Source organism: Shinella curvata (assembly GCF_022899935.1).
GTDB classification, from domain to species: domain Bacteria; phylum Pseudomonadota; class Alphaproteobacteria; order Rhizobiales; family Rhizobiaceae; genus Shinella; species Shinella curvata.
On the sequence record NZ_JALJCJ010000001.1, the window covers coordinates 1,069,110 to 1,182,124 of the forward strand.

109 protein-coding genes (2 of these 109 cut by a window edge) are annotated in these 113,015 nt (G+C 63.4%); 50 read left to right on the forward strand and 59 right to left on the reverse strand.

Annotation, left to right across the window (positions count from 1 at the left end):
• The 4 genes from MUU55_RS05060 to MUU55_RS05075 all read right to left on the reverse strand — a co-directional run.
• Positions 1-18 carry the beginning of a hemolysin family protein gene (locus tag MUU55_RS05060; RefSeq protein ID WP_244759652.1) on the reverse strand. It extends 1,266 nt beyond the left edge of the window, so the window shows 18 of its 1,284 coding nt (coding positions 1-18); the start codon lies at positions 16-18; the stop codon falls past the left edge of the window.
• Positions 19-119: 101 nt separating this feature from the next.
• Positions 120-353, reverse strand: a complete 234-nt coding sequence (locus MUU55_RS05065; RefSeq protein ID WP_244759653.1) for a helix-turn-helix domain-containing protein — start codon at positions 351-353, stop codon at positions 120-122.
• 109 nt (positions 354-462) lie between these two features.
• Positions 463-1,638, reverse strand: a complete 1,176-nt coding sequence (locus MUU55_RS05070) for an MFS transporter (protein WP_244759654.1) — start codon at positions 1,636-1,638, stop codon at positions 463-465.
• A gap of 67 nt (positions 1,639-1,705) precedes the next feature.
• Entirely contained in the window at positions 1,706-1,963 is a 258-nt protein-coding gene (locus tag MUU55_RS05075; RefSeq protein WP_244759655.1) for a hypothetical protein, read from the reverse strand.
• A 183-nt stretch (positions 1,964-2,146) separates the two neighbouring features.
• Here MUU55_RS05075 and hemF point away from each other — a divergent pair, with 183 nt between their 5' ends.
• The 3 genes from hemF to MUU55_RS05090 all read left to right on the forward strand — a co-directional run bounded on the left by hemF (position 2,147) and on the right by MUU55_RS05090 (position 3,676).
• The gene (hemF, locus tag MUU55_RS05080) at positions 2,147-3,058 is read left to right on the forward strand and encodes an oxygen-dependent coproporphyrinogen oxidase (RefSeq protein WP_244759656.1); all 912 of its coding nucleotides are present in this window, start codon (positions 2,147-2,149) and stop codon (positions 3,056-3,058) included.
• Between the two features lie 68 nt (positions 3,059-3,126).
• Positions 3,127-3,324 carry a hypothetical protein gene (locus MUU55_RS05085; RefSeq protein WP_244759657.1) on the forward strand — a complete coding sequence of 66 codons (198 nt, stop codon included), beginning with the start codon at positions 3,127-3,129 and terminating at the stop codon, positions 3,322-3,324.
• A gap of 160 nt (positions 3,325-3,484) precedes the next feature.
• Positions 3,485-3,676, forward strand: a complete 192-nt coding sequence (locus MUU55_RS05090) for a DUF1059 domain-containing protein (protein WP_244759658.1) — start codon at positions 3,485-3,487, stop codon at positions 3,674-3,676.
• Positions 3,677-3,682: 6 nt separating this feature from the next.
• On the opposite strand, the gene MUU55_RS05095 is transcribed toward MUU55_RS05090, so the two are convergent.
• From MUU55_RS05095 to MUU55_RS05105, 3 genes are read right to left on the reverse strand one after another with little or no spacing between them, the layout of a single operon-like run.
• Positions 3,683-4,942 carry a CCA tRNA nucleotidyltransferase gene (locus MUU55_RS05095; RefSeq protein ID WP_244759659.1) on the reverse strand — a complete coding sequence of 420 codons (1,260 nt, stop codon included), beginning with the start codon at positions 4,940-4,942 and terminating at the stop codon, positions 3,683-3,685.
• Positions 4,939-5,571, reverse strand: coding sequence for a CoA pyrophosphatase (locus MUU55_RS05100; protein ID WP_244759660.1), 633 nt, complete (start codon positions 5,569-5,571; stop codon positions 4,939-4,941). Before MUU55_RS05100 ends, MUU55_RS05095 begins: the two co-directional genes overlap by 4 nt.
• Positions 5,568-6,185 carry a DUF1285 domain-containing protein gene (locus MUU55_RS05105; RefSeq protein WP_244759661.1) on the reverse strand — a complete coding sequence of 206 codons (618 nt, stop codon included), beginning with the start codon at positions 6,183-6,185 and terminating at the stop codon, positions 5,568-5,570. Before MUU55_RS05105 ends, MUU55_RS05100 begins: the two co-directional genes overlap by 4 nt.
• A gap of 181 nt (positions 6,186-6,366) precedes the next feature.
• Here MUU55_RS05105 and MUU55_RS05110 point away from each other — a divergent pair, with 181 nt between their 5' ends.
• The 5 genes from MUU55_RS05110 to MUU55_RS05130 all read left to right on the forward strand — a co-directional run bounded on the left by MUU55_RS05110 (position 6,367) and on the right by MUU55_RS05130 (position 20,156).
• Positions 6,367-7,380 carry an AAA family ATPase gene (locus MUU55_RS05110; protein ID WP_244759662.1) on the forward strand — a complete coding sequence of 338 codons (1,014 nt, stop codon included), beginning with the start codon at positions 6,367-6,369 and terminating at the stop codon, positions 7,378-7,380.
• 13 nt (positions 7,381-7,393) lie between these two features.
• The gene (locus MUU55_RS05115; protein ID WP_244759663.1) at positions 7,394-8,314 is read left to right on the forward strand and encodes a DUF58 domain-containing protein; all 921 of its coding nucleotides are present in this window, start codon (positions 7,394-7,396) and stop codon (positions 8,312-8,314) included.
• Entirely contained in the window at positions 8,311-11,118 is a 2,808-nt protein-coding gene (locus MUU55_RS05120; RefSeq protein ID WP_244759664.1) for a DUF4159 domain-containing protein, read from the forward strand. Before MUU55_RS05115 ends, MUU55_RS05120 begins: the two co-directional genes overlap by 4 nt.
• 1 nt (position 11,119) lies before the next feature.
• The gene (locus MUU55_RS05125; RefSeq protein ID WP_244759665.1) at positions 11,120-13,192 is read left to right on the forward strand and encodes a hypothetical protein; all 2,073 of its coding nucleotides are present in this window, start codon (positions 11,120-11,122) and stop codon (positions 13,190-13,192) included.
• Positions 13,193-13,391: 199 nt separating this feature from the next.
• Positions 13,392-20,156 carry a beta strand repeat-containing protein gene (locus MUU55_RS05130; protein WP_244759666.1) on the forward strand — a complete coding sequence of 2,255 codons (6,765 nt, stop codon included), beginning with the start codon at positions 13,392-13,394 and terminating at the stop codon, positions 20,154-20,156.
• Positions 20,157-20,237: 81 nt separating this feature from the next.
• Here MUU55_RS05130 and MUU55_RS05135 read toward each other — a convergent pair whose 3' ends face one another.
• Positions 20,238-20,495 (reverse strand): hypothetical protein, encoded by a 258-nt coding sequence (locus tag MUU55_RS05135; RefSeq protein ID WP_244759667.1) that lies wholly within the window; start codon positions 20,493-20,495, stop codon positions 20,238-20,240.
• A 245-nt stretch (positions 20,496-20,740) separates the two neighbouring features.
• On the opposite strand from MUU55_RS05135, the gene MUU55_RS05140 reads away from it, so the two are divergent.
• The gene (locus MUU55_RS05140; RefSeq protein WP_244759668.1) at positions 20,741-21,277 is read left to right on the forward strand and encodes a glyoxalase superfamily protein; all 537 of its coding nucleotides are present in this window, start codon (positions 20,741-20,743) and stop codon (positions 21,275-21,277) included.
• A gap of 30 nt (positions 21,278-21,307) precedes the next feature.
• Here MUU55_RS05140 and MUU55_RS05145 read toward each other — a convergent pair whose 3' ends face one another.
• Complete coding sequence (locus tag MUU55_RS05145; protein WP_244759669.1) at positions 21,308-21,817, reverse strand: GNAT family N-acetyltransferase; 510 nt, start codon at positions 21,815-21,817, stop codon at positions 21,308-21,310.
• A gap of 283 nt (positions 21,818-22,100) precedes the next feature.
• On the opposite strand from MUU55_RS05145, the gene MUU55_RS05150 reads away from it, so the two are divergent.
• Complete coding sequence (locus MUU55_RS05150) at positions 22,101-23,087, forward strand: glutathione S-transferase family protein (protein WP_244759670.1); 987 nt, start codon at positions 22,101-22,103, stop codon at positions 23,085-23,087.
• Between the two features lie 3 nt (positions 23,088-23,090).
• Here the strand turns inward: MUU55_RS05150 and MUU55_RS05155 are convergent, their stop codons facing one another.
• Positions 23,091-23,594 carry an NUDIX domain-containing protein gene (locus MUU55_RS05155; protein ID WP_244759671.1) on the reverse strand — a complete coding sequence of 168 codons (504 nt, stop codon included), beginning with the start codon at positions 23,592-23,594 and terminating at the stop codon, positions 23,091-23,093.
• A gap of 111 nt (positions 23,595-23,705) precedes the next feature.
• On the opposite strand from MUU55_RS05155, the gene MUU55_RS05160 reads away from it, so the two are divergent.
• The 5 genes from MUU55_RS05160 to MUU55_RS05180 all read left to right on the forward strand — a co-directional run bounded on the left by MUU55_RS05160 (position 23,706) and on the right by MUU55_RS05180 (position 27,659).
• A complete protein-coding gene (locus MUU55_RS05160; protein ID WP_244759672.1) occupies positions 23,706-24,608 on the forward strand; it encodes a metallophosphoesterase family protein in 903 nt (300 codons plus the stop codon).
• Positions 24,609-24,724: 116 nt separating this feature from the next.
• Positions 24,725-25,360 (forward strand): hypothetical protein, encoded by a 636-nt coding sequence (locus MUU55_RS05165; protein WP_425314132.1) that lies wholly within the window; start codon positions 24,725-24,727, stop codon positions 25,358-25,360.
• Between the two features lie 193 nt (positions 25,361-25,553).
• Positions 25,554-26,072, forward strand: coding sequence for an RNA polymerase sigma factor (locus MUU55_RS05170; protein WP_244759673.1), 519 nt, complete (start codon positions 25,554-25,556; stop codon positions 26,070-26,072).
• 2 nt (positions 26,073-26,074) lie between these two features.
• Positions 26,075-26,923, forward strand: a complete 849-nt coding sequence (locus MUU55_RS05175) for an anti-sigma factor family protein (protein WP_244759674.1) — start codon at positions 26,075-26,077, stop codon at positions 26,921-26,923.
• 169 nt (positions 26,924-27,092) lie between these two features.
• Positions 27,093-27,659: a hypothetical protein gene (locus MUU55_RS05180; protein ID WP_244759675.1), complete on the forward strand. Its 567-nt coding sequence runs from the start codon at positions 27,093-27,095 to the stop codon at positions 27,657-27,659.
• Positions 27,660-27,730: 71 nt separating this feature from the next.
• Here the strand turns inward: MUU55_RS05180 and leuA are convergent, their stop codons facing one another.
• Together leuA and MUU55_RS29065 are read right to left on the reverse strand one after the other, a co-directional pair.
• The gene (leuA, locus tag MUU55_RS05185; RefSeq protein ID WP_244759676.1) at positions 27,731-29,440 is read right to left on the reverse strand and encodes a 2-isopropylmalate synthase; all 1,710 of its coding nucleotides are present in this window, start codon (positions 29,438-29,440) and stop codon (positions 27,731-27,733) included.
• A 136-nt stretch (positions 29,441-29,576) separates the two neighbouring features.
• The gene (locus tag MUU55_RS29065) at positions 29,577-29,702 is read right to left on the reverse strand and encodes a hypothetical protein (RefSeq protein ID WP_280518846.1); all 126 of its coding nucleotides are present in this window, start codon (positions 29,700-29,702) and stop codon (positions 29,577-29,579) included.
• A gap of 129 nt (positions 29,703-29,831) precedes the next feature.
• On the opposite strand from MUU55_RS29065, the gene MUU55_RS05190 reads away from it, so the two are divergent.
• A complete protein-coding gene (locus tag MUU55_RS05190) occupies positions 29,832-30,026 on the forward strand; it encodes a hypothetical protein (RefSeq protein WP_244759677.1) in 195 nt (64 codons plus the stop codon).
• A 52-nt stretch (positions 30,027-30,078) separates the two neighbouring features.
• On the opposite strand, the gene MUU55_RS05195 is transcribed toward MUU55_RS05190, so the two are convergent.
• On the reverse strand, positions 30,079-30,657 hold the full coding sequence (locus MUU55_RS05195) for an ATP-dependent Clp protease proteolytic subunit (RefSeq protein WP_117366840.1): 579 nt from the start codon (positions 30,655-30,657) through the stop codon (positions 30,079-30,081).
• 252 nt (positions 30,658-30,909) lie between these two features.
• On the opposite strand from MUU55_RS05195, the gene MUU55_RS05200 reads away from it, so the two are divergent.
• Positions 30,910-31,488, forward strand: coding sequence for a HupE/UreJ family protein (locus tag MUU55_RS05200; RefSeq protein WP_244759678.1), 579 nt, complete (start codon positions 30,910-30,912; stop codon positions 31,486-31,488).
• Between the two features lie 66 nt (positions 31,489-31,554).
• Here the strand turns inward: MUU55_RS05200 and MUU55_RS05205 are convergent, their stop codons facing one another.
• Both MUU55_RS05205 and MUU55_RS05210 read right to left on the reverse strand, forming a co-directional pair.
• Complete coding sequence (locus MUU55_RS05205) at positions 31,555-32,472, reverse strand: cation diffusion facilitator family transporter (protein ID WP_244759679.1); 918 nt, start codon at positions 32,470-32,472, stop codon at positions 31,555-31,557.
• A 131-nt stretch (positions 32,473-32,603) separates the two neighbouring features.
• Positions 32,604-34,793, reverse strand: coding sequence for an anthranilate synthase (locus MUU55_RS05210; RefSeq protein ID WP_244759680.1), 2,190 nt, complete (start codon positions 34,791-34,793; stop codon positions 32,604-32,606).
• 391 nt (positions 34,794-35,184) lie between these two features.
• On the opposite strand from MUU55_RS05210, the gene MUU55_RS05215 reads away from it, so the two are divergent.
• The 3 genes from MUU55_RS05215 (at position 35,185) to MUU55_RS05225 (ending at position 36,949) form a co-directional block, all read left to right on the forward strand.
• Entirely contained in the window at positions 35,185-35,493 is a 309-nt protein-coding gene (locus MUU55_RS05215) for a hypothetical protein (RefSeq protein WP_244759681.1), read from the forward strand.
• Between the two features lie 156 nt (positions 35,494-35,649).
• Positions 35,650-36,378 carry an extensin-like domain-containing protein gene (locus MUU55_RS05220; RefSeq protein WP_244759682.1) on the forward strand — a complete coding sequence of 243 codons (729 nt, stop codon included), beginning with the start codon at positions 35,650-35,652 and terminating at the stop codon, positions 36,376-36,378.
• A 64-nt stretch (positions 36,379-36,442) separates the two neighbouring features.
• Positions 36,443-36,949, forward strand: a complete 507-nt coding sequence (locus MUU55_RS05225; RefSeq protein ID WP_244759683.1) for a DUF1993 domain-containing protein — start codon at positions 36,443-36,445, stop codon at positions 36,947-36,949.
• Between the two features lie 249 nt (positions 36,950-37,198).
• Here the strand turns inward: MUU55_RS05225 and MUU55_RS05230 are convergent, their stop codons facing one another.
• From MUU55_RS05230 to MUU55_RS05275, 10 genes are all read right to left on the reverse strand, one after another.
• A complete protein-coding gene (locus MUU55_RS05230) occupies positions 37,199-38,878 on the reverse strand; it encodes a formate--tetrahydrofolate ligase (protein ID WP_244759684.1) in 1,680 nt (559 codons plus the stop codon).
• A 223-nt stretch (positions 38,879-39,101) separates the two neighbouring features.
• On the reverse strand, positions 39,102-40,253 hold the full coding sequence (locus MUU55_RS05235) for a DUF2333 family protein (RefSeq protein ID WP_244759685.1): 1,152 nt from the start codon (positions 40,251-40,253) through the stop codon (positions 39,102-39,104).
• Positions 40,246-41,547 carry a DUF6638 family protein gene (locus MUU55_RS05240; protein ID WP_244759686.1) on the reverse strand — a complete coding sequence of 434 codons (1,302 nt, stop codon included), beginning with the start codon at positions 41,545-41,547 and terminating at the stop codon, positions 40,246-40,248. Before MUU55_RS05240 ends, MUU55_RS05235 begins: the two co-directional genes overlap by 8 nt.
• Before the next feature lie 18 nt (positions 41,548-41,565).
• Positions 41,566-41,835, reverse strand: coding sequence for a type II toxin-antitoxin system RelE family toxin (locus tag MUU55_RS05245; RefSeq protein WP_244759687.1), 270 nt, complete (start codon positions 41,833-41,835; stop codon positions 41,566-41,568).
• Entirely contained in the window at positions 41,819-42,052 is a 234-nt protein-coding gene (relB, locus tag MUU55_RS05250; RefSeq protein WP_244759688.1) for a type II toxin-antitoxin system RelB family antitoxin, read from the reverse strand. The genes MUU55_RS05245 and relB overlap by 17 nt, the downstream gene beginning before the upstream one ends.
• 70 nt (positions 42,053-42,122) lie before the next feature.
• Complete coding sequence (locus MUU55_RS05255; RefSeq protein WP_244759689.1) at positions 42,123-44,033, reverse strand: AAA family ATPase; 1,911 nt, start codon at positions 44,031-44,033, stop codon at positions 42,123-42,125.
• 1 nt (position 44,034) lies between these two features.
• On the reverse strand, positions 44,035-45,183 hold the full coding sequence (locus MUU55_RS05260) for a hypothetical protein (RefSeq protein WP_244759690.1): 1,149 nt from the start codon (positions 45,181-45,183) through the stop codon (positions 44,035-44,037).
• A gap of 52 nt (positions 45,184-45,235) precedes the next feature.
• Positions 45,236-46,324 carry a hypothetical protein gene (locus MUU55_RS05265; protein WP_244759691.1) on the reverse strand — a complete coding sequence of 363 codons (1,089 nt, stop codon included), beginning with the start codon at positions 46,322-46,324 and terminating at the stop codon, positions 45,236-45,238.
• Between the two features lie 163 nt (positions 46,325-46,487).
• Positions 46,488-46,862, reverse strand: a complete 375-nt coding sequence (locus MUU55_RS05270; RefSeq protein WP_244759692.1) for a c-type cytochrome — start codon at positions 46,860-46,862, stop codon at positions 46,488-46,490.
• Positions 46,863-46,887: 25 nt separating this feature from the next.
• Positions 46,888-47,475, reverse strand: coding sequence for a thymidine kinase (locus tag MUU55_RS05275; protein WP_244759693.1), 588 nt, complete (start codon positions 47,473-47,475; stop codon positions 46,888-46,890).
• 229 nt (positions 47,476-47,704) lie between these two features.
• Between MUU55_RS05275 and MUU55_RS05280 the strand changes: the two genes are divergently transcribed.
• From MUU55_RS05280 to aptA, 7 genes are all read left to right on the forward strand, one after another.
• On the forward strand, positions 47,705-48,664 hold the full coding sequence (locus MUU55_RS05280; RefSeq protein ID WP_244759694.1) for a choline ABC transporter substrate-binding protein: 960 nt from the start codon (positions 47,705-47,707) through the stop codon (positions 48,662-48,664).
• A gap of 149 nt (positions 48,665-48,813) precedes the next feature.
• Positions 48,814-49,683, forward strand: coding sequence for a choline ABC transporter permease subunit (choW, locus tag MUU55_RS05285; RefSeq protein WP_244759695.1), 870 nt, complete (start codon positions 48,814-48,816; stop codon positions 49,681-49,683).
• Positions 49,683-50,723, forward strand: a complete 1,041-nt coding sequence (choV, locus tag MUU55_RS05290) for a choline ABC transporter ATP-binding protein (protein ID WP_244759696.1) — start codon at positions 49,683-49,685, stop codon at positions 50,721-50,723. Before choW ends, choV begins: the two co-directional genes overlap by 1 nt.
• Before the next feature lie 82 nt (positions 50,724-50,805).
• Entirely contained in the window at positions 50,806-51,570 is a 765-nt protein-coding gene (locus tag MUU55_RS05295; protein ID WP_244759697.1) for a HugZ family pyridoxamine 5'-phosphate oxidase, read from the forward strand.
• Positions 51,571-51,753: 183 nt separating this feature from the next.
• Positions 51,754-52,092, forward strand: coding sequence for an ArsR/SmtB family transcription factor (locus tag MUU55_RS05300; protein WP_244759698.1), 339 nt, complete (start codon positions 51,754-51,756; stop codon positions 52,090-52,092).
• A 77-nt stretch (positions 52,093-52,169) separates the two neighbouring features.
• Positions 52,170-52,388, forward strand: coding sequence for a hypothetical protein (locus MUU55_RS05305; protein ID WP_244759699.1), 219 nt, complete (start codon positions 52,170-52,172; stop codon positions 52,386-52,388).
• 120 nt (positions 52,389-52,508) lie between these two features.
• Positions 52,509-53,834: an omega-aminotransferase AptA gene (gene aptA / locus MUU55_RS05310; RefSeq protein WP_244759700.1), complete on the forward strand. Its 1,326-nt coding sequence runs from the start codon at positions 52,509-52,511 to the stop codon at positions 53,832-53,834.
• 56 nt (positions 53,835-53,890) lie between these two features.
• On the opposite strand, the gene MUU55_RS05315 is transcribed toward aptA, so the two are convergent.
• Genes MUU55_RS05315 through MUU55_RS05325 form a run of 3 tightly spaced genes read right to left on the reverse strand, consistent with a single transcriptional unit; the run spans position 53,891 to position 55,919 of the window.
• Positions 53,891-54,409: a DUF4166 domain-containing protein gene (locus tag MUU55_RS05315; RefSeq protein ID WP_244759701.1), complete on the reverse strand. Its 519-nt coding sequence runs from the start codon at positions 54,407-54,409 to the stop codon at positions 53,891-53,893.
• On the reverse strand, positions 54,388-55,512 hold the full coding sequence (locus tag MUU55_RS05320; protein WP_244759702.1) for a saccharopine dehydrogenase family protein: 1,125 nt from the start codon (positions 55,510-55,512) through the stop codon (positions 54,388-54,390). The genes MUU55_RS05315 and MUU55_RS05320 overlap by 22 nt, the downstream gene beginning before the upstream one ends.
• Entirely contained in the window at positions 55,509-55,919 is a 411-nt protein-coding gene (locus MUU55_RS05325; RefSeq protein ID WP_244759703.1) for a thiol-disulfide oxidoreductase DCC family protein, read from the reverse strand. The genes MUU55_RS05320 and MUU55_RS05325 overlap by 4 nt, the downstream gene beginning before the upstream one ends.
• Before the next feature lie 113 nt (positions 55,920-56,032).
• Between MUU55_RS05325 and MUU55_RS05330 the strand changes: the two genes are divergently transcribed.
• On the forward strand, positions 56,033-56,902 hold the full coding sequence (locus tag MUU55_RS05330) for an aldose 1-epimerase family protein (protein ID WP_244759704.1): 870 nt from the start codon (positions 56,033-56,035) through the stop codon (positions 56,900-56,902).
• Between the two features lie 62 nt (positions 56,903-56,964).
• Positions 56,965-58,659, forward strand: coding sequence for an adenine deaminase (gene ade, locus MUU55_RS05335; protein ID WP_244759705.1), 1,695 nt, complete (start codon positions 56,965-56,967; stop codon positions 58,657-58,659).
• Positions 58,660-58,661: 2 nt separating this feature from the next.
• Here ade and MUU55_RS05340 read toward each other — a convergent pair whose 3' ends face one another.
• The 3 genes from MUU55_RS05340 to bglA are packed head-to-tail and all read right to left on the reverse strand — an operon-like array spanning position 58,662 to position 60,917.
• Positions 58,662-58,976: a type II toxin-antitoxin system RelE/ParE family toxin gene (locus MUU55_RS05340; protein ID WP_342346045.1), complete on the reverse strand. Its 315-nt coding sequence runs from the start codon at positions 58,974-58,976 to the stop codon at positions 58,662-58,664.
• Positions 58,954-59,217: a type II toxin-antitoxin system ParD family antitoxin gene (locus MUU55_RS05345; protein WP_244759707.1), complete on the reverse strand. Its 264-nt coding sequence runs from the start codon at positions 59,215-59,217 to the stop codon at positions 58,954-58,956. The genes MUU55_RS05340 and MUU55_RS05345 overlap by 23 nt, the downstream gene beginning before the upstream one ends.
• 56 nt (positions 59,218-59,273) lie before the next feature.
• Positions 59,274-60,917 (reverse strand): beta-galactosidase BglA, encoded by a 1,644-nt coding sequence (gene bglA, locus MUU55_RS05350; protein WP_244759708.1) that lies wholly within the window; start codon positions 60,915-60,917, stop codon positions 59,274-59,276.
• 150 nt (positions 60,918-61,067) lie between these two features.
• Here bglA and MUU55_RS05355 point away from each other — a divergent pair, with 150 nt between their 5' ends.
• The 4 genes from MUU55_RS05355 to MUU55_RS05370 all read left to right on the forward strand — a co-directional run bounded on the left by MUU55_RS05355 (position 61,068) and on the right by MUU55_RS05370 (position 64,578).
• The gene (locus tag MUU55_RS05355) at positions 61,068-62,072 is read left to right on the forward strand and encodes an Ldh family oxidoreductase (RefSeq protein WP_244759709.1); all 1,005 of its coding nucleotides are present in this window, start codon (positions 61,068-61,070) and stop codon (positions 62,070-62,072) included.
• Between the two features lie 16 nt (positions 62,073-62,088).
• Positions 62,089-63,003, forward strand: a complete 915-nt coding sequence (locus MUU55_RS05360) for a sugar kinase (protein ID WP_244759710.1) — start codon at positions 62,089-62,091, stop codon at positions 63,001-63,003.
• Between the two features lie 97 nt (positions 63,004-63,100).
• Positions 63,101-63,652 carry a YbhB/YbcL family Raf kinase inhibitor-like protein gene (locus tag MUU55_RS05365; protein WP_244759711.1) on the forward strand — a complete coding sequence of 184 codons (552 nt, stop codon included), beginning with the start codon at positions 63,101-63,103 and terminating at the stop codon, positions 63,650-63,652.
• 68 nt (positions 63,653-63,720) lie between these two features.
• Positions 63,721-64,578 (forward strand): helix-turn-helix transcriptional regulator, encoded by an 858-nt coding sequence (locus MUU55_RS05370; protein ID WP_244759712.1) that lies wholly within the window; start codon positions 63,721-63,723, stop codon positions 64,576-64,578.
• On the opposite strand, the gene der is transcribed toward MUU55_RS05370, so the two are convergent.
• From der to MUU55_RS05385, 3 genes are all read right to left on the reverse strand, one after another.
• Positions 64,529-65,959, reverse strand: a complete 1,431-nt coding sequence (gene der, locus MUU55_RS05375) for a ribosome biogenesis GTPase Der (protein WP_244759713.1) — start codon at positions 65,957-65,959, stop codon at positions 64,529-64,531. The two genes, MUU55_RS05370 and der, sit on opposite strands and share 50 nt — an antisense overlap.
• A 37-nt stretch (positions 65,960-65,996) precedes the next feature.
• Complete coding sequence (locus MUU55_RS05380; RefSeq protein WP_244759714.1) at positions 65,997-66,668, reverse strand: tetratricopeptide repeat protein; 672 nt, start codon at positions 66,666-66,668, stop codon at positions 65,997-65,999.
• 91 nt (positions 66,669-66,759) lie between these two features.
• The gene (locus MUU55_RS05385; RefSeq protein WP_244759715.1) at positions 66,760-67,344 is read right to left on the reverse strand and encodes an NnrU family protein; all 585 of its coding nucleotides are present in this window, start codon (positions 67,342-67,344) and stop codon (positions 66,760-66,762) included.
• 140 nt (positions 67,345-67,484) lie between these two features.
• Here MUU55_RS05385 and MUU55_RS05390 point away from each other — a divergent pair, with 140 nt between their 5' ends.
• Complete coding sequence (locus MUU55_RS05390; protein WP_244759716.1) at positions 67,485-68,486, forward strand: polysaccharide deacetylase family protein; 1,002 nt, start codon at positions 67,485-67,487, stop codon at positions 68,484-68,486.
• Positions 68,487-68,495: 9 nt separating this feature from the next.
• Here the strand turns inward: MUU55_RS05390 and sbmA are convergent, their stop codons facing one another.
• From sbmA to glpK, 9 genes are all read right to left on the reverse strand, one after another.
• Complete coding sequence (sbmA, locus tag MUU55_RS05395) at positions 68,496-69,761, reverse strand: peptide antibiotic transporter SbmA (RefSeq protein WP_244759717.1); 1,266 nt, start codon at positions 69,759-69,761, stop codon at positions 68,496-68,498.
• Positions 69,762-69,856: 95 nt separating this feature from the next.
• Positions 69,857-71,047: a YbfB/YjiJ family MFS transporter gene (locus MUU55_RS05400; RefSeq protein WP_244759718.1), complete on the reverse strand. Its 1,191-nt coding sequence runs from the start codon at positions 71,045-71,047 to the stop codon at positions 69,857-69,859.
• Positions 71,048-71,136: 89 nt separating this feature from the next.
• Entirely contained in the window at positions 71,137-71,889 is a 753-nt protein-coding gene (map, locus tag MUU55_RS05405; protein WP_244759719.1) for a type I methionyl aminopeptidase, read from the reverse strand.
• Positions 71,890-71,934: 45 nt separating this feature from the next.
• A complete protein-coding gene (locus MUU55_RS05410) occupies positions 71,935-72,996 on the reverse strand; it encodes an LLM class flavin-dependent oxidoreductase (protein WP_244759720.1) in 1,062 nt (353 codons plus the stop codon).
• Between the two features lie 137 nt (positions 72,997-73,133).
• Positions 73,134-73,619 carry an SRPBCC family protein gene (locus tag MUU55_RS05415; RefSeq protein WP_244759721.1) on the reverse strand — a complete coding sequence of 162 codons (486 nt, stop codon included), beginning with the start codon at positions 73,617-73,619 and terminating at the stop codon, positions 73,134-73,136.
• Positions 73,620-73,699: 80 nt separating this feature from the next.
• Entirely contained in the window at positions 73,700-74,956 is a 1,257-nt protein-coding gene (locus MUU55_RS05420) for an RNA polymerase sigma factor (RefSeq protein WP_244759722.1), read from the reverse strand.
• Complete coding sequence (locus MUU55_RS05425; protein ID WP_244759723.1) at positions 74,953-75,327, reverse strand: YciI family protein; 375 nt, start codon at positions 75,325-75,327, stop codon at positions 74,953-74,955. The genes MUU55_RS05420 and MUU55_RS05425 overlap by 4 nt, the downstream gene beginning before the upstream one ends.
• A gap of 572 nt (positions 75,328-75,899) precedes the next feature.
• Positions 75,900-76,304, reverse strand: a complete 405-nt coding sequence (locus tag MUU55_RS05430) for a YkgJ family cysteine cluster protein (protein ID WP_244759724.1) — start codon at positions 76,302-76,304, stop codon at positions 75,900-75,902.
• Between the two features lie 49 nt (positions 76,305-76,353).
• Entirely contained in the window at positions 76,354-77,847 is a 1,494-nt protein-coding gene (gene glpK / locus MUU55_RS05435; RefSeq protein ID WP_244759725.1) for a glycerol kinase GlpK, read from the reverse strand.
• Between the two features lie 196 nt (positions 77,848-78,043).
• On the opposite strand from glpK, the gene MUU55_RS05440 reads away from it, so the two are divergent.
• From MUU55_RS05440 to xdhC, 4 genes are read left to right on the forward strand one after another with little or no spacing between them, the layout of a single operon-like run.
• Entirely contained in the window at positions 78,044-78,817 is a 774-nt protein-coding gene (locus MUU55_RS05440; protein ID WP_244759726.1) for a 3-hydroxybutyrate dehydrogenase, read from the forward strand.
• A gap of 10 nt (positions 78,818-78,827) precedes the next feature.
• Positions 78,828-80,303, forward strand: coding sequence for a xanthine dehydrogenase small subunit (xdhA, locus tag MUU55_RS05445; protein WP_244759727.1), 1,476 nt, complete (start codon positions 78,828-78,830; stop codon positions 80,301-80,303).
• Positions 80,304-80,322: 19 nt separating this feature from the next.
• Positions 80,323-82,668, forward strand: coding sequence for a xanthine dehydrogenase molybdopterin binding subunit (gene xdhB / locus MUU55_RS05450; RefSeq protein ID WP_244759728.1), 2,346 nt, complete (start codon positions 80,323-80,325; stop codon positions 82,666-82,668).
• Between the two features lies 1 nt (position 82,669).
• Positions 82,670-83,488: a xanthine dehydrogenase accessory protein XdhC gene (gene xdhC / locus MUU55_RS05455; protein WP_244759729.1), complete on the forward strand. Its 819-nt coding sequence runs from the start codon at positions 82,670-82,672 to the stop codon at positions 83,486-83,488.
• On the opposite strand, the gene MUU55_RS05460 is transcribed toward xdhC, so the two are convergent.
• On the reverse strand, positions 83,485-83,781 hold the full coding sequence (locus MUU55_RS05460; RefSeq protein ID WP_244759730.1) for a hypothetical protein: 297 nt from the start codon (positions 83,779-83,781) through the stop codon (positions 83,485-83,487). The genes xdhC and MUU55_RS05460 overlap by 4 nt on opposite strands.
• On the opposite strand from MUU55_RS05460, the gene MUU55_RS05465 reads away from it, so the two are divergent.
• Entirely contained in the window at positions 83,765-84,658 is an 894-nt protein-coding gene (locus MUU55_RS05465) for a LysR substrate-binding domain-containing protein (protein WP_244759731.1), read from the forward strand. The two genes, MUU55_RS05460 and MUU55_RS05465, sit on opposite strands and share 17 nt — an antisense overlap.
• 30 nt (positions 84,659-84,688) lie before the next feature.
• Positions 84,689-85,171, forward strand: a complete 483-nt coding sequence (gene greA, locus MUU55_RS05470; RefSeq protein ID WP_244759732.1) for a transcription elongation factor GreA — start codon at positions 84,689-84,691, stop codon at positions 85,169-85,171.
• A gap of 19 nt (positions 85,172-85,190) precedes the next feature.
• Here the strand turns inward: greA and MUU55_RS05475 are convergent, their stop codons facing one another.
• Entirely contained in the window at positions 85,191-85,904 is a 714-nt protein-coding gene (locus MUU55_RS05475) for a glutathione S-transferase (RefSeq protein ID WP_244759733.1), read from the reverse strand.
• A gap of 126 nt (positions 85,905-86,030) precedes the next feature.
• Here MUU55_RS05475 and MUU55_RS05480 point away from each other — a divergent pair, with 126 nt between their 5' ends.
• Positions 86,031-87,263, forward strand: coding sequence for a urate hydroxylase PuuD (locus MUU55_RS05480; RefSeq protein ID WP_244759734.1), 1,233 nt, complete (start codon positions 86,031-86,033; stop codon positions 87,261-87,263).
• A gap of 5 nt (positions 87,264-87,268) precedes the next feature.
• The gene (gene guaD, locus MUU55_RS05485; protein ID WP_244759735.1) at positions 87,269-88,576 is read left to right on the forward strand and encodes a guanine deaminase; all 1,308 of its coding nucleotides are present in this window, start codon (positions 87,269-87,271) and stop codon (positions 88,574-88,576) included.
• On the opposite strand, the gene uraH is transcribed toward guaD, so the two are convergent.
• The 4 genes from uraH to puuE are packed head-to-tail and all read right to left on the reverse strand — an operon-like array spanning position 88,573 to position 90,916.
• The gene (uraH, locus tag MUU55_RS05490) at positions 88,573-88,935 is read right to left on the reverse strand and encodes a hydroxyisourate hydrolase (RefSeq protein ID WP_244759736.1); all 363 of its coding nucleotides are present in this window, start codon (positions 88,933-88,935) and stop codon (positions 88,573-88,575) included. The genes guaD and uraH overlap by 4 nt on opposite strands.
• 8 nt (positions 88,936-88,943) lie before the next feature.
• On the reverse strand, positions 88,944-89,438 hold the full coding sequence (locus MUU55_RS05495) for an ureidoglycolate lyase (RefSeq protein ID WP_244759737.1): 495 nt from the start codon (positions 89,436-89,438) through the stop codon (positions 88,944-88,946).
• A 51-nt stretch (positions 89,439-89,489) separates the two neighbouring features.
• Positions 89,490-89,987, reverse strand: a complete 498-nt coding sequence (uraD, locus tag MUU55_RS05500) for a 2-oxo-4-hydroxy-4-carboxy-5-ureidoimidazoline decarboxylase (protein WP_244759738.1) — start codon at positions 89,985-89,987, stop codon at positions 89,490-89,492.
• A complete protein-coding gene (gene puuE, locus MUU55_RS05505; RefSeq protein ID WP_244759739.1) occupies positions 89,984-90,916 on the reverse strand; it encodes an allantoinase PuuE in 933 nt (310 codons plus the stop codon). Before puuE ends, uraD begins: the two co-directional genes overlap by 4 nt.
• Before the next feature lie 97 nt (positions 90,917-91,013).
• Here puuE and MUU55_RS05510 point away from each other — a divergent pair, with 97 nt between their 5' ends.
• Positions 91,014-91,406, forward strand: coding sequence for a PRC-barrel domain-containing protein (locus tag MUU55_RS05510; RefSeq protein ID WP_425314133.1), 393 nt, complete (start codon positions 91,014-91,016; stop codon positions 91,404-91,406).
• Between the two features lie 7 nt (positions 91,407-91,413).
• Here MUU55_RS05510 and MUU55_RS05515 read toward each other — a convergent pair whose 3' ends face one another.
• Entirely contained in the window at positions 91,414-92,589 is a 1,176-nt protein-coding gene (locus tag MUU55_RS05515; protein ID WP_244759741.1) for an NAD(P)/FAD-dependent oxidoreductase, read from the reverse strand.
• On the opposite strand from MUU55_RS05515, the gene mnmC2 reads away from it, so the two are divergent.
• Entirely contained in the window at positions 92,588-93,310 is a 723-nt protein-coding gene (mnmC2, locus tag MUU55_RS05520) for a tRNA (5-methylaminomethyl-2-thiouridine)(34)-methyltransferase MnmC2 (protein WP_244759742.1), read from the forward strand. The two genes, MUU55_RS05515 and mnmC2, sit on opposite strands and share 2 nt — an antisense overlap.
• 2 nt (positions 93,311-93,312) lie before the next feature.
• Here mnmC2 and MUU55_RS05525 read toward each other — a convergent pair whose 3' ends face one another.
• Positions 93,313-96,966: a response regulator gene (locus MUU55_RS05525; protein WP_244759743.1), complete on the reverse strand. Its 3,654-nt coding sequence runs from the start codon at positions 96,964-96,966 to the stop codon at positions 93,313-93,315.
• A 200-nt stretch (positions 96,967-97,166) separates the two neighbouring features.
• Between MUU55_RS05525 and MUU55_RS05530 the strand changes: the two genes are divergently transcribed.
• On the forward strand, positions 97,167-98,759 hold the full coding sequence (locus tag MUU55_RS05530; protein WP_244759744.1) for a trimethylamine methyltransferase family protein: 1,593 nt from the start codon (positions 97,167-97,169) through the stop codon (positions 98,757-98,759).
• Between the two features lie 7 nt (positions 98,760-98,766).
• On the opposite strand, the gene MUU55_RS05535 is transcribed toward MUU55_RS05530, so the two are convergent.
• Entirely contained in the window at positions 98,767-99,219 is a 453-nt protein-coding gene (locus MUU55_RS05535; RefSeq protein WP_244759745.1) for a host attachment protein, read from the reverse strand.
• A 199-nt stretch (positions 99,220-99,418) separates the two neighbouring features.
• On the opposite strand from MUU55_RS05535, the gene MUU55_RS05540 reads away from it, so the two are divergent.
• Together MUU55_RS05540 and MUU55_RS05545 are read left to right on the forward strand one after the other, a co-directional pair.
• Positions 99,419-100,519, forward strand: coding sequence for a DNA alkylation repair protein (locus tag MUU55_RS05540; RefSeq protein WP_244759746.1), 1,101 nt, complete (start codon positions 99,419-99,421; stop codon positions 100,517-100,519).
• 298 nt (positions 100,520-100,817) lie between these two features.
• Positions 100,818-102,242, forward strand: a complete 1,425-nt coding sequence (locus tag MUU55_RS05545) for a DEAD/DEAH box helicase (RefSeq protein WP_244759747.1) — start codon at positions 100,818-100,820, stop codon at positions 102,240-102,242.
• 116 nt (positions 102,243-102,358) lie between these two features.
• On the opposite strand, the gene MUU55_RS05550 is transcribed toward MUU55_RS05545, so the two are convergent.
• Positions 102,359-103,243, reverse strand: a complete 885-nt coding sequence (locus tag MUU55_RS05550; protein ID WP_244759748.1) for a DMT family transporter — start codon at positions 103,241-103,243, stop codon at positions 102,359-102,361.
• A gap of 306 nt (positions 103,244-103,549) precedes the next feature.
• On the opposite strand from MUU55_RS05550, the gene MUU55_RS05555 reads away from it, so the two are divergent.
• Genes MUU55_RS05555 through MUU55_RS05565 form a run of 3 tightly spaced genes read left to right on the forward strand, consistent with a single transcriptional unit; the run spans position 103,550 to position 106,743 of the window.
• Complete coding sequence (locus MUU55_RS05555) at positions 103,550-104,959, forward strand: circularly permuted type 2 ATP-grasp protein (protein WP_244759749.1); 1,410 nt, start codon at positions 103,550-103,552, stop codon at positions 104,957-104,959.
• A 5-nt stretch (positions 104,960-104,964) separates the two neighbouring features.
• Positions 104,965-105,906, forward strand: a complete 942-nt coding sequence (locus MUU55_RS05560) for an alpha-E domain-containing protein (protein ID WP_244759875.1) — start codon at positions 104,965-104,967, stop codon at positions 105,904-105,906.
• Between the two features lie 15 nt (positions 105,907-105,921).
• Positions 105,922-106,743, forward strand: coding sequence for a transglutaminase family protein (locus tag MUU55_RS05565; RefSeq protein ID WP_244759750.1), 822 nt, complete (start codon positions 105,922-105,924; stop codon positions 106,741-106,743).
• Between the two features lie 34 nt (positions 106,744-106,777).
• On the opposite strand, the gene MUU55_RS05570 is transcribed toward MUU55_RS05565, so the two are convergent.
• The 6 genes from MUU55_RS05570 to mmsB all read right to left on the reverse strand — a co-directional run.
• Positions 106,778-107,713, reverse strand: coding sequence for a hypothetical protein (locus tag MUU55_RS05570; protein WP_244759751.1), 936 nt, complete (start codon positions 107,711-107,713; stop codon positions 106,778-106,780).
• A gap of 13 nt (positions 107,714-107,726) precedes the next feature.
• Entirely contained in the window at positions 107,727-107,999 is a 273-nt protein-coding gene (locus tag MUU55_RS05575) for a hypothetical protein (RefSeq protein WP_244759752.1), read from the reverse strand.
• A gap of 18 nt (positions 108,000-108,017) precedes the next feature.
• A complete protein-coding gene (gene araD / locus MUU55_RS05580) occupies positions 108,018-109,757 on the reverse strand; it encodes an L-arabinonate dehydratase (RefSeq protein WP_244759753.1) in 1,740 nt (579 codons plus the stop codon).
• A 46-nt stretch (positions 109,758-109,803) separates the two neighbouring features.
• A complete protein-coding gene (locus MUU55_RS05585; protein WP_244759754.1) occupies positions 109,804-111,237 on the reverse strand; it encodes an aldehyde dehydrogenase family protein in 1,434 nt (477 codons plus the stop codon).
• Between the two features lie 23 nt (positions 111,238-111,260).
• Entirely contained in the window at positions 111,261-112,256 is a 996-nt protein-coding gene (araD1, locus tag MUU55_RS05590; protein ID WP_244759755.1) for an AraD1 family protein, read from the reverse strand.
• A gap of 127 nt (positions 112,257-112,383) precedes the next feature.
• Positions 112,384-113,015 carry the 3' portion of a multiple monosaccharide ABC transporter permease gene (gene mmsB / locus MUU55_RS05595; protein WP_244759756.1) on the reverse strand. The gene runs 577 nt beyond the window's last position, so 632 of the gene's 1,209 nt are visible here — the last part of the coding sequence; the start codon falls outside the window, past its right edge — the gene reads right to left on this strand; the stop codon is at positions 112,384-112,386.

A 113,015-nucleotide genomic window follows, 5' to 3' on the forward strand; every position in this document is an offset into this window, starting at 1 on the left:
AATCGCGAGTTCGAACAAGGACTGTGAGCCGTGCTTCAGAACCGCAACGGCGCCTTTCTATTGATGACGATGGCCGCAAGATAAGGGCGCAACAGCCCGCCGTCAATCGAACTTGCAGATCACACGCACGTCAGGCGGGCATGATGAGCAATTCCGTGTGCCGTGACGTGCCAGTATCCTTCGACGATCGGCACTTCAGGATCACGCCAGAAATTGCGCCGCAGTTCACGGCAGATCGTCGATCGGTCACGGCGAAGGGCACGTGCGATCTCGGCCTGGTTGATCTTCTTCTCTCGCACCCGAGCAATGATGCGGCGTTCACCCAAACTCAACTGCACAAAAGAGCGGGCCATTCCATCTTCCTGAAACCATGGCCTTCATTGTCTTCGTTGCATTTGAAAATGGAATCTGCCCGGACACACGCAGGAAAACCGGCGGATCGCCGCTGCGGCGCAGACCCGTTCAACCGGCGCGTGAAGGATCGCGAAAGCGCGCCAAGAGGACAAGGCTTGTCAGCGTGCCGAGCGAGCACGCCACGGCCAGCCCCAGAGCGCTCGCATTGCCGTAGTCGCTGAGGACACGGCTGAAGACGGGCGGGGCGGCGGCAAAGGCGAGGTTGAGCGGAAGACCGAGACGGGAAAGAACGCTGGCATAGACCTGCCGCTCGAAAAACACCAGCGGAAGGGTGGCGCGCGCCACCGACATCGCCCCGCTCGACAGCCCGTAAAAAAGGATGAAAGCGACAATGCTCCATTCGGCGCCATGTCCGACGCCGAGCGCAAGCAGGGCGACCGGCATCAAGATGCCGGCGGCTAGGCTCGTGACGAAACCGTCCCATCGGTTGCCCCCGATGAAATCTATGAGCCGCGCCGACATCTGGACGACACCGATCGCCGCGGCCATGCCGATCGCAATCCCGTCCGCAACGGCGTAGCTGCGCATGATATCGATGACGACAAGCTGGAAGCCCCAGGTCACGAAGCCGTTCAGGGCAATGGCAAGCGTCATCAGCACAATGATCGTGCGGGTCCGGCCGTCGCCACGCGATCCGCTCAGGCGCGCCTTGCTGGCAGGCGTGGCGGGCGCGGTATCCGGTTCCAGCGCAAAGCGCAGCAACGGCAGCACGACCACGAGCATGACGAGGGCGAAGACGAGATAGGTGTGCCGCCAGCCGAGCCAGCCGGACAGGAGCGAGGTCGCCGGCCAGGCGATGGTCGGTGCCAGCGCCATGGCCAGCATCTGCGCACCGATGGCCTGCCTGGCCCGCACGCCCGCCTTGGCGGCGAGGTAGATATGGGCGGAGTTCGTCAGCACCCCAGCTCCGGCCATGCCGAGGATCGTCCAGCCGGTATAGTAACCGAGAGGACCATCACACCATGCAAGCACGAGAAAACCGGGCACGGTCGCGATCGTTCCGGCGGACATCACGAAACGCGCGCCACGCGATCGATAAAGCGGCGCCATCAGGGGCGACATCACAGCCATCGCCACCAGCATGACGGAGGGGCCGAGATAGACGAGCGCCGGCGTCAGGCCCAGCGTTTGGCCAAGCGGACCGCCCAGCACGGAAATTGCCATGAACATCGTGCCCCAGCCAATGATCTGGGTCAGGGAAAGGATGACGATATCGGCAAACATGCAAACCCGGCAGGATCGAAAACGATGCCGCTGTCCTATCGCCCTCGGCGTGTGGGGGGAAGAGCTGTCAGTCGGCGCTCGGCAGACGGCGCATGGTAAACTCGATGCGGTCGCCGTCGAGCATCCGCCAGCTTTCCACTTCGGTCCAGTAGGCGGCCTTCGGCCAATGGTCGAACCATTCGCGCGCCTTGTCGCGCGCCGCCTGCCGCTCCATGCAGAAGGTCTCGCGCACGAAATGACTTTCCCGCGCCGGCTTCTCGCGCCGATGGCGCTCGATCTGGCGGCGGAGCCCGTCGAGGGGCGGCGGTCCGGGAACACGCGCCATATCGTTTCTCCTGGCAGCACATTCAACAGGGCAAACATAGGCCGCCGCCGCGCATTTTGCGAGTCCGGCCATCCCCAGCGAAAAATCCGTTTTTGTTGCCAAATGGCCCAAAGTTAACGAGTGTGACCGAAATGCGATTCGGCGACCTTGCCGCCGGCGGGAAACACCCCAGCGAGACATATCATGGAACGACCAGACCTGCCGAAAGGCCTTCCCGACGACATCGAGGAAAAGAAGGACGCCGCCCGCGCATGGTTCGAGCACCTGCGCGATGCGATCTGCTCCAGCTTCGAGGCGCTCGAGGACGAGCTGGCCGGCCCGCTCTCCGATCTGCCCGCCGGCCGTTTCGTCGCCAAAGACTGGCAGCGCGACGGTGGTGAGGGCGGCGGCGGCCGCATGTCGATGATGGAAGGCCGCGTCTTCGAGAAGGTCGGGGTGCACACCTCCACCGTCCATGGCGAGTTCTCGCCGGAATTCCGCGGCCAGATTCCCGGTGCCAGCGAAGACCCGCGCTTCTGGGCCTCAGGCATCTCGCTGATCGCCCATCTGGTGAACCCCAATGTGCCGGCCGTGCATATGAACACCCGCATGGTCGTCACCACCAGCCGCTGGTTCGGCGGCGGTGCGGACCTGACGCCGGTGCTCGACCGCCGCCGCACGATGGACGATCCCGATACGCAGCTCTTCCACAAGGCGATGGAAATCACCTGCAATCGCCATCCGGTCGCCGATCACCAGAAATTCAAGGCGTGGTGCGACGACTACTTCTTCCTGAAGCACCGCAACGAAGCGCGCGGCACCGGCGGCATCTTCTATGACTGGCTGCATTCCTCGGAAGAGCTAGGCGGATGGGAGGCGGATTTCGCCTTCACGCAGGATGTCGGCCGCGCCTTCGCCATGGTCTATCCGCGCATCGTGCGCAACAACTTCAACAATGGTTGGACGGAAGAGGACCGCGACGAGCAGCTCGTGCGCCGTGGCCGCTATGTCGAATTCAACCTGCTCTACGACCGCGGCACGATCTTCGGCCTGAAGACGGGCGGCAATGTCGATTCCATCCTCTCGTCGCTGCCGCCGGTGGTGCGCTGGCCGTAGCAGATATTCAACATGGCACAGACGGTCACTGCAAACATGACCGGCTGTCGGCAAGGAAAGGTTGAGCGATGGGCCATGTGATCGTTGTTCTCATTCCGATCTTGCTGCTCGCGCCCGGCACCGCTCTCATGATTTACACATTCCTGTCCCAAAACCTGAGCTTCGGCTGGCGGGTGCTCGCCTTTGTTCTCGCATCGGCCATGCTCATTCCCGGGCTGTGGGTCCTCTGGTTCTATGCGTCTCTTTCAGGTGGCCGTATGGGGTGACGTCTGGACGGGCGCGACGGCATACCGTCAGCTTGTCTCTGGAACTTCCAGTGCTCTGCCCCGTTTCCAAGGACGGTTTGCGAACCGCGGGTTCATCCAGTTTGGCCACACTGGCCGCATCTGCTACACTGGTTCCCGTTGAAACGACAGGAGATAGGTCATGAGACTTTTTGAATGCGGTTCACTCGTCCCCGGATGCGAATGGCATACGCGGGCCAGCGACGATGCCGAAGTCGTGCGCCGCGCCGTCGAGCACATGCGCTCGGCTCACGGCGAGACCATGATCCGTGAAAGCATGGTCGATCACATCAAGGAACGCATCGTCGACGAGAAGGCGGCCGACGCCGCCTGACGCCAGTCAGCCCTCTTTTGCGAGAGCTTCCAGCCGGGCAAGCAGCTTTGCCCGGCCGTCATGAAAATTGCCCGCCACCCATTCATCCTCGATGACGCCCAGAAGCGAACCGACTTTCGGCCCCGCCGGAATGCCGGACGCCAGCACATCCGCGCCATTGAGCGGGAAGGACGGCTTTTGCCATTTCTGCGCCCGCGCGAGCAACCGCTGGCAAAGGCCGGCGAAGGCAAGCGCCTCGGGATCGCCGAGCCCCCGCGCCCGTGCGGAAGCCAGCGCCAGCTTCACCCGCATGGTGAGACCCTGCTGGCCATGGCGATAAAGCAGCCGATCGAACGCCGTTTCGGCAAGTTTGGGTGCGATTTCGGGGGCGGACGCGCAATAGTCCATCGTCGCGGCCTCGGCCTTTGACAGCCGCAGGCGCTCGGCCATGGCCTTCAGCCGCTCCCGGTCCGCCGGCACCATGGCGGCAAGCCGCAGCAGCGCATCGGGCGTCCAGCCGAAAGCCTTTTCTGCCTCGATCAGGCCGGGAATGGCATCGATGCCCCACTTTTCCGTCTCGGGCAGGATTTCCGTGAGCACGCCGGCCTGGCGCATCCAGAGCAGCGCGCGCCCCGGATCGGGCGCGGCGAGCAGCTTCTTCGTTTCCGACCAGACCCGCTCGGCCGAGAGCTTGCCGAGGCTGCCCTTGGCCCGCGCGCAGGCCCGCAATCCATCGGCATCCGGCCGGCCGCTGCCATAGAGCGCGAAGAAACGGAAGAAGCGCAGGATGCGCAAGTGATCTTCCGCAATGCGCGTCGCCGCATCGCCGATAAAGCGCACCGTGCGGCTTTCGATATCCGGCAGGCCATTCACGAGGTCGATGACCGTGCCGTCGGCAGTCGCATAGAGCGCGTTGATGGTGAGATCGCGCCGCTCGGCATCCGTCTGCCAGTCCGTGCCGAAGGCGACGTCCGCATGGCGGCCGTCGGTCGAAACGTCGCGGCGCAGGGTCGTCACCTCGAAGGGCTTTCCGTCGATGACCAACGTCACCGTGCCGTGCTCGATGCCGGTCGGCACCGCCTTGATGCCGGCCGCCTTCGCGCGCTCGACCACCACGTCGGGCCTCAGCGTCGTGGCAATATCCACATCGGCGACCGGCAGGCCCATCAGGCTGTTGCGCACGGCACCGCCCGCAACACGCCCCTCGCCGCCGTCGCTGTTGAGCAGCGCCAGCACAGAACGGAGCGCCGGATCGGCAAACCACGCCTCACCCGAAACAGACGTCATGCATAAAGCCTTTCATAGATCACCCGCACGATGCCGGCGGTGATGCCCCAGATGTTATGCCCCTCATAGGGCATGCGATAATAGTGCCGCTCGGACCCGAGCCAGACGCCGCTGCCCCGTTCGTGATTGCGCGGATCCATCAGGAAGGAGAGCGGCACGTCGAAGACCGTCTCGACCTCCGCCGGGTTCGGGATGAGCTCGAAACCGGGCTGCACCACGGCGAGAACCGGCGTGATCGAAAACCCCGAGAGCGCCTTGTAGTGCGGCAACCGTCCGACCGGCTCGACGAAGCGACGGTCGAGGCTGATCTCCTCCTCCGCCTCGCGCATCGCCGCCGTCTCGACATCCGCGTCCTCCTCGTCCACGCCACCGCCCGGAAAGGCGATCTGGCCGGAATGTTTCCTCAGCGTCGCCGTCCGCTGGGTGAAGATGACGCGCGCATCATCGCCGTCGTCCACAACCGGAATCAACACCGCCGCATCGCGCAGCTTCATGCCCTCGATATGTTCGATGACGCCGGGATTGAGCAGGCTGTCGCCATGGTCGCGCCAGCTCTCGTCGCCGAGCGTCAGCGTCTGCTTCTCCGCGCGACGGCGGAATTCTGCGGCACTATAGGGGGCAAAGCTCATCGCGACAGTGCATCCAGTTCGGCCGCCGGCATGACCGGAAAGACCACGCCGCCGGAGCGCACCGCAAACATCTCCACACCATCGATTTCAAGGACTTCGCCCAGTTCGACGAGATCATACATGACCGCGCGCGAAACCAGCGCTTCCAGCCGGCCCCGCACGAGAAGATAGGGCTTCAACTCGTTGTTTTCGCCCGAGATCACAAAGCGCAGCGGATGCTCCGCCCCGGCCTCGACGACATCGCCGACATTCGTGCGGAAGGTGAGCTTGCGATCCGCCCCCTCTCCGCTGACATTCATCTCGACGGCCAGGAACGGCGCGTCGACGATGCGGATACCGACCTTCTCGACCGGCGTCACCAGATAGGTCTTGCCGTCCTCGTCCTTGCGCAGCACCGTGGAAAAAAGCCGCACCAGCGGCGCGCGGCCGATCGGCGTGCCCAGATAGAACCAAGTGCCGTCGGCGCGGATTTCCATGTCGATATCGCCGCAGAACGGCGGGTTCCAGCGCTCGACCGGCGGCAGACCGCGCCCGCCGGTTTCCGCGGATGCCCGCGATATCAGCGCGGCCAGTCCCGCCGCGTCGCTGCTGCCTTGAATTTCGCCCGTTGCCATTGTTCCGTCCCGGTTCAACCCTATCTCCGCGAGAGGAAAAGGTGGATACATCCTTTTTCACGAGATAGTCATTTCGTGGCCGCTTGTCAGCCACGGGTGAGCTAATAAGCTTTCTATGTAGGACGCGAACGCGGCAAGGCCACGATTCGCCGTGCGTTTGGAACCGGTACTGGAGATAAAGATGGGCGTTCAGAATTCCTCCGAGTCCGGCCTGGACGAAAAAGCCGTCATCGCCGCGGCCGAACGAGCGCTCTCCGATATCGCCCTCATCCGCAAGGAGGTCGCCAAGGTCATCTTCGGCCAGGAAAGCGTGGTCGAGCAGACCATGCTCGCCGTGCTCTCGGGCGGCCATGCGCTGCTCGTCGGCGTGCCGGGCCTTGCCAAGACCAAGCTCGTCGCCACGCTCGGCACCGTGCTCGGCCTCGCTTCCAGCCGCATCCAGTTCACGCCGGACCTGATGCCGTCGGATATCCTCGGCTCGGAAGTGATGGACCAGGATGACAACGGCAAGCGCTCCTTCCGCTTCGTGCCCGGCCCGATCTTCACGCAGCTCCTGATGGCGGACGAAATCAACCGCGCCTCGCCGCGCACCCAGTCCGCCCTGCTCCAGGCCATGCAAGAGTATCACGTTACCGTCGCCGGCCGGCCGAACGATCTTCCCAAACCCTTCCATGTGCTCGCGACGCAGAACCCGCTGGAGCAGGAAGGCACCTATCCGCTGCCCGAGGCCCAGCTCGACCGCTTCCTGCTGCAGGTCGACGTGCACTATCCGGAACTCGCCGCCGAACGGCAGATCCTGCTCGAAACCACCGGCGTGCACGAAGCCCATGCAGAGGCAGCCATCACCGCGGCCCGCCTCATCGAGATCCAGACCCTCATCCGCCAGATGCCGGTCAGCGAAAAGGTGCTCGACGCGATCCTGTCGCTGGTACGCTCGGCGCGTCCCGGCAATGGTGTGGCCTCCACCGACAAGCACGTCGCCTGGGGTCCCGGCCCGCGCGCCGGCCAGGCCATGATGCTCTGCGCCCGCGCCCGCGCGCTCTACGAGGGCCGCCTCGCGCCCTCCGTCGACGACGTGCTGGCGCTTGCCGAGCCGATCCTCCAGCATCGCATGGCGCTGACCTTCGGTGCCCGCGCCGAAGGCATGTCGGTGCGCGATGTCATTGCAGGCCTCGTCCGGCAGGCGGGCGGCTGATTAAGGAAAGCGCATGGCATCCGTCGGCCAGATCGTCGCGCCAACCCCGACCCGCGAGGTGCTTTCGCGGGCGCAGGCGCGTGCGGCCCTCATTCCCGATTGCATGGTCGAAGCCCAGCGCCTCGCCAACACCGTGATTGCCGGTTGGCACGGCCGCCGCAAGCGCGGCATCGGCGAGAATTTCTGGCAGTTCCGCCCCTATGTCGACGGCGAAAGCCTGTCGCGCATCGACTGGCGCCGTTCGGCGCGCGACGACCATACCTATGTCCGCGACCGCGAATGGGAAGCCGCCCACACCGTCTGGATCTGGGCCGATCTCTCGCCGTCGATGATGTACAAATCCACGCTCGGCAGCGTCTCGAAGGAAAGCCGCGCGCTGGTGCTAATGCTGGCGCTTGCCGAAATCCTCGCCCGCTCGGGCGAGCGCATCGGCTGCCCCGGCATCATGGAGCCGATCGCCGCGCGCAACGCCGCCGAGCGGCTCGCCACCGCGCTGATGCACAACGGCACGACCGGCGGCCTGCCGGAGACCGGCATGATCCGCGGCAACAGCGATATCGTGCTGATCGGCGATTTCCTCGATCCCGTCGAGGACGTCATGAACCGTCTCGGTCCGCTTGCCCGCCGCGGCCTGCGCGGCCATGTCGTGGAGATCGCAGATCCGGCAGAGGAAACCTTCCCCTATGCCGGCCGCACCGAATTCACCGATCCCGAAAGCGGCCGGAAGCTGACCGCCGGCCGCGCCGAGACGCTGAAGGACGACTATGCCCGCGCCTATACAGCGCGCCGCGAAACGCTCGCGGATAACCTTCGCCATCTCGGCTGGAGCTTCGTGCCGCATCGCACCGATCGGCTTGCCTCCGAGGCGCTGGTCGCCGTGCACATGTATCTCTCCGGCATGCCGGCGATGAAAACGGAGGGCCGCGGCCGATGAGCGCCTTTGCCTTCGCCTTCCCCGCAGTGCTGACGACGCTGGTGCTTCTGCCCGTCATCTGGTGGCTGCTGCGCCTCACGCCGCCGAAGCCGCTCGTCGAAGTCTTCCCGCCCTTCGCCATCCTTGCCTCCATCCTGAAGCGCGAGGAGACGCCGGCGCAAAGCCCCTGGTGGCTGACGCTGCTGCGCATGCTGATGGCCGCCGCCGTCATCTTCGCCATCGCCGATCCGGTCTTCAACCCGCGCACCAACACGCTGGCCTCCAGCGGCCCGCTCGTCCTCGTCGTCGACAACACCTGGGCATCGGCCACCGACTGGCCGCGCCGCGTCGAGACCGCCACCGCACTGATCGACGACGCCGAAAGCCGCGATGTGCCGATTGCGCTGGTCCTCACCGCCGATCGCCAGCATGACGCCGTGCCCGTCGACGCCATCACCGCCCGCAACCGCCTCGCCGCCGCCGAACCGCGCCCGCTGCCGGCAGACCGCAACGCGGCCGTCGCGTCGCTGCGCACCGCACTCGACGGCACCGCGCCCGGCACGATCGCCTTCATCAGCGACGGCATGGCGAACGGCGGAACGGACGAGACGGTTACGGCTCTCAAGGCGTTGTCTCCCGCCGAATTCCGCCTGATCGAGAACGACGGCGCATCTGCCGTTGCGATCACCGCCGCCAATAACGGCGCCGATGCCCTCTCCGTCACCCTCACCCGCCTCGATGGCCGCGCGCCGCGCAGCCTGTCGTTGACCGCGCATGATTCGCGCGGCCGGCCGATCGCGACCGGCGCCGCCGAATTCGCCGCCGGTGCGACCACCACAACCGGCACGATCACCGCACCCTTCGAGCTGCGCAACGATTTCGCGCGCCTCACCATCGACAGCCTCGCCAATGCCGGCGGCACCTATCTGCTCGACGATGGCTTCCGCCGCCGCCGAGTCGCCTTCCTGTCGGGCGAGGTGGTGGATGCCAGCCAGCCGCTGCTCTCGCCGCTGCACTATATCAATCGGGCGCTTGCCCCCTATGCCGACCTGCTCGAACCGAGTGTTGCCGATCTCTCGGTGGCGGTGCCCGAGCTCATCGAACAGAACCCCTCCGTGCTGATCATGGCCGATATCGGCCGCCTGCCGGAGGATGTGCAGGCCGAGGTGAAGCGCTGGGTGGAAGCCGGCGGCATGCTGATCCGCTTTGCCGGTCCGCGCCTCGCCGCCGCCCCCGCCGACGATCCGCTGGTGCCGGTGCTGCTGCGCAAGGGTGAGCGCGCGCTTGGCGGTGCACTCTCCTGGTCCGAGCCGCAGCCGCTGTCGGCCTATCCGGCAAACAGCCCGTTCTTCGGCATGCGCGCGCCCGACAATATCCTGATCAAGCGCCAGGTTCTGGCCGAACCGACGCCGGATCTCGCCGAGCGCACCTGGGCGAGCCTTGCCGACGGCACGCCGCTGGTGACGACAGGTCCGCTCGGTTCCGGCCGCATCGTGCTCTTCCATATCAGCGCGGAAACCGGCTGGTCGAACCTGCCGCTGTCGGGCGATTTCGTCGAAATGCTTCGCCGCACCGTGCAGCTATCGCGCGGCGGCGGCGTGTCATCGAAGGGTGGCGAGGCGCAGCGCCTGCCGCCCTATCGCCTGATGACCGCCAACGGCACGCTGGCCGCCGCCACCGGCGAGGCCAAGCCGCTGGCCGCCAGCGATGGCGCCAAGGCGATCGCCACCTTCGACAACCCGCCCGGCCTCTACGGCACCGAGGACGGCTATGTCGCGCACAACCTCTTCCCAGCCGGCCATGAAATCCGCCCGCTCGCCGTCGCCGAAGGTGCCGGCGTGTTGCGCGAGCCGCTCGCCGGCAAGGAGACCTGGTCGCTGAAACCGCATCTCTTCACGCTGGCCGCCCTGCTGCTGCTCGCCGACTGCGCCATCGTGCTCTTCATGGGCGGCGCCTTTGCTGCGGCCGCCCGCCGCGTTCCGAGCCGCGGTGCAGCTGCCGCCGTGCTGCTGGCGCTGATGGCGGGTTCATTGATCACTCTGCCCGGCGAAAGCCGCGCGGACGATGCCAAGCCCGGCGACGACACGATCCTCTCGCGGCTCGACACGACGCATATCGCCTATGTTGTGACCGGCGAAGGCGAGGTTGACCGCATCTCCGAGCGCGGCCTTGCCGGCCTCACCGAATTTCTCACCTACCGCACCACGCTGGAGCCGGGCGAACCCGTCGGTGTCGACATTTCCAAGGACGAGCTGTCGCTCTACCCGATCATCTATTGGCCGGTGAGTGCCTCGGCGGAAATGCCCTCCAGCGCCGCGATCAGCCGCATCGATGCCTATATGCGCAATGGCGGCACCGTGCTGTTCGACACGCGCGACCAGTTCGTCTCGCTCGACGGCAACTCGACGAGCCCCAACACCGAGCGCCTGCAGGCGATCCTCGCCAATCTCGACATTCCGCCGCTGGAACCCGTCCCGGCCGATCACGTCCTGACCAAGGCCTTCTATCTGCTCGCCAATTTCCCCGGCCGCTATGCCGGAAGCCCGCTCTGGGTGGAGGCCGAACTCGACCGCAAAGAAGACCCGTCGCGCCCGGCCCGTGCGGGCGACGGCGTGTCGCCGATCATGATCACCGGCAACGACTTCGCCGGCGCCTGGGCGGTCGATGCCAATGGCATGGCGCTCCTGCCGACCGTGCCGCCGGACGAGGTGCAGCGCGAGCACGCCTTCCGCTCCGGCGTCAACATCATGATGTACATGCTCACCGGCAACTACAAGGCGGACCAGGTCCACGTGCCCGCCCTCCTCGAGCGGCTGGGGCAGTGACATGACCATACAGTTCTCCCCCTTCCTGCCCTGGATTGCCATCGCCCTCATCGGCCTCTTCGGCCTCGTGCTGGCCGCTCTCGGTCTCTGGCGCGGCCTGCGCGGCGCGCTGGTGCGCGCCTTCGCCCTTGCCCTGCTCGTGCTGGCGCTCGCCAATCCCGTGCTGATGCAGGAGGATCGCGAGGCGTTGTCGACCGTCGTGCCGGTCATCGTCGACCGCAGCCAAAGCCAGGACAGCGCCGAGCGCACAGCCGAGACGGATGCAGCGCTTGCCGGTCTCAAGGAGCGCTTCTCCCGTTACCCGCGCATCGAGCCGCGCATCGTCGAGGCGGGCGACGACGGCACGTCGGACACGCCCTCAACCCGCCTTTTTGACGCCCTTAACTCGGCGATTGCCGACGTGCCGCGCTCGCGCGTCGGCGGCGCGATCTTCATCACCGACGGCCAGGTGCACGACATTCCCGAGGTCGGCGCTTTCTCCGGCTTCGACGCGCCCATCCATGCCCTCGTCACAGGGCGGCCGGATGAATTCGACCGCCGCATCGAGGTGGTCAGCGCCCCGCGCTTCGGCATCGTCGGCGAGGCGCAGGAGCTGAAATTCCGCGTGGTGGACGACGGCGCCGGCCCAGGCGGCACGGCGCGTGTGACCGTGCGCCTCAACGGCAACGAGATCGCCTCCGAGATCACCGAGCCCGGCACCGAACAACCGCTCGGCTTCACCGTCCCGCGCGGCGGCAACAATATCCTCGAATTCGAGGTGGAGCCCGTTCAGGGCGAGATCACGACGGCGAACAACCGCGCCGTCCATGTCATCGAAGGCATCCGCGAGAACCTGCGCGTGCTGCTCGTCTCCGGCGAGCCGCATGCCGGCGAGCGCGCCTGGCGCAATCTCCTGAAGTCGGACACCGCCATCGACCTCGTGCATTTCACCATTCTGCGCCCGCCGGAAAAGCAGGACGGCACGCCGATCAACGAACTCTCGCTGATCGCGTTTCCGACGCGCGAACTCTTCGTCGACAAGATCAACGAATTCGATCTGATCATCTTCGACCGCTATCAGCACCGCGGCGTGCTGCCGATCCTCTACTACGACAACATCGCGCAATATGTCGAAAACGGCGGCGCGCTGCTGATCGCGGCGGGACCGGAACATGCGGGCAACGATTCGATTGCCGGCACGCCGCTCTCCGTCGTGCTGCCCGCGAACCCGACCGGCGAGATGAATGTCGCGCCCTTCTATCCGCGGCTGTCCGACCAGGGCAAGAAGCATCCGGTCACACGCGGCCTCGAAGGCGCCGATTCGGAGCCGCCGCATTGGGGCCGCTGGTTCCGCACGGTCGACGTGCAGCGCCCGCAGGGCAATGTCGTGATGGAGGCCAATGACGGCAAGCCGCTCCTGGTACTGAATCGCGCCGGCAAGGGCCGCGTCGCCATGCTGCTCTCCGACCAGGGCTGGCTCTGGGCGCGCGGTTTCGAAGGCGGCGGGCCGCATGTCTCGCTTTACCGGCGCACGGCGCATTGGCTGATGCAGGAACCGGCGCTGGAGGAAGAGGCCCTGACGGCCCGTACCTTCGGACGCACCCTGCAGATCAACCGCCAGACGATCGGTGACGCGCCGGGCGAGGCCACCCTGAAGCTGCCTTCCGGCAAGACGGAGCAAGTGAAGCTCACGGAAGCCGAACCCGGCCTCTACCGCGCGGAAATCCCGACGACAGAGACCGGCCTCTACGAAATCACCAACGACAATCTCAGTGCGCTGGTGCATGTCGGGGCCGTCGATGCGCCGGAATTCAAGGCGACGATCTCGACGACGGAGACCCTGAAGCCGCTCGCCGGCGCCACCCGTGGCACGGTGCGCCGGCTGGTCGACGAGAGCGGAAATGCCGTCTCGCTGCCGCCACTTCTGCCGGTTTCCGGCCAGGTCCGCACGGTGGACGAGAACAGGCTGTCGCTGCGCATGACGGATGAGACCGTGCTCAAGGGCATCAATTCGCTGCCGCTCTTCGCCGGCTTCGCCGGTGTCGGTCTGCTGCTCCTCGCCTTCTCCGCCACCTGGTATCGCGAAGGCCGATAGGCGGTCGGGAAGGCAATTTGGCCTTCCCTTTTCACCCTCGGAAAACCCCGCTGAATCCCTTGGAAATCCGGCCGCTTCCCGCGTGCCGGACGACAGCGCCTGTAACTACAGGCTCAGGCAAGCTCACCCCTGTAACGCATAGACTGACCGATAGTGGATTTCGTCTGTTCTTTCGTCTCATTTTCTCAGGATTTTGCCTATGACGTCGATCGTTTCCTCCTTGAGCATCAGCCAGATCAAGGCGCTTTCGACAGCAGCCATCCAGAGCTGGTCGACCGAGGACGTCGCCTCGCTGACGACCTCGCAGCTCAATGCATTCTCCTCCAAACAGATCGCGGCGCTCGAAGCGGAAGACATTGAAGTTCTCGGCTCGCGCCAGCTGAGTGCCATCTCGCGGACCGCCATCATCGGCCTGACGCTGGAGCAGCTCGGCGCGCTGGACCGGGCGATCAGCAGCCTCACGCCCACCCAAATCGCGGCCCTCAGCACTACTCAGGTGAAGGCGCTGACGGAGGATCAGTCCGAGGCGTTGACCTCGGCGCAGGTTCGCGTCCTGAGCGCCGCTCAGCTTGCCGTCTTCGAGCCTGAAGAGATTGCCACCTTCTCCACCGAGGACATGGCGGCCATCAGCTACAAGGCGGTCCAGGGCCTCAGCACGGCGGCCATCGCGCTGCTTTCGGACGAGCAGATCGGCGCACTGAACAAGCAGGCGCTCGCCGGCTTCTCCAATGCGCAGATGAACGCGCTCACGCCCGAGCAGATCGCCGCCCTCTCCACTGAACAGGTCGCCCAGCTGAAGCCGGCGCAGATCGCCGCGCTTTCGACCGCCGCCGTAGCCGCTTTCACCGAGACCCAGATCCCCGCTCTCAGCGCAAGCGCCATTACAGGTTTCAGCGCGCTGCAGATCCGTGCGCTCGGCAACGACCAGATCGAGGCACTGACGCCGGCCCAGACAAAAATGCTGACGGCCGCGCAGCTGAGCGCCATGGGTTCGGACGGCGTGCTCACCTTTTCCTCGGCCGATATCGCAGCCATTTCCGCCGGCGCGCTTTCCGGCATCAGCACCGATGCGATCGCCGCCCTGTCCGACGAACAGGTCGCCGGTCTCACCGCAAAGACCATCGCGGGACTGACCGCCACGCAAATCGGCGCCCTGACCTCCGACCAGATCGGCAGCCTGACGTCCACGCAGGTCCGCGCCCTCAGCTCCACCCAGCTCGCAGCGCTGTCCTCCGAAGACGTTGCAGCCCTTTCCAGCGAGAACATTGGCGCGATCGCTGGCAAGGCATTGAAGGGTTTCGGCACCGCTGCCATCGCAGCCCTGTCCGACGATCAGATCGCGGCGCTGACGACCGCACAGATCAACGCACTCGAGGCCTGGCAGATCGCAGCTCTCGGGACGGATGGCATTTCGGATCTCGGCACAGCCCAGATCGCCGCCATCAGCCCGAGCGCGATCGCCGGCCTCACCTCCGCGCAGATCGCCGTCCTCGACATGGACCAGCTGGAAGCCTTCACGCCGATCCAGGCGAAGGCGTTCAATTCCAGGCAGCTCTCCGTGCTCGACGCCGACACGATCGAAGCCTTCTCGACGATGGACATCGCCGCCTTCTCCGCGACGGCCATCGCCGGCCTCAATACGGCAGCGATATCGGGCCTGTCCTCCGACCAGGTCGCCGCACTGAACGCCAAGACCATATCGAGCCTGACGACAGCCCAGATCAGCACGCTGTCAGCCGAACAGGCCGAAGCCCTCACCGTCGTGCAGATTCGCGCCCTGACCGCCGCCCAGGTCGGCGCGATCGACCCATACACGTTCGAGGCCTTTACCAGCACGAAGATCGCGGCCCTCCAGCCGGCAGCGCTCTCCGGCCTTGGGACGGATGCGCTTGCCGCGCTCACCACCGCACAGATCGCAGCGCTGGCACCGAGCCAGATCGCATCCTTCAAGCCTTGGCAGCTCGGTGCGCTCGATGCCGATCAGGCCGAAGCGCTGACGCCGGCACAGCTTCGCCTGCTGAGCGCCACACAGCTGGCGGGTTTCGGCGCGGAAGCGCTTGAAACCTTCTCCACTGCCGATATCGCAGCGCTCGCCAACAAGTCCGTGGCCGGCCTCACAACGGATGCCGTCGCAGCCCTGTCGACTGCCCAGATCGCCGCACTCGGCGCCGCCGCCTTCTCCAGCCTGACGGGCGCACAGGTCGGCGCCCTCAGCACCGAGCAAATCGGCGCGCTTTCGACGCTGCAGGTCGCCGCACTCGGCGCCACGCAGCTGCGCGCACTGGATCCGGAAGGTTTCGAGTCCCTCACGTCGGCCCACATCGCCGCCATCAACAGCAAGGCAATGTCGGCGCTTGGCACCGATGCGATCGCCAATCTGTCCACCGACCAGATCGCGGCCCTCAGCACCGGCACCATTGCAAGTCTCACCGCCAAGCAGCTCGGCGTGATGACCACGGCCCAGGCCGAAGCCCTGACCTCGGCGCAGGTGCGCGCCCTGACCTCGAGCCAGCTTTACGCGCTTGGCGACGACAATATCGCGACCTTCTCTATCGAAGACCTTGCCGCGATCCACAGCAGGGCCGTCTCCGGTCTTCCAACCGGCGCGCTGGCCGCCCTTTCGAGCAGCCAGATTGCAGTCCTGACAACCGCCCAGATCGTCGGCCTCACCACCGCGCAGCTGGCGGCCATGAATCCGGAATTTGTGGGATCGTTGACCACCGCCCAGATCGCGGCGCTCAGCACCAGCGTCATCGCCAGCCTCTCCACGGCGCAGATCGCCGAACTCGATGCCGCGCAGGCCGAGGCGCTCACCTCCGCACAGGTGCGCGTCCTCACTTCGGATCAGCTTGCCGAATTCACGTCGCAGGAGATCGCGACGTTCTCCACGGCCGATATCGCGGCTATCACGAAAGCCATCCTCGGCCTCAGCGACGACGCGATCACAGGTCTTTCCACCGCCCAGGCGGCAGCGCTCAGCCGCAATGCGCTGGCCAGTATGACGGCGGCGCAGATCGAGGCACTGACGACCGCCCAGATCGCGGCCTTCACGACGGCGCAGATCGGTGCCCTCACCTCCATCCAGGTCGCAGCGCTCGAACCGGAGGACGTCCAGGCTCTCTCCACGACCCAGATCGCGGCACTTGCAAACCGTGCCCTTTCGGGCTTCACGCCGGGCACCATTGCCGGCCTCAGTTCCGACCAGATCGCGGCCATCAGCACCATCGCCATTTCCGGCCTCACCACCGATCAGATCGACGCCCTGAATTCCACCCAGGTCAGCAGGCTTTCCAACGGACAGATCAAGGCACTGACCGCAACCCAGGTCGCAGCGCTCGGCGAAGACCTTGCGGTGCTCTCCAGCGCGCAGATCGCAAGCCTCAACACGACAGCCATTCCCGGCATGACCACCGGCCAGATCGATGCGCTCACCGCCGAGCAGATCGCCGCGCTTTCCACCGCGCAGGTCGGCATGCTGACCGCCCAGCAGATCGGCGCCTTCAGCACGGCCGAAATCGCAGCCTTCACAACGGCTCAGATCGCGGCGCTGGGCGTCACGGGCATTCCGGGTCTCACCGGCGACCAGATCGAAGTCCTCAGCACCGGTCAGGTCGCGGCGCTTTCCAGCCGCCAGATGGGGGCTCTCACCTCCGCGCAGCTCGGCGCTATGGGCACGGAGAACCTGGCGGCTCTCACCACCGGCCAGATCGCAGGGCTCAATGCGGCAAGCATTCCCGGCCTCACATCCCAACAGCTCGCCGTGCTCAGCACCAGCCAGGTCGAAGCGCTGCACGAAGCGCAGGTCGGCGTTCTCACCTCCGAGCAGATCAGCGAACTCGGCACTGAAGACATCGCCACCTTCTCCACAAAGGACATCGCCGCCATCACCGCCAGTGCCATTGCCGGCCTGTCCGCGGCCAAGATCGCCTCGCTCTCCACCGCCCAGATCGCAGCGCTCAGCACGGCGGCAATCGCCGCGATGACGACAACCCAGATCGCAGCGCTTTCCACCGGCCAGGCGGAAGCGCTCACGAGCAACCAGGTCGCGGCGCTCGGCTCCACGCAGCTTGCGGCGCTCGGCGCGGACGATATCGCCACTTTCTCTTCCAGGGACCTGGCGGCCATCCGCTCGGATGCGATCGGCGGCCTCTCGACCTCGACGCTTGCCGCCCTTTCGACCGCCCAGATCGCAGCCTTCGGGTCGGCCGGCATCAGCGGGCTGACTGCCCGCCAGCTCGCTGCACTTGGCACGGCGCAGGCCGAGGCGCTGACCAGCACCCAGATCGCCGCCCTGTCCTCCACCCAGCTTGCCGCCCTCTCCTCCGATGCGATCGCCACCTTCTCGACGCGGGAAATGTCGGTCATCGGCTCCGATGCGGTGGCAGGTCTTTCGACCGCCTCGATTGCCGCCCTCTCCACCGGACAGGTCGCGGCGCTTAGCTCCCTGGCCATCGGCAGCCTGCTGCCGCGTCAGATCGCGGCGCTCAGTAGCGACCAGCTCGATGCCATGACGCCAGCGCAGATGCGCGCACTCGGCGCACGCCAGATCGCCTCGCTCGGCACTGAATATATCGCGGCGCTTTCGACGGCGCAGATCGCCGCCCTTTCGACGGCCGCGATTTCAGGCCTTTCCGCGGAGCAAGTCGCCGCCATGACCACGGCGCAGGCCGAAGCGCTCACAAGCACGCAGGTCGGCGCCCTGACCTCGCGCCAGATCGCCGCTCTCGGCATGGACGACCTCGACACGTTCTCGGTCGCCGACATGGCCGCGATCAGCTCCAGCGCCATGTCCGGCCTGTCGACCGGCATGCTCGCCTCGCTGACGACGAGCCAGATCGCCGCGCTCGGCCCGGCCGGCCTTTCCGGCATGACGAGCGAGCAGATCGGCGCGCTCAGCAGCACCCAGGTCGCAGCCCTTACCACGGCGCAGATCGCCGGCCTTGGTTCCCGACAGGTGGCCGGCCTCGCGATGGAAGACATTGCAGCACTTTCCCCCGCGCAGATCGCCGCGCTCGGTACCGGCGGCATTGCCGGCCTGACGACCGCGCAGATCGCTACGCTTTCGACCGCGCAGGCGGAAGCACTGACCAGCACGCAGATCGCCGCGTTCAAATCGACGCAGATCGGCGCCTTCCACACCGAGGCGATCGAGACCTTTTCCGCGCATGAGATGAGCATGATCAGCTCCAGCGCGGTCGCCGGCCTCTCGACGGCGATGATCACGATACTGACCACGGCCCAGATCGCCGCCCTCGACGGCGCGGGCCTGACCAGCGCACAGGTCAATGCGCTGAGCTCCAACCAGCTGGAAGCGCTGACCACCGCCCAGCTCGCCGCTTTCGGCTCCATCCAGGTCGGCGCGCTCGGCACCGATGACATCGCGCTGCTTTCGGCCACACAGATCGCCGCCATCGGCACGGCCGGCGTCGCCGCGCTCTCGGCAAACCAGATCGTGGCGCTGACGCCGGATCAGGCCGAGGCACTGACCAGCACGCAGGTCGCAGCGCTCAGTTCCACGCAGATCGGTGCACTGAGCACGGACGACCTCGCCCTGTTCTCGACCGCCGACATGGCCGCGATCAGCTCGCGCGCCGTTTCCGGCCTTTCGACATCGGCGCTCCATGCCCTGACCGAGAGCCAAATTGCGGCGATGAGCCCGGCAGGCATTTCCGGCCTTGTCAGCGACCAGATCGCCGCACTCAGCATCGATCAGGTCGAGGCGCTGACCAGCGCGCAGGTGGGCGCGCTCACCGCACGCCAGCTTTCCGCCTTCACCGCCGATCAGTTGAGCACCTTCTCGACCGCCGACATGGGCGCGATCAGCTCGATCGCCATGTCGGGCCTGCCGGCTTCGATCCTGTCAGGCTTCACTGCCGAGCAGATCGCGGCACTCAGCCCGGCCGGTTTCTCCGGTCTTTCGACCAGCCAGATCGGCGCCCTGAGCACGAGCCAGATCGCCAGCCTTTCCACGGCACAGATCGCAGCTCTCGGCTCGCGCCAGATCGGGGCGCTCGGCGTCGATGACATTACGGCCCTGACCGCGGCACAGATCGCCGCCTTCAGTGCAAGCGGCATTGCCGGCCTCACCGGCGCACAGGCGGCTGCGCTCACCGTGGAACAGGCCGAAGCGCTTTCCTCGACGCAGGTCGCCTCGCTCGGCTCCACCGCGCTGGCCGGCCTCTCGACGCAAGCGCTCGACACGTTCTCGCTGGACAAGCTGTCGGCCATCGGCTCCTCCGCCATCCGCGGTCTGCCGGCCAACTATCTCGCGACGCTGTCAGACGCGGAAATTGCAGCCCTTGGCACGGCGGCAATCTCCGGGCTCACCAGCACCCAGATCGGCGCGCTCAGCGTCGAGCAGCTGGAAGCCTTCTCGGTCGCGCAGATCGGCGCTCTCAGCATCTCCGGCCTCGCGGGCCTGACGACCGCGCAGATGCAGACCATCTCCGCCGAAGAACTGGCCGCCATCACTCCGGCGGCCATCAAGGGCCTCTCCTCCGCCGCGATGGGTTCGCTGTCGACGGAGAGCGTTGCCACCCTGAGCAAGACCCAGCTTGCCGCGCTGAGCTACAGCCAGATGGCCGCGCTGAGCGCCACCCAGATCGGCGCGCTCTCGGCCGATCAGGTCGGCGCCCTGACGGCGACGCAGGCGGCCGCGCTGGGTGCCGACGATTTCGGCAGCTTCTCGGTCGACCATATCCTGGCGCTCAGCTCGAACGCCATTTCCGGCCTCAGCACGGCAACGCTGGCCGGCCTGACCTCCGAGCAGGCCAATGCCTTCACGCCCGGCCAGCTCGCCGCGATGACATCATCGCAGATCAGCGCCCTGTCGCAGGCGGGTTCCGGCGGGGCTTCGGTCCAGAGCTTCTCGTTCTCCGATACATCTGGCGCATCGGCGGGCACGGAGAGCGGTTCGGGCGATGACGAGATCGCGTCGATCATCTCGTCCTACCTCGCGATCTGACGCCTTCTGACTGATTGAAAACCGGAAAAGGCCGCCCTCGGTGTTCGAGGGCGGCCTTTTCGTTTGATGTAAGCCTTCCGATCAGGACGGATCGTAGGTCGGGAAGCCACTGCATTTGCCGGCGACGGCCGACCGGCAATCCCGCGGGCGATAGAGCCGCTTGTAACCACCTTGTTCGGCGCGCAGCCGCTGCTTGCGCTGATGGGCGCGCAATTGCGCTTCAGAGCTGGAAGAGTGGACACCGGTCTCCCGTGGCGGGGCCGTCGTGCAGCCGGCCAGGACGAAAGCCCCAGCCATCACCATCACGACACCGGTGAGAAAAGCTCTATTCCTGCGCATCCGATCCCTCCGTGCGAAGGTCTTGCATAGCACACGCGCCGCTTTCGATGAATGACAGAAGCGACTTTTCAAAGCGCCTTTCCCTGCGCTATAGTTTCAGTACGGCCGGAGGCGGCCGGCAGACCCGCGCCTTTCGAAGGCATGGCGAACGCCTCCCAGAAAACCTTTCTCCACCGTTCATCGTGGGCGAAGGCGTCGGCAATGCGGGCACTGACGAAGACTTCGCCGTAACGAAAGGAACGGACATGCGCGATTATCGCGATGCCAAAGCCATGGCAAAAGCCCTGCGCGAATCTCTTGCAGCCCGCAACACCGAGATCAGTCACAGCGAAGCGCTGGAAATCGTCGCCCGCCAGTTCGGCGCCGATACCTGGAACATCCTGTCGGCAAAGATCGAGGCGAAACCCGAACCGGCCGGTGTGGTCTTCGAGCTTGCCGTGCCGATCATGCGCATTTTCGACGTCGCGAAGGCGCACGAATTCTATCTCGGCTTCCTGGGCTTCTCGGTCGACTGGGAGCATCGCTATGGCGACAATTTCCCGCTCTATACGCAGGTCTCCCGCGCCGGGCTGCGCCTGCATCTTTCCGAACATGCGGGTGATGCGACACCCGGCAGCACCGTGGTCGTCTACATGAAAGGCATCCGCGCCTTCCAGAAGGAACTGATCGGCAAGGACTACCGCTATATGAAGCCCGGCCTCGAAGACGAGGGCTCGCGGCTGGAAGTGACGGTCATAGACCCTTTCCAGAACCGCATCCGCTTCATGGAACTGAAGGACTGAAGTCCTCTCCGACGAGGGGCTTGCCCCTCGTCACTCCGCCCGCCAGGCGATGACGCCCTTCAGCCGCTCGTGCGTGTCTTCCGCGAAAGGCATGACGAGCACGCGGGCGGGATCGACCGGGCCGGGGAAGGCCAGCGCATTCCAAGCAACCTTTTCGAAGCCGAGCGGGCCGTAGTACGGCGGATCGCCGACGAGCACGACGGCTTCAGAGCCCTTCCGCTTGGCGGCGGCGCAGGCGATGGCGAGCAATTCACGGCCGATGCCGCGGTTCTTGTGCGAAGGCCGGACCGCGAGCGGACCGAGCAGATGCGCCTTCACCCCGCCGGCCAGAACCGGCGTCATCCGCACCGAGGCGATCGTCTCGCCGTCATCCGTGCAGACGAAGGAGAGCGACAGGTCGTGCGGCCCCTGCTCACGAATGCGGGCTGCGGCACGCACATGCCGACCGGGACCGAAGGCTTCTTCGTTGATGTGTTCGATGGCCGCGTCGTGGGAGGCATCTTCCGTCAGGTAGACGATGTCGTGCTTGAGCATGTTCATGGAGATCAGGAAACCGGATACGAAGCTAGGGATGCGGGTTATCGCGCCGCCGCCGAAAGGGGCGCAGCAGGAGCATCAGCGTCGTCGTGGGTTTCCGATATAGAACATGCGGTCGTCTTCCTCGCCGGCTTGAGCGCCGGTGCTGATCTGCGCGGATAGCAGAAATTTTCGTTCTGTCAAAGAGCAAAACGCACCGTTCACTAAAAAGCGCCTATCCAGCCAATGCCCATGCGCTATCTATGAACCCAGGTTCAGGCCGCGACCGGCCACAAAGGAGATCATCATGGGCATGCTCGTTGACGGCGTCTGGCATGACGTCTGGTACGATACCAAGGCGACGAAGGGTCATTTCAAACGGTCCGTCTCGCAGTTCCGCAACTGGATCACGCCGGATGGCGAACCGGGCCCGACCGGTGAAGGCGGCTTTGCGGCCGAGGCCGGCCGCTATCACCTCTATGTGTCGCTCGCCTGTCCCTGGGCGCACCGCACGCTGATCTTCCGTAAACTGAAAAAGCTGGAAGATCTGATCACCGTCTCGGTCGTCGATCCCCTGATGCTGGCGAAGGGCTGGGAATTCAAGGGCGAAAACGGCGGCACACTCGATCCGCTGTTCAACGCCTCGGCCCTCTATGAGGTCTATCTCAAGGCCGATCCACACTATTCCGGCCGCGTGACGGTGCCCGTGCTGTGGGACAAAAAACAGAACCGCATGGTCTCCAACGAATCGGCCGAGATCATCCGCATGTTCAACTCGGCCTTCGACGGCCTCACCGGCTCGCGCGACGACTACTACCCGGAGATCCTGCGCGCCGAGATTGATGCGCTGAACGACAGGATCTACGACACCGTCAACAACGGCGTCTACAAGGCCGGCTTTGCAACGACGCAGGAGGCCTATGAGGACAGCATCACCAAACTCTTCGAGATGCTGGACAGCCTGGAAGAGCGGCTTGCGACGAAGCGCTACCTTACCGGCGACCGGATCACCGAGGCCGACTGGCGGCTCTTCACCACGCTGGTGCGCTTCGATCCCGTCTATGTCGGCCACTTCAAGTGCAACATCCGCCGCATCGCCGACTATCCGAACCTCTATGGCTATCTGCGCGAACTCTACCAAGTGCCGGGCGTCGGCGGGACGGTCAACATGCGCCATATCAAGGAGCACTATTACCGCAGCCACACGATGATCAATCCGACCGGCATCGTGCCCGTTGGCCCTGATATCCACCTGGCAACGCCGCATGGCCGCGACAGGTTGAAAGCGGCCTGACCTCTACCAGAAATCCGCGAAGGTGGCCCGCCCGGCGATTTCCTCCAGCCGCCGGCGGGTCGCCGCGGTGGTGGCCGCCGGCAAGGCATCGAGCGTGAAAAAGCCGGCCTCGACGATTTCGCGATCCTTCAGACGCGGCGCGGTCTGCGTGACGCCATCGCAGCGATAGAGCAGGACGTGATCGCGCCTGCTCGTCTGCTTGTTGAAATAGACATGCAGAAGCCGCGGTGGCGCACCGAGCGCCAGATTGCCTTCCTCGCGGATTTCCTTGGCGACGGCCTCCAGTGCCGTTTCGCCCCGCTCGATGCCGCCGCCCGGCAGATGCCAGCCCGGCACGTAGCTGTGGCGGACGAGGAAAACCCGTCCGGCGTCGTCGAAACAGGCCGCACGCACGCCCATCGTCATGCCGCGAGACAGCGCAAAATACTGATGCACGAGACCCGTCAGCAGGCGCGCCAAAACGCTGCGGGTCGGCGGGGAAGCGGGCTGTGGCCTATCCTGTTCCATTCCGGCACTTCGCCGGAACCTTTCGGGCAAATCAAGCCTTGCAGGTCGAAGCATCGGGAATATCCACGCGCTTCACGTTTCCCTGCACGGCCTTATGCTCTAAGGAGGGGTATGTTCAGACTTGCCCACATATCGGACGTTCATCTCGGTCCGTTGCCAGCCCTCACCTTTCTCGAGCTTTTTTCCAAGCGGATCACCGGTTTCGTCAATTGGCACCGCAACCGTCGGCGCCATCTCTTTGCCAATACGCTGGACATCGTGCTCGACGATATCGAGCGGCGCGATCCCGATCATCTGGCGATCACCGGCGACCTCGTGAACCTCGCCTCGTCCCTGGAAATCTCGGCGGTCAAGAAATGGCTGCCGGAAGCCGGCACGCCGGAACACGTCTCGGTCGTGCCGGGCAATCATGACGCCTATGTGCGCGGCGCCTATGAGAAGACGACGCGGGCCTGGTATCCCTATATGCGCGGCGATGCAGCACCGGCCGAATGGGAAGAAGACAGGCATGTCTTCCCCTATATGCGCATCCGCGGGCAGGTCGCGATCATCGGTTGCTCGACGGCCGTCGCCACGCCGCCCTTTTCCGCATCGGGCTATTTTGGCAGCCGGCAGGCGCGTGAGACGGTCAACCTGCTGCGGGCGGCCGGCGAGGCCGGGCTCTTCCGCGTCGTGATGATCCACCACCCGCCGATCCGCGGCGCGACCTCCTTCCACAAACGCATGATCGGCATCCGCCGCTTCGCCGCAACGATTTCCACTGGCGGCGCCGAACTCGTGCTGCACGGCCATACCCACCTCAACACCGTGCACTGGCTGCCGGGCCAGACGAAGCAGGTGCCGGTGGTCGGTATCGCCTCGGCCTCCCAGGGACCGGGCGGTCACAAACCGCCGGCGGGCTACAATCTCTTCACAATTGCGGGCACGCCCGGAAACTGGAACCTCATGCGCGAGCGCTACGCGCTGACGCCGGACGGCCTTGCGCTGACGCTTGCGGAAACCACGCGTTTCTGACGCTTTTCAGCGAATAAACCCCCTCGCCCATCCGTACTTCCCTCTCAGAGTGGCCTGCCGAAAGCAGGCCGTTCAAGACGGCCCGCGTCCGGCAGATTCCGATCGAGAGGGAACCCATGACCATGCTCCGCCACACCATGCTGCTTTCATTCTGCGCCGCCGTCTCTTTCACGGCGCTTTCGGCTGCACGCGCCGCCGATTCCGACACCACCACGCCGCCGGTCGCCACGGAAACGACGACGACCTGCACGGACGGCAAGATCTGGAACGAGGAAAAGAAGGAATGCGTCGCGCCCGAGGACATGAAACCCGCCGAAACCACGCCCGCCGAGGGCACAACGCCGGCAGACGACAAGGCCAAGACGGAAGAACAGAAGAAGACGGAGCGCGAGATCGACGACAAGCTCTACACAGCGGCGCGTGAATTCGCCTATGCCGGCCAGCATGAGAATGCGCTGCGGGCGCTGCGCGCCGCCTACAATCAGGAAGACCCGCGCATCCTCAACTATATGGGCTACAACACCCGCAAGCTCGGCAACATCAAGCTCGGAATGACCTACTACAAGCGCGCGCTGCAGAAGGACGAGAACTATATCCTCGCCCGCTCCTATATGGGCCAGGCCCTGATCGACCAGGGCGACATCGAGGGTGCCCGCGTCCAGCTCGTCGAAATCCGCGACCGCGGCGGTGAGAACACCTGGGCCTACCGCGCGCTTCTCCAGTCGCTCGGCGGCGAGCGGACCACCTATTAACAGGCCATCAGGCGCCGTCCGAGAATGGGACGGCGCCGGCCATATCAAGATCAATCGTTGAGGAACGCGGGAAACTGCGCTCCGGGATGCCGTTCATGCTTGCAGACCCTAGGAAGAATGTTTCATATCAAGCGGTCGCATCCGCTCAGGAAGCGAATAGAGTTTTGATCCCGAACGTTTCCTTGGAAAAGCAATGCGTCCGACGGCAGAATCGAATGAGTTCCGGCGAGAATTGGTCAATTTGCTGCCGAAGTTGCGCCGTTTTGCCATGACGCTGACGCGCAACAGCAGCGATGCAGACGATCTCGTGCAGGAGGCTTGCGAACGCGCCATCACGCGGAGTCATCTCTGGAACGGGGAAGGCCGGCTGGAAAGCTGGATTTATGCCATGACGCGCAATCTGTGGGTGGACGAAATCCGCAAGCGAAAGGTCCGCACAGGGTCAGGCACGGTAGATGTCGCCGAGCAGGATACTCTTCACATCGAGGCGTCGGCCGACAAGGCCGTCTATGCCAAGCAGTTGCACAAGTTGATCATGACCATGCCCGAGGGCCTTTCCAGCGTCTTCCTTCTGGTGAATGTGGAAGGCCACAGCTATCGCGAAGCCGCCGACATTCTCGGCATTCCCATCGGCACGGTGATGAGCCGGCTTTCGGCGGCCCGTATCCGGCTCGCGGCCATGATCTCGGAACAGACGGAAAGGAGGGCCTGACAGTGGAAAGCACACAGGGTCTCCCCATCGAAGTGCGGCTGTCCGCCTATCTCGACGGCCAGCTGCCGCGCTCGGAAATGAACGAAATCGACGAGATTCTCGCGCAGGACGACGATGCGCGTGAGGTGTTCGAGAAATTGAAGCTCGGCAGCGAATTCGGCGCCCGCGCCTTCGAGAGGATGCTGCAGGAGCCGATTCCGCTCGATCTCGTGCGCAATATCAAGGAAGCCCGTGCCAGCGAGGACGACGCGCCGAAACTCGGCATTGCCGGTGTTCCCGTCGCCGCAGCGCCCGCAGCGCGGCGCAGCACGTTCTGGCCTCAGGCGCTTGCCGCGTCGCTGGCGATTTTCATGGCAGGCGGCGTCGCCGGGTATCTCATCTCGGAACAGCAGGACACCGACGCACCACTTCAGATCGCTGCCGCACCCCGCACCTGGCTGGACGACATCGCGGACTATCATCGCATCTATGCGCGCCAGACGCGCCATCTCGTGGAAGTGCCGGCGAGCGACAAGGAGCACATCGTGGAGTGGCTGTCGGCCAGCACCGGTGTTGCCTTCACCCTGCCCGATCTTACCGCACAGAACCTCACCTTCGAGGGCGCGCGCCTGCTGGTCGCCGGCGGCAAGCCGACGGCACAGCTGCTCTACCGCGATGCCGAAAACGAGATCTTCGCCATCTGTTTCCTCCAGAGCGAACCGGTCGAGGGCAAGACGACGCTTGCCGAGAGCATGCGCAACGACATCGGCCTCGTTTCCTGGCAGCGGGGCAACGCCTCCTTCGTCGTGGTAGGCCCGTCGGCAGACCCGAACCTGGAACGCATCGCCGAAGTGGTCTCCACGACCATTTAGCCCTTCACAAGCTACGCAGACCGGCCGCGGCGACGCCACGGCCATGTCCTTCCTTCGCTCCCTCGTTCCCAACATTGGCCAGCCATGAAGGCACATGCGGGCTTCACCGCCTCTTGTGGGTCCCGCGTCGAATCGGCGAAGAGGGACTCGCACATTTCGGGAGAGTTCGATGAGCGACGCGTTCGGCTTCATGTTCGCCTTTTACGGGCTGCTGCTCGGCCTCGCCGTCGTCGAAGTCGTCTCCGGTTTCTCGCGCGCCTATGACGAACGGCAGCAGCGTCGGATCGGCATCGTCGCCCCCCTCTTCGGCCTTATGCTTCTGGTGGATCTCGTCACGTTCTGGATGAACGCCTGGGCCTATCGCGAGATGGCCGACATCAACCACATGATCGCCTATGCCGTGGCGGTGGTCGCCCTGCTCTATTATTTCGCCGCCACCCAGGTTTTCCCGAAGGCGACGGAAAAGGATACGCTCGACAACCACATCATGGAGCACCGGCGCGTGGTGGTGTATTGCGTGCTCGGCAGCAACCTCATGACCCAGATCCCGCCGGCGATCTCCGCTTTCACCACGCCGTGGCCCCTGCAGGATTTTACGCTCTGGATCACCCTCAACCTGATCTACTACGCGCTGCTGCTCACCGCCGCCTTCGCGAAAAGCAAAACCGTCGTGATCGCGGCCGTCGCCACGGCCGTCATCTACGTTCTCGGGGCAACGGCCATCTTCGCCGGGTAAGGCACGCCACGCGCCAAAAGAAAAAGCCCGGCAAGATGCTGCCGGGCCTCTCCTGCGGATCTGCAGACCGATCAGCCGCGCGTTGCGAGCACGCGGTTGGCCGCCGAGACGATGGCCTCGAGTGAGGCCGTCACGATGTTGGTGTTGATGCCGACGCCGAACAGCTTGCCGCCGGGATGCACCACCTCGACATAGGCGATGGCCGCCGCGTTCGAGCCCTGCTGGAGCGAATGCTCGGAATAGTCGGCGACCGACATCGGGATGCCGAGATAGATCGACAGCGCGTTGATGAAGCCGTCGATCGGGCCGGTGCCCTTGCCTTCGATGCGCTTCGTCTCGCCGCCATCGGTCACCTCGGCGGCGACGATGCGCGAGCCCTTCTGGCCGCTTTCGTCCGGATAGGTATGGTGATCGACGAAGCGGATGCGCGTGCCGGGCTGGGTGACGTACCGCTCCATGAAGCTCTCATGAATGCGCTTGGTCGGCAGCTCGACACCCTCTTCGTCCGTGATGCGCTGGATCTCGTCGCGGAACTCGACTTGCAGGTTGCGCGGCAGGTTGATGCCGTAGTCTTCCTGCAGAATGTAAGCGATGCCGCCTTTGCCGGATTGCGAGTTGATGCGGATGATCGCCTCGTAGGAACGGCCGACGTCCTGCGGGTCGATCGGCAGATAGGGCACTTCCCAGAGCGGCTTGTTGGCCTTCTTGATGGCCTTCATGCCCTTGTTGATGGCGTCCTGGTGCGAGCCCGAGAAGGCCGTGTAGACCAGCTCGCCGACATAGGGATGACGTTCCGGAATGGCCATCTCGTTGGAATATTCATAGACCGACTTGATGCGCTCGATATCCGAGCAGTCGAGCTTGGGATCGACGCCCTGCGTGTACATGTTGAGCGCAAGCGTGACGACATCGACATTGCCGGTGCGCTCGCCATTGCCGAACAGCGTGCCTTCGACGCGGTCGGCACCGGCCATCAGGCCGAGTTCCGTCGCAGCGATACCCGTACCGCGGTCGTTGTGCGGGTGCAGCGAGATGATGACGTTCTCACGGTTGTCGATGTTGCGGCACATCCATTCGATCTGGTCGGCATAGATGTTCGGCGTCGCCATCTCGACGGTGGAGGGCAGGTTCAGTATCAGCTTGTTGTCGGCCGTCGGCTTCACGATCTCGACGACCGCGTTGCAGATCTCCAGCGCCACTTCCAGCTCGGTGCCGGTAAAGCTCTCCGGCGAATATTCGAAGCGATAGCCACCGCCGGCCTTGGCGGCCATGTCGGTGATCAACTTGGCGGCGTCGGTAGCGATCTGCTTGATGCCATGGACATCCTTGGCGAACACCACGCGGCGCTGCAATTCGCTGGTCGAATTGTAGAAATGGATGATCGGGTTATGCGCGCCTTCCAGCGCCTCGAAGGTGCGGGTGATCAGTTCGGGGCGGCATTGCACCAGAACCTGCAAGGACACGTCCTCGGGCACATTGCCCTCTTCGACGCACCAGCGGGCGAAGTCGAAATCGGTCTGCGAGGCGGAAGGGAAACCGATCTCGATTTCCTTGAAGCCCATGTCGAGCAACAGCTGGAACATGCGGGCCTTGCGGTCGTGGCCCATCGGGTTGATCAGCGACTGGTTGCCGTCGCGCAGGTCAACCGAACACCAGATCGGCGCCTTGTCGATGACCTTGCCCGGCCATGTGCGGTCGGGAATGTTGATGGTCGGATAGGCCTGATACTTGGCGGCGGCCTCGGGCATGCCCTGCTTGGGAGAATGGGTCTTCAAAATCATTGCTTCGTCTCTTCGTCATCCCGGCATTCGCGAAAGCGTCATAGCGCCTAACGAGCACGAATGCATCGGAATTCATACACTGGGGGTGAAACGAGGAGCTATTGCCGGGCGGGCTTTGTCGGCCGCCGGGCGCTCCTCAGCGAACCCGGCAACCGCGCGTAAGGCCGAGAAGAAGAAGCGAGGAGAAGCCGCGCGAACGCTCGACGACGGCAGTGCTGCCGCGCGAAACGCGTTCGATGATCTGTGCGCTGGTCTTCAACATAGGCCGTCTATACCGGCGGGCTGGCCAAAGCGCAAGCACCCGCCACCTGAAACTTTGATACCGGCCGCACCGTTCATCAAAAGACACAATTGACGCGGACACTCGAAGCATAGAGCTTAGGCGACAATCATGAAGTATCTTTCCCTCATCCCCCTCGCGCTCCTTGCCGGATGCATGACGCCGCCCTCGCCCCAGACGATCGAGGACAATGCCTATTGCACCCGCCTCTACGGCGCCATCAGCGACTACAAGATCCAGTGCCTTTACGAGCGCTCGATCGGCAACAACGATCCGCGCGATCCGTTCTCGCGCCGCAAGCGATAAAAAACCCTCCGCCGATGGCGGAGGGTTCTCAATTCAGCGAAAGCGCGTCCGCTCAGATATCGGCCTGCGAAGTCACGATGCGCGAAACGAGGCCGTAGCCCTTTGCTTCCTCGGCGGAGAGCCAGTAGTCGCGGTCCGTGTCCTTGGCGATCTTCTCGATCGGCTGGCCGGTGGCGTCGGCGAAGATCTTATTTAGGCGCTCGTTCATCTTGATGATTTCACGGGCCTGGATCTCGATGTCCGATGCCATGCCCCGGGTGCCGCCCGACGGTTGATGCAGCAGGAAGCGGGTGTTGGGCAGGCAAAGGCGCTGCTCCTTCGGTGCCGCGACGTAGATCAGCGCACCGGCGGAGGCGACCCAGCCCGTACCGATCATCCAGACCTTCGGCTTGATGAACTTGATCATGTCATGGATCGAATCGCCCGATTCGACATGGCCGCCCGGCGAATTGACGTAGATGCGGATGTCTTCGTCGCTGGCGGCGGCAAGCGCCACGAGCTGCGAGCAGACCTTCTGCGCCAGTTCCTGGTTGATCGGCCCGTAGATGAAGATCGAACGCGACTTGAAAAGGTTCGCCTCCGTTTCCTTGCCCAGGGGCAGTTCCGTCTTCTTGTCGTCCTCGTCGCTCATCCAAAGTCTCCGGATTTATCGTCAGAATAGTCTTGGTCGCTGTCAGATAATGCGACTCACTGGCCAAGACAATGCAACAAAACCGATAGAGGGCGATAGAGCCCCGCCCGTGCCTCCGGAAAACACGGTAAATGCGCCTCTCACACAACGCCTGCGCGAATTGCGTATGGACTCGCCGCCATCATCGTTCCTAGTATGCAGTTTTCCACAAAACGCCGTACCCTGCTTGCAGGCGGCGAACAGGAGGGTGCCATGATCAGACGCTTCATGCTGGTAATTGCCGCACTGGCCACCACGACCGCTCCGGCTTTTGCCCATCTCAATCCCGAAGAACACGGCTCCTTCATGGCCGGTTTTTCGCATCCGCTGTTCGGGCTCGATCATATCCTCGTTATGGTCGCCGTCGGCCTCTGGGCCGCACAAATCGGCGGCAGGGCGCTCTGGGTGGTGCCAAGCGCCTTCGTCGGCACGATGGCGCTCGGCTTCGGACTTGCCCTCGCCGGCATCGGCCTGCCCTTCGTGGAACCGGCGATCCTTGCTTCTGTCGTTGCTCTCGGCCTGCTGGTCGCGATGGCCGTAAAGCTCGACACCGTGGCCTCCGCCGCCATCGTCGCCGTCTTCGCTCTCTTCCATGGCCATGCCCATGGCGGCGAGCTCGGCTCGGCCGGCGCCTTCCAGTTTGGCGTCGGTTTCGTCATCGCGACGGCTCTGCTGCATGTCGCGGGCATCGCGCTCGGTCTTGGTATCGCCCGCGCATCAGGCGGCGCGGTGGTTTCGCGCATCATCGGCGGCCTGACTGCGGCCGCCGGCCTGCTCCTCGCCTTCGGCTGATCCCCTCGGGCTGGCGGGGCTTCTCGACCCGCCAGCTTTTCGCGACGGCGCGCCGTTCCATCCTGCCTATCGGGGGATCCTTTCGATCCTGACCTTGATGCCGTGCGCCTTTTCGGTTTCCGGCTCGACATGGATGGCGATCTGCGCGCCGGGCTGCACCGCGACGATCGCCTCCTCCAGCCGGTCGCAGATTTCGTGCGCCTTGCCGACCGGCATCGCCGCCGGCACGACGAGGTGGAAATCGACGAACGTGGCCGAGCCGGCGCGTCGTGTCTTCAAGTCGTGTACGCCAAGCGACCCCGTGCCGTTGGCGGCGATGGCGGCCTGAATCGCCTCCGCCTCGCTCGGCTCGACCGCATGATCCATCAGGCCGTCGACAGAATGGGCGATGACCTTCCAGCCCTGGTAGAGGATGTTGAGCGCGACGAGCACGGCCAGCAAGGGATCGAGCACCGCATAGCCTGTCACAATCGCCAGGACGAGACCGACGAGCACGCCGGCCGAGGTGACAACGTCGGAGAGGATGTGCTGCCCATCCGCGGACAGGGCCGGCGAACGGTAGCGCCGGCCGGCGCGGATCAGTACATAGGCCCAGAGCGCATTGATCGCGCCAGCCAGGAAGTTGATCGCAAGGCCGAGCACCGGCGCTTCCATCGCCGTCGGCGCAAAGACGGCCGGCAGGGCCTCCTTCACGATGAGCAGCGCCGCCACGACGATCAGCACGCCCTCCAGAACCGCCGAAAGATATTCTGCCTTGTGATGGCCGAATGGATGGGTCGTATCGGCGGGCTTCGCCGCATAGCTGATCGCCGCGAAGGCAACGATGGCCGCGACAACGTTGACGCTCGATTCCATGCCGTCGGACAGAAGCGCGACCGAGCCGGTCACCCACCAGGCCACAAGCTTCAGCCCCATCACACCCAGCGACAAGGGGATGCTCCAAAGCGCCAGCCGCTTGACCGTACCGCTATGTGAATTTTCCATAAAGCTCTCCATGCGCATGCAAACGAGTTGCAAAAAGCCTGGCCCATCAACGCAAAACCGCGCGCACGGGGACGTGCACGCGGTTTTCTCTTGAGGTCCCTATCGGCCAGTTCGGCCGTTTTGTCAAAGCCTCAGGCGGCTTTTACCTTGGCTTTTTTGGAGAGGTGCGCCACCACGTTCTCGATCATGCGCATGCCGGCGTCCTGACCGAGCGTCATGATGGATTCGGGATGGAACTGCACAGCGGCCACGGGCTCGCTTGAATGTTCGATGCCCATGATCGTGCCGTCCTCGCTCTCCGCCGTGATGATGAAATCACGCGGCAATGTCGCGGGATCGGCGAAGATCGAATGGTAGCGGCCGACCGTCACTTCCTTGCCGAGACCAGAGAAGACGATACCGGGCTCCAACACGCGGATGCGCGACGGCTTGCCATGCATGGGGATGGCAAGCTGGCGCAGATCGCCGCCATAGGCTTCCGCCAGTGCTTGCAGGCCGAGGCAGACGCCGAAGATCGGCAGGCTGCGGGCGCGCGCCTTCTTGATCGTCGCCTTGCAGTCGAAATCCTTCGGGCTGCCGGGGCCAGGCGAAAGCACGACGAGATCAGGCTTGATCCGGTCGAAAATCTCCTCCGGCACGGGTGTGCGCACCGTCGTCACGTCTGCGCCGGTCTGGCGGAAATAGTTGGCGAGCGTGTGGACGAAGCTGTCTTCGTGATCGACCAGCAGGATCTTGACGCCCGCACCGACCGACGCGACGTCGCGCTGGACCTTGGAGGAGTTGCCGGACTTGGCGTCGCGGATGGCTGCGATCATGGCGGAGGCCTTCAGTTCGGTTTCGGCTTCTTCTTCTTCCGGGTTGGAATCGTAAAGCAGGGTCGCGCCGGCGCGCACCTCGGCAATGCCGTCCTTGATGCGGATGGTGCGCAGCGTAAGCCCTGTGTTCATGTCACCATTGAAGCCGACCATGCCGATCGCCCCACCATACCATGCGCGCGGGCTCTTCTCATGCGCCTCAATGAAGCGCATCGCCCAGAGCTTCGGCGCGCCGGTGACGGTGACGGCCCAGGCATGCGACAGGAAGCCGTCGAAGGCATCCATGTCGTCACGAAGACGGCCTTCGATATGATCGACCGTGTGGATGAGGCGTGAATACATCTCGATCTGCCGGCGACCGATGACCTTGACCGAACCGGGCTCGCAGACGCGGCTCTTGTCGTTGCGGTCGACGTCCGAGCACATGGTCAGCTCGGATTCGTCCTTCTTGGAGTTCAGAAGCTTCAGGATCTGCTCGCTGTCGGCGATCGGGTCGTCACCGCGCTTGATCGTACCGGAGATCGGGCAGGTTTCGATGCGGCGGCCTGACACGCGCACAAACATTTCCGGCGAGGCGCCGACGAGATATTCCTGGTTGCCGAGATTGATGAAGAACGAATAGGGCGACGGGTTGATCGCCTTGAGACGGCGCGAGATTTCCGACGGCTTGCTTTCGCAGCGCTCGAAGAATTTCTGGCCGGGCACGACTTCGAAGAGGTCGCCACGGCGGAAACTTTCCTTGGCCTTGACGACCAGCTCGGCATATTCGCCGGGACGGTGATCGCCATGCGGCGGAATGACGTCGACGGTCTGGAACGGCTCGGAACCGATGGTCTCGCCCTTGCCTTCCGTCGAAAGCCCGTCCTTTGCAAAGTCGTAGCGGTCGATCCACGCTTTGGCGGCATAGTGGTCGACGACGAGGATTTCATCCGGCAGGAAGAGCACCATGTCACGCTGGTCGTCCGGCCGCTTCAGCTTGAGTTCGATGGCATCGAACTGGAAGGCGAGATCGTAGCCGAAGGCGCCGTAGAGGCCGAGGCTGGCATCCTGATCGGAATGGAACAGGTCCGTCACGGCGCGCAGCACGGTGAAGACCGTCGGCATCTTGGAGCGTTCTTCCTCGGTAAAGACCCGGTCGGGCAGCTTCACGTCGAGATCGAGACGCGTGGAGGTGTGCGCACCGAGCTGCAGTTCCGGCACGGACGCGAGACGCTCCACAATGAACTCCAGCAGCACCTCGCCGCGGCCATTGTACGCTTCGATCCAGACGGAGCGGCCGAAGGAGGAGATGGCGAGCGGCGGATCGACGACGGCGGTATCCCAGCGCGTGTAGCGGCCCGGATATTCGTAGTTCGAGGAGAAGACGGCACCGCGTCGCTCGTCGAGTTTGTCGACATAGGCGGAAATCGCGTTTGTATAATCCGCCGCGCGGCGGCGGCGGGTGACGGTCACGCCGCCCTTGGTTTCATAGGCTTCGCCGCTGTCTTCCAGTATTCTCGTCGCCATTCCCCAACTCCGTTTCAGGCCCGGTCTTCGGAAGGCGGCCAAAAACAAAAAAGCCGCCTCGAAGGTTCCGGGCGGCTTGTCGTCTCAATCACGCATGACTGGTCAAGGCCGCCTCAGCGAACCCACCACCAACCAGCGATGTTGATCATCTTTTCCATGGGCGGAAGTGTTAGCGTGAAGTGCGCCGCCGCGCAAGGGCGATTGCGGGAATGGGCTCACTTGCGGAAAATTGCGGCCGAAGCGCTTTGAAGTTTGCCAATCCTGCGTGCTTCGAGATCAACAAGCAACAATTTGTCAAGTTCGCGAAATTCGCCATATCCGGGGATTTGCCCATTCTATGAGCATGTGCTAACTCCCCCGGCTTGGAACATTAGAATCAAGGCAAATACCCATGGTCGCCATCATGGTCGAAGAATTCCGCGAAATGCAGCGCCAGCTCGCGGGCACATTGGAAGACTACGAAACCCCCGAGTTCAAGCGGCTCGACGGTCAGATCGCGCATGTCTTCGATGCGATCTACCAGCACGAACCACAGACGGCAGAGGAAGCCCGCACCATGGCCGGCTTCTTCCTCGACCTCATCGGCGACAACGATGCGGGGGATAATATTCACCTGATCGAGAAGGTGCGCACCATCGTCGAAGACTGTTCGGCGCGCAGCGATCTGCCGATGGAAATCGTGCACGGCGCCGGCATCTAGCAGGCCAGCGGCAACCAATTTCGTCGAACGGCGTTTCCCCGCTGACCTTGTCAGCCGGGAGACCGACCCATCGCACACCGCCGCGCCCTCCTCCTCATCCTCGCCATTCCGCTTCTCGCCGGGGCTGCCGACCTGCCGAAGGACGGCCCCCTGCCCGTGTCCCGGCCCGAGCAGAAGGCTGAGGACAAAGCGAACAAGGATGCCGAAACAGCGCCGGATGCCTCGGTGAAAGAGGATGCCGGGCGCCAGGCACAGGAAGACGCCAAGGCGGAAGCAGACAAGAAGGCCAAGGCGGAGGCTGAGAAGGCGGCGCAGCGCCCGCACGAGGACGCGAAGGCGGAAGCGGCCTGCCGGACGGAATTGAAAACCCTCGGCGTGACCTTCGAGGAGGCACCGGTCGTCAATGACGGCGCGGCCTGCGGCATCGACAAACCCGTTTTGCTCAAGGGGCTTCCCGGCGGCGTGAAGGTCGAGCCGGAAGCGACGGTGCGCTGCGAGGCGGCCTTGCAGGTCACGCGCTGGCTGGATGCATCGGTCAAACCCTCGCTGGAAGCCGCGATGCCCGGCGAAACGATCACAGTGCTCTCGCAGGCTTCGGCCTATGTCTGCAAGAACCGCAACGGTGCCGAAGAAGGCAAGATTTCCGAACACGCTTTCGGCAATGCGCTCGATATTGCCGGCTTCACGCTGAAGAGCGGCAAGACGATCACCATCCGCCCCGCGGATAAGGAGCCCACGCTGGAGGGCGCCTTCCAGCGCGCCATCACCGAGGCCGCGTGCCTCTATTTCACGACGGTGCTCGACCCCGGCAGCGACGCCGCCCACCAGAACCATCTGCATCTCGACGTGAAAGAACGGCGCGGCGGCTATCGCTACTGCTGGTAAGCCGCCACGTCGCTTCCTATCTGTAGCGCGGCATTCGCCGCGTCATCCTCCAAAGGACCCTTCCATGTCGATTTCCGCCTACGAACTCACCATCCCCACCCTCCAGCGCGGTTTTGCCGTGCTCACCAAGCTGCTCGACAAGGCCGAGGCTTTTGCCGAGGAGAAGAAGATCAAGCCGGAAATCCTCGTCAATGCACGCCTCGCGCCCGACATGCTCTCGCTTGCCGGCCAGATCCAGCGCCTCAGCGACACCGCCAAGGCCGCAGCAGGCCGCCTCACCGGCACGGAAGCGCCGAGCTTCGCCGATGAGGAGGTGACGCTCGCCGACCTGCGCGCCCGCATCCAGAAGACGACGGACTACCTCGCCGCCGTGCAGGAGCCCGCCTTCGAGGGCGCGGCAGAGCGCATCGTGACGGTGAAGACGCGTGGCGGCGAACTCAGCTCCTCCGGCAAGGAATACATCCTCACCTTCGTCCTGCCGAATTTCTACTTCCACCTGAGCCTGGCCTACGCGATCCTGCGCCACAACGGCGTCGCTGTCGGCAAGCTGGACTTTTTGGGCCGGGCGTAAGCGCGGCTATGCCAATCTTGGAGGTGGCGACCATCGATCAAAAAGCCCTCCTCCCCACTGACGTCATCCTCGGGCTTGACCCGAGGATCCACCGCCGCACTCGGAGCGTGGATGGTCGGGTCAAGCCCGACCATTACGGAGGAGAGGGAGTAGACGAACTCAGCGGGCACAGGAACAGGCACTCAAGGCAGCGCCTCACCAGCACCAGACAGCAGTTACGGGCCGACCAGGCTCCGCGCTACGCTAACCTCAGAACAGCCCCTCAATGTACCCCTGCTCGTTGAGAAAAATCTTCTCCGACGACGGCACCTTCGGCAGGCCGGGCATGGTCATGATTTCCCCGGTGATGACGACGACGAAGCCGGCGCCGGCCGATAGCCGGACTTCGCGTACCGGCACCGTGTGGCCTGAGGGCGCGCCGCGCAGGTTTGGATCGGTTGAGAACGAATATTGGGTCTTGGCCATACAGACCGGCAGGTTGCCATAGCCCTGATCCTCCCAGACGCGCAGCTGGTCGCGCACCGCCTTGTCGGCGATGACTTCGCCGGCATGGTAGATATCCTTGGCGATCGTCTCGATCTTCTGGAACAGGGGCATCGCATCCGGATAGAGCGGCGAAAACTGCGAGAGGCCGGATTCGGCAAGCTCGACGATTTTGTGCGCGAGATCCTCGATGCCGGCGGAGCCCTGCGCCCAGTGCCTGCAGAGAATAGCCTCCGCGCCGAGCGTCGCGACATAGTCCTTCACCGCCTGGATCTCGGCATCCGTATCGGAAATGAAGTGATTGATCGCGACGACGACGGGCACGCCGAATTTCTTGACGTTCTGCACATGGCGGCCGAGATTCGCGCATCCCTTCTTCACCGCATCGACATTCTCCTTGCCGAGCTCGTCCTTCTTGATGCCGCCATTCATTTTCATGGCGCGTACCGTTGCGACGATGACGGCCGCGTCCGGCTTCAGTCCAGCCTTGCGGCACTTGATATCGAAGAATTTTTCAGCCCCGAGATCCGCGCCGAAACCAGCCTCCGTCACCACATAGTCGGCCAGCTTCAGGGCCGTCGTGGTGGCGATGACGGAATTGCAGCCGTGGGCGATGTTGGCGAAGGGACCGCCATGCACGAAGGCCGGATTGTTTTCCAGCGTCTGCACGAGGTTCGGCTGCATGGCGTCTTTCAGAAGCACCGTCATCGCGCCGTCGGCCTTGATGTCGCGGGCAAAAACCGGCGACTTGTCGCGACGATAGCCGATGATGATATTTCCGAGGCGCTTTTCGAGATCTTTCAAATCCGTCGATAGACAGAGGATCGCCATCACCTCGGAGGCGACCGTGATATCGAAACCGGTCTCGCGCGGATAGCCATTGGCAACGCCGCCTAGGGAGGCCACGATGTGGCGCAGCGCCCGGTCGTTCATGTCCATCACGCGCCGCCAGGCAATGCGCCGGATATCGATATTCTGCTCGTTGCCCCAGTAGATGTGGTTGTCGATCAGCGCCGACAGCAGATTATGCGCCGAGGTGATGGCGTGGAAGTCGCCGGTGAAATGGAGGTTCATGTCCTCCATCGGCACGACCTGCGCATAACCGCCGCCGGCTGCTCCGCCTTTCACCCCGAAGCAGGGGCCGAGCGAAGCTTCGCGAATGCAGGTGATCGCCTTCTTACCGATCCGGTTGAGGCCGTCGCCGAGGCCGACCGTCGTCGTCGTCTTTCCCTCGCCGGCCGGTGTCGGGTTGATCGCGGTGACGAGGATCAGCTTGCCGTTCTTCCTGTCCTTCTGCGCCGCGATGAATTCGGCGCCGATCTTCGCCTTGTCATGGCCGTAGGGCAGCAGATGTTCGGCGGGAATGCCGAGTTTTGCACCGATCTCAAGGATCGGTTTCTTCTTGGCGGCGCGGGCAATTTCGATATCGGACTTCACGTCGGCCATGCGGTGTCGCTCCCTCTTTAGCGCGTTTCTACCGCAATCGGGCTCCTCTCCCGAAGGCGGCGCTTTCTTGTCTTACAACGCCATTTCAGCGTGAAGCGGCCCGCAACGCCACGTCGTAATTTGCCGCCCGATACGCCAGACGCGACATTTGCCGATTAATTTGCGCCCGAAGCGAAAACGGCGCGCATCCGAAGATACGCACCGACTCAAAATTGCTGCGGGATCAGCGTGCCAGGACGTCGCGCATCTCCACGAGGTTGGAGCGCACGCGCAGGATATAGAAGCCCATCGTGGCAAGGTGCGTCGGCATGATCCAGCCATCCTCGCGGCCGTTCGAGATGATCGCCGGCTGGATTTTCAGTGCCGAACGAAGCTGCTTCATGGTTTCGATCCATAGCGGCTCGATACCGCGCGCCTTGATGACCGCGTCGAAATCCGCTCCGGCTGCCGAGAGGATGCCGTAATAACCATAGAGCTGGCCAAAGGCGAACCAGAAGCGATCATCGGCCCGCGTATCGAACCAGCCGCCATTGTGGAACTCCGAACGCTCGCGGATGATCGCGGAGGTGGAACCGATGTCATTGGCGATGCGGTCGAGGAACTCGATCAGGTTGTCCGAACGACCGTCGAAGATCGCATCGCAGGCTTCCAGCGAAGCGTTGAACTTGCGCAGGTCCGCCATGGCCGTGCGGTAATAGTTCGGCGTCGGCGTCTTCGGCAGCAGTGAATCCGAGCCGAAATACCAGGTTTCCTCATCGAACTGCATGTTGCCACGGGCGCGCTGCAGGTCGGCGTTGATGCCGGAGGTGCCGCGCACGCGACCGAGCGCGTCGACCAACTCCACCGCCGTGCGGCGGATCGTCTGGTTCACGCCGCGCTGGAAGGCCGCCTTGTTGTCCATCCAGGGCGTCTTGTCCCATTCAACTCCGAAAAGGCCGACCTTGTAGAGCAGCATGGAGGAAATCCACGCATTCTGGTTGACGTTGAAATCGATCAGGTCCGCGGTTACGTCGACGATGGCCGAACGCACACAGGTCTTCGGTTCCGGTTCGGCGGCATCGCCGGCAGCCGATGTCGTCGCCGCGCCACCCGAAGTGGCGCCACCCGCATCCTGCTTGCGCTGGGCGAGATTGTAGCTGTTGACGTAATCCGGGTTGAAGCCGCTCCAGACCTGCGTTTGCCAGATGAAATAGGCGTAGAAGCCGACGAGCAGGAGAAGGCCGATGCCGATCGGCCCCTTGATGATCCAGCTGCGGGCCTTGTACCAGTTCGTGGCCGTGATGAACGGCCAGAGGATCCAAGCGATCACGAGGCCGATGCCCCGGCCGATGGCCGCGAAGATGCGTTGGAAAAACGCGACGATCGGGTCAAGCATTGGCGTCGTCCTCTCTGATACCGAACAGTTTCCTGCGGAAAGCAGCCTTGTCTTGCAGATAGGTCCGCGTCAACGTCGCAACAACATAGGCGCGGAACTTTTCGCTATATTGCTCGTAAGCGGCGTAGAAACCCTGCTTGTCGAAAACGAAGCGCGACACGAAATCGTAGGGAACCATCTGTGAAATCAGGCGGTTGACCAACCACTGATCGGGGTGGTCCGGGGCGGCGCGCACCAGCAGGAAGCGCTTGTCGGCCGGGACCTCGTTGATCTTGATCTCGCCGGTCGCAGCCACCGTGCGGATCGCCTCCTGCAGGAAGGGATAGGTGCCGTCGCGGGCGACGAGATCCGCGTTGCGGTGCATCCAGGTCTGCAGCCAGATGCGGTCCGCCTTTTCGATATCCGTGGTCGGGTCGCCCTGGTTGACGAGATTGACCACCGTCATATCCGCGCGATGCTGGAAGAGGCCGGACTGTTCCACCCAAGAGGCGCGCGGCAGTTCCAGCCGCTTGGTCGAGACGAGAAACTCAAAGATGCGCTTGGGATCGTCGAGCGCGATGTAGCTCACCTGCCAGGGCCGCGAACGTCGGAAACCCGGCACGGTCGGATCGCAGATGACGGTTGTCGTCTTGTCGTCGAGAAAGACATAGACCCCGCCGAAATGGTTCGCCCAATAGGCCTCGTGCCGGAAGACCAGCTGGTCCGGAACCAACGCGTTCTGTCGGATATCGCCGGTCTGCTTGGCGAGATCCACCATGCGGTTCAGCATGGCGTCGTCCGCCCAGGCATTCGGCACCGTCTTCAGCCGATCGACGAGCGTGCGCAGTTCACCCGCCTTGCCGAGCATATTCTCGGCCGACAGCACCTTGAAGCGCACCTCGTTGATCGAGAGCAGGTCGTCGATATCGTTGACGACGGAAACGGAATCCTCGATCTCGCCATAGAGCGCATCGCGGATGGTGATCGCGTTGATGGCGCGGGCGTTCGCCGAGAAGAACTCGTGCATCAACGCGGCCGTGTTGGAAAAACTCGTGTGCACGACCGGCAGGTTCACCTGCTCCGGCGTCATGATGACGAAGCGGCGGTTGACGCGGTTCGGATCGAGATAGTCCCGGTCGCCAAGTTCGTCGGCGATCTCGGGCGAGAAGCCGGTCATGTCGATGCGAAAGCTGGTGAGTGCCGTACGCTTGATACCAAAACCGTCGAGCGCCTTGTTGTAGCGCTCGACCAGGTGCGGCTCGTCCACCGGCAAAAGCCGGCCATAGATCAGTTCGGCTTCGAGGAGGCGTTTCATACCGAGACACCGGAGACTTCAGGAATATATTTCACGCCGATGTCCTACACGAACGACGACCACGACAAGCCTGTTGTCCTGGATGTCACAAATAATCCGGTAGTCGCCGATGCGGTACCGCCAATAGCTTCCCAACCGCGCCCCTTGCAAAGCGCTTCCCAGCAGACGAGGATTTTCCGACGGAGCAAGCTTCGAAACTAGAAAATTGCGAATGCGCTTTGCTTCTACATGGCCGAGTTTATCGAGTTCTTTCTTAGCCCCTTCAGTGATCTCAATCTCCCAGGCCAAGCTCGTCCTCAACCTCCTTCAGCGAATAGACGCGGCTTTCGCCACGCCGCACACGCTCGAGTTCCTGCTCCGCAAGGTAGATATCCTCGAGATCTTCGATATGCTGCTCGATGGCCTCCCGGATATAATAGGTTGCCGTCCGCCCTGTCCGCGCAGCCAACGTCTGAAGGCGCTCATAGGTCTCGTCGGGAAGTCGGATTGCCGTCTGTCTCGCCATGCCAGCCCTCCTTGGGGTACGCGTATCCCAACCATATAACATCTGAGCCAAGCGATTTCCAGCAAGGCCGCTACCAGCGCCCCTCGGCCTTCATCGTCTCCATCTCGCGGATCGCCTTCTCGCGCTGGCGTTCGCGGCGGATGATATCGGAGACGGCGGCATCGTCGGATTTGTCGGTATAGCGGAATTCCGAGTCGGCATAGCGGTTGATCTCCTGCAACACCATCTCCATCGAGATCGGACCGCGCAGCTCCTCGATCATCGCCTTCTTCTCATCGTAGCCCTTGTGCATGAAGGCGCCGGCATTGGCGAACCAGTCGTCCGGCAACTCCACATCCATGGCGCGCATCTTGATGGCATCGGTGATGTTCTTGATGGCGCGGCCGGTGAAGCGCGGCTCGGCGAGCTTGATGCGGTGCAGGTAAGCGCCGACATCGGCGATCGACTGGATTGCGCCGTGCTCCTTTTCCTGGCGCTCCCAGACGGCGAGCAGGCCATCCTCCTGCGGCTTGGCGTGCTGCTCGTAAGACGTCGAGACGGCACGCTTGATCTCCTGGCCCGCAAACAGCTTGTGATCGCCGAGCGGGATCGCATGGTTCTTGCCGACCAGCATGGCGAAGATGTCAATGTAATCGTCCTCGGTCTGCGGTCCGTCCACCAGCCAGCGAGCGCCGGCACGCTGGCGCAGCGCATCGTCGACATTCTCCGGATAATTGGAGAACATGCCGAAGGTGCAGTTGCCGCGGATGACCGTAGAGGCACCAGCGAAACTCTCCATCAGCACCGCCGTCACCTCGTGCTGGCCGGCAGATGCCCGGTCGTCGGAGCGTTTTGCGGCGACCTGATCGACATCATCGATCGTGCCGAAGCCGATCGCCTTGGGATTGATGACGTTGTTTACGAATTCCTTGCAGTTCTGGCCCGATTTGCCCTGATAGGAGGAAATCTGGTCGACGCCGAAATTCTCGTAGTGGAAGGCGTAGCCGGCGATCTGGCAGTAATCGTTGACGAGGCCCGCAAGCATCTGGATGAGGATCGTCTTGCCGGTACCCGGCATGCCGTCGCCGATGAAGGTAAAGAGGAAGCCGCCGAGTTCGACGAAGGGGTTGAGCTGCCGCTCGAAATCATAGGCGACCAGCATCTTGGCAAGCTTCATCGCCTGGTATTTGGCGATGTGGTTGCCGATGATCTCTTCCGGCTTCTTGAAGGTCATGACCAGCGGTTTGCGCTTCTGGCCCGGCGCGACGTCGAAGCCCGAAAGCGTGAAATCATCCTGCTCGATGCGGATATGCGCATTCTCGAAGCCGGCAAGGCCCGTGAAACGGGCACGGCGCGAAACAAGCCCCTCGATGGCGACACGCGAGAAGGCACGCGCCCGGCTGATCAGAGCGGCATCGTCAGGCGCACCGGCCAAGGTGCGGTCGAGGCCCGAGACCATGCTTTTGAGCGCATCCTGCGGCGTATCGAAAAGATAATCCGGCTCCCCGCCATCCTCCACCGGCTCACCCTCGCCCGGCAGCGTCGCCCCGAGATAGGCGGCGAAAGTGAAGGCAGCAATGTAGGCCGAAGCCGCCAAGAGCGCCTTGAACTGGTTGGCCTCGTCACCGGCGAGCGGCGACGCGAGATTGCGCGCCTGAAGACCTTCCAGATTGGTCTGCCGTGAAAATACGCCCGAGACCGCCGATGCCACCTGCAGTCCTCGGCGCGAGCGAAACAGCACCGCATGCTGCTGCGGCGACAGCATCGGATCGGCCGCATGCACGGACTGGATGGTCTTGGCCAGTTCAACCTCGCGCGTGCGTCGCGCGCCGGCAGTCGAGACCGTCGAGACGAACCGCCTGTTGGTGCCGGCCAGCGCCGTGCCGCTCCTGTTGTCATCGCTTTCGAGGATGACAAGTTTGGTGACGAGGGTCTGCGCCATCGCCTGATGCTTGGCGATGTCGTCCTCGTGGATCGTCGTCAGTCCGGCATTGAGGCTCATGTCACCCCTCGCTGATTACCTGGTTTCCTGAGATAACGTGCACCTTGTAGGCGCCGAAAATGCCCTGCGTCTCACCGGCGGCGTAGAGTGCCTGATAGGCATCATGCGGCACGAGCGCATGTTTTTCGTAGGCGCTGACGCCCATGCGGGCAGCTTCGAGGTCGTCTGTCTCGATGTGGAACTCTTCCTGGGCAGGGGTGGAACTCCAAAAACCCTTCTGCGCCGGACGCTCGGCCTTGGAGAAGACCTCCTGCACCGTCCAGGTGAGCAGCCAGGCATTCTCCGGCTTGCGCACCTTGGACAGGATGTCGTTGACCCGCTCGTTGTTTTCCGTGATGCCGGCCGAATAGAACGGGCCGAGCACGATGCGCCGCAGCTGCTTGGGATGCAGTGTGGGAAAATCCTTGTCGAGATTGGTGGCGATCGTCACCGGTGTCAGCGAATAGGCGCTGTTCTTCAACGTGAAATCGTCGAAGCGGCTGGCAAGTTCCGGATTGAGCAGGCCGCCCACGGGCAACGGAATGTCCACGTCCGGATTGAGCTTGCCGTCCGGCCCGACCAGCATCTTCAGGATGTTGTCGCTCGAATCCTCGATCGTCGCCATGTAGATCATCGGCAGCGTCGCGGTGCCGTCGAAGGCTCCCCAGCAGACGATATAGTAAGGCCGCATGGTTTTGGGATTGACCGCCACGCGGATCGTCTCCGGCAGCACGAAGGGCGAGAAAATGTCGCCCTTGCCGATCTGCTCCAGATAGAGCCGCTCGGCCATGCGGGTCTGGAGATCCGTAGGGAAGGCCTTCTGGCGGAGAATGAAGTCCGCCATTTCCCCGCGCAGCTGGTCGGCATTCGGGATGGCCGCCAGGCGCTTTTCAGCGCTTTGCCGATCGTTCTCCAGCTCCAGCACGTTCTGGAAGACCGGAAAACCGCTTTCCGCGCGCGAGACGCGGAACTGCTGAACGAAGCCGATGCGGTTCTCCCAGCAGGCAAAAGAGGCCTTCAACCGGGCGAGATAGGGCATGACGACCTCGCCTACCACGGAATTGCGGTAGAGCGGGGAATTGCGGTCGCCCAGAAAGATTTCGAGACCACCCAGCGCAGCGCGGATGGTCGAGAAATATTGCGCAACGGCGCTGTCTGCCGGTGCGTTCATGGGCATCGCGCCCGTTGAGAAACGGCAAGCGCACGATGGGGCATGCGGACCATCACTGCTTCACATAGTTCGCGGTGTTGTGCTTTTCCATCACGGCCTGGAAGCGGCGGGCGAAGGCATCGTCGGCGAGCTTCTTGCGGCGCTGGATGTCCTGCGTCGACAGCATGTTCTTCTCGTGCATTTCCAGGAGGTCGCCGATATGGCGCTGCGCGGCCGAGCCGATACCGGCCATGGTCTCCTCCGCAGCCGTATCGACCTGAGAGCCGAGCGTGTTGATCTTGTGCGCCACGTCCTGCTGGGCCGCCGTCTTCAACGAATCCTCCAGCGCCTTGTAGAGCACGATGCGCTGCTCGGTATCGATGGTCAGCTTGTTGATCAGCGTGTTCTGCGCGGCAATCTGGTTGTTGAGCGAATCCACGAAGGTCTGGAACATAGACGTGTAGCGCTCGAGCGTCTGGCTTTCTGCCAGAAGCTCCTGCTCCTTCGCCTGCATCATGTTATATTCGGTCGCCAGCGCCGAGCGCTCGCCTTCAAGCTCCGTGCGGCTCTTTTGGTCCGTCGAGGCGGCGATGCGGTTTTCGAGGTCCATGAGAAGCGGGTTCAGCTCCTCGATGCGCTTCTGGGTCGCTTCCAGATTGGTCATCGTGCCCTTGCGGCGCTCGATCACCTGCACGAGGCTGGCCTCGGAGGTCTTGTAGCGCTGGTCGAGGATCGACTTCTGCTCCTTCAGGATGCCGACGATGGTGTCGGATTTGGAGAGCAGTTCCTGAAGATTGCCGGCCAGCGACATGTTGCGCACGCGATCGGTGCGCATGCGTTGCATCTTCTGCTTGGAGAAGATGCCAATGAACTTTTCGTAGCCCGTATAGCTCTTCATGCTCTCGAATTCGGTGCCGAAGATGTTCGTCGCATCTTCCAGGCCGATGATGAGATCGGCGATATTGCCTTCCATCACCTTCTGCTGGTTGATGACGTCGGAGATCCGGGCGTTCTCGATATCGAAATTGACGTCGCCGAGCTTGGTGTCCGCCTTGGCGAACTGGTCGAGCACGGTGCTCGACTGCTCCATCTTGCTGCGCATCTGGTTGACGACACTGCGGGTCTTTTCGATTTCCGCGTCGAAGTTCTGAAGTGTGGCCATGCCTTGTCCCCTTACGTTCTCCACGGCAGACGTCTTCGTCGCCCGATTTATTCCATCGCGGCAACACTATACGAATTCAGACAGATAGGAACCTGCCCCGCGAGAACATGTGGGACACGGCGGGCGCACCGCAAGATGGCGGCGGCAAATTTTCTGCCGATCGTCAGTAGCCGGCCGGCGCCTTCAGATAGGCGATGAGATTGGCGATGTCCTCGATCTTCTTCAGGCCGGCAAAGGTCATGCGCGTGCCAGGCACCATGGCCTTGGGCGACATCAGATATTCGGCGATCTGCGCCTCGCTCCACACCTTGCCATCCTCCCCGAAGGCCCGCATGGCCGGAGAATAGCCGTAGTCCTCGATCGCCGCGACCGGCCGCCCGATAATGCCCGACAGCGTCGGCCCAACGCGATTAACCTGCTCCACGGAATGGCATGGCGCACATTTCTTGAAGACGGTTTTTCCCGCGACCGCATCGCCCTCCGCAAAAGCGGGGGCGGCAAGACAGAGGAAAATGGCAAATGTCGAAAGCGGTTTCATCCTTCGTCCCCTTCGCCGTCTCGCCTCACTCAGCATTCATGATGTCGTCCCAATGGCGGCGGCAGTAGGAAACGTACTTGTCATTGCCGCCGATTTCCACCTGCGCGCCCGACTTCGCCACCTTGCCGTCGGCGCCGAGGCGCACGACCATAGTCGCCTTGCGGCCGCAATGGCAGATGGTGCGCACCTCGCGCATTTCATCGGCGATGGCGAGCAGCGCCTTCGAGCCGGGAAACAGCTTGCCCTGGAAATCCGTGCGCAGGCCATAGGCCATGACGGGAATGGAGAGCCGGTCGGCGACCCGGGCGAGCTGCCAGACCTGCTCTTCGGAGAGGAACTGCGCCTCGTCGACGAAGACGCAGGCAATCGCGCCACTGCCGTCGCCGTTCAAGTCCTCGATATGGCGGTAGAGGTCGTCGGTGTGGTCGAAGGCGATGGCATCGGAGGAGAGCCCGATGCGTGAGGAGATGCGGCCGGCGCCAGCGCGGTCGTCGAAGGAGGCGATGAAGATCGCCGTGCGCATGCCGCGTTCCTGATAGTTGTAGGACGCCTGCAAAAGCAGCGTCGACTTGCCCGCGTTCATCGTCGCGTAACTGAAATAGAGCTTGGCCATGATTTTCTCCGTTCCCGCGTCATGGCTCGGCAAGGCGCGATTTTCCAGCCGAAAAGGGTCGAAAACCACAGAAATCAGCGCGGCCCGTCCTTTGCGACATCCATGTGCGAAATTGCGAACCGGTGCGAAATTAATTGGACGATTCAGGGTGTTCCGGTTACGCCAAGGTGCTTGAAAGCATATCGTTTTGATGATTGGCTAAACTACCAGTTATAAGGGGAGCAAAAATATGAAGACTGCATCACCATTGAAGACCCTGCTTGCCGCCGCCGTATCCGTTATCGCGCTCGGCGTGGCCGGTGCCTCGGCCGCGGAAGCCGAAAGCTGTGGCAAGGTTCGGTTCTCGGATGTCGGCTGGACGGACGTGACCTCCACGACCGCAACCGCAAGTGTCATCCTGAAGGGCCTCGGCTACGAGACGGAAGTTACCGTTCTCTCGGTTCCGGTCACCTACACCTCGCTCAGCAACAAGGACATCGATGTCTTCCTCGGCAACTGGATGCCGACCCAGGAAGCCGACATCAAGCCGTTCCGTGAAGACGGCTCGGTCGAGACCGTGCGCGAAAACCTCGAGGGCGCGAAGTACACGCTCGCGACCAATGCCAAGGGCGCCGAGCTCGGCATCAAGGATTTCGCCGACATCGCCAAGCAGAAGGACGCGCTCGGCTCCAAGATCTACGGCATCGAGCCCGGCAATGACGGCAACCGCCTGATCATCGACATGGTCTCGGGCAACAAGTTCGACCTGACCGGCTTCGAGGTCGTCGAATCCTCCGAACAGGGCATGCTGGCCGAAGTCGCGCGTGCTGAAGGCGACGGTTCGCCGATCGTCTTCCTCGGCTGGGAACCCCACCCGATGAACGCCAACTTCAAGCTGACCTATCTGACCGGCGGCGACGACATCTTCGGACCCAACTTCGGCGGCGCGACGGTCTACACCAACGTGCGCAAGGGCTACGTCACCGAGTGCCCGAATGTCGGAAAATTCCTGCAGAACCTCAAGTTCTCGCTGGAAATGGAAAACCAGATCATGGGCAAGATCCTGAACGACGGTCAGGACCCGGAAGCCGCAGCGACCGACTGGATCAAGGCGAACCCGGCCGCCATCGAGCCATGGCTCGCAGGCGTGACCACCAAGGACGGCAGCGGCGAAGCCCTGCCGGCGGTCAAAACCGCGCTTGGTCTCTAACAGGCAAGAATAGGGCGGGAAGGAAACTTTCCCGCCCTTCTTCTCTCCGGATAGTGCACCTCCCGCAAAATTGCCGGGCGGCTTGATGTCCGGAATTGCGAAACGCTTGTTGCATATCGTCGTCAACCTCCAGACTGGGGCTCGCTGCCGTGGATTGGCTCACCGTCTCTAAAATTCCGATCGGTCCGATCGCCAAGGAAGCCGTCAGCTGGCTGACGACGAATGGCAAGGGCCTGTTCGATTTCCTGAAGGTCTTCCTGCAGGCCGGCATCGATGCCGTGCTCTTTCTGCTTCAAGGCCCCTTCTCGTCGGCCGGCGGCAAGTTCGGTTACGCCATCGCTCTCATCCTGCTCGTCACGGGCGCCAGCTGGTATTTCCGCCGCTCGCTCGGTGTGGCCATCTTCACCTTTCTCGGCCTGCTGCTCATCGTGAACCAGGGGTACTGGAAGGAAACGACGGAAACGCTGGCCCTCGTGCTCGCGGCTACCGGCGTCAGCATGGTCGTCGGCATCCCGCTCGGCATCGCCGCCGCCCGCCGCCCGTGGTTCTACTCGATCCTGCGCCCCGCGCTCGACCTGATGCAGACGATCCCAACCTTCGTGTATCTCATTCCGGCGCTCATCCTCTTCGGCCTCGGCATGGTGCCGGGCCTGATCGCGACCGTGATCTTCGCCATCCCCGCGCCGATCCGCCTCACCCGCCTCGGCATCATCTCGACGCCACCCTCGCTGGTCGAAGCCGCCCAGGCTTTTGGTGCGACGCCGAGCCAGGTGCTGCGCAAGGTCGAGCTGCCCTTCGCCACACCGCAGATCATGGCCGGCCTCACTCAGACCATCATGCTCTCGCTGTCGATGGTGGTCATCGCCGCCCTCGTCGGCGCCAAGGGCCTTGGCGTTCCCGTGGTTCGCGCGCTCAACACCGTGAACATCTCCATGGGCTTCGAGGCCGGCCTCTGTATCGTCATTCTGGCGATCATCCTCGACCGCCTCTTCCGCTCTTCCGATGATGGAGACGCATGATGACCGAATCCGTCGTCTTCAAGAACGTCTCCATCATCTTCGGCGACAATCCGCAGCGGGCGCTTGCACTGGCCGATGCCGGCAAGTCGCGTGACGAGATCGGTGCGGAAACCGGCCTCGTGCTCGGCGTGGCGGATGCCACGCTGTCGATCACCGAGGGCGAGATCCTCGTGCTGATGGGCCTTTCCGGCTCCGGCAAATCGACGCTGCTGCGCGCCGTCAACGGGCTTGCGCCCGTGGTGCGCGGCGATGTGCAGGTGAAGGCCGGCGGCGGCAGCGTGAACCCGTACACGGCCACGCCCAAGGCGCTGCGCGACTTCCGCATGCACACCGTCTCCATGGTGTTCCAGCAATTCGCGCTCCTGCCCTGGCGCACCGTCGCCGACAATGTCGGCTTCGGCCTCGAGCTCGCCAATGTGCCGGAAGCCGAGCGCAAGGCGCGCGTCGCCGAACAGCTCGAACTCGTTAACCTCACCAAGTGGGCTGAGCGCAAGGTGAACGAACTCTCGGGCGGCATGCAGCAACGCGTCGGCCTCGCCCGCGCCTTTGCGACCGGCGCGCCGATCCTGCTCATGGACGAGCCGTTCTCGGCGCTCGACCCGCTGATCCGCACACGCCTGCAGGACGAGCTTCTCGAGTTCCAGCGCCGGCTGAAGAAGACGATCCTTTTCGTCAGCCACGATCTCGACGAGGCCTTCCGCATCGGCAACCGCATTGCCATCATGGAAGGCGGGCGCATCATCCAGTGCGGCACGCCGCAGGAGATCGTGAAGAACCCGGCCAACCAGTATGTCGCGGATTTCGTGCAGAACATGAACCCGATCAACATGCTGACCGCCGGCGACGTCATGCAGCACGGCGCGTCCAGCAGCGGTGGCGTGACCGCGACGGCGACCGTCCAGACCCCGCTCGTCGACATTCTCGACGCCATGTCGCGCACGCCTGGCAATGTTGGCATCGTCGACAACGGCACGGTCATCGGCACGATCAACGCACAGGATATCGTGAACGGATTGACGCGGCACCGGCGCCGCGGCTGACAGCCGGCTTTGTTCGGATTAGATAGGGCAGCGCTCCAAAACGGGCGCTGCCTTTTTCATTGGGAATGACCGGGAGAACGAGATGACCGAGAAGGACAAGCCGAGCGTGCTACGCGAAACGGACGACGAGGCCCGCCGCCTCGCCCGCACCCTGCTGCGCTCCGCCCGCAGTTGCGCGCTCGCGGTGCTCGAACCGGAAACCGGCACCCCCTTCGCCAGCCGCACACTCACCGGCACCGATACGGACGGCACCCCCGTCATCCTTGTCTCGGCGCTGTCCGTGCACACCCAGGCGCTGCGCGCCGACCCGCGCGCCTCGCTACTCGCCGGCGAACCCGGCAAGGGCGATCCGCTTGCCCATCCGCGCCTCACGGTGATCTGCGAAGCCAAGGAGGTTGCCCGTGACAGCGATGCCCATGCGGCGCTGCGCGAACGCTTCGTGCGCCGCCATCCCAAGGCAAAGCTCTATGTCGATTTCCCCGACTTCGCCTTCTTCCGCCTCGTGCTGATGCGCGCCCATCTCAACGGCGGCTTCGGCAAGGCCTTCGTTCTGACGGCCGACGATCTGTTGATTCGCTCCGCTGCCCGGGGCGCGCTCGCCGAGATGGAAAGCGGCGCCGTCGAGCATATGAACAGCGACCATGCGGAAGCCGCCGGCATCTACGCCCGCCACTATTGCGGTGCCAGGGACGGCGACTGGATCATCGTCGGCCTCGACGCGGCCGGCATCGACCTTGCGAGCGGCGACAAACTGAAGCGGCTGGAGTTTTCACGCGAACTTGATCAGGCCTCGGAACTACGCGGAGAGCTTGCGCGTTTGCTTCGCGAAGCAAGGGCGATGGGCTGAATATCAGGCATTTCCCGATCCGTCCGCCTGGACGCTTTCCGCGATGACAAGAGGTCTTCTATCGCCATGCGTGCACATACCCCCATTTCTTGCAATTGATGAGAGGTATTTTGCTTATATGCTAACAAGCGGATTCACATAAAATCACATGTTTTGAAGCGGAAACGCCCAAAGGAGTTTCAGATGAACAAGATTTCAGACGCAGAACACGCGCAGGCCGAAGTCGCATCCGACTTTCTTTCCGCCATGGCGAATCCAAAACGCCTGCTGATTCTCAAGGTTCTGGTCGAAGGCGAGATCGCCGTTGGCGCGCTTGCGACGCATGTCGGCCTCAGCCAGTCAGCGCTGTCGCAGCACCTGTCGAAATTGCGCGCGCAGAACCTCGTGACCACCCGCCGCGACGCCCAGACCATCTATTATTCCAGCAAGTCGGACGCCGTCCTGACCGTGCTCGATGCGCTTGAACGCATTTACAAGACCCCCGGCAACGGCGCTTCGGAAAAGAAATTGCGCATCGCCTGAATTGCCATACTCTGTTGCTTCTCAGCGCCCCGGACGATTATCCGGGGCGTTTCGTTTTGGTGCGCGGGAGCAGGGCTTTGAACAAATCCCACAACGAGATGGACGAAATCATCCGGCAGATCGCCGATGAACCGAAGCGCGACAACCGCTGGTATCTGACGGCCGTTGCCAAGGCTCGGGATGCCGTCGCCCAGGCAGAGGCGCATTTCGGCGCGCCCGTAAAAGTCACGGCGAAAACCAAAACGAAGGCCAACGGGAAATTCGTGGTGAAACTGACGTTCGAGAAAGCCGATTGAGCGGCCCCGGACGGTTGCATGAACGGCGCTTGACGCCCTTCGGCGTGTTGATAATTTGACCAGCGGGTAAAAATCATCATCCGGGCTGGCCCCACATTCCAAGCATCATGGAGAGACCGCATGTCCAACCGCCTCAACACACCCAACGATCTGCGCGCCTTCTGGATGCCGTTCACGGCAAACCGGCAGTTCAAGAAGGAACCGCGGCTCTTCGTCGGCGCCAAGGACATGTATTACACCACCCATGACGGCCGTCAGGTGCTGGACGGCACGGCGGGCTTGTGGTGTGTCAACGCCGGTCACTGTCGCCCGAAGATCACCGAAGCGATCCGCGAACAGGCCGGCGAGCTCGACTATGCACCCGCCTTCCAGCTCGGCCATCCCAAGGCCTTCGAGCTGGCCAATCGTCTCGTCGACATCGCGCCCGAAGGCATGAACCACGTGCTCTACACCAATTCCGGCTCGGAATCGGTCGAGACCGCGCTGAAGGTGGCGCTCGCCTATCACCGCGCCAAGGGCGAGGGTTCGCGCTTCCGCCTCATCGGCCGCGAGCGTGGCTATCACGGCGTCAATTTCGGTGGCATCTCCGTCGGCGGCATCGTCTCCAACCGCAAGATGTTCGGCACGCTTCTGACCGGCGTCGACCACATGCCGCACACCCACTTCCCGGACAAGAACGCGTTTTCGCGCGGCGAGCCGGAGCATGGCGGCGATATCGCCAGCGAATTGCGGCGCATCATCACCCTGCATGACGCCTCCACCATCGCCGCCGTCATCGTCGAGCCGGTCGCCGGCTCTACAGGCGTGCTCATTCCGCCGAAGGGCTATCTGCAGAAGCTGCGCGAAATCTGCACGCAGCACGGCATCCTGCTGATCTTCGACGAGGTCATCACCGGTTTCGGCCGCCTCGGCGCGCCCTTTGCCGCGCAGTATTTCGATGTGAAGCCCGACATCATCACCACCGCCAAGGGCCTGACCAACGGCGTGATCCCGATGGGCGCCGTCTTCGTGACGTCGGAAATCCACGACACGTTCATGAACGGCCCGGAACACATGATCGAGTTCTTCCATGGCTACACCTATTCCGGCAACCCGATCGCCTGCGCCGCCGCACTCGGCACGCTCGACACCTACAAGGAAGAAGGCCTGCTGACCCGCGCCGCCGAACTCGCCTCCTACTGGGAAGACGGCCTGCATTCGCTGCGCGACTGCCCCAATGTCATCGACGTCCGAAATGTCGGCCTGATCGGCGCCATCGAGCTCTCGCCGATTGCCGGCGAGCCGACCAAGCGTGCCTTCAATGCCTTCCTCAAGGCCTATGAGAAGGGCCTGCTCATCCGCACGACGGGCGACATCATCGCGCTCTCGCCGCCGCTGATCATCGAAAAACCGCAGATCGACGAGCTGTTCGGCAAGCTGCGCGACGTGCTTCAGAACAACATCTGATCCGGCCTATTCAGATCAGGGACATGGCGGCTCCGGCCGCCATTTTCGTTTGGGGATCAAAGCCGGCGCAGGTGGCCGGAATAGTGCACGACGGTGCCGATGCCGGGCAGAGCGATCGGCACGTCGAAGCAGAACTCCTCGCCCTCCGCCCATTCCCGTGCCTCGCTCTTCGGCGCAAGCCGGAGCGGCATGGGAATGCCTAGGACGGACCAGCCGCGCATCACCATCGTCAGGCCGTTTGCGTCGGACGGCAGATCGAAGGAAAACCGCATAGGTCCGAAGCGTTCAACGAGGCACCCACCGGACTGGCTGAGTTCGCTGGAAAAGGTGTTGCCCGCGAAATCCCGCGTCCAGCGCTCGACCCCGTCACGCTCCTCGAAGGCGACATGCAGATCATGCTCGCCCGCCGGCGGAAAGCGCATCACGGCGCAGACCAGCCGGGCCAGCAACGAGCGGCCACGCCGGACCCGCCCGCGCCCGGCAGCGCCGCCATCCCCGATGACATCATGCATCCCGCGGACCGGCTCCGGCAGACGGTCGTAGGCCGGGCCGATCACGCGGCGGTAAAGCGGCACATAGGGCCTGTCCTCCACCGCATGGGCGATCGCCAGCCGCGAAAAATGCGGCTCGAAATCCTCCAGCGCAACCGCCCCCGCCGCATGGCGCGCACCCGGCGCGGGCGTCCCCGTGGCAAGGACATTGGCCAGCACATGGGCGGCGATGGTGGGGATTTCCGGCCCGTCCCCTCTTCAGCAATCAGCGTCCAGCGCCGAACGCGCGCACCGTCCTCGCCCCACCCTTTCACTTCGATCGCCATGGCGGACCGGTCCGAACCGAGGCGCGCGCTCAGGCCTTGCAGCGGCAGGAGCCATTTCGCAAAGGGTGACAGCGATGCGAGCCAGCGCCATTTCACCGGCCAACTGAGCAGCCAAAGCGTGAGAAGCTGGAAGGAAAATTCCGGCCCCGCGCGAAAAATCGTCGCCGGACGGCCGGAAACGGTTTCCGGCACGATCGTATGATCCGGCACATCGGCAAGCGCCACCAGCCGGCGGATCGGCTTGCGGCCCGGCACTTCAAAACGCTCCCGCCGCAGCCGATGCCAGCCGGTCTCCTCAAGCCAGCGGCCGGCGCGCCAGAGACGGAGCGGCTTTCCGACATAACTCAGGATCGCCGAAGCGACCGAGGCCCCCGCCGTCGCGCGGTTCGAGGCACTGATCGCCATCTCGATGGAGCGCACCTCCGTCAAGTCCTTGCTGAGCGCGGCGATGACGGCGCCGGAAAGCGCCGGAACGCTCGATCCGCCGGAGATGACGACGACATTCGCCGCCCGCGCCACCGAATCCAGCCTAGCGATACCGCTGACGAAATCTCGCGCATCGGCAAGATCGACATAATGCACGCCGCAGGCAATACAGGCTTCAACGACGCTATAGCTGCCGCCCTGAAACGGCCCGGCAGCATCGATGAGGAGAAAGGGACGATGCGCCACGAGCAAGGGCCGCAGGTCGCCATTCCGGTCGGCCACAAGCGCACGGGCGTTGGGTAATTCCGCCGCGAGGCGCTCCGCGGTGTCGCGGTTGCGCCCAGCCACCAGCACCACCCAGCCATCCGCCGCCAACCGTCGGCAAAGGCGCGCGCCGAACCCGCCGTAACCGCCGAGAACAACGACGCTTCTCAAAGCACGCGATCTGCATCGCCGGGCGACGGCACCCAGCAGGTCTCGCGTCGCCCGAAGAAGCGGTAGCGATTGCGCGCCAGCCAGCGATAGGCGGGATCGCGCAGAAAGCGGGGAATGAACCGCAGCACGGCAATAGTTTTCCAGGGCCATCCGAGGCCGGCATAGATCGCCAGCACCGCATCGCTGTCCTTCAGCACGGCATCGCCATCGACGATGATCAGGCTTTCCGGATTGGCGGGATCGATGCCGAAACGGCGATAGAGCGCTGCCCCCGTGGCCTTCTGCATGGAGGCGAGGCGGAAGCGGCGGGCGTGATCGTGCCGCAGCACGAATTGCGCATTGGCCGAGCAGAGAATGCACTCTGCATCAAAAACGATGATCGGCCCCGCCTGGTCGTCCTGTTTCATGCCGTCATCCTATTTCGGCGCTCCGGTGCTATCAACCGAATTCACCCGCAGCCGGCGCGCAAAACCCGGCGATCCGCGCTAGACTGGGACACTGTTCCGTGAAAGGAGATTCGATGCCGAGCCTCACCCGCATTGCCAATACAGACCTTTCGGTCGACGTCTCCTCGCTTGGCGCCGAAGTGCAGTCGATCACCACGACGGACGGCAAGGCCTGGCTCTGGAACGGCGACGCCGCCTTCTGGACGGGGCGCTCGCCGGTGCTCTTCCCCATCGTCGGCAAGGCGCCCGATGACACGGTCATGATCGACGGGACGCCCTATGCGATGGCCCAGCACGGCTTTGCCCGGCGGCGGGAATTCGCGCTCGAAAGCACGACGGCCACCGCCTGCCGCTACCGGCTCGAAGCCTCCGACGACACGCGCGCCGTCTATCCCTTCGACTTCGGGCTCACCGTGGAGCACAGCCTCGATGGCCGGACGCTGACCGTGGCCTCCACGGTGGAAAACCGCGGCGACACACCCATGCCCTTCGGTTTCGGCTATCATCCGGCTTTCCTCTGGCCGCTGCCCGGTGGCGCGGGACAACCCCATACGGTGACGCTCGACAATGCCGGCGAGCCGAAGCGCCAGCCGCTGGAAAAGGGATTGCTCTCGACGAGCCGGACACCCTCCCCCTTCGACAAGGGCCGGATCGTGCTGACGCAGGATCAGTTCCTCGATGATGCGATGGTCTTTCCCGAAGGCGCCGGTGACGGCCTGACCTATGCCGCCGAGGGTGGACCGGCGCTGAAGTTCCATTTCGAAAATCTGCCGAACCTCGCGCTCTGGACGAAACCCGGCGCGCCCTTCCTCTGCATCGAGCCCTGGCATGGCACGGCGGCGGAATTCGGCGGGTCGCGCGAATTGCGCGATCGCCCCTTCACGACCGTGCTTCTCCCCGAAGAAAGCCGCCGTTTCGCCTTCTCCGTCACCTTTCCCGGCTGATCGGCCTTTCTTCTCGTCGCGACGTCGCTAGAGTCTCCTGAAAGGATTCGGGAGACATCGCCATGGCCGACTTGGAACGCTACATCGATCAGGGAACCGGCCGGGAGCCCGCCGACATCGTGCTCAAGGGCGGGCAATTCTTCGATCTCGTGACAGGTGAGCTCGTTGCCTCCGACATCGCAATTTCGGGCGAGCGCATCGTCGGCACCTGCGGTCCTTACAAGGGCCGCACGGAGATCGACATCACCGGCCGCATCGTCGTGCCCGGCTTCATCGATACGCATCTGCACATCGAATCCTCGCTGGTCACGCCGCATGAATTCGATCGCTGCGTGCTGCCCTATGGCGTGACGACCGTCATCTGCGATCCGCACGAGATCGCCAATGTGCTCGGCAGCGAAGGCATCGAATTCTTCCTCGACAGCGCGCTGGAAACCATCATGGATATCCGCGTGCAACTGTCGAGCTGCGTGCCGGCGACGCATCTGGAAACATCGGGCGCCGACTTGCCGATCGAGCGCCTCTTGCCCTTCCGCAATCATCCGAAGGTCATCGGCCTTGCCGAATTCATGAATTTTCCGGGTGTCATCCACAAGGATCCCGTCTGTCTCGCGAAGCTCGAAGCCTTCCAGGACGGCCATATCGACGGCCATGCGCCGCTGCTGTCCGGCAACGACCTCAACGGCTACCTTTCCGCCGGCATCCGCACCGAGCATGAATGCACGAGTGCCGAGGAGGCGCTGGAGAAGATCCGCAAGGGCATGCATATCCTCGTGCGCGAAGGCTCGGTCTCCAAGGACCTGCACGCCCTCATGCCCATCCTCACAGAGCGCCTCTCGCCTTTCATCGCGCTCTGCACGGATGACCGCAACCCGCTCGACATCGCCGAACAGGGCCATCTCGACTATATGATCCGCACCGCGATCGGCCACGGCCGCGCGCCACTCGCCGTCTATCGCGCCGCCTCCATCTCCGCCGCCAAGGCCTTCGGCCTCCGGGATCGCGGCCTTGTCGCTCCGGGCTGGCGGGCCGACCTCGTCGTCATCGACACGCTGGAGAACTGCAAGGCCGAGATGGTGTTCTCCGCCGGCCGCAAGGTGGACGATGCGCTCTTCGCCACCCGCAAGCCAGTCGCGCCCGTCGGGCTCGACAGCGTGAAGGCGCGGCCCGTCAATGCCGCGCATTTCGCCGTGCCCGTCACCGACGGCGAAACACCCGTCATCGGCGTACTGCCGGGCAAGATCATCACCGAACACCGTCGCTATCGCCTGCCGGCGCGCGGCAATCAGACATCGGTCGATCTCGCGCAAGATATCATCAAGGTCGCCGTCATCGAGCGCCACGGCAAGAACGGCAACCATGCCAACGGCTTCGTGCAGGGCTTCGGGTTGAAGAAGGGCGCCATCGCCTCCACCGTCGGCCATGACAGCCACAATATCTGCGTCGTCGGCGTCGATGAGGACGACATGGCGCTCGCTGCCAATCGCCTCGGCGAGATCAAGGGCGGCTTCGTGGTGGTGGAAGACGGCAAGGTCACCGGCGAGATCGCGCTCCCCGTCGCCGGCCTGATGAGCCTCGAGCCCTATGAGAGCGTGCGCGACACCCTGCACCACCTCCGCCAAGCCGCCTTCGCACTGGGCGCCACACTGGAAGAACCCTTCCTCCAGCTCGCCTTCCTGCCACTACCCGTCATTCCGCATCTGAAGATTTCGGACAGAGGCATGGTGGATGTGGACAAGTTTGCGCTGATCGGGTGAGATCACGCCGTGCCGAAGTCGCTCTCATCGATATCGAGATAGCGACTTAGAACACGCACGATCACCAGTTCAGTGGGCGTAGCGCTGTAAAACAGAACGTAGTTTCCAATGAGAAAACTGCGCATGCCGGCTGCCAGTTCAGGGCGCAATCGGCCGGCCTCAGGATGGCTTGCGAGTTTGCGTGCGACGTCCGCGAACCGATCGAGAAGACGGTCGGCGGCCATTTCGTTATCATCTGCGATATATCGCCAGATCTGCACGAGGTCTTCTTCCGCCCGCGGAAGACGACCGACCTTACGCACGGCCGGCCTTTGCACGCTCCGCCCGCGCTCGGGCCTTAATCGCCTCCATATCGAGCGGAGCCGCCGGGCCGCTTTTCAGCCCTTCCTGAATAGCATCCCTCAAAGCAGCAACCTTGGCTTCGCGCTGCTTCTCACGGTCTTCCAGCAGGCGCAGACCGTCACGCAACACCTCACTCGCACTGGCATAACGGCCGCTGGCGAGGAGATCGCGCACAAAGGATTCATAGTGACTGCCGAGCGTATAGCTGGATGCCATGGCAAGACTCCGAGAATATCACTTTATGATACTATCGAGCTTGGAAACCCGCAACCTCACAGCCGCACGCACGCCATATCCAGCCCATCCAGCTCGATAGCCCCGTTTTTCAGCTTCGCGCCAAAGCCCGGCACGGGCAGAGGCTCGCCGAGCTTCAACGATTTCGAGGGGACGAATTCGGCCTTTTCCCGCGTCAGGTTGAAGACGAAGAGCAGTTTTTCGCCGCCCTTTTCGCGGGTGAAAGCGAGGATGTCCTGGTTGGAATGTACGAAGGACATGTCGCCGTCATAAAGCGCGTCGTGCTCCTTCCGGAAGGCGATTGTCGCGCGGTAGTGATTGAGCACGGAGCCGGCGATCTTTTCCTGGGTATCGACGGCATGGCGGGCGTGGTCTTCCGGCACCGGTAGCCAGGGTTTTCCCGTGCTGAAGCCGGCATGCGCCTCGCCGTGGTTCCAGGGCATCGGCGTGCGGCACCCATCGCGGCCCTTGAACGCCGGCCAGAAGCGAATGCCATAGGGATCGCGCAGATCCTCGAAGGCGAGATCCGCCTCGGTCAGGCCGAGCTCTTCGCCCTGGTAGAGGCAGATCGAGCCGCGCAGCGTGGAAAGCAGCGTGATGGCGAGCTTGGCGACGCGCTCGCGCTCTTCCGGCACCTGGATGAAGCGGCTGACATGGCGGTTCACGTCATGGTTGGAAAAGGCCCAGCAGACCCAGCCGTCCGTCACCGCGCGCTGGAAGCTCTGCACGCATTTGCGCACATGCTCGGCCGTAAAATCCGGCCCGAGCAAGTCGAACGTGTAGCACATGTTGAGCTTGTCACCGCCGCTGGTGTATTCGGCGACCGTCTTCAGCGAGCGCGCACCATCCCCCACTTCGCCGACCGTCATGCGATCCTTGTATTCGTCCAGCAGTGACCGGAAACGCTTGAGGAAAGCGATGTTTTCCGGCTGCGTCTTGTCGTAGCGATGCGTCTGCATGCCGTAGGGGTTCACGTCGGGCGCATCGAGGCCGATGCCATCGGGATCCGGTTCGTGCGGCGGGTTGTCCCGAAGCTTCTTGTCGTGGAAATAAAAGTTCACGGTGTCGAGCCGGAAGCCGTCCACGCCGCGGTCGAGCCAGAAGCGCACGGTCTTCAAGAGCGCGTCCTGCACATCCGGATTATGGAAATTGAGATCCGGCTGCGACATGAGGAAGTTGTGCATGTAATATTGCTTGCGCACACCATCCCATTCCCAGCCCGGCCCGCCGAAGATCGACAGCCAGTTGTTCGGCGCGGTGCCATCCGGCTTGGGATCGGCCCAGACATACCAATCCGCTTTGGAATTGGACCGGCTGGACCGGCTCTCGACGAACCAGGGATGCTGGTCGGAAGTGTGCGAGATCACCTGGTCGATGATGATCTTGATGCCAAGCTTGTGCGCCTGCGCCAGCATGGCGTCGAAATCGGCAAGCGTGCCGAACATCGGATCGACGTCGCAATAGTCCGAGACGTCATAGCCCATATCGCCCATCGGCGACTTGAAGAACGGCGAAAGCCAGATCGCATCGACGCCGAGCGAGGCGATGTGGTCGAGCCGCTTGGTGATGCCCCTGAGATCCCCCATGCCATCGCCGGTCGTGTCCTGAAACGAGCGCGGATAAACTTGGTAGATAACCGCGCCGCGCCACCAGTCGTCGGCCTTCTTGGGGGACTTCGCCATGTCGTGCTGCTCCGTTTTCCGATGCGTCCTGCGAAGATGTAACGCGGGGGCATGGGGGCGTAAACGGCCGTCGCCCTGATTTTTCGAAGGTTGACGAAGCAGGCCTGCGTCTGAATGATGCCGGCAAATTCCATAGAGAAGGTTGATCGCATGGCCGATGACGTCACCCTGTCCACGCGCGAAGCAATCGAGCTGGCGAAGACCGCGCTGATGCGCGTCGGCATGGCCGAACCGGCCGCGATCGCGCTGGCACAGGCGACCGTCGCGGCCGAGGCGGCGGGCAAGCCGGTGATCGGTTTTGCGCACCTGACCGACTATCTCCGAAGCCTCGTGGACGGCCGGATTGCCGGAAAGGCCGAACCGCTTCTCACGTCTCCGGTCCCGGCCGTAATGAAATGCGATGCGATGGGCGGGGTCGCGCAGCACGGCTTTTCCATTGCGCGGGAAGAGCTGGCGTCCAAGGCGAAAACCTTCGGTATCGCGGTCTTCACCGTGTGCAACAGCTATACGACCGGCGAACTCGGCTGGTATGCTGCAAGCCTCGCGAACGACGGCCTCGTTGCGATTGCCGCGACCAACAGCCATGCCGTGCTGGCCGGTGCGGGCAGCCGCAGCCCGGTTTATGGCACCAATCCGCTCGCCTTCGCCGCCCCGCTCGAGGGAGACGACATCCTGCTGATCGACCAGTCGTCGAGCGCGACGGCTCTGGTCAATGTCCGCGATGCGGCCGCCCGTGGCGCCAGCATCCCGGACAGCTGGGCCATCGATCAGGACGGGCAGCCGACGACCGATCCCTTCGCCGCCATGCAGGGCGCGCTTGTCGCCTTCGGCGGCAGCCGCGGCGCCAATATCGCGCTCATGGTCGAAGTGCTCGCCGCCGGTCTCACCGGCGGCAATTGGTCGCTCGATGCCGCAGATTTCCAGGCGGGTGAGAGCTCACCGGGTGTCGGGCTCTTTGTTCTGGCGCTCTCGCCGCAGCTCTTTGCCGACCATTTCTCGACGCGGCTTTCCGAGCAGACCGGGCGGCTTTCGTCAGACTACAACGTCCACGTTCCCGGCCTGGACCGCATGAAACGGCAGCGGGCTGCGGAAAGCGCAGGCATCCGCTTGCCCCGTCAACTCTTTGACAGTATTTCGTCTTTCCGGCGGAATTAGCCGGGAGGATTTCGATATGGCAGGACGGTTGCTCTCGATCGGCGAGTGCATGGTGGAACTGATGCAGGCCGAGGGCGGTCTGATGCGCAAGAGCTTCGCTGGCGACACCTTCAACACCGCCTATTACGCCCGCCAGTACCTGCCAGCCGATTGGCATGTCGACTATTTCTCCGCCATCGGCGTCGACAGGATTTCCGAGGAGATGCGCGCCTTCATCGCCGGCCATGGCATCGGCACGGAGACCATTGCCGGCATCGAGGGCCGCTCGCCCGGCCTCTACATGATCCATCTCGACAAGGGCGAGCGCAGCTTCTCCTACTGGCGCTCCGTTTCGGCCGCAAAGCTTCTGGCACGCGATGGCGACCGGCTGCGTGCTGCCATCGAGGCTTCCGACATCATCGTCTTCTCCGGCATCACGCTCGCGATCCTGCCGGCAGAGGATGTCGAGACGCTGCTTGCGGAACTGCGCCGCGCAAAAGCTGCCGGAAAACGCGTCGTCTTCGATCCCAACATCCGCCCCCGCCTTTGGGACGATGCGGATTACATGCGCACGACGATTACCGAGGGCGCGCGGACCGCAACGCTCGTCATGCCGAGCCTCGACGACGAGACCACGCATTTCGGCGATACCACGCTGGAAGACACGATCGCCCGCTACCGCGCGCTCGGTGTCGACGGGCTGGTGGTGAAGGACGGCAGCAAAGGCGCGACGCTCGTCTTCGGTGATACGCGCAGCCATGTCCCCTCCGCAGAAGTGAAAACGATCGTCGACACGACCAGCGCCGGCGACAGTTTCAACGGCGCGTTCCTCGCCCATCTGGCAACGGAGAACAACCCGGAGGCAGCCGCCCGCTTTGCCGCCGACGTTGCCGCCGCCGTCATCCAGCACCACGGCGCGCTGGTTTCGAAGGACAAACTGCCGAAAGGCTGATTGATCGGATCGGCGCCAAAATCGATCGGCTGCGCGCCGACATCGACAGAAATCCATCCTAATCTTTCCCTGCCTCTCATTGAAGACAGGAAAGATCATGCCCCCGTCACGCCTCATCGCGGCCTTGGCCGCCACCCTCTCGCTTTGCCCGCTCACGGCGCAGGCGGCCGATTTCACCGTCACCAGCAACGCCTTCGCCTCCGGCACGGTCCAGCCCGCACAGTTCTCCGACATCATGGGCTGCACGGGCAAAAACCTCTCGCCCGATATCCGCTGGTCGAATGCGCCAGAGGGCACCAAGAGCTTCGTCGTCACGGTCTATGACAAGGATGCGCCGACCGGCTCCGGTTGGTGGCACTGGGTGGTGATCGATCTGCCGGCCGATGCGAATTCGCTCGCCGCCGGTGTCGGCAATGGCAAGGCGAAGCTGCCCGACGGGGCGCGCATGACGCCGACGGATATGGGCGCACCCGGCTTCCTCGGGGCCTGCCCGCCGGAAGGGCCGGAGCATGACTATACGATCACCGTGAAGGCACTCGGCATCGACAAGCTGCCGGTGCCGGACAACGCCACCCCCGCCATGGTCGGCTTTGTCAGCAATATGAACGCGCTCGCCACCGCGACGATCTCGGCAAAGGGCAAACGCTGACCACCGCAAATGTCTTGTCCGGGCCTGCCCCGAAAGGATAGGCTCGGACGAGACAGGGATTGGACCGCATGAACATCGCCATACGCCCCGATATCGGCGCTTCGGCCCGCATCGTGCAGTATAACCGGCTGCGCTATTCCAACATCACCATCAACAGGCCCGTTCTCATTCTGGTCGAGGGCGGCACGAAGATCCTGCGGCGCGGTGACGAGGAATGGATCGTGCCGGCGGGCGGCTGTATCGCGCTTGCGCAAGGTGAGGTGTTCGACGTGATCAACGCGTCGGATGGAACCGGCCTCTACGAGGCGCGCTGGATCGCCTTCGAGCCGGACACCGTCGCCGCTTTCTCCAACCAACCGGGCAAAGGCGCGCCCTTCGAGCGCGCCTTCATCATTCACCGCCCGCATCAGGGCTTCCATCACGCTTTCGCGGATTGCACCCAGGCAATCGTCGAGCCCGGCAGCATTCCCGATGAGATCGCACGCCACCGGCTCGGCGAGTTGCTGCTCTGGCTCGATCTGGCCGGCGGACGCTTCGCCGCCCCGAGGCCCGCAAGCTTCAGCGCGCGCGTGCGCGACCTCTTCTCCGCCAATCCTCAGGCTGACTGGGCGAGCGCGCATCTCTGCGACACTCTCGGCGTCAGCGAGGCGACGTTACGGCGCAAATTGGCGGCTGAAGACTGGTCATTCCAGACGCTTCTGATCGATGTGCGCATGTCGACCGCCATGCAGCTTCTGCAGTCCACCGACCTGTCGATCCTGCGCATCGCCGAGGCAATCGGCTACGAATCACAATCTCGATTCGCGGCGCGGTTCCGCGCACGCTTCGGCTTTGCGCCAAGCGCAATCCGCGGGCACATCCGGCCTGGTCCTGAGATCAGCGCTTCTTCTTCGCCTTCGAGGCAAACGGGTTGTCCGTCGCCTTGAAGTGGATGCGGATCGGCACGCCCGGCAGGTTGAAGTCGTTGCGCAGGCCGTTGGTGAGGTAGCGGATATAGGATTCAGGCAGCGCGTCCGGGCGTGTGCACGACACCATGAAGCCCGGTGGACGGGCCTTCACCTGCGTCATGTATTTCAGCTTCAGGCGGCGGCCGGAAACGGCCGGTGGCGGATGCTGCGTCTGCTGCGCATCGAGCCAGCGATTGAGCTTGGCGGTCGAGATGCGGCGGTTCCAGGTGCGGTCCGTATCGATCACCGACTGCATCAACTTGTCGAGGCCCCGCCCCGTCTGGCCGGACACCGGCACGGCGCGAATGCCGCGCGCCTGCGGCAGCAGACGTTCGGTCTTTTCGCGCAGATCGGCGAGCACGGCCTGCGGATCATCGATCAGGTCCCACTTGTTGAAAGCGAGCACGGCAGCGCGGCCTTCGCGCAGCACGAGATCGACGATCTGCAAGTCCTGCTTTTCGAAGGGAATGGTCGCGTCGAAGACGATGACGACAGTCTCGGCGAAGCGGATGGCGCGCAGGCCATCGGCGACAGAAAGCTTTTCCAGCTTCTCCTGCACCTTGGCCTTGCGGCGCATGCCGGCCGTATCGAACATCTTGATCGTGCGGCCTTTCCAGTCCCATTCGACGGAAATCGAGTCGCGCGTGATACCGGCTTCCGGGCCGGTCAGAAGACGGTCTTCGCCGAGGAAGCGGTTGATCAGCGTGGACTTGCCGGCATTCGGGCGGCCGACGATGGCGACGCGCAGCGGCTTCGTCTCGTCATATTCCGGCTCGAAATCCTCGTCCTCTTCCGCCGCGTCCGCCAGTTCGGCGCGCACGTCGATATCGGTGACGGCCTCGTCGTCTTCCGGGTAGGCACGCTCCTCGCCGATCGCCGCGACGATGGCGTCGCGCAAGTCGAGCATGCCCTGGCCGTGTTCGGCGGAGATCGGCGTCGGTTCGCCCAGGCCGAGCGTGTAGGCATCATAAAAACCGCCGTCGGAACCCTTGGCTTCCGACTTGTTGGCGACGAGCACGACGGGCTTGCCCTTGCGGCGCAGCATGTCGGCCAGCGCCGTATCGATAGGCGTCAGGCCCGTCTTGGCATCGACCACGAAGAGCGAAAGATCCGCCTCGTCGATTGCCGCTTCCGTCTGGGCGCGCATGCGCCCCTGCAGCGTCTCGGGTGCAGCCTCTTCGAGTCCCGCCGTGTCGATGATGTGGAATTTCAGGTCGATGAGCTTGGCTTCGCCCGGCCGGCGGTCACGGGTAACGCCGGGCGTGTCGTCGACGAGCGCAAGCTTCTTGCCCACGAGCCTATTGAACAGGGTGGACTTGCCGACATTCGGGCGTCCGACAATGGCGACGGTGAAGCTCATGGACGTGTTCCGTTTCGTGACCGGCGAAAGACCGGTTTTAGGAGGACAGCTTGCCGCTTGCAGCAATCAGGTCAAGCAGCATCTGCGCGCGGTTTGCGACGTTGCGCGGGCTCTCGCTGTCGTTGATGATGGCCTCGAACCATTCCTTGGCGCGGGCATAGTCCTCGTGCTTGTAGGCGGAGAGGCCCAGAACCTCGCGGGCGGAGTGGCGAAGCGCACTCTGCGGCGTGGCGAGCTGTTCGGCTTCCGCCGAGACCTGCTCATAGGTGCCGGTATCAACCAGCAGATAGGCGGCGCGCAGGCGGGCGGCATCGCGCAGCGCTTCCGGCACGGAAGCATCCTTGGCAATCGCCGTGAAGGCGTTGACGGCGCCCTGCGCGTCGGTTGCAGCGAGAAGCGAGGCCGAGCGCATGCGGGCCAGCACTGGATAGGAGCCGAAGCCATCCTTTTCGAGCGCGGTCAGCGCGGCAAGCGCCTCTTCGTTCTTGCCTTCCCGGGCAAGGGTCAGCGCGCCGAGGAAGCTGTCGCCGGCGGCGGACGCCTCGCTGTCGCGCCAATATTCGTAGCTCACCTTGCCGATCGTGCCGAGAACCACGAGGACGGCGAGGCCGATGAGGATGCGGCCAAAACGCTTCCAGACCAGACGCATCTGGTCGGAGCGAAGTTCCTCGTTCACCTCGCGGATAAAGCTGTCGTCCTGATTTACCATTCCCTGCCCGGCTCTTGCTGACGATTGGAGTTCGCGCCTTCTACCCCATTTTCACCGCGTTGTAAGGGGGCAGGCGCGAAAACGCAGGGGATCAGGGCAGCGGAGCGACGCCGATCACCAATTCGTGCAGCTTGAGCACGATTGCGGCGTAGATCGCGAGGCCGATGACGACGGCGATCAGGTCGTATTTCGCCGAAACGAAAACCGGCAGCTTGGTCTCGCCGGCGGCGATACGCTTCTTCAGCGAAATGCGCAGGATGACGGCCCAGGCGAGGATCGTGACGAACAGCAGCACCGAATAGCTCTCGCCGTTCGCCAGCAGATGGGCGAGCGCCCAGATCTTGATGGCGACGAGGATCGGGAACTTCAGCTTCGTGCGGATATGGCCGGCCGGCAGGAAGCCGGCGACGAGACAGATCGAGGCGATCAGCATCAGCGTCAGCGCGATATGCGACAGGAAGGTCGGCGGGAAATACAGCATCTCGCCGCCGTTTTCCCGCGCATCGACGAAGCCATAGGCGATGAGCGCGAGGCTAAGCAGCGAGACGATGCCGTGGATCGCCATCCAGGCCGGCTTGCCGAGGGCGGCAATGCCAGCATTGCGCAGGCCCGGCGCAAAGGGGCGCAGAAGATGGGTGGCGATGAAGAGAACGAGACCGGCAATCAGCAACGTCATGGAAATTTCCCTTGAATAAAGGCCGGCCCGATAGCCGTTTCCATTGGAATAGCCGTCACGGCGCGACAATTCCAGCCCGATCAAAGGATTGCCGCATTCCGAAACGATGACAGACCCTTTGCAAATTGTCGCGGGTAGCCATGTTGTCTCGATTTCTCCTCCTCCCCCTCGCCGCCGTGCTTGCCGCAAGCCCGGTTCTCGCCAAGGACGATGCGATCGAGCCGGCCAAACGCAAGCAGCTCGTCATCGTCTCCTTCGACGGCGCGCACGACAATCTGCTGTGGGAAAAGAGCCGGGCCATGGCCAAGCGCACCGGCGCGCATTTCACCTATTTCCTGTCCTGCACCTTCCTCTTCCCCAAATCGGAACGCGCGCAATACCAGGCGCCGCATGAAAAACGCGGCCGCTCCAATGTCGGATTCTCGCCCGACAAGGAGGACACGATCCTGCGGCTTGGCGAAATCTGGCTGGCGAAGCTTGAGGGTCACGACATCGGCAGCCATGCCTGCGGCCATTTCGACGGCGGCAAATGGAGCGCTGAGGACTGGAAGGCTGAATTCACCTTCTTCCAGCAGGCGCTGAAGACGGCGTGGCAGAATGCCGGCGTCGGCGAACGCGAACCCGCGGGCTGGCAGGATTTTGCCGAAAAGGACATCAAGGGATTCCGCGCACCCTATCTTTCGGCCGGTAGCGGCCTGGTCAAGGCGCTGGAAGCGAGCGGCTTCACCTATGATGCCAGCCTCGTGACCAAGGGGCCGGCCATGCCCGTCGCCAGCGGCGAGATCCAGCGCTTCGGCTTGCCGCTGATTCCCGAGGGCACCGCGCAGCGCCCGGTCATCGCCATGGACTACAATCTCTATGTCCGCCACTCCAAGGGCAAGGAGAAGCCGGAAAAGAGTGCCGCCTTCGAGGAAAGCACGCTCGCCGCCTACCGCGCCGCTTTCGACAAGCAATATGCCGGCGAACGCATTCCCCTCCAGCTTGGCTTCCATTTCGTGGAAATGAATGCCGGCGCCTATTGGCGCGCGCTCGATACGTTTCTCACGGAAACCTGCGGCAAGAGCGATGTCGCCTGCGTCAGCTACGCCGAAGCCCTCGACATCCTCGCCAAAGAGAAAAGGGCGACCGAAGCCGCCCTCTGACACCGGGATTTACTTCGCCAGCTCTTCATTGCCGCCGACTTCAACGAACTGCCGGTCGATGCTCGGCAGTTCCTGACCTTCGATCGCCGCTTCGAAGGCGCGCAGGCGCTTGTGGATCGATTGCAACTCGATGATCGTCGACCAGGAGTTCACCAGGTACTGGAACGAGCTGGACACCTGGCCAAAGGCCGTCAGGATCTGCTGCAGGATACCATAGGTGATCTTGCCGCCGACGATGGTCGGCACGAGGATGAAGTAGACGAAGAGGTTGTCCGCCTGGATGTAAAACATGCGGGCGACGTTGAAATAAAGATAGTGGAAATAGAGCCGGAAATAGTTCGACCGGACGTTGTCGAAGAGTTCCCGCACCGTCGGCGGCTGGGCCCGGGTGGCGTCGTCTTCTCCGTAGACCAGCTCCTTGCGATAGGCGGCTTCCACACGCTGGTTGCGGAACTCCAGGCCCGGCAATTTGATGCCGACAAAGGCGAGCAGGAACGTACCGAACGCCGACCAGAGGATTGCCGCCCAGAACAGCGCATGGGGAATTTCACCGATGAAGGGCATCGGCCCGATATGCACGGAGAGTGCAAACAGCACGGGCAGGAAGGCGACCAGCGTCATCACGGCGTCGATCAGGCTGACGCCGAGACCCTCCGTAATCGACGCGAAGCGCATCGTGTCTTCCTGCACACGCTGCGAAGCGCCTTCGATATGGCGCACGCGTGTCCAGAGCGACATGTAGTAATTGTTCATCGCCGAGCGCCAGCGGAAGACATAGTGGCTGACGAAAAACCGGGTGATGACGTAGACAAAGACGCTGATGAAGGCGATCTGGCAGAAGATCAACATCAGATCGAAGAAGTTTTCGACCTTGACCGTGCTGTTTGGCTGAAAGGCGCCCATCAGCGTATCGCCGAACGGGCGACGCCAATTGTTGATGGCAAGCGAGACCTGAACGCTGAAATAGGTCGAGAAGATGATGAAGGCAGAACCCCAGATCGACCAGTTCGTCCACGGATTGTCCTTCGCCTTCACCTGCCAGAACACACCGAAGATAACGGTGCAGAGCAGGAAGTAGGTGTAGAACCAGATATTGTCGGGCGTGATGAAATAACCGAGCCCGACGGGCGGATCCGTTCCCTCGGGCAGCGGCGGCAGGCCGATCAGCGCACCGAAATTGGCGCCCACCGTGTACCAGACCCCAATCGCCAGCAGCGTCCAGACGACAAGGGAAGAAAAGAACAGCTTAGGCTGCGGGAAGAAGGAATGGAACAAGGCGCGGAACTTTCATTTTCTGAGGGCAGCAGCGCCGCCGGTTCGCGCCGAACCTAGAGGAGTTTGCGAAAGGCAACAATCGCCAAGCGCCCGGATTACCGAGATTTAATGGAAAGCGCTCCCCCTATCACAAAGGTCACGGCGGCAAGGAGCAGGATCGCTGCGGCAGCGAGACTGGGCAGGACATAGCTGCCGGTGCGTGCAGCAAGGAAACCCGCGCCGAGCGGTCCCAGGATCTGCCCGACGCCGAAGGCGGCCGTCATCAGCGCGAGGACCTGGCGCGGGCTTTCACTCGCCAGAACCCTGCCGAGTTGCAGACCGTAGGCGGTGATGACGATGAAGGTAAGGCCGAGCAGAACGCCGCCAATGAGCGCCGAGGCGGGGAATGGCAGCGTGACGGTGACGGCAACCCCGACCACCTCGACGAGCAGCGCCGCCAGATAGGCCGTCGCCACCCCATAGCGCCGCTCCATCGGTTTCCAGGCGATGACGGAAATTGCCGCGGACGCACCCGTGACCAGCCAGGTGAGGCATTCGAGCAGCGGGCTCTGCGCACCCTCCCGCGCGATGGCGACGATGAAGGTGGCGGTAACGACATAGCCGATGCCGAACAGACCGTAGCTCAGCGTCAGCGCGACGAGCGGCCGCGTCCAGACGATGGCGGGCTCCCGCCGCCCACCCGTGTGACCTTCCGGGCGCGGCAGAAGCCGAACAACCGCCGCAAGGCCGGCGGCACCGAGCAGTGCCCCGGCAAGCCAGTCGATGCGCCAGGTCGGGATCGCGAAGGGACCGGCGAGCGACAGAAGATAGACCAGGAGGGCAGAGACCGCGATGCCGCAGCCCACGCCCGAAAAATGCGCCATCTGCACACGCGGGTCGCCGTGACGGAGACCAATGGACAGTACGATGCCGGAGGTGAAGATCATGGCGAACGCGCTGGCAAGGCCGGCCAGGAAGCGCACGACGGACAGCGCGGCAACGCCCGAAAGCAGCCCCATGGCGACGAGCAGCACGACGGTGGATGCCAATGCGCCCAGGGCGATGCGCCGTTCGAGGCCTGCCGCCCAGCCGTAGGCGGCCAGCACCGCACCGAGCAGATAACCCGCGAAATTGGCGGCCGCGATGATGCCGGCATCGGCGGCGTTGAGCCCGAGGCCCGCCATCATGCCCGGCAACACGGGCGTATAGAAGAAACGGCCGAGGCCCATGGCGACGGCCATCGCGATCGCGCCGGCAAGGGCGGCCCGGACGGGTTCGCGCGACAGAACGGGTGTGCGTTGCATCATGCCGCGACCATCGCACTGCAACATGGCCGCGACAAACGAGATTAATTGATCGACGGATCAGCGCCGGTGAAGGCTTGGAAGAGCGGGGCTCAGCCCGGCAGCGTCACGACCAGTGGCCCGTTGCGCGTGGCGACGACCGTGTGCTCGAACTGCACCGTCGGCGCATTCGGCTCACTGTAGAGCGTCCATTCGTCCCGGTCGCCGCTTTCGGCCCAGTTGGCGCCGAGCGACAGGAACGGTTCGACCGTGAAGACGAGGCCATCCGTCATGCGGCGCGTTTCCTGTGGATCGGGCCAGGTCGCGATTTCCGTCGGCTCCTCGTGCAGCGACCGGCCAACGCCGTGGCTGGCGAGATTGGCGATAAGCGTGTAGCGGTTCTTGCGGGCGAATTCGCCGATCGCGTTGCCGACCTGCGCCAGCGGCTTGCCGGCCTTCACCTCCTTGAGACCGACCCACAGCGCGCGCTTGCCATCCCGGCAGAGCCGTTCGACCGCCGGCGTCGAACGTCCGACAACGAAAGAGGCGCCCGTATCGGCAAAGTAGCCGTCGAGCACCGCCGAGACATCGATATTGACGAGATCGCCATCTTGGATCACCCGGTCGCCGGGAATGCCATGCGCGACTTCCTCATTGACGGAAATGCAGGTCGCGCCCGGAAACTTGTAGCAGCTTTCCGGCGCCGAGACCGCACCCGCGGCCTCCAGCAGGCGTCGGCCGATCAGGTCGAGTTCGGCCGTCGTCATGCCGGGGCGCACCGCCGTCTGCATGTGTTGCAGCACGTTGGCGCAAATCCGGCCGATGGCCTTCAGGCCGTTGAGGTCGTCGTCGTTTTCCAGGGTCATCGTATCTCTCTTTCGCGGGCGTCCTACCACGCCCGCGCGCCGCTGTCAGGCGGAAGCAGGCTCGGACTTCGCCGATTGCTCCGCCAGCATCTCGCGCACCAAGGGTGCGACGCGGCTGCCGTACAGTTCGATTCCGCGCAAAATTTGATCATGCGGCATCAGCCCGATCGCCATCTGCAACAGGAAGCGGTCATTCCTGAAGATCTTCTGGTGTGCGACGATCTTGCGGGCCACGGACTCGGGATCGCCGAGGAAGAGATGGCCGGTCGGACCGGTCGACTGGTCGAACTGCGCCCGGCTCGTCGGCCCCCAGCCGCGCTCGCCGCCGATGCGGTTCATCACCGCGGCCTGCGGGCCATAGAAGGCATCCGCCGCCGCCTCGGTCGTATCGGCGATGAAGCCATGCACGTTGATGCTGGTCTTCAGCTTCGCCTCATCCTGGCCGGCGCGCCGCGCAGCCTCGCGGTAGAGGTCGAAGAGCGGAGCATACCGCGACGGCGTGCCGCCGATGATGGCAAGCGCCAGCGGCAGGCCATAGGCGCCGGCCCGCGCCACCGATTGCGGCGTGCCGCCGACGGCGATCCAGATCGGCATCCTGCCATGCGCCGGACGCGGATAGACACCGAGCCCCGGCAGCGGCGCCCGCATCGTGCCGTTCCAGGAAACCTTTTCGCTCTCGTTCAGCGCCAGCAGCAGATCGAGCTTTTCTTCGAAAAGCACGTCGTAGTCGTCAAGCGCATAACCGAAGAGCGGGAAGGATTCGATAAAGGAGCCGCGCCCCGCCATGATTTCCGCCCGGCCGCCGGAAATGAGATCAACCGTCGAAAACTGCTGGAAGACACGAACCGGATCGTCCGACGAGAGCACAGTCACTGCGCTGGACAGCCTGATATTCTTCGTGCGCGCCGCCGCGGCGGCGAGCACGACGGCAGGCGCGGAAGCCGCATAGTCCGGCCGGTGATGTTCGCCCAGCCCGAAGACATCGAGCCCGACCTGATCGGCCAGCTCGATTTCCTCAAGCAGGTTCTTTAGCCGCCGCTCCCCTTCCCGCCCCTTGTCGGCTGCGGTGGGATCGACATCGGCAAATGTGTAGAGGCCAAGTTCCATGGGAGGTTCCAGATGAGAGGATTTCTCCTCACATATGGGCGGGCCGCGCGGGTTGAAAGGCCCTGCCGGGAAACAGTGTGTTCACCAAGCCTCCCGCGTCGAACAAAACGGGGCGGTTTCCCGCCCCGTCTGAGGGTTTAAAGCTTCGACGCCACCTCTTCCAGCTGGGTCGCCACCTGCCCCCAGCCTTCGTGAAAACCCATCTTCTCGTGCGCTTCGCAATCCTCGACGTTCCAGTGGCGAGCGATGGCGGTGTAGCGCGTCTGGCCGTTGCCGAGATCATCGAACAGAATTTCGGCACTGAAGAAGGCCTTTTCGGTCGGCTTCCAGTCCGGGCCGAAGGCATCGGTTGTGATGATGCGCTTGTCCTTCTCGACCTTCAGGAAGACGCCGGTCGAATCCATGTGGAAACCATCCGGGCCGGTCATAACCGTGCGGAACTTGCCGCCCTCACGCGGCTCCATGTCGACAAGCGCCAGTTCGTAAGGCTTGGGCATGAACCACTCCTTCAGAATCTCGGGCGTCGTCCAGGCCTTGAAGAGCTGGGCAGGCGTGGCGTTCAGCACGCGGGTCAACACCAGTTCGCGGTTGTTGGCGGGCTTGATTTCGGCGTTCACGTTCATGATGTCCTCCTCGTTCGGATGTGTTTGTCGGTTCGTATCAAGGACGCCCGACGGAGGAGCGATCCGACATCGAACGCAGATTATTTTTCAGCGGCCGCCATCTCCCGCTGCACGCAATCGAGATGCTGGCGGATATGGGCGGCTTCCGCCGGCGTGGTGGCGAGCGCGATGGCGCGGTCGAAGGCCTCGTGCGCCTCGCTATAGCGGCCGAGCTGCTTCAGAAGTCCGCCGCGCAGGCCATGAAAATAGAAATAGCCCGAGAGTTTTTCCGCCAGCGGCTCGACCAGTGCCAGTGCGGCCTCCGGCCCCGACCGCTTCGACACCGCGACGGCGCGGTTGAGCCGCACCACCGGCGACGGCTGCAGGCGCTCCAGCGTCTGGTAGAGTAAGTCGATCTGCAGCCAATCCGTCTCCGCCGCCGTCGTCGCGCGGGCATGCAGGGCGGCAATCGCCGCCTGAATCTGTAAAGCGCCGGGCGTGCGGTGGCGGATCGCCTTGTCGATCAGGACCAGCGCTTCGTCGATCAGCGCGCGATCCCACAGCGAGCGATCCTGATCCTCCAACAACACGATCTGGCCGTCGGCGTCGAAGCGGGCGTCGAGGCGCGAATGCTGGAGCAGAAGCAGCGCCGTCAGTCCCATGATCTCCGGCTCGGAGGGGAAAAGCGTCAAGAGAAGTCGCGCCAGCCGGATCGCCTCCGCGCAGAAGGGCGTGTCCGCCCTCTCTGGTGCGCCGGCAGAGTAACCCTCGTTGAAAACGAGATAGATCATCGCCGCGACAAGCCCGAGCCGTTCGGCGCGTGCCACGGCATCCGGCGTCTCGAAGGGAATGCCTGCCGCCCCCACCTTCGCCTTGGCGCGCGTGATACGCTGTTCCATCGCGGCTTCGGAGACGAGAAAGGCTTTGGCGATCTGCCTTACCGAAAGGCCGGAGACGATACGCAGCGCCAGCGCGATCTGCTGGGTCGCCGGCAGGTCCGGATGGCAGCAGACGAAGAGCAGGCGCAGGATATCGTCGCGGTAATGCGCACCGTCCAGCCGATCCGCGAGATCGCTTTCCGTATCCTCCAGATCGGACAGCACCTCTTCGGGTGGAAGCGGCTGGTGTTTGGCGCGTTTGCGCACCTGGTCGATGCCGCTGTTGCGGCCGACGAAGATGAGCCAGGCTGCCGGATCGCGTGGCGGACCCTTCTCGGGCCAGTTTTTCAGCGCGCGAAGGCAGGCCTCCTGAAAGGCCTCCTCCGCCAGGTCGAGGTTGCGGAAGTAGCGCAGCAGCGCCCCCATGGCCTGCGGCCGTGCCGATGTCAGCGCCAGATCGATCCAGGCAAGCTCTGTCATGTTATGGGGACTCCCGGATTGAAGAACTGCAACGGCCGGATTTCATAGGTGCCATTGGCCGGATTGGCGGCGGAAAGCTCGCGCGCGAAGGTGATCGCCTCGTCCAGGGTGGCCGCCTCCAGCACGAAGAAGCCGAGGAACTGCTCCTTGGTCTCCGCGAAGGGGCCATCCATGATGATGTCGTCGGTCGCACCCTTGCGCACCGTAACGGCCGCCGTCGTCGGCATCAGCCGCGCGACGGGGCCAAGCTTGCCGGCCTCGGCATAACGCTGGTTGACGGCGCCAAGATCAGCCATGACCTTGTCGTCCAGCTCCTTTGACCAGGCATTGATCTCGCTTTCGCAATCGTAACAAAGAACGGCATACAACATGGTGAACTCCCGTTGACTGAAAGACGTAGGAGTAGCCGCTCAGCCGACAGGGCGCACCGGATTATTTTTGGATTTTGGGTGAGAGGCGCGAGTTGGGTCGAATTCGACTTACACCCTTTGCAAATTCTTAAACCCAGGCGTGAAATCTGTCGCCACTAAAAGTTGCCCTGTTTAGTATGCATAGGTATCGAAATGCCCTGGTGGATGCATGTTGTTGGTTTTTTGTTGGGGGTCGGGGCCGTAGTCGCTGGCGTCGTGTTTCGCCCATTTTTGCGATCCGATTGGGGCATGCCCACGGTTCTTCTAATCTTGTTCGTCGCAACATCGGCCGTCTCTGGCTATGGTGGCCCCGGAAAGCCTTACTCCCCCCTCTTCGGGCTCGCATGCGGGTGCTTGCTTATGCTCGGAATTGGGGTCGGGATGCACTCACACCCATTCATCGGTGCGCTGGCTTGTTTTGGACTAGGGTACCTCGGATCAAAAACAAAATTTGCCCAAGACAGGCTCAGCAAATGAAACCGCGCCGTCTGTGTTCACAGCATATGAGAATGCGGGAAGTCGCAATGAACTGATCAAATCTTGAACACGTCATCCTGCCAGAACACGATGACGTAACCACCATTGGGCTCGGCCTCGTCCGCCCAGGCCCGCAATTGCGCATGATACGGTTCGCGCCGCCAGATATCGGGATGGTCGGGATCGACCAGAACGGTGATCTGCGGCCCCTGCCGGTAGACCATCATATGCGAGCGGGACGGCTCCCAGGCTTCCCCAAGCGCCTCTTCGGTCATCCACAGACAGAGAAAGTCGCGGCAGACCGACGGCCGGTCCGCATAGATTGAGCAGCCCTTGCCCTCGATGCAATGCCGACACCAGGCATTGGCCGGCTTGTCGAACAGATCGATATCCGGCAACCGGCAACAGAGCGTGCAGGTGCCGCAGGATCGGCCGGGGACAATGGCGGGAGATGGATGCATGGGTGACGCATAGCATCCGCCCGCGTCGCCTTGAAGGGGGAGCGGAAAGCTACTCCGCGCTCAGCGTCCGCCGCACCGCATCCTTCCAGCCCTTGATCTTCACCGTGCGCGTCTTCTCGTCCATCTTCGGCTCGAAGCGCGTGTCGCGGGCCCAGGATTTCGCAAAGCCCTTGCGGTCCGGCCAGACACCGGCGCGCTGGCCGGCCAGCCAGGCGGCGCCGAGTGCGGTCGTCTCGAGAATGGTCGGGCGGTCGACGGGGGCGTCGAGGATGTCGGAGAGGCGCTGCATGGTCCAGTCGGAGGCGACCATGCCACCGTCGACGCGCAGCACGGTTTCCTTGCCGTTGGCCTTCCAGTCCTTGTGCATGGCATCGAGCAGGTCGCGTGTCTGGTAGCAGACGGCCTCAAGCGCCGCACGGGCGAACTCCGCCGGCCCCGTGTTGCGCGTCATGCCATAGATCGCGGCGCGCGCCTCCGGGTCCCAGTGCGGGGCGCCGAGACCGGTGAAGGCGGGCACGAGATAGACGTTCTGCGTCGGGTCGGCCTTTGCCGCGAGATCGCCGGTGTCTGGCGCGGCCTTGATGACCTTCAGTCCGTCGCGCAGCCATTGCACGGCAGCGCCGGCGATGAAGATCGAGCCTTCGAGCGCGTAGGTCGTCTCGCCGTCGAGCCGGTAAGCAATGGTGGTGAGCAAACGGTTCTTCGAGCGCACCATGTCGGCGCCGGTGTTGAGCAGCGCAAAGCAGCCCGTGCCATAGGTGGATTTCATCATGCCCGGCTCGAAGCAGGCCTGGCCGATGGTCGCCGCCTGCTGGTCGCCGGCAACGCCGAGAATCGGGATTTCCGCGCCGAACAGGCTCTTTTCCGTCACGCCAAAATCGGCCGCGCAGTCGAGAACCTCGGGCAACATGGTTTTCGGCACGCGCAGGATGTCGAGCAGTTCGTCGTCCCAGCTGTTCGTCGCGATGTTGTACATCAGCGTGCGGCTGGCATTGGTGGCATCGGTCACATGCGACTTGCCACCCGTCAGGCGCCAGATCAGGAACGTATCGATCGTACCGAAGCAGAGGTCGCCCTTCGCACCCCGCGCCCGCGCGCCCTTCACGTTGGAGAGCATCCAGGAGAGTTTCGTGCCGGAGAAATAGGGGTCGAGCAGCAGACCCGTCTTCTTTGTGAAGGTCTTTTCGAGGTCCTGCTTCTTCAGCTTGTCACAATAGGAGGCGGTTCGGCGGTCTTGCCAGACGATGGCGTTGTGGATGGGCTTGCCGCTCTCGCGCTCCCAGACGACGACCGTCTCGCGCTGGTTGGTGATGCCGATGGCGGAAATGTCTGAGGCCTTGACGTCGGCCTTCTTCAGCGCCGCCTTGACCGACCAGAGAACGCTTTCCCATATCTCTTCCGGATCATGCTCGACCCAGCCGGACTGCGGAAAGATCTGCGTGAATTCCTTCTGGCCGGAACCGACGACCTTCTGGTTGCCGTCGAAGACGATCGCCCGGCTCGATGTCGTGCCCTGATCGATCGCGAGAACATATCCGCTCATGCAGTCCTCCCCTTGGAAGGCCTCTCCCAGGCCCTTCGGAATCTTCAATACGAGACTAAAACGAATGTCAAAGGAAAATAAAACGCAAATCCCGCTTCGCTCCCAGCGGGACTGTAGCGTGCGGAAAACACAATTGTCATCGCTTGAGTTTTAGGCGTAGGCTATCGCAACGCAGCATGACCTGGAGAGTACAAGCATGAAAAGTGTCGTCGTCACCGGCTCCACCAGCGGCATCGGCCTCGCCATTGCCGAAGCTTTTGCGGAAACCGACGCAAACGTCATCATCAACGGTTTTGGCAATGCCGATGAGATCGAGGCGATCAGGGCGAGGCTCGACGGCCTCGGCAAAGGTCGCGTGCTCTACCACCCCGCCGACATGACGAAGCCGCACGAAATCTCCGACCTCATCCAGACCGCCGTGGAGGAATTCGACGGCGTCGATATCCTCGTCAACAATGCCGGCATCCAGCATGTCGAGAAGATCGAGGACTTTCCACCGGAAAAGTGGGACCAGATCATCGCGATCAACCTCTCCTCCTCGTTCCACACCATCCGCAATGCCGTTCCGCATATGAAGCGCAAGGGCTGGGGCCGCATCATCAATATCGCCTCGGCGCACGGCCTCGTCGCCTCGCCCTTCAAGGCGGCCTATGTGGCGGCGAAACACGGCGTCATGGGCCTGACGAAGACCGTCGCGCTCGAGGTCGCGGAAAACCGCATCACCGCCAACACCATCTGCCCTGGCTACGTGCTGACGCCGCTCGTCGAAAAGCAGATCCCCGACACGGCAAAGGCGCGCGGCATCAGCGAGGCGCAGGTGAAGTCCGATGTCATGCTGAAATTCCAGCCGACCAAGGAATTCGTCGGTACGGACGAGGTGGCGGCCATTGCGCTTTTTCTCGCCTCGGATGCGGCAAAGTCGATCAACGGCACCCATATATCCGTCGATGGCGGCTGGACCGCCCAATAAGGCAAGGCATATGAGCACGGACACCGGCAGCATCCGTTTCATCCTCAACGGCGAGGACATTTCGCTGCGCCATGTGCCGCCGACGCGCACCCTGCTCGACTGGCTGCGGCTGACCCGCCGCCTCACGGGCACCAAGGAAGGCTGTGGCGAGGGCGACTGCGGCGCCTGCACCGTGCTCGTCGGCCGCGTGGTCGAGGGGCGACTTGCCTATGAGAGCGTCAATGCCTGCATTCGCCTGCTCGGCTCGATGAATGCCACCCATATCGTCACCGTCGAACATATGGCAGGTGGCGATGGCGTGCTGCATCCCGTGCAGCAGGCGATGGTGGACTATCACGGTTCGCAATGCGGCTTCTGTACGCCCGGCTTCGTCATGTCGCTCTATGGTCTCTGGCTTTCCGAGCCGGCGCCGAGCCGCGCCCGTATCGAAAAGGCGCTGCAAGGCAATCTCTGTCGCTGCACGGGCTATGAGCCGATCATCCGCGCAGCCGAAGCGGTCGCCGCGGCGCGGCCGAGTGCCGTCTTCGACCCCATCGAACGGGTGCGAACGGAGATTTTCGCCAAGCTGAAGTCCCTGGCCCCGCAGGACACGATCCGCGTCAGCGACGGCGATGGCCGCGTGATCGTACCCGCCTCGCTCGACGGTCTCGCCGCCGTGCTGGCGGAGGAGTCGAAAGCCACTGTCATCGCGGGCAGCACCGATGTCGGCCTCTGGGTGACGAAACAGTTCCGCGACCTCAATCCGGTCGTTTTCATCAACCACCTCGCCGAGCTGCAAACCATCGAGCAAACGGCGGCAGGCATCCGTATCGGCGCCGGCGTCACCTATTCTCAGGCCTTCGCCACGCTCTGTCGCCGCTTCCCGGCATTGCGCCCGCTGATCGACCGCATCGGCGGCGAGCAGGTGCGCAATATGGGCACGATCGGCGGCAACATCGCCAACGGTTCGCCGATCGGCGATACGCCGCCGGCGCTGATCGCGCTCGGCGCCACGCTTGCCCTGCGCTCCAGGGAGGGCCGGCGCGAACTGCCGCTCGAAAGCTACTTCATCGAATACGGCCGGCAGGACCGCCGCCCCGGCGAGTTCGTCGAAAGTCTTTTCGTCCCCGATCTACCCGCCGGCACCGATTTCGCCGTCTACAAGATTTCCAAGCGCCGCGACGAAGACATCTCCGCCCTCTGCGCCGCGTTCCGCGTCATGCTTTCGCCCGAAGGCACCGTCACAGACGCCCGCCTCTGCTTCGGCGGCATGGCCGGCACGCCGAAACGCGCGGCAACCGTCGAGGCGGCTCTCCTCGGCAAGCCGTGGAGCCAGGCCACGATCGACGCCGCCCGCCCGGCCTTCGAGGCGGATTACAAACCTCTCACCGACTGGCGCGCCACGGCGGAGTACCGCCTGCTGACGGCCAAGAACCTGCTGACGCGATTTTTCCTCGAAACGACAGGCGAGACCGCACAGGTCCGGCGCTTCGAGGATGTTGCCTGAGGCGCGAAGGAGACGTGTGATGGACCAATCCACCTTCGAGGACCGCAAGACGATTTCCGCGCCGATGCATGCGTCGTTGCGCCACGATTCGGCGCACAAGCACGTTTCCGGCACCGCCGACTATATCGACGACATGCCGGAGCCCGACGGCACGCTGCATGCCGCGCTCGGCATGGGCGATCGGGCGCATGCCGAAATCCTCTCCCTCGACCTTTCTTCCGTCAGGGCCCATCCGGGCGTCGTGCTGGTGCTGACCGCCAGGGACATGCCGGGCGAAAACGATATCAGCCCCTCGCACCGCCACGACGAGCCGGTGCTGGCCGAGGCAAGGGTGGAATTTCATGGCCAGGCGATCTTCTGCGTCATCGCCGAGACGCGCGACGTCGCACGCCGCGCCGCGCGCCTGGCGAAAATCGAATACCGCGACCTGCCGCACTGGACCGATATCACCGATACACTGAAAGATGGCGGCACGCTGGTCACCGAGCCGTTGACGCTGAAGCGCGGCGACGCGGAGGGCGCGCTGGAAAAGGCATCGCATCGTGTCAAAGGCCGGATGCGCGTCGGCGGGCAGGATCACTTCTATCTCGAAGGCCATATCGCGCTGGCTATTCCCGGCGAGGACGACGAAATCACCGTCTGGTCTTCGACGCAGCATCCGAGTGAAGTGCAGCACATGGTGGCCCACGTGCTCGGGGTGCCCTCCAATGCCGTAACCGTGCAGGTGCGCCGCATGGGTGGCGGCTTCGGCGGCAAGGAAACGCAGGGCAATCAGTTTGCAGCACTCGCTGCCGTCGCGGCCAAGCGCCTGAACCGCGCCGTCAAATTCCGCCTCGACCGCGACGAGGACATGACGGCCACCGGCAAGCGGCACGACTTCCTCATCGACTACGAAGTCGGTTTCGATGGCGAAGGCCGCATCGAGGCCGTGAAGGCGAACTATGCCGCCCGCTGCGGCTATTCTTCCGATCTCTCGGGCCCCGTCACCGACCGTGCGCTCTTCCATGCGGACAATGCCTATTTCTACCCGCATGTCCTCCTGACCTCGCAGCCGCTGAAGACGCACACCGTCTCCAACACCGCCTTCCGCGGCTTCGGCGGGCCGCAGGGTCTCGTCGGCGGCGAACGCATGATCGAGGAGATCGCCTACAGGCTCGGCAAGGATCCGCTGGAAATCCGCAAGGCCAACTTCTACGGGATGCCCGGCTCGGAGCGCGTGCTGACGCCCTATCACCAGACGGTCGAGGACAACATAATCCACCGCATCGTCGATGAGCTGGAAACCTCTTGCGACTATCAGGCCCGTCGCAGGGCTGTCCTCGCCTTCAACGAAACGAGCCGCGTCGTCCGCAAGGGCATCGCGCTGACGCCCGTGAAATTCGGCATCTCCTTTACCGCCACCTGGTACAATCAGGCGGGTGCGCTGGTGCACGTCTACCAGGATGGCTCGATCCACCTCAACCATGGCGGCACGGAGATGGGCCAGGGCCTGTTTACCAAGGTCGCCCAGGTGCTTGCCGATGCGTTCCAGGTCGATGTTTCCCGCGTAAGGATCACCGCGACGACGACGGCGAAAGTGCCGAACACCTCGGCGACCGCCGCCTCCTCCGGCTCGGACCTGAACGGCATGGCCGCCTACGACGCCGCCCGCCAGATCAAGCAGCGCCTCATCGCCTTCGCTGCGGAAAAGTGGAGCGTGGCCCCGGATGAGGTCGCATTCGTGCCGCACCACGTGCGCGTCGGGAAGGCGTTGATCCCCTTCTCCGACTTCATACGGCAGGCCTATATGGCCCGCGTGCAGCTCTCCGCCGCCGGCTTTTACAAGACGCCGAAGATCCATTGGGACCGGGCGAAGGGCATGGGCACGCCCTTCTACTACTTCGCCTATGGCGCTTCGGTCTCGGAAGTTTCGGTCGATACATTGACCGGCGAGTACCATGTCGATCGCGTCGATATCCTTCACGATGTCGGCCGCTCGCTGAACCCGGCAATCGACAAGGGCCAGGTGGAGGGCGCCTTCGTTCAGGGCATGGGCTGGCTGACGGCGGAGGAACTGTGGTGGGACGACAAGGGGCGGCTGCGCACGCACGCACCCTCCACCTACAAGATCCCTCTCGCCTCCGACCGGCCGAAAATCTTCAACGTCAAGCTCGCCGAATGGGCTGAGGCCGCCGAGCCGACCATTGGCCGCTCCAAGGCGGTCGGCGAACCGCCCTTCATGCTTGCGGTCTCCGTTCTGGAGGCCCTTTCCATGGCTGTCGCCAGCACGGCCGACTATCGCCTCTGCCCAAAACTCGATGCTCCCGCCACGCCCGAGCGCGTGCTGATGAGCATCGAACGGCTCAAGACACAAAAAGAAGAGTGAAATGAACTTTCTGCAGGACAGTCTCGAGGGCTTTCTCGCCCGCGAACACCGCGTCGTCATCGTCGACATCACCGCCGCCAGGGGCTCCGCGCCACGCGACCAGGGCACCTTCATGCTGGTGGCCCCGACGGAAATCCACGGAACCATCGGTGGCGGACAACTCGAATATGTCGCCATCGAAAACGCGCGAAAGTTGCTGGCCGAGGTCGGTGGGGAGGCGACGCTCGACATTCCGCTCGGCCCCGAGATCGGCCAATGCTGCGGCGGCCGCGTCGAACTGGCCTTCACCTTCGCCGATGAAGAGGCACGCCGCGCGCTCGACCGGCGCCGCGCGGAGGAGGAGCGGCTGAAGCCACAGGTCTGGGTATTCGGCGCCGGCCATGTCGGCCGGGCGCTCGCTGAAGCACTGACGCTGCTGCCCCTCAAGGTCTTCGTCGTGGAAGCGCGCGAAACGGAACTCGACCAACTGACGTCGGGAGTGCATCACCGCCTGGCCGCCATGCCGGAAGCGCTGATAGCGGACATTCCCGCAGGCTCCGCCATTGTCATCGTCACCCATGACCACGCGCTCGATTTCCTGATCGGCAGGCAAGCGCTCGAACGGCGCGATCTCGCCTATATCGGAATGGTCGGCTCCAAATCGAAACGGGGCACGTTCCTGCGCTATCTCGAGGAACAAGGCGTAGAACGAGGCGAGGCCGACCGGCTGGTGCTGCCGATCGGCGGAAATGCGGTCGACGACAAGCGCCCCGAAGTCATCGCCGCGATGACGGCATCGGAAGTGCTGCTCGCCTTTGCGCAATGGCGCAAGGCGGCCTAGGACCGGCCGTCGAGAAAACCGAGATCGCGCTTCAGGTGGTCGGACAGCTCGTCCGGCTCCAGTCGCGGCATACGGCTGCGCCGGCGAAAGGGAAAGGCGAGAGAGAGCTTATGCAACAAGCCGTTCAGCCAGCTGCGTTCGCGTCTTGCCGGCACTGTCTCCGCGATACATGTCATGGTAAAACCTCGTAAATTCCATCCATTGCTTGCAGGGTGCGCCGAAAAATGATGGAATTCCAATCGAACCTTCGTCTGCATCCATAAAGAGAACTTGGCCTTGAAGATGTCGCGCAACTTTCCGCTGAACGCGCTTCGTGTCTTCGAGGCAGCCGCGCGGCATGCCAGCTTCACTCGCGCCGGCGACGAACTCGGCATGACGCAGACGGCGGTCAGCTACCAGATCAAGCTCCTGGAGGAGACGCTCGGCGAAACGCTGTTCCTGCGCCAGCCGCGACAGGTTCTGCTGAGCGAGGCGGGCGAGCGCCTGGCGCCGAAAGTCGGCGAAGGCTTGGCGAAACTCGTCGAAGCCGTTGCGGACCTCAAGGGCGCGACGGAGCACAAGCTGCACATCCACTCGACGCCGACCTTCGCCACGCAATGGCTGAGCCGGACGCTGGGCGATTTCCAACTCAAGCATCCCAACATCGCCGTGCGGCTTTCCACGTCGCAGGACCTCATCGACTTTTCCAAGGAAGAGGCCGATGTCTCGATCCGCTGGGGCAAGGGCGACTGGACGGGTCTCACCAGCCATCGCATCATGCGCATGGATTTCACGCCGATGCTGAACCCGGCTCTGGCCGAGACGATCGGCGGCATCCGGGAGCCTGCGGATCTCTTGAAATTGCCGATCATCAGCCCGCCGGATATTTGGTGGCGTACCTGGTTTTCCGCCGCAGGCATCGACAATCCGGGGCTCGAGCGTTATCCGCCGAACGAACTCGGCATCCAGACGATCGATGCGCAGGTGGCCATGAACGGCCAGGGTGTCGCCATCCTCAATCCCGGCCATTTCCGGACCGAGATTGCGGCCGGGCTGCTCTACCAGCCATTTGAACTCACTTGCAACGACGGCCGAGACTACTGGCTTGCCTATCCGGAAAACCGTCGCAACATTCTGAAAATCCGCGCGTTTCGTGATTGGATTCTGGCGACGATGCCAGATGAGGCATAAGATGATGCGAACACAAACGGAGTTCAGATCTTGAGCGTTGCCTTCATGAAGGAAGAAAGTGCCGAAACAGCAGCGGAAACCCTGCTGCCCGAACGGCCGATTTCTCCCCATCCGAACCTTGTCACCGAAACCGGCCTGAAGGCGCTGGAAACGCAGCTCGCCGAAGCGCGCACGGCCTTCGAGCTGGCCAATGCGATCGAGGACATCAACGAGAAGCGCCGCCAGCTCGCCGGCCCCTCACGCGACATCCGTTATATCGTCGAGCGCCTGCGCACCGCGCAGGTGATGACCGATCCCGTATCGACCGAAACCGTGGCCTTCGGCAGCAAGGTGAAGTTCAGCCGCGATGACGGGCGGGTACAGGCCTATCGTATCGTCGGCGAAGACGAGGCCGACCCCAAGGCAGGCACCATCTCCTATGTCTCGCCGGTGGCCCGCCTGCTCCTCGGCAAGGGCATGGGCGACGTCGTGACGCTGAACGGGCAGGAACTGGAGATCGTCGCCATTTCCTGAGAAGAATGCGTGCCAGGCGCTATCGCCTGCCGTCCAGCTCGGGATAGTGGCGGAACAGGTCATGCTCGTTGCCGGGAAGGCGGCGTTTGCTTGCGAGATAGGCGCCGATCTTTGGATGTTCGGCGACCGCGGAGCACAGTGCCCGAACACTTGGGTAGCGTTCGCCCAGGCCGCTCATGAGCTTCGGGAAGGCATAGGTCAGCCCGTCCATGACCTGAAACAGTGAAAGATCGGCGTAACTCAAACGGTCGCCGACGAGATGCGCCGGGCCTTCGGGGTTGCGCGTCAGGATGCCTTCGAACCAGTCGAGGAACTTTGGAACGCGCTCTTCGCGGAACTCACGGGCGCGACGCTGTGATTCGGGCTTCTGGTTCTCGTAGTATTCACCCGCCCCGATCGGGTGGTGCACATCATGGCCTTCGAGAACGAAGTCGGCGATGGTCAGCTGGATCTGATGCGTCCAGAGTTTCTGCCGCGATGCTTTGGGCGCAAGGTCGAGCTTGTCGCCGAGATAGAGCAGAATGGCGGCGACCTGCCCGACCACCACATCGCCGTCCCGCAGAAAGGGCGGCGCGAAGGATGGCGTGGCCACCTCCTTGCTCACCCGTGCAATCACGCCGTCGCCGTCCTCCCGCGCGACATCGCGGTAGGGGGCACCGGCCGCTTCCAGCGCGAGACGGATATATTCGCCACGCCCCTGAATGCCGGTCCAGTAGTAAAGTTCATAGGCCATGCGCCAGAATACACCTGACCGGGCTCAGGTTCCATCCCGCATGACCGCCGGGGCGCGATCCACCCTTCCCTCTGCGGCAAATCTTGCGCAATGTGCGATGAGGACGACGCGAGAAGGGAACACCGCATGTACGAATATGCCATCGCCTGGGAATGGATCACCTTTGCCGTCCGCTGGCTGCATGTCGTCACCGCCATCGCCTGGATCGGCTCGTCCTTCTATTTCATCGCACTCGACCTCGGCCTCGTGAAGCGGCCGCATCTGCCGGCGGGCGCCTATGGCGAGGAATGGCAGGTGCATGGCGGCGGCTTCTACCATATCCAGAAATATCTGGTGGCGCCGGCCTCCATGCCCGAGCACCTGACCTGGTTCAAATGGGAAAGCTACATGACCTGGCTTTCCGGCTTCACGCTGCTCTGTCTGGTCTATTACGGCGGCGCCGATCTTTTCCTGATCGACCGCAGCGTGCTCGATGTCTCGACGCCCATGGCGATCGGGATTTCGCTGGCCTCCCTGGCGCTCGGCTGGATCCTCTACGACCTGCTCTGCAAGTCGCCGCTCGGCAAAAACACCTGGGGACTGATGATCGTCCTCTACTTCATCCTGGTCGCCATGGCCTGGGGCTATACGCAGGTCTTCACCGGCCGCGCCGCCTTCCTGCATCTCGGTGCCTTCACCGCGACGATCATGTCGGCCAACGTGTTTTTCATCATCATGCCGAACCAGCGGGTGGTGGTGGCGGACCTCATCGCCGGCCGCACGCCCGATCCGAAATACGGCGTCATCGCCAAACAGCGCTCGACCCACAACAACTACCTGACGCTGCCCGTCATTTTCTTCATGCTGTCGAACCACTATCCGCTGGCTTTCGCGACGGCCTTCAACTGGGTCATCGCCGCCCTCGTCTTCCTGATGGGCGTGACGATCCGGCACTGGTTCAACACGACGCACGCCCGCAAGGGCAAGCCGACCTGGACCTGGCTGGTCACCGCCCTGCTCTTCCTTCTCATCATGTGGCTTTCCACCGTGCCGAAGGTGCTGACGGGCGAAACCGCCGATGTGGGTCTTGCCCCCTCTGCGGAACGCTTTGCCGCCAACAGCCATTTCCCTGCCGTGCGCGATCTCGTCTCCACCCGCTGCTCGATGTGCCATGCAGCCGAGCCGGCCTGGGAGGGCCTGCGCGCAGCACCGAAAGACGTCGTGCTCGAAAGCGAAACGGCGATTGCGCTGCATGCCCGCGAAATCTATCTGCAGGCGGGACGCAGCCACGCCATGCCGCCGGGCAACGTCACCGGCATGACCAGGGAAGAACGCGCCCTCATTGCCGCCTGGTTCGAAACATCGGCAGAAGGAAGCTGAGCGCCATGACCAAGACCCTCATTCGCGGACGCCTGCTCTCCTTTCTCCGCCGCCCCGAAGCGCTCGACGACGCCACGAGCTATCGCTACGAGGAGGATGGCGGCCTGTTGGTCGCCGACGGCAGGATCATCGCTGTCGGCGCCTACGAGACGGTGCGCGCCGGAGTGCCCGAGGACGTGGAGGAGATCGATCACCGGCCGCACCTGATCCTGCCGGGCCTCATCGATACCCATGTGCATTTCCCGCAGATGCAGGTCATCGGCTCCTATGCCGCGAACCTGCTCGAATGGTTGAACACCTATACTTTCCCGGAGGAGTGCCGCTTCGTCGAAAGCGAGCATGCCGCCCGCATCGCCCGGCATTTCTACGACGAGTTGCTCCGTCAGGGCACGACGACCGCCGTTGCCTATTGCTCCGTGCACAAGACCTCGGCCGATGCCTATTTCGCCGAGGCGCTGAAGCGCGGCATGCGCATGATCGGCGGCAAGGTCATGATGGACCGCAACGCCCCGCAGGGCCTGCTCGACACGCCCGAGATGGGCTATGACGAGACCCGTGCCGTCATCGCAGAATGGCACGGCAAGGGCCGCAACCACGTCGCCATCACGCCGCGCTTCGCCATCACATCGACACGGGCGCAGATGGAGATGGCGGCAGCTCTCGCACGCGAATTCCCCGATCTGCACATCCAGACGCACCTGTCGGAAAACCACGACGAGATCCGCTTCACCGGCGAACTCTATCCCGATGCCATCGACTATACCGACGTCTATGCGAGATATGGCCTCCTCGGCCCCAGAAGCCTGTTCGGTCACTGCATCCACCTCTCGGAACGCGAAGCGGATGCGATGAGCGCGGCCGGTGCTGTGGCTGTACACTGCCCCACCTCCAACCTCTTCCTGGGCTCCGGCCTCTTTCCGCTGAAGGCCCTGTCGAGACGGGAAAGGCCGGTGCGCATCGCCGTCGCCACCGATATCGGCGGCGGCACGAGTTATTCCATGCTGAAGACGCTGGACGAAGCCTACAAGATCCAGCAGTTGCTCGGCGAGCGGCTGAACCCGTTCGAGAGTTTCTACCACATGACGCTCGGCAATGCCGAAGCGCTCTCCCTATCCGACAGCATCGGCACGCTTGAGGTCGGCACGGATGCCGATTTCGTGGTGCTCGATGCGGCCGCCACGCCCGCCATGGCGCTGAAGATGGAGGTGGTGCGCTCGCTCGCCGACGAACTGTTCCTGCTCCAGACGCTCGGCGATGATCGCGCAGTACGCGAGACCTACGTGGCGGGCAAACCACTGAAGGCGTTGATCTAGCTGCCGCGATACGTCGAATAGCTGAACGCCGAAAGCAGCAGAGGCACGTGATAATGGCTTGCCAGATCCGCAACGCCGAAGCGCAGCGGAATGCGGTCGAGGAAGGCAGGCTCGCTAACCGCCGCACCGCTCTCGCGCAGATAGTCGCCGGCATGGAAGACGAGCTCATAGGTGCCGGCCATGAAGCCGACACCTTCGACGAGCGGGGCATCGACGCGGCCGTCCGCATTCGTGACGGTGCTCACGATATGCTGGTGCTCCCCGTTCTCGATCCAATAGAGATCGATCTTCAGACCGGCGGCAGGTTTGCCGAGCGCGGTGTCGAGAACATGGGTCGTCAGGCGGCCGGTCTTGCTCATGCGTCCTCTCAGGGTTTCTCGATGACGAAGGGTTCCTCGAGGAAGAACTCTTCCAGGTTGACGCCGCCGCCCAGGCGGTCGACGACGAGGAAATCGCTGACGGCGCCGACCGCGATCAGCGGATGGTGCCAGACATTGCGGCGATAGTTCACCCCCTGCCGGCCCCCGGCGCGAAAAACCTTCGGCTTGCCGGGCTTCCCGCCCTCGTCTTCCGCCACCACCACGAGCCAAGGCCGGTCGTCGAGCGGCGAAAAGCTCTGGCTGCCGAAGGGATGGCGCTCCATCATATCGACAGTGTAGGGGAACGCACGCGGGGTTCCGCGGAAAAGGTTGATAATGACCTTCGCGTCCTCGCCCACCGCCTCGGCCTCCGCAAGCGCGTGATAGCGCTCGGTCGTGCCGCCGTTGATGTAGCGCATCGAGGCGGGATCGGCCTCGATGACGGTTCCGAAGGGCGCAAAGGCCTCTTGCGTCAGGGGTTGGATTTCAAGCTTCTCAGCCATCGGACAGCCCTCCCGGGGAGAGGAAGGGCGGTCGTAGGTCATCAGGCATCGTCAATCTCCGGGGAGCAGAGCATTCAATCTCAAGAGCGCGATGCGCTCCACTTGGGTCTTCGCGGTTTCGAATTCCGTCTCGACTGCATTGCCGATCCGCACCTCGAAGGCCGCAAGGATATCGTCCTTAGTAAGCCCCTTCACGGCGATGATGAAGGGGAAGCCGAATTTTTCGACATAGCCGGTGTTGAGCTCGGTGAAACGGGCGTGTTCACCAGCACTCAGCCGGTCGAGGCCGGCGCCGGCCTGTTCCTTGCGGCTGTCCTCCGTCAGGCCGCCGGCAATCGCGAGTTTCCCGGCAAGATCCGGGTGGGCGACGAGCACGCCGAGCTGTTCGGCATGGCTCGCCTTGCGGAATGCGTCGGAGAGTGCGGCATGCACACCGCCGGCCGTCAGCGGCTCGGCAATGGCATTCGCGTCGAGCGCGCGTTCGGCGATGAACGGCGAATGCTCGAAGACGCCGCCGAAACGGTCGAGGAAATCGGCCCGGTCGATCATGCGCCTTTCACCTTCGACGGATGGTGATTTTCGATCCAGTGGCGCGCGATATCGATGCGGCGCGGGATCCAGACTTTCTCGTGGCCAAGCACATAGTCGACGAAGCGGGCAAGCGCTGCGGCGCGACCCGGACGGCCGACAAGACGGCAGTGCAGGCCGATGTTCATCATCTTCGGGCTGCCTTCGGCACCTTCCTGGTAGAGCACGTCGAAAGCGTCCTTCAGGTAGGTGAAGAACTGGTCACCCGTGTTGAAACCCTGCGGGGTCGCAAAGCGCATGTCGTTGGTTTCGAGCGTGTAGGGAATGATCAGGAAGGGCTCGCCATCGAGACCCGGCACCCAGAACGGCAGGTCGTCCGCGTAGGAATCGGAGGAATAGACGAAACCGCCCTCCTCCATGACAAGGCGCAGCGTGTTGTCCGAGGGCTTGCCCTGGTACATGCCGAGCGGGTGCGAGCCGGTCAGTTCCTTGTGCAAGCGCACCGCCTCGCGGATATGCTCGCGCTCCTTCTCCTCGGAAAAATCCTTGTATTCCAGCCAGCGGTAGCCGTGGCTGGCGATTTCCCAGCCGGCTTCCTTCATGGCGGCAACGGCTTCCGGATTGCGCGCCATGGCGAGCGTCACGCCATAGACGGTCGTGGTGACGTTGCGGCTGGTAAACAGGCGGTGCAGGCGCCAGAAACCAGCGCGCGAACCATATTCGTAAATCGATTCCATGTTGAGGTTGCGCTGGCCCGGCCAGGGCTGTGCACCGACGATCTCCGACAGCAGGTTTTCCGAGGCCGCATCGCCATCGAGGATGCAGCTTTCGCCGCCCTCTTCGTAGTTCACGACGAACTGCACGGCGATGTTGGCGTCACCAGGCCAGCGCACTTGCGGCGGGTTGCGGCCGTAGCCGATCAGGTCACGCGGATAGGTCTTTTCTGTCATTCGATCACCTTCGCAAGGGGGAGACGGTCGAAACGGCCTCTGATGTTCTCCCGGAAAGAGGAACCATTACCGCTTTGCGCCGTTTTCTGTCCATTACATGCAAGGAGAAACACCTATGGTCATGCAGGATGCAAACATTCGCGAAACCCAGGATCTTATCGCCAGCGACAAGGTGGAGGGCACAAGTGTCTATGGCGCCGACGGCAAGCACATCGGCTCGGTGGAGCGCCTGATCCTCGACAAGCGTAGCGGCCACGTGTCCTACGCGGTCCTGAGCTTTGGCGGTTTCCTCGGTATAGGCCACGATCACTATCCCCTTCCCTGGGGTAAGCTTGCCTATGACGAAGGTCTCGGCGGTTACCGTGTCGACGTGACGAAAGAACAGGTCGAGGCCGCCCCGCACTATGAAAGCGACGCGGAATACGACTGGAACCGCCGCAACGGCAAGGTGATCCACGATTATTACGGCGTGCCGCCCTACTGGATGTAAGGTGGCATCAGATACGCCCGGCTTGTTCCAGGTGAGCAGAAACGGTGAAAGAGGGCGGGACGTCCAGCGTTCCGCCCTCGACCTCGTTGAGCACGGTGCGGGCAAGGGCATGCGCCAGACCAAAGCTCACCTTGAAGCCACCCGTCATCAGGCTGAGATTGGCGTGATCCGGATGCCGGCCCACCATCGGCTCGCGGCCGATCGCCTTGGGACGCAGGCCCGCCCAGCGCTCCACGACGGGCGCATCGGCAAGGATGGGCGTTATCAGCCGCGCCTTTTCGATCAGCGCGTCGAGCAGACCATCGGTACTGTGCGCATCCTCAAAACTGTTTTCGCTCGTGCTGCCGATGGCGACGACGCCGTTTTCATGCGGCACGATATAGAGTCCGTCGGCAAAGACCACCGGAAGGCCGGGATCGACGTGTGCCCGAAGCAATGCCGCCTGTCCCTTGACGCCCATACCGACCGGTTTGGCGAGAGGGGTCAGGGGTTGCAGCAACGGGAAGGTTTCGACACCGGCGGCGAGCACGCAATGGCCGAAAGGCAGAAGCGAGCCGTCATCGAGACGGGCAAGGCCAGCGGCGGCGTCGAGTGCCGAGAGGCCGATGCCCTCTGTGATCGTCACCGTCGCCTGCCGTTCAAGGGCCGCCTTCAAGGCGGCAAGCAGGCCGCGCGGGGAAAGACGGGCAGCGAGATGATCGTGAACCAGCCCATGCGGCATGGCCTCGGTTGCAGGCCATCCCGCAATCGGTGCGGCATCCAGCACCTCGAAAGAAAAGCTGCGCTCGGGCGTCAACCAGACGGATTGCGCATCCCGCGCATGGCCCATCGCCGTATCGCGGTTTTGCGGTTTCGTCACCGGAATGAGGCGGCCGGACCGGCGGTAGCCGGCAGAAAGACCGGTTTCGGCCTCCAGTGCGGCAATCTCCGCTTCGATCGACACCAATGCGGCGAACTGAAAGGCCTTCTTGGCATTCCACCGATCCGGCAGGTGGGGCATCAAGGCACCCAGCACGCCGCCACTCGCGCCGGCACCCAAACGCCTGCGATCGACGAGATGGACGGAAAGCCCTTTTCGCGCGGCGAAAAGCGCGGTCCACAGACCCATCACCCCGCCGCCGGCCACGAGCAGGTCCACAGCCGGTTGACCGGCGGCCCTCACGGGATTATCGGCATTCGGCATGGCAGACAACGATCCCTACACTGCGCCCGAAACCCTCGGTGTTCTCAACTGGCACGAGGGCGATATGCCCTATTCCAGTGCCTTTGACGACCACTTTTATTGCCGCAACGACGGCCGGCTGGAGTGTGGACACGTCTTCCTCTCCGGCAACGGCCTGCCGGCCCGCTGGCAGCGGCAGGAGCCGTTCCGCATCGCCGAGCTCGGCTTCGGCACCGGCCTCAATCTCACCGAAACCTGGCGGCAGTGGCAGGAGACCGCGCCGGAAGGGGCAAGCCTGCACTTCACCTCTTTCGAGCGCTTTCCGATGGCCCGCGCCGATATAGATCGGGCACTCGGCCATTGGCCGGAACTTGATGCACAGCGCGCGCGCCTCACCGAAAAATGGCCCGATACGCCCGATGGGCGCATCGAGATCGACCTTGCGCCCGGCGTCCGTCTCACCGTCGTATGCGGGGTGGCGCTGCAAAGCCTCGCTGGGGAAAAAATCCCCTTCGACGCCTGGTATCTCGACGGTTTCGCCCCGTCACGAAATCCGGACATGTGGTCGGCGGATCTGATGGCCGAGGTTTTCCGCCTGACGGTTCCCGGCGGGCGTTTCGGCACCTATGCGGCAGCCGGTTTCGTGCGGCGCAATCTTGCAGCCGGGGGCTTCACCGTGGAGCGACGGCCGGGATTTGCGGGCAAACGCGAAATGCTCTGTGGTGAAAAACCCGCGGCCTGACGCTAGTGCTGCGTGCCGTTGGCCGCCTGCGCCTTGCCGCGCGTCAGCCAGCGGTCGATCTTTTCCTCGAGTTTTTCGATGCTGATCGGCTTCGCCAGATAGTCGTCCATGCCGGCGGACAGGCATTCCTCACGATCGCCGTCCAGCACATGGGCGGTCACGGCAACGATCGGCACGCGGTGTCCGGTGCCGCTTTCGAGGTCGCGGATCGCCCGGCTTGCCTGGAGACCGTTCATCACGGGCATGGAGATATCCATCAGGATCATGCCGGGTCGCGTGGTGCGGAACACGTCGACCGCCTCTTCGCCATTGCCCACGAGGCGGAAGCGCAGGCCTGCCGCCATCAGCATCTGGGTGAAGAGGATCTGGTTGACCTCGTTGTCTTCGGCAACCAGCACATCCAGAACATCGCCCTCCGCCACGGCAGTGCCCGCGGCATGCGGACGCAGCGACAGAATCTTGCCCTCGGCTGCAGGAGAAGCAACCGGCGAGGATTTGCCGCCGCGCGTCGCCCGCAGGACCTCACCGACCGTTTCGCGCAGCAGATCGGCCCGCACGGGTTTCATCAGATGCGCCTGGACGTCCTGCGAGGAGAGCAGCTTGTCATCGGCCGGAAGGTTCATGGAGGTGAGGACGATGATGGCGCTTCCCGCCGTTGCAGGACTGTCACGCAATATGCGCACAAAGGCGGGCGAACGGTCCGGCTGGTAGTCGAGGAGTATCGCGTCGACACGCACGCCCATGTCGGCCGCAGCCGTCAGCACCGCGAGCGCCTCCCCTTCCGAACCGACCGCCGTCGCATCGAAACCCCAGTCGAGCAGCATGTCATGCGAGGCCTTGCGCGAAAGGTCGTGCGTATCGACGATCAAAACGCGCGCGCCGGAGGTTCTGGCCGGCATGATGCGGGCCGGCAGCGCGGCGACCGCGAGCGTCATCGGCAGGCGCACGGTGAAGACGGACCCCGTGCCCACCGCGCTGTCGGCCGCGAGCGTGCCGCCGAACAGACGGGTCAGCCCGTCGGTGATGGCAAGACCGAGGCCGGTGCCCTCGTGACGGCGCGTCGAGGAGGCATCGACCTGCGAGAATTTTTCAAAGATCGACGCCATCTTCTCGGTCGGAATCCCCGCGCCGGTGTCTTCGACACGGATCTCGATTTCCACCGCACCATCTCCACGGGAATGGGAGGCGAGATCGATCAGCACATGGCCGCGATCGGTAAACTTGACGGCGTTGCCGACGAGATTGGTTACGATCTGGCGGAAGCGCCCCGCATCGCCCATCACCGCCGCCGGCATATGCGCGGCGCCACGCACGACGAGCTCGATATCCTTCTCCGCCGCCTTTGCCGAAAGCAGCGTTGCGACATCCTCGATCGCTTCCACGGGATTAAAGGCGATGTCGCGCAGCGTCATCTGGCCGGCATCGATCTTCGAGAAATCGAGAATGTCATTGATGATCGTCAGCAACGCATTGCCCGACTTCACCATGATGTCGATGAAGGTCTTCTGGCGTGTGTCGAGATTCGACTTGGCGAGCAGTTCAGCCATGCCGAGCACGCCGTTCATAGGTGTGCGGATCTCGTGGCTCATGTTGGCGAGGAATTCCGACTTCGCCTTGTCTGCCGTCTCGGCGCGCTGCACAAGGCGGCGCAGCTCGTCCTCGCGGCTCTTGAGGTCCGTAATGTCGGAGAACACTACAACGCTGCGGCCGCGGCTGGTTGGCGTCACGTCGAGACGCAGCCAGCGCTCATAGCCGCTGAACACCGTGAGTGACGCTGGCTTGCCCGTAAAGAGGATGGTGCCGAACGCCGCGGCATCCACCGGATCCTCACCGATAAATCCGGGAATCTTGCGGTCGATGCAGCTCTGCAGCACATTCTTGACCAGCGCGCCGGGCTGCAACAGGTGCGGCGGCATGGCGATCATGGTGGAAAGCGCTTCGTTGGACAGGACCACCCTTTCGCCTTCGATGATGAGCAGGCCCTGGCTCATCGAGGAAACGGCATCCTCCATGAGCGTGCCGACTTCCTCCAGCGCGCTGCGTGTCTCCAGCACCTCGCGCTCGCGCTCGCGACGCTCGGTGATGTCGATATAGGTGAGTAGGCATCGGCCACCGGAAATGGAACATCCCGCCTCGATCAGCGTGCGGCCGTTCGCATAGGCGACTTCACGCGCGGCGAAAGTGCCGGTGCGAATGCTGCCCAGCACCTGTTCATGACTGGGCGGCGCGATATCGCAGCCGTCCTCGCATGTCCCGCCCTGCGCCTCCTGGAAGCGCAAGAGCATGCCGAGCGGCCTGCCCCTGAGATCCGGCAACGCGTCGTCCCAAAGGGTCTCGAAGGCGCCGTTGATGAGTTCGATATCGCCGGCCTCATCGACGACGACGATGCCGACCGGAAGCGATTCCACGACACTCGCAAGATCCGCGCGCGCCGCCTCGGCCTCGCGCTGCGCTTCGATCAGCTGCTCTTCACGTTTTTTCAGGACCGTGGTGTCAGTGATCGAGCCGATAAGATAACTCTTCTCGTCAAGCGTCGTGACGCGGTAGAGCCTGGTAATCGTCGGCAGGACGAAACCGTCCGCCCTGATATAGTCGATTTCGGTCTCGAGCAGTTCGCCGGTGTCGAGCACCTGCTGGTTCTGCGCGTGGAACGCTTGCCCCTGCTCGGGATACATGTCGAGCGTGGTGAGGCCGAGCAGCTCCTCCGGCTGTTTGCCGGTCAGTTCCACATAGGCCCGGTTGGCGAAGATCATGCGCTGGCTCTCGTCGCGCATGAAGCTTGCAACGGGAAGTTCGTCAAGCAGCGCGCGGTAGAGGCTGATTTCCTGCGCGTGCTGGCTGAGCCGCGCTTCGCTTTCCTTCAGAGCCGTCACGTCGAGACGGAAGGCAATGAGCCTTCCATCCGGGCGGCGCTGGGTGACCAGGCGCATCCAGCCACCGGCAAGGCGGGCGACCGCCTCGTAGAGCGGCAGGTCGTAGTTTGCCAGGCGCTTGGCAACCCAGCGCTCCCGCTCCGCCGGCGTCGTGCGCCCGATCTCCATGTCGTGAAGTGCTTCGGTAATGGAAGCCAGACTGACCGGACCCTCCGCAAGGTCGCCGACGAGCGTGCGGTAGAATTCCCGCATGCAGCGGTTGGCATAGCTCAGCCGGTTGTCGGCGCCGAATATAGCGATACCGGCTCCGAAGGCATCCAGCGCACTTTCGATAGGATCGGCCTCCTCCGCCGGAGCCTCCACAACAGGCACTCTAGCCGGCCTGATATCCGTGTTGGCGGCGGTGCGGGCCGCCAGGGCGAGCGCCTCGACGGCCGGGGTGAAGAGACCGACAAGGATGGAAAGCGTCGCAGACAGCCGTTCGCGCTTCAGCGCTATATCGAAACTGCCGCGACCGAAGGGATGCGCAAAGCGGGCGCGCTCGGGATTGCCGAAGATCAGGCAGCGGCGTTCGGGGTCGTCCCGTTCGCCATGGCCGGGCAGCTCGCCGATTTCATCGCTTCGCAGACCGATCATATCGGCAGGGCTATGGCCGAAAAGGGCCGCGTACGGCTCGTTCACCGCAAGGTACCGCAGCTCGCTGCTCTTGACGTAGGCGGGATGCGGATACGCGCGAACGCGCGCTATGGCCGCCACCAGCAATTCGTCTTGAGATTCAGTCACGCATGCGCTCCCCGAAGCGGGACGGAAGAGAGTTTTGTACCCCTCGGGGAGTATCACCAATCCTTGAACGGATGGTTAACCGATCGTTGCCGACGCCGCCCCTTATCCATGGCGGCATTTCCCTGTCGCAAATGACGGGCCATCATGACGCAGGATGTGCGACAAGGAGCCAAGGCAAACAGACCGGGGCTCTGCTGCATATGGGCGACGTGATCAAACTCGAAAGCCACCTCGAACAACCGGAGGCCGAAGCGCCTCTCGAGCGGCGGCGGCGCGGCGGCGGACGTGGCGCGGAACGCACAAGGCGGGCGCCGGCCAACGCGAAATATCTCAACCTTGTCAATACGACGGCCAAGTCTGCCGTGCTTTCGGACGATGCGCTTGAGGCCATCCATCAGGCGTCGCTGACGATCCTCGAAGAGATCGGCATGGACGTCATCCTACCGGAGGCGCGCGAGCGCATGAAGGCGGCCGGCGCCGACGTGACGCCCGGCACGGATCGTGTGCGCTTCGACCGCGGCCTCATCATGGACATGATGGCCTCGGTGCCGTCAGGCTTCACGATGCATGCCCGCAATCCGCTACGCAACGTGGAGATCGGCGGCAACAACCTCGTCTTCGCACAGATCGCCTCCGCTCCCTTCGTCGCGGATCGCGACGGCGGCCGGCGCGCCGGCAACCAGGAGGATTTCCGCAAGCTGGTGAAGCTTGCGCAGTCCTATGACGTCATCCACACGACGGGTGGCTATCCGGTGGAACCGATCGATATCCACGCCTCCATCCGCCACCTCGATTGTCTTTCGGACATGGTGAAGCTGACGGACAAGGTCTTTCACGTCTACTCGCTGGGCAAACAACGCAATCTCGACGGCATCGAGATCGCCCGCATCGGCCGCGGCATTTCAATGGAGCAGATGGAGCGCGAGCCTTCGCTCTTCACGATCATCAACACGTCCTCGCCGCTGCGGCTCGACGGACCGATGCTGCAGGGCATCATCGAAATGTCGTCGCGCAACCAGGTCGTTGTGGTGACGCCTTTCACGCTGGCAGGCGCCATGGCACCGGTAACCATAGCCGGGGCCGTCGTGCAGCAGAATGCCGAGGCGCTGGCCGGCATCGCCTTCACGCAGATGGTGAGGCGCGGCGCGCCGGTGATGTATGGCGGCTTCACCTCGAACGTCGACATGAAGACGGGAGCGCCGGCGTTTGGCACCCCGGAATACATGAAGGCGGTCATTGCCGGCGGCCAGCTCGCCCGCAAGTACAACATCCCCTATCGCACCTCCAACACCAATGCCTCCAACACACTGGATGCGCAGGCGGCTTACGAATCGGCCTTCTCGCTCTGGGCGCTGACGCAGGGTGGCGGCAATTTCATCATGCATTCGGCGGGCTGGAGCGAGGGCGGCCTGACGGCGTCCTTCGAGAAATTCATCCTCGACGTCGATATGCTGCAAATGGTGGCGGAATATCTGACGCCGCTCGATGTCAGCGCCGACGCGCTTGGCCTGGATGCCGTGCGTGACGTCGGCCCCGGCGGCCATTTCTTCGGCACGCCGCACACGCTGGCGCGCTACGAGACGGCCTTCTACTCGCCGATCCTGTCGGACTGGCGCAATTTCGAAACCTGGACGGAAGCCGGCCGGCCGACCACCTACGATCATGCCAACCGGGTCTTCAAGGAAAAGCTCAACACCTACGAAAAGCCGCCGCTCGACCCTGCAATCGAGGACGAACTGGATGCGTTCGTCGCAAAGCGCAAGGAAGAGGGCGGCGTTCCGACCGACTTCTAAAGAAAGATCAGGCGTCGAACATGATCGAGCGGACGGACGAGATCAGCTTTTCCGTCGGCAGGTTCGAAAAGTTCTTGTCGATCTCGGCCATGGTCAGTGTCCGGGACTTGTCGGAGAGCTTGTTGCGCAGGTCGCCGAGCGTTTGGGGGGCTGCGCAGACGACCAGTCGGTCGAAGGCGCCTTCGGCGGCGTAACCGTCGATCAGGCCAGCCACTTCGGCGGTGAATTTCTGCTGTTCCTCCCGTACCGGGTCGCTCGAATATTCCATGGCGGACCGGCCATGACCGACGGAGGAGTGGCTGCGGCCGGGCTTGTCGGCCATGATGTCCTGCGCCTTCTTTGGCTCCCAGCGAAAGACTTCCTGCTCCGGGCTCTGCTGTTCGTCCTTCAGCAGGTTGACCCCCTTCAAGAGGCGGGCCTGGTTGCCGTCGGCGGCGAGAATCCAAGTCGTAGCGGTCATGTTTCACTCCCATAGAGCGGTTTGTGGACTGGCAGCAGATCTGCCTGCGAGCGCAACCGGCAGGGTGCGCGTTCAAGAAAACGCGGGCGCCCGCCGCATGTTCCCGGCGATAACGATCACAAAGCTGTTGGAAAGCGTGTTTGCCCCTATCCTCGAGTCAACATGGCCCGCTAGGGTAGGTCGAACAAAAGGGAAACAAATGGCCGAGCCGCTGAAAAACCTGCTGCATCCCGGACTGGTGAAGGACATGGCGAGGCATATCTCGCGCGTCGCGTCCGATTTCGACGCCGATCGCTTTACGGCGCTGGCGACCGACGGCATGGACACGCTGGAACTGATGCAGCGCGCCGAGCAGATCAAGGATGCGTTGACGCAGACGCTGCCCGCCAATTACGTCGATGCAGCGGATAGCCTGCGCAAGGCGCTCCCGGCGGAAGGCAAGCCGGGCCTTTCCGGCTGGGCTCTGCTCCCGGTCAATCAATTCGTCTCCGAACACGGCCTTGGCCATTTCGATCTGTCGCTTGCACTTCTGAAAGCGCTGACACCGCATTTCACCGCCGAATTCGGCATCCGCCGCTTCATCGATACCGAACAGGACCGCGCACTGGCCGAAATCTCCGGCTGGGTCACAGACGCCAACCACCATGTTCGTCGCCTCGCCTCGGAAGGCACGCGCCCGCGCCTGCCCTGGGCGATGCGCCTGCCGGCATTGGTGAAACAGCCCGCCCCGATCCTGCCGATCCTTGTCGCCCTCATTGACGACCCGGAGGACTATGTGCGCCGCTCCGTCGCGAACAGCCTCAACGACATCGCCAAAGACCATCCCGCCCTGGTTGCCGATTTCGTGGAGCGCCACATCGAAGGAGCCTCGGCCGAGCGGCGTCAGTTGTTGCGCCATGCCTCGCGCACACTGCTGAAGAAGGGGGACGCCAAAGCCCTCGCCAATTTCGGGTTCGCTGCCGTACGCGGCATCGCTGCAAGCCTGAACGTCGCGACACCCGTCGTGATCTTCGGCGACAAACTCGGCTTTTCCATCACCGTTAGCAACGAGGATGCAGCGCCCCAGCGACTGATGATCGACTACGCCATCCACCACGTGAAGGCGAACGGAACCCTGGCGCCGAAAGTGTTCAAATGGAAGACGCTCGATCTTCCCGCCGGTGGCCGTCACACGATAGACAAGGAGCACGCGATCCGCGCCATCACCACGCGGGTCTACTATCCCGGCATACACCGCGTGGAAATCCTCATCAACGGCACGGTTTGCGCCGCTGCCGACTTCGATTTGCGCATGGATTGAGCCCCGACCCTTTCGCACCTGCGAAAGTAGCACTTGACTTTTGGGCATAAAACAACGACATGAGCCGCAGCGTCGCCCTTCGGCCGCCGCGTGAGCGAGCCAGCGATTTCCCCGTACGGGATGCCAAGAAGGACAAGCGCAAGAGACGATCCGCCTCCCATTTTGCGGATGACTGCGCAGACGACTGCCAACCAACCCACAAGTTCCCAATTCACGCGGGGTTCTTGACGCCAGACGAAACCGGAAGCGCATGGTGCGTTCCGGCGATACCTGTTTGGCGCCCCGAAAGGTATTTGACTTGACCACTTTCCACGACCTCGGCCTCTCGCAGACCATTGTCGCCACCCTCTCGGCACTCGGCTTCGAAAAAGCAACGCCGATCCAGGAAAAAGCCATTCCGCTCGTCCTCGAAGGCAGCGACCTGATCGGTCTCGCCCAGACCGGCACCGGCAAGACGGCCGCTTTCGGCCTGCCGATGATCGAGAAGCTGCTCGCCGACCCCCGCCGCCCCGACCCGCGCAACATCCGCGCCCTCATCCTCGCGCCGACCCGCGAACTGGTGAACCAGATCGCCGACAACCTGCGCGACTTCGTCAAGAAGACCCCGCTGCGTGTCGTCACCGTCGTCGGCGGCGCCTCGATCAACAAGCAGTCGGAAATGCTGAACCGTGGCACCGACATCCTCGTCGCCACCCCCGGCCGCCTGCTCGATCTCGTCGCCCGCAAGGCCGTGACGCTGACGCAGGCCCGCTACCTCGTGCTCGACGAAGCCGACCAGATGCTCGACCTCGGCTTCATACACGATCTGCGCAAGATTTCGAAGATGGTGCCGAAGAACCGCCAAACGCTGCTGTTCTCGGCCACCATGCCGAAGCTGATCGGCGAACTCGCCGGCGAATATCTCGTCAACCCGAAGAAGGTCGAAGTAACCCCTCCGGGCAAGGCCGCCGACAAGGTGGAGCAGTATGTCCACCACGTTCCCGGCAAGGACCAGAAGGCGCAGATCCTGCGCAAGACGCTCACCGACAACCCGGATGGCCTGTCGCTCGTCTTCTCGCGCACCAAGCACGGCGCCGAAAAGCTGATGAAGCATCTCGAGCATATCGGCTTCAAGGCTGCCTCGATCCACGGCAACAAGAGCCAGGGCCAGCGCGAACGCGCCCTCAAGGCCTTCCGTGACGGCGAAATCCGCGTGCTCGTCGCGACCGACGTCGCCGCCCGCGGCATCGATATTCCGGGCGTCACGCACGTCTACAACTACGACCTGCCGGAAGTGGCGGACGCTTACGTCCACCGCATCGGCCGCACGGCCCGCAACGGCCGTGACGGCATCGCCATCGCCTTCTGCACGCCGGACGAAGCGCATCTGCTGCGCGACATCGAAAAGCTGATGGGCATCCAGATCACCGTCGCCAGCGGCGAAGCACCGGCTGTTGTCACCGCCGGCCCCGGCGGCAAGCGCAAGCCGCGCAGCGGCAGCGGCCATCGCGCCAGCCAGGGCCGCGCCGGCCAGCGCCCGCCGCGCAAGCCGTTCGGCGAAGGTTCGCAGGCCGGTTCCGAAGGTGGCGCACCGTCCGCCGGCAAGCGCGCCCATGGCGGCCGCCCGCCGCAGAAGCAGGGCGAGCGCCAGAACCGCAACCACGGCGGCGGAAACGGCCAGGGCCGCCCGCAGAACCACGGCAAGCCGCGCCGGCCGGAAGGCCAGCGCCGCGAACAGGCGTGACCGAATAATCATCGAATGAGAAACGGCGGGCTTCGGCCCGCCGTTTGTGTCTGTGCAGCACGGTGCGTTATGGCCGTGGCGTGGTTCCTCGGGTCAAACACCATCCAGAGCGGCAATCACCCCGCGGGTGCAGAAACCTTCCGATTGGTGAGATAGACGCCAACCACCACGATGGCCGTGCCAACGATCATCGGCACCGTCAGCTCCTCGCCGAATATGGCGGCAGCCTGCAGCGCAGCTATGGGCGGGACGAGATAGATGAGGGAGGCGGCACGCGAAACCTGCCCGCGACGCAGCAGATAGAGCAGGAGCAGGATAGCGCTCATCGAAATGCCCAGCACGGACCAGGCAAGCAGTGCAACGAAAGTGAAGCCGAAATCGACGTGCAGGCTTTCCAGCCACAGGGCGAAGGGGACGGTCACGATGAACGCGCCGACATATTGCAGCGTCGCGATGGAGCGGATGTCGCCATGCTGGAGATATTGTTTCTGGTAGATCGTGCCGTAGGTCACGGCGGCCATGCCGAGCATGTTGATGAGGATGGCGACGGATGGGATTTCCGCCGCACCGTGACCGAAGAATTTCGGCAGGACAGCGAGCAGCACACCGAGAAAGCCGAGGCCAAGCCCCAACTTCTGCGTTCCGCTCAGCCGTTCGCCGATGAAGAAGGGCGCGGCCAGCGCCGTCATCAGCGGCTGAAGCGCGGCGATGATCGAAGACAGCGCCGCCGGCACACCCGCACCGATCGCCCACCAGACCGCACCGAGATAGATGCCGTGCAGGAAAGCACCAGAGGCAACGGCGTGCACAATGGTGCGCGCATCACGCGGCCAGGAGGCGCGGGTAACAAGACAGAATCCGGTGAACAGCATCGCGGCCGTCAGGTAGCGGATGCTGAGAAAGGTCAGCGGCTCGGAAACGAAGGTAGCATATTTGGCAACGACCCAGCCGGTCGACCAGAGCAGGACGAAAATGGCTGGCGCCAGACGATCGAGAGACATGGAGGTTCCGGGGGGATGACAAGCGGTGCGCGAGCGATAGGCGCTGCCCCCGTGATGGTCAAAGGAATTTCCTTGATGCTTAGGTTCAGCGAAAGGCGCGGCGCGCCTATTCGGCACCTGCCCATCTTTTCGGCAGATGCAATCCCGACGGCCGGCCGTCCAGTACATACATGTCCAAAAAAACCGTCGCTACGGTCGGTTTGACTGCGTTCAAAGCGGTGTGAGAATTCTTCGTCGCTAATTGAGCATGGTTCTTGCATTGCCCCTTATGTTGTACTCAAATGGCGAAAAATGGGGAACACGCCTTTGGCATTTGATGAAATGATAAACGCGGATACCAACCCGCGGCAGCCATATCAAAACTACCATGAATGGTATGAAGGACAGGATCGGGCTCGCCTGATCGCCAAATCAAGGGACGCCGAAAACCTCTTTCGAAAAACCGGCATCACCTTCGCGGTCTACGGGCACGAAGACAGTTCCGAAAAACTCATCCCCTTCGACATCATCCCGCGCATCATTTCCGGCCGAGAGTGGCGCAAGCTCGCCCAGGGCATCGAACAGCGGGTCATCGCCCTCAACGCCTTCCTCGACGACATCTACCACAAGCAGGAGATCATCAAGGCCGGCCGCGTGCCGCGCGAGCTGATCGAGCGCAACGTCGCCTTCCTGCCGCAGATGATCGGCTTCAAGCCGCCGGGCGGCGTCTATACCCACATCGTCGGCACCGATATCGTGCGCACCGGCGAAGACCAGTTTTACGTCCTGGAAGACAATGCCCGCACGCCTTCCGGCGTCAGCTACATGCTGGAAAACCGGGAAACCATGATGCAGATGTTCCCGGAACTGTTCCACCTGAACAAGGTGCGCCCGGTCGAGGACTATCCGAAGCTTCTGCGTCAGAGCCTTGCGTCACTCGCGCCGCCCGGCTGTTCCGGCAAGCCGCGTGTCGCGGTGCTGACCCCCGGCATCTTCAATTCCGCCTATTACGAGCACTCGTTCCTGGCCGACATGATGGGCGTGGAGCTGGTCGAGGGCTCGGATCTGCGTGTCGTCGACGGCAAGGTCAAGATGCGCACGACACGAGGCTACGAGGCGATCGACGTGCTCTACCGCCGCGTCGACGACGATTTCCTCGATCCGCTGACCTTCCGGCCCGATTCCGCACTCGGTATTCCCGGCATCATGGATGTCTACAAGGCCGGCAATATCACAATCGCCAATGCGCCAGGCACGGGCATTTCCGACGATAAGGCGATCTATTCCTACATGCCCGAGATCGTCGAATTCTACACCGGCCGCAAGGCGCTTCTCGAGAACGTGCCGACATGGCGGTGCTCGGAGGAAGACAGCCTGAAATACGTGCTCGAACATCTCGACGAGCTGGTGGTGAAGGAAGTGCATGGCTCCGGCGGCTACGGCATGCTGGTCGGTCCGACAGCCTCGAAGAAGGAGTGCGCCGCCTTTGCCGAAAAGCTGAAAGCACGGCCGTCGAACTACATCGCGCAGCCGACACTGTCGCTCTCCACAGTTCCCATTCTCGTCAACAAGGGCATCGCGCCCCGGCACGTCGATCTTCGGCCCTACGTGCTCGTTTCCGACAAGGTGCAAATCATTCCGGGCGGGTTGACCCGCGTGGCGCTGAAAGAAGGCTCGCTGGTGGTGAACTCCAGCCAGGGCGGCGGCACGAAGGACACCTGGGTACTGGAGGACTGATGCCGATGCTGGGAAGAACTGCCAACGGCCTTTACTGGATGTTCCGCTATATCGAGCGGGCCGAGAACATTGCCCGCCTGATCGATGCGGGTTTGCGCATGGCGCTGACGCGCAGCGGCTCCACCGACGAGGACTGGGACGGCGTACTGCAAAGCGCCGGCGTGCGTGAGGATTTCGACAGCGCGCACAACAAGCTGACGAGCGCCGACGCCATCGACTACCTGCTTCGCGATTACTCGAACCCGTCGAGCGTGATGTCCTGCATCGAAGCGGCGCGCAACAATGCCCGCATGGTGCGCACGGCGCTGACCCGGGAAACCTGGGAAGCGACCAACGAATGCTGGATCGAGTTGAAGCTGGCGCTCTCGAAACGCGTCAAGCCGGCCGACATGCCCGAGATCATCGACACGATCAAGCGCAGCACCGGCCTCATCCGCGGCGCCTTTCACGGCACCATGCTACGCGACGATATCTACAACTTCTCGCGCATCGGCACCTTCATCGAGCGTGCGGACAACACGTCACGCATCCTCGACGTGAAATACTACGTGCTGCTGCCGGCGATCGCCAAGGTGGGGTCGTCGCTCGACAACAAGCAGTGGGAATCGATCCTGCGCTCCGTGTCGGCGCACCGCTCCTACAGCTGGGTCTATGACGGCGACTACTCGCCGGCCAATATCGCGGATTTCCTGATTCTGAACGACCGCATGCCGCGCTCGCTCGCCTACAGCTACGACAAGATCGTCAGCAATCTCGGTTATCTCGCAAAACTCTACGGCGACAACCACGCGGCACACGAGACGGCCTCGGCCACGCTGATGCTGCTCAGGAGCCGCACCATGGAAGACATCATGGAACAGGGGCTCCACGAGTTCATCGAGGAGTTCATCGCGCACAACAACCGCCTCGGAGAGGAAATCTCCGACGGCTACCGCTTCTATCGCTAGGGCTGGGGGCGTGCCATGCGACTGAAAATCAGCCACACGACCGAATATCACTATGACGACCCGGTGCAGTATTCACTGCAGCGGCTGCGGCTGACGCCGAAAAACCAGCCGGGCCAGATCGTGCGCGAGTGGAAAACCACCGTTCACGGCGCCCGCCTGGAAGCGGGTTACACGGATCATTTCGGCAACCATGTCGATCTCGTCAGCACCAATGCCGAACAGGTGTCGATCCGCATCATCGCCGAAGGTGAAGTGGAGACGCAGGATCGGGCCGGCGTCTTCGGCCCGCATCAGGGCTTCGTCCCGCTCTGGCTTTACCTCCGCGAGACGCCGCTGACCAAAGCCGGCAAGCTCGTCCGCGACCTCGCCAAAGCCGCGACCGGAGACAATGAACTGGCGCGCATGCATGCCCTGATGGCCGCCATTCATGAAGGTGTTGAATATAAACCCGGAGAAACGGCTTCCGACACGACCGCTGAAGAGGCGCTGGAAAAGAAACAGGGCGTCTGCCAGGACCACGCCCATATCTTCCTGTCGGTTGCCCGCCATCTCGGCATCCCCGCCCGCTACGTCTCCGGCTATCTCCTGATGGACGCGCCGGACCAGACGGCAAGCCACGCCTGGGCCGAGGTACACCTGCAGGGCCTCGGCTGGGTCGGCTTCGACGCCGCCAACAAGATCTGCCCCGATGCACGTTATGTCCGCCTCTCGACCGGCCTCGACTATAACGACGCTGCCCCCATCTCCGGCATGGTGACGGGCAACGCCACGGAAACGATGAGCGTCGCCATCAAGGTGGAAACGGCAGGCCAGAGCCAGTCGCAAAGCCAAAGCTGACGGCAGCCGCAAACGGCTGCCGTCCTTTCGAGCATCAACGCGATGCCGTTTCCAGCAGGCGGCAGAGCTTTACCAGCGCCGCATCGTAGCCGCCGCTGCCGATGCCGCGGCAACGCTTGAGCAACTGCTGGCGCTCGCTGCCCGGCAGTTGCGCGAAATCGCGGATAACATCACGGTCGGGGCGGGAGCCCGTGTTTCCACCGCCGGGGGTGTTGCCGCCGTTGCCACCACCACCCGTTCCGCCGCCTCCGGTGTCACCACCCCCCGGATTGTTGCTGCCGTGGCCGCCATCCGAGCCGCCACCGGTGTTTCCACCGCCGAGGCCGACATCCACGCCGAGGCCGAGAAGACCGCCACCGCCCACATTGGCACCGACATTCGCAGAAAGCCCGCCGCTACCGCCCACCGTTGCGCGGGCATTGGCATCGAGCAAGCCTCTGGAGCCGCCAACATTGGCATTGACACCGGCATTCACGCCATTTCGTCCGCCGACCGACGCGCCGACCCCGACATTGGCAAGGCCGCGCGCGCCACCGACATTGGCGCCGACACCCGCATTCACACCGTTGCGACCGCCCACGGACGCGCCCACACCCGCATTGGCAAGGCCGCGCGAACCGCCGACATTAGCGCCAACGCCGGCATTCACACCGTTGCGACCGCCCACGGACGCCCGCGCCCCGGCATTGGCCAGGCCTTTTGAGCCGCCGACATTCGCACCCACGCCAGCCTTGGCGCCGTTCTTGCCGCCGACGCTAGCGCCGACATTGGCATTCGCGAGACCTTTGCTGCCGCCGACATTGGCGCTCACACCAGCCTTGACGCCGCCGATGCTTACACCGACGCCAACACCAAGACCGCCTCCCTTCTTGCCACGATCCGCCGCATGGACGGGCACGGCAAGAACGACCGCAGCCAAAAGGGCCGCAGAAAGCTTCGGGATCGATACACCGCGTGATGGTCCAGACATGGAAACCTCCCTTTCAGTGGCCGGTCCGGACGTGGACCGGTATCGCATGGGAAAGGAAGGCGATACGTTGGGAGTTCCTCGCGTGATGCGGCCAGTCGAAAACAAGGGAAAAGGAAAAGTTGCGTTCGCTGCACGAAACGCGGGCATCTGTTTCAAGACGATACAAATCGGGCACGGCCTTTGAAGCCGTGCCCTGGAGATCCTCGAGCATTTCCGGTGAAAACCGGATCACCTGAAATACCCCATCCTTTTGTTTTGCCGCATTGTCCGATGCCGAAGCGATCACGCTTCGGCTGGAAATGCTCTAGTGGCTGTCCTTGCCGACAGCGTTGCCGCGGCAGCCCTTGAGGAAGTCGAGATCGGCGCCGGTATCGGCACCCTGGACGTGCTGCTGGTGCAGCCAGGCATAACCCGACGTCGGCAGCTCATGGTTCGGCTTCCATTCGGCGAGACGGCGCGCCAGCTCTTCGTCGGAAATGTCGAGATGCAGGCGACGGTTCGGCACGTCGAGTTCGATCATGTCGCCATTCTTGACCACGGCCAGCGGGCCGCCGACGGCGGCTTCCGGCGAGGTGTGCAGCACGACGGTGCCGTAAGCCGTACCGGACATGCGGGCATCCGAGATGCGCACCATGTCGGTGATGCCCTTCTTGAGCACCTTGGGCGGCAGGCCCATATTGCCGACTTCGGCCATGCCCGGATAGCCCTTGGGACCACAGTTCTTCATGACCATGACGCAGGTCTCGTCGATGTCGAGATTATCGTCGTTGATCTTGGCCTTGTAGTCGTCGATATCCTCGAACACCACGGCGCGGCCGCGATGTGTCAGGAGATGCGGCGAGGCGGCGGACGGCTTCAGCACCGCGCCCTTCGGCGCGAGGTTGCCGCGCACGACGACGATACCGCCCGACTGTGTCAGCGCCTTTTCGGCCGGCAGGATGACGTCCTCGTTCCAGTTTACGACGTCCTTGACCTCGTTCCAGACGGTCTCGCCGGACACAGTGATCGCATCCTTGTGCAGGAGGCCCGCTTCGCCGAGACGCTTCAGCACGACGGGCAGGCCGCCGGCATAGAAGAACTCTTCCATCAGGTACTTGCCCGACGGCATGAGGTTGACGATGGTCGGCACGTCGCGGCCACAGCGGTCCCAATCGTCCAGCGTCAGGTCGATACCGACGCGGCCGGCCATGGCGAGCAGGTGGATGACGGCGTTGGTCGAGCCGCCGATGGCCGCATTGGTGCGGATGGCGTTCTCGAAGGCCTGCTTCGTCATAATGTCGGAGGGCTTCAGATCGTCCTTGACCATCTGCACGATGCGGCGGCCGGTGAGCTGCGCCATGACCTTGCGGCGGCTGTCGACGCCGGGAATGGCGGCATTGCCCGAGAGGGCCATGCCGAGCGCTTCGGCCATGGAGGCCATGGTGGAGGCCGTGCCCATCGTGTTGCAGGTGCCGGAGGAGCGGCTCATCGAGGCTTCGGCCTCGAGGAACTCTTCCTGCGTCATCTCGCCGGCCTTCACCATCTCGGAGAACTTCCAGAGATGCGTGCCGGAGCCGACGCGCTCGCCGCGGAAGTAACCGTTCAGCATCGGGCCGCCGGTGACGACGATCGACGGCAGGTCGACGGAGGCGGCCGCCATGATCAGCGACGGCGTTGTCTTGTCGCAGCCGACCATCAGAACGCAGCCATCCATCGGCTGGCCGCGAATGGTTTCCTCGATGGCGAGGGCCGCAAGGTTGCGGTACATCATCGCCGTCGGGCGGAAGGTGTTTTCCGAGGCTGAGAAGACGGGCACTTCCATCGGGAACCCGCCGGCCTCCCAGATACCGGCCTTCACCTTTTCGGCCAGCTCGCGCAGATGGCCGTTGCACGGCGTCATGTCCGACCAGGTGTTGAGAATGCCGATAACCGGGCGCCCGTCGAACAGGTCGTGCGGGTATCCCTGGTTCTTCATCCAGCCACGGTGATAGATCACGTCACGGCTGGTGCCGCCGTACCATTCCTGAGACCGCAGCCTGCGCGGCCATTCCGCTTTCTTCGTCATCTTTCCAGTCCTCGAAGGGACCACCCGCGACCGGGCGGCCTTTGTCTCACGCCAGGGTGTAGGCGGTCTTGACGGTTGTGTAGAATTCGTTGGCGTATTTGCCCTGCTCGCGCGAGCCGTGCGACGAGCCCTTGCGGCCGCCGAAGGGCACATGGAAATCGACGCCTGCCGTCGGCAGGTTGACCATCACCATGCCGGCCTCGGCATTGCGCTTGAAATGCGTCGCGTGCTTGAGGCTGGTCGTCGCGATTCCCGAGGACAGGCCGAAGGGCGTATCGTTGGCAATCGACAGCGCTTCCTCGTAGTCCTTGACGCGGATGACCGCGGCGACGGGGCCGAAGATTTCTTCGCGCGAGATGCGCATGTCATTGGTCGCCTCGGTGAAGAGCGCCGGTGCGAGGTAAAAGCCGGGCGTGTCGCGCTTCAGAAGCTCGCCGCCGAAGGCGAGCCTGGCGCCCTCCTTCTGACCGATCTCGATATAGTCCGTGTCCTGCTTGAGCTGGCTCTGATCGACGACCGGGCCGATATGCGTGCCGGCCTTCAGCGCATCGTCAACGACAACGCTCTTCAGCCGTTCGCCGACGGCGGCGACGAAGCGATCATGGATGCCTTCCGTGACGATGACGCGCGAGGAGGCCGTGCAGCGCTGGCCGGTGGAGAAGAAGGCTGAGTTTACGGTGGCTTCTACGGCCACGGCGAGATCCGCATCGTCGAGCACGACGAAGGGGTTCTTGCCGCCCATTTCCAGCTGGTACTTGCGGTTATGCTCGACGGAGGCGAGCGCCACACGCCGGCCCGTACCGGTGGAGCCGGTGAAGGTGATGGCGTTGACGTCTGGGCTGTCGAGCATGGTCTGGCCGACGATGGAGCCCTTGCCCATGACGAGGTTCAGCACACCCTTCGGCAGGCCGGCGCGCACCAGGATATCGACGATCGCCCACGAACAGCCGGGCACCAGTTCGGCCGGCTTGAAGACGACGGTGTTGCCGTAGCAGAGCGCGGGCGCGATCTTCCAGGCGGGAATTGCGATCGGGAAATTCCATGGCGTGATGATGCCGACGACACCGACCGGCTCACGGGTGATCTCCACACCGATATTCGGCCGCACCGAGGGCAGCGTCTCGCCGGCAAGGCGCAGACATTCACCGGCAAAGAAATCAAAAATCTGGCCGGCGCGCACGGTCTCGCCGATGCCTTCCGCCAGCGTCTTGCCCTCTTCGCGTGACAGCAGACGGCCAAGCTCGTCCTTGCGGGCGAGGATCTCGTCGGCCGTCTTGCGCAGGATGGCGTGGCGCTCGAGGATGCCGGAGCGCGACCAGGCCGGGAAGGCTGCCTTGGCCGCGGCAATCGCCGTCTTGGTATCCTCGACGGAGGCGCGGGCATACTGGCCGACGACATCGCCCGTGTTCGACGGGTTGATGTTCTCGATGGCATCGGAGCCGACCCATTCGCCGGCAATCAGGTTCTGGTGGATGGTCATGGCCTCAGCCTCCTGTCCGTCACTTACAACTGGCGGATTTCGATCTCTTCTTCCCTGGCAATCGCCAAGGGATTGCGCAGCGGCAGACCGAAACCATCCGCGCCGATCTCGAACACATCGCCCTCTTCCGTGCGGATGCCGTCACCGAAGGACAGCGTCGCCGTGCCGAACATGTGGACATGGATATCGCCCGGTGTGCGGAACAGGCCGTATTTGAAATGGTGGTATTCGAGATTGGCGAAGGTATGCGACATGTTCGCCTCGCCGGAGACGAAGGGCTTTTCCCAGAGAACCTTGCCGCCGCGCACGATGCGCGAGAAGCCGCGGATATCGTCCGGCGCCGCACCCACGCGGATTTCCGGGCCAAAGCTCGCCTGGCGCAGCTTGGAATGGGCAAGGTAGAGATAGTTGATGCGCTCGGTCACATGGTCGGAGAACTCGTTCGACACGGCAAAGCCGATGCGGAACGGCGAACCATCGGCGGCGATGACATAGATGCCAGCCATTTCCGGCTCCTCACCGCCATCCAGCGCGAAGGAAGGAGACGTCAGCGCCGAGCCGGGGGCGACGGCCTGGGTGCCGTTGCCCTTGTAGAACCATTCCGGCTGAACGCCCTTCTCGCCGGCCTTCGGCTTGCCGTTCTCCAGGCCCATGCGGAACATTTTCATGGAATCCGTCAGCGTCTCTTCCGCGGCTTCCGAGGTCTTCTTGTGCATGGAATCGCGCGTCGCGGCAGAGCCGAGATGGGTGAGGCCCGTGCCCGTCAGATGCAGATGCGCAGCGTCCGGATGGGTGATCGGCGAGAGCAGGCGGCCATCGACATAGGCGGCCTCCAGATCAACTTCGTCGCCGAGACCCTTGGCCTCGATAGCGGCCTTCAGCGATCGGCCGCTGTTGGCGGCTTCCAGCGCCAGCGCGTAGACGCTTGTCGCACCGTTGACGACGCGGCCCTTGCCGCCCTCTTCCCGCACGACGACGGCGATCGAGCCATCAGCCTTTGCTACCTGCGAAATCAGCATTTCCGTTTCCTTCCTGAGGTCGGCGCCGGTCAAAGCTCCGCTGCTGCGGCGGACAGGCGTCACCACACTGGCCGCACCGGCGACCGGTCAAACTCTTCTGCAATCGGGTGGGTGACCGGTTTCCCGGTCAGCCCTTGTTCTTGTTGTAGACGTCGAAGAACACGGCAGCGAGCAGCACCAGACCCTTGATGAGCTGCTGGTAGTCGATGCCGATGCCCATGATCGACATGCCGTTGTTCATCACGCCCATGATGAAGGCGCCGATGACCGCGCCGGTGATCTTGCCCACGCCGCCGGATGCAGAGGCGCCGCCGATGAAGCAGGCCGCGATCACGTCGAGTTCGAAGCCCACGCCGGCCTTCGGCGTCGCCGAGTTGAGGCGGGCAGCGATGATCATGCCAGCGAGCGCCGCAAGCGCACCCATATTGACAAAGGTGTAGAAGGTCAGCCGCTCGGTGTTGATGCCCGAAAGCTTCGCGGCCTTCTCGTTGCCGCCCATGGCGTAGATACGCCGGCCGATCGTCGTGCGGGTCGTCACGAAAGCGTAGAGCGCGATCAGCAGGCCCATGATGACGAGAACGTTCGGCAGGCCGCGATAGGTCGAAAGCTGGAAGCCGATGAAGATCGCAACCACGCCGATGATCGCCATCTGCACGGCGAAGAAGCCGAAGGGCTCGTTCTCCGTTTCGTTGGCGGCGTTGAGACGCCGCTCACGCAGGCCGGCATAGAAGGCATAACCGACAAGCAGCAGCACGGCGA

Coding starts and splice junctions, on each gene's coding strand:
- MUU55_RS05065 (WP_244759653.1), bottom strand. CDS start 353: ATGGCCCGCTCTTTTGTGCAGTTGAGTTTGGGTGAACGCCGCATCATT.
- MUU55_RS05070 (WP_244759654.1), bottom strand. CDS start 1,638: ATGTTTGCCGATATCGTCATCCTTTCCCTGACCCAGATCATTGGCTGG.
- MUU55_RS05075 (WP_244759655.1), bottom strand. CDS start 1,963: ATGGCGCGTGTTCCCGGACCGCCGCCCCTCGACGGGCTCCGCCGCCAG.
- hemF (WP_244759656.1), top strand. CDS start 2,147: ATGGAACGACCAGACCTGCCGAAAGGCCTTCCCGACGACATCGAGGAA.
- MUU55_RS05085 (WP_244759657.1), top strand. CDS start 3,127: ATGGGCCATGTGATCGTTGTTCTCATTCCGATCTTGCTGCTCGCGCCC.
- MUU55_RS05090 (WP_244759658.1), top strand. CDS start 3,485: ATGAGACTTTTTGAATGCGGTTCACTCGTCCCCGGATGCGAATGGCAT.
- MUU55_RS05095 (WP_244759659.1), bottom strand. CDS start 4,942: ATGACGTCTGTTTCGGGTGAGGCGTGGTTTGCCGATCCGGCGCTCCGT.
- MUU55_RS05100 (WP_244759660.1), bottom strand. CDS start 5,571: ATGAGCTTTGCCCCCTATAGTGCCGCAGAATTCCGCCGTCGCGCGGAG.
- MUU55_RS05105 (WP_244759661.1), bottom strand. CDS start 6,185: ATGGCAACGGGCGAAATTCAAGGCAGCAGCGACGCGGCGGGACTGGCC.
- MUU55_RS05110 (WP_244759662.1), top strand. CDS start 6,367: ATGGGCGTTCAGAATTCCTCCGAGTCCGGCCTGGACGAAAAAGCCGTC.
- MUU55_RS05115 (WP_244759663.1), top strand. CDS start 7,394: ATGGCATCCGTCGGCCAGATCGTCGCGCCAACCCCGACCCGCGAGGTG.
- MUU55_RS05120 (WP_244759664.1), top strand. CDS start 8,311: ATGAGCGCCTTTGCCTTCGCCTTCCCCGCAGTGCTGACGACGCTGGTG.
- MUU55_RS05125 (WP_244759665.1), top strand. CDS start 11,120: ATGACCATACAGTTCTCCCCCTTCCTGCCCTGGATTGCCATCGCCCTC.
- MUU55_RS05130 (WP_244759666.1), top strand. CDS start 13,392: ATGACGTCGATCGTTTCCTCCTTGAGCATCAGCCAGATCAAGGCGCTT.
- MUU55_RS05135 (WP_244759667.1), bottom strand. CDS start 20,495: ATGCGCAGGAATAGAGCTTTTCTCACCGGTGTCGTGATGGTGATGGCT.
- MUU55_RS05140 (WP_244759668.1), top strand. CDS start 20,741: ATGCGCGATTATCGCGATGCCAAAGCCATGGCAAAAGCCCTGCGCGAA.
- MUU55_RS05145 (WP_244759669.1), bottom strand. CDS start 21,817: ATGAACATGCTCAAGCACGACATCGTCTACCTGACGGAAGATGCCTCC.
- MUU55_RS05150 (WP_244759670.1), top strand. CDS start 22,101: ATGGGCATGCTCGTTGACGGCGTCTGGCATGACGTCTGGTACGATACC.
- MUU55_RS05155 (WP_244759671.1), bottom strand. CDS start 23,594: ATGGAACAGGATAGGCCACAGCCCGCTTCCCCGCCGACCCGCAGCGTT.
- MUU55_RS05160 (WP_244759672.1), top strand. CDS start 23,706: ATGTTCAGACTTGCCCACATATCGGACGTTCATCTCGGTCCGTTGCCA.
- MUU55_RS05165 (WP_425314132.1), top strand. CDS start 24,725: ATGACCATGCTCCGCCACACCATGCTGCTTTCATTCTGCGCCGCCGTC.
- MUU55_RS05170 (WP_244759673.1), top strand. CDS start 25,554: ATGCGTCCGACGGCAGAATCGAATGAGTTCCGGCGAGAATTGGTCAAT.
- MUU55_RS05180 (WP_244759675.1), top strand. CDS start 27,093: ATGAGCGACGCGTTCGGCTTCATGTTCGCCTTTTACGGGCTGCTGCTC.
- leuA (WP_244759676.1), bottom strand. CDS start 29,440: ATGATTTTGAAGACCCATTCTCCCAAGCAGGGCATGCCCGAGGCCGCC.
- MUU55_RS29065 (WP_280518846.1), bottom strand. CDS start 29,702: ATGTTGAAGACCAGCGCACAGATCATCGAACGCGTTTCGCGCGGCAGC.
- MUU55_RS05190 (WP_244759677.1), top strand. CDS start 29,832: ATGAAGTATCTTTCCCTCATCCCCCTCGCGCTCCTTGCCGGATGCATG.
- MUU55_RS05195 (WP_117366840.1), bottom strand. CDS start 30,657: ATGAGCGACGAGGACGACAAGAAGACGGAACTGCCCCTGGGCAAGGAA.
- MUU55_RS05200 (WP_244759678.1), top strand. CDS start 30,910: ATGATCAGACGCTTCATGCTGGTAATTGCCGCACTGGCCACCACGACC.
- MUU55_RS05205 (WP_244759679.1), bottom strand. CDS start 32,472: ATGGAAAATTCACATAGCGGTACGGTCAAGCGGCTGGCGCTTTGGAGC.
- MUU55_RS05210 (WP_244759680.1), bottom strand. CDS start 34,793: ATGGCGACGAGAATACTGGAAGACAGCGGCGAAGCCTATGAAACCAAG.
- MUU55_RS05215 (WP_244759681.1), top strand. CDS start 35,185: ATGGTCGCCATCATGGTCGAAGAATTCCGCGAAATGCAGCGCCAGCTC.
- MUU55_RS05225 (WP_244759683.1), top strand. CDS start 36,443: ATGTCGATTTCCGCCTACGAACTCACCATCCCCACCCTCCAGCGCGGT.
- MUU55_RS05230 (WP_244759684.1), bottom strand. CDS start 38,878: ATGGCCGACGTGAAGTCCGATATCGAAATTGCCCGCGCCGCCAAGAAG.
- MUU55_RS05235 (WP_244759685.1), bottom strand. CDS start 40,253: ATGCTTGACCCGATCGTCGCGTTTTTCCAACGCATCTTCGCGGCCATC.
- MUU55_RS05240 (WP_244759686.1), bottom strand. CDS start 41,547: ATGAAACGCCTCCTCGAAGCCGAACTGATCTATGGCCGGCTTTTGCCG.
- relB (WP_244759688.1), bottom strand. CDS start 42,052: ATGGCGAGACAGACGGCAATCCGACTTCCCGACGAGACCTATGAGCGC.
- MUU55_RS05255 (WP_244759689.1), bottom strand. CDS start 44,033: ATGAGCCTCAATGCCGGACTGACGACGATCCACGAGGACGACATCGCC.
- MUU55_RS05260 (WP_244759690.1), bottom strand. CDS start 45,183: ATGAACGCACCGGCAGACAGCGCCGTTGCGCAATATTTCTCGACCATC.
- MUU55_RS05265 (WP_244759691.1), bottom strand. CDS start 46,324: ATGGCCACACTTCAGAACTTCGACGCGGAAATCGAAAAGACCCGCAGT.
- MUU55_RS05270 (WP_244759692.1), bottom strand. CDS start 46,862: ATGAAACCGCTTTCGACATTTGCCATTTTCCTCTGTCTTGCCGCCCCC.
- MUU55_RS05275 (WP_244759693.1), bottom strand. CDS start 47,475: ATGGCCAAGCTCTATTTCAGTTACGCGACGATGAACGCGGGCAAGTCG.
- MUU55_RS05280 (WP_244759694.1), top strand. CDS start 47,705: ATGAAGACTGCATCACCATTGAAGACCCTGCTTGCCGCCGCCGTATCC.
- choV (WP_244759696.1), top strand. CDS start 49,683: ATGACCGAATCCGTCGTCTTCAAGAACGTCTCCATCATCTTCGGCGAC.
- MUU55_RS05295 (WP_244759697.1), top strand. CDS start 50,806: ATGACCGAGAAGGACAAGCCGAGCGTGCTACGCGAAACGGACGACGAG.
- MUU55_RS05300 (WP_244759698.1), top strand. CDS start 51,754: ATGAACAAGATTTCAGACGCAGAACACGCGCAGGCCGAAGTCGCATCC.
- aptA (WP_244759700.1), top strand. CDS start 52,509: ATGTCCAACCGCCTCAACACACCCAACGATCTGCGCGCCTTCTGGATG.
- MUU55_RS05325 (WP_244759703.1), bottom strand. CDS start 55,919: ATGAAACAGGACGACCAGGCGGGGCCGATCATCGTTTTTGATGCAGAG.
- MUU55_RS05330 (WP_244759704.1), top strand. CDS start 56,033: ATGCCGAGCCTCACCCGCATTGCCAATACAGACCTTTCGGTCGACGTC.
- ade (WP_244759705.1), top strand. CDS start 56,965: ATGGCCGACTTGGAACGCTACATCGATCAGGGAACCGGCCGGGAGCCC.
- MUU55_RS05345 (WP_244759707.1), bottom strand. CDS start 59,217: ATGGCATCCAGCTATACGCTCGGCAGTCACTATGAATCCTTTGTGCGC.
- bglA (WP_244759708.1), bottom strand. CDS start 60,917: ATGGCGAAGTCCCCCAAGAAGGCCGACGACTGGTGGCGCGGCGCGGTT.
- MUU55_RS05355 (WP_244759709.1), top strand. CDS start 61,068: ATGGCCGATGACGTCACCCTGTCCACGCGCGAAGCAATCGAGCTGGCG.
- MUU55_RS05360 (WP_244759710.1), top strand. CDS start 62,089: ATGGCAGGACGGTTGCTCTCGATCGGCGAGTGCATGGTGGAACTGATG.
- MUU55_RS05365 (WP_244759711.1), top strand. CDS start 63,101: ATGCCCCCGTCACGCCTCATCGCGGCCTTGGCCGCCACCCTCTCGCTT.
- MUU55_RS05370 (WP_244759712.1), top strand. CDS start 63,721: ATGAACATCGCCATACGCCCCGATATCGGCGCTTCGGCCCGCATCGTG.
- der (WP_244759713.1), bottom strand. CDS start 65,959: ATGAGCTTCACCGTCGCCATTGTCGGACGCCCGAATGTCGGCAAGTCC.
- MUU55_RS05380 (WP_244759714.1), bottom strand. CDS start 66,668: ATGGTAAATCAGGACGACAGCTTTATCCGCGAGGTGAACGAGGAACTT.
- MUU55_RS05385 (WP_244759715.1), bottom strand. CDS start 67,344: ATGACGTTGCTGATTGCCGGTCTCGTTCTCTTCATCGCCACCCATCTT.
- MUU55_RS05390 (WP_244759716.1), top strand. CDS start 67,485: ATGTTGTCTCGATTTCTCCTCCTCCCCCTCGCCGCCGTGCTTGCCGCA.
- MUU55_RS05400 (WP_244759718.1), bottom strand. CDS start 71,047: ATGATGCAACGCACACCCGTTCTGTCGCGCGAACCCGTCCGGGCCGCC.
- map (WP_244759719.1), bottom strand. CDS start 71,889: ATGACCCTGGAAAACGACGACGACCTCAACGGCCTGAAGGCCATCGGC.
- MUU55_RS05410 (WP_244759720.1), bottom strand. CDS start 72,996: ATGGAACTTGGCCTCTACACATTTGCCGATGTCGATCCCACCGCAGCC.
- MUU55_RS05415 (WP_244759721.1), bottom strand. CDS start 73,619: ATGAACGTGAACGCCGAAATCAAGCCCGCCAACAACCGCGAACTGGTG.
- MUU55_RS05420 (WP_244759722.1), bottom strand. CDS start 74,956: ATGACAGAGCTTGCCTGGATCGATCTGGCGCTGACATCGGCACGGCCG.
- MUU55_RS05425 (WP_244759723.1), bottom strand. CDS start 75,327: ATGTTGTATGCCGTTCTTTGTTACGATTGCGAAAGCGAGATCAATGCC.
- MUU55_RS05430 (WP_244759724.1), bottom strand. CDS start 76,304: ATGCATCCATCTCCCGCCATTGTCCCCGGCCGATCCTGCGGCACCTGC.
- glpK (WP_244759725.1), bottom strand. CDS start 77,847: ATGAGCGGATATGTTCTCGCGATCGATCAGGGCACGACATCGAGCCGG.
- MUU55_RS05440 (WP_244759726.1), top strand. CDS start 78,044: ATGAAAAGTGTCGTCGTCACCGGCTCCACCAGCGGCATCGGCCTCGCC.
- xdhA (WP_244759727.1), top strand. CDS start 78,828: ATGAGCACGGACACCGGCAGCATCCGTTTCATCCTCAACGGCGAGGAC.
- xdhB (WP_244759728.1), top strand. CDS start 80,323: ATGGACCAATCCACCTTCGAGGACCGCAAGACGATTTCCGCGCCGATG.
- xdhC (WP_244759729.1), top strand. CDS start 82,670: ATGAACTTTCTGCAGGACAGTCTCGAGGGCTTTCTCGCCCGCGAACAC.
- MUU55_RS05475 (WP_244759733.1), bottom strand. CDS start 85,904: ATGGCCTATGAACTTTACTACTGGACCGGCATTCAGGGGCGTGGCGAA.
- MUU55_RS05480 (WP_244759734.1), top strand. CDS start 86,031: ATGTACGAATATGCCATCGCCTGGGAATGGATCACCTTTGCCGTCCGC.
- guaD (WP_244759735.1), top strand. CDS start 87,269: ATGACCAAGACCCTCATTCGCGGACGCCTGCTCTCCTTTCTCCGCCGC.
- uraH (WP_244759736.1), bottom strand. CDS start 88,935: ATGAGCAAGACCGGCCGCCTGACGACCCATGTTCTCGACACCGCGCTC.
- MUU55_RS05495 (WP_244759737.1), bottom strand. CDS start 89,438: ATGGCTGAGAAGCTTGAAATCCAACCCCTGACGCAAGAGGCCTTTGCG.
- uraD (WP_244759738.1), bottom strand. CDS start 89,987: ATGATCGACCGGGCCGATTTCCTCGACCGTTTCGGCGGCGTCTTCGAG.
- puuE (WP_244759739.1), bottom strand. CDS start 90,916: ATGACAGAAAAGACCTATCCGCGTGACCTGATCGGCTACGGCCGCAAC.
- MUU55_RS05510 (WP_425314133.1), top strand. CDS start 91,014: ATGCAAGGAGAAACACCTATGGTCATGCAGGATGCAAACATTCGCGAA.
- mnmC2 (WP_244759742.1), top strand. CDS start 92,588: ATGGCAGACAACGATCCCTACACTGCGCCCGAAACCCTCGGTGTTCTC.
- MUU55_RS05515 (WP_244759741.1), bottom strand. CDS start 92,589: ATGCCGAATGCCGATAATCCCGTGAGGGCCGCCGGTCAACCGGCTGTG.
- MUU55_RS05530 (WP_244759744.1), top strand. CDS start 97,167: ATGGGCGACGTGATCAAACTCGAAAGCCACCTCGAACAACCGGAGGCC.
- MUU55_RS05535 (WP_244759745.1), bottom strand. CDS start 99,219: ATGACCGCTACGACTTGGATTCTCGCCGCCGACGGCAACCAGGCCCGC.
- MUU55_RS05540 (WP_244759746.1), top strand. CDS start 99,419: ATGGCCGAGCCGCTGAAAAACCTGCTGCATCCCGGACTGGTGAAGGAC.
- MUU55_RS05550 (WP_244759748.1), bottom strand. CDS start 103,243: ATGTCTCTCGATCGTCTGGCGCCAGCCATTTTCGTCCTGCTCTGGTCG.
- MUU55_RS05560 (WP_244759875.1), top strand. CDS start 104,965: ATGCTGGGAAGAACTGCCAACGGCCTTTACTGGATGTTCCGCTATATC.
- MUU55_RS05565 (WP_244759750.1), top strand. CDS start 105,922: ATGCGACTGAAAATCAGCCACACGACCGAATATCACTATGACGACCCG.
- MUU55_RS05570 (WP_244759751.1), bottom strand. CDS start 107,713: ATGTCTGGACCATCACGCGGTGTATCGATCCCGAAGCTTTCTGCGGCC.
- araD (WP_244759753.1), bottom strand. CDS start 109,757: ATGACGAAGAAAGCGGAATGGCCGCGCAGGCTGCGGTCTCAGGAATGG.
- MUU55_RS05585 (WP_244759754.1), bottom strand. CDS start 111,237: ATGACCATCCACCAGAACCTGATTGCCGGCGAATGGGTCGGCTCCGAT.
- araD1 (WP_244759755.1), bottom strand. CDS start 112,256: ATGCTGATTTCGCAGGTAGCAAAGGCTGATGGCTCGATCGCCGTCGTC.